The sequence below is a fragment of the Streptomyces sp. NPDC031210 genome, from assembly GCF_055570395.1.
Genome location: NZ_JBVIHH010000002.1, coordinates 590,385 through 703,149 on the forward strand (window position 1 = coordinate 590,385; position 112,765 = coordinate 703,149).

General features: G+C 72.6%; 99 protein-coding genes, 5 tRNA genes, 2 pseudogenes and 1 riboswitch (2 of these 107 only partly in view). Of the genes and pseudogenes, 56 read left to right on the plus strand and 50 right to left on the minus strand.

What is annotated here, in order from left to right; all coding sequences use genetic code 11:
* Positions 1-1,175, minus strand: the 5' portion of a protein-coding gene (locus ACZ45Z_RS06310) for a molybdopterin oxidoreductase family protein (RefSeq protein ID WP_468356898.1). It extends 943 nt beyond the left edge of the window; the window shows 1,175 of its 2,118 coding nt (coding positions 1-1,175); it begins with the start codon at positions 1,173-1,175; its stop codon lies beyond the left edge, outside the window.
* A gap of 160 nt (positions 1,176-1,335) precedes the next feature.
* On the opposite strand from ACZ45Z_RS06310, the gene ACZ45Z_RS06315 reads away from it, so the two are divergent.
* The 6 genes from ACZ45Z_RS06315 (at position 1,336) to ACZ45Z_RS06340 (ending at position 9,942) form a co-directional block, all read left to right on the plus strand.
* Positions 1,336-2,475: a sirohydrochlorin chelatase gene (locus tag ACZ45Z_RS06315; protein ID WP_468356900.1), complete on the plus strand. Its 1,140-nt coding sequence runs from the start codon at positions 1,336-1,338 to the stop codon at positions 2,473-2,475.
* Positions 2,472-3,959 (plus strand): deoxyguanosinetriphosphate triphosphohydrolase, encoded by a 1,488-nt coding sequence (locus ACZ45Z_RS06320; protein ID WP_468356903.1) that lies wholly within the window; start codon positions 2,472-2,474, stop codon positions 3,957-3,959. The genes ACZ45Z_RS06315 and ACZ45Z_RS06320 overlap by 4 nt, the downstream gene beginning before the upstream one ends.
* 210 nt (positions 3,960-4,169) lie before the next feature.
* Positions 4,170-5,432, plus strand: coding sequence for an NAD(P)/FAD-dependent oxidoreductase (locus ACZ45Z_RS06325; protein ID WP_468356906.1), 1,263 nt, complete (start codon positions 4,170-4,172; stop codon positions 5,430-5,432).
* A gap of 10 nt (positions 5,433-5,442) precedes the next feature.
* The gene (locus tag ACZ45Z_RS06330) at positions 5,443-6,468 is read left to right on the plus strand and encodes a pyridoxal-phosphate dependent enzyme (RefSeq protein ID WP_468356909.1); all 1,026 of its coding nucleotides are present in this window, start codon (positions 5,443-5,445) and stop codon (positions 6,466-6,468) included.
* A gap of 86 nt (positions 6,469-6,554) precedes the next feature.
* Positions 6,555-8,471, plus strand: coding sequence for a DNA primase (gene dnaG / locus ACZ45Z_RS06335; protein ID WP_468356912.1), 1,917 nt, complete (start codon positions 6,555-6,557; stop codon positions 8,469-8,471).
* A gap of 352 nt (positions 8,472-8,823) precedes the next feature.
* Positions 8,824-9,942 carry an RNA polymerase sigma factor gene (locus tag ACZ45Z_RS06340; RefSeq protein WP_468356915.1) on the plus strand — a complete coding sequence of 373 codons (1,119 nt, stop codon included), beginning with the start codon at positions 8,824-8,826 and terminating at the stop codon, positions 9,940-9,942.
* Positions 9,943-9,949: 7 nt separating this feature from the next.
* On the opposite strand, the gene ACZ45Z_RS06345 is transcribed toward ACZ45Z_RS06340, so the two are convergent.
* On the minus strand, positions 9,950-11,431 hold the full coding sequence (locus ACZ45Z_RS06345; RefSeq protein WP_468356918.1) for an FGGY family carbohydrate kinase: 1,482 nt from the start codon (positions 11,429-11,431) through the stop codon (positions 9,950-9,952).
* Between the two features lie 91 nt (positions 11,432-11,522).
* Positions 11,523-11,822, minus strand: a complete 300-nt coding sequence (locus ACZ45Z_RS06350; protein ID WP_468356920.1) for a YtxH domain-containing protein — start codon at positions 11,820-11,822, stop codon at positions 11,523-11,525.
* Between the two features lie 265 nt (positions 11,823-12,087).
* Here ACZ45Z_RS06350 and ACZ45Z_RS06355 point away from each other — a divergent pair.
* The 9 genes and pseudogenes from ACZ45Z_RS06355 (at position 12,088) to ACZ45Z_RS06395 (ending at position 17,794) form a co-directional block, all read left to right on the plus strand.
* Positions 12,088-12,160, plus strand: a tRNA-Asn gene (locus tag ACZ45Z_RS06355).
* 5 nt (positions 12,161-12,165) lie between these two features.
* Positions 12,166-12,238, plus strand: a tRNA-Asn gene (locus ACZ45Z_RS06360).
* Positions 12,239-12,417: 179 nt separating this feature from the next.
* Positions 12,418-12,491 (plus strand) — tRNA-Ile (locus ACZ45Z_RS06365).
* A 356-nt stretch (positions 12,492-12,847) separates the two neighbouring features.
* Positions 12,848-14,542, plus strand: coding sequence for an aa3-type cytochrome oxidase subunit I (ctaD, locus tag ACZ45Z_RS06370; RefSeq protein WP_468356923.1), 1,695 nt, complete (start codon positions 12,848-12,850; stop codon positions 14,540-14,542).
* A gap of 36 nt (positions 14,543-14,578) precedes the next feature.
* Positions 14,579-15,026 (plus strand): annotated as a pseudogene (locus ACZ45Z_RS06375) (DUF6098 family protein).
* Positions 15,027-15,170: 144 nt separating this feature from the next.
* Positions 15,171-15,533: a cupin domain-containing protein gene (locus ACZ45Z_RS06380; RefSeq protein WP_468356926.1), complete on the plus strand. Its 363-nt coding sequence runs from the start codon at positions 15,171-15,173 to the stop codon at positions 15,531-15,533.
* A gap of 180 nt (positions 15,534-15,713) precedes the next feature.
* The gene (locus ACZ45Z_RS06385) at positions 15,714-16,556 is read left to right on the plus strand and encodes a maleylpyruvate isomerase family mycothiol-dependent enzyme (RefSeq protein WP_468356928.1); all 843 of its coding nucleotides are present in this window, start codon (positions 15,714-15,716) and stop codon (positions 16,554-16,556) included.
* A 204-nt stretch (positions 16,557-16,760) separates the two neighbouring features.
* The gene (trxA, locus tag ACZ45Z_RS06390; protein WP_468356931.1) at positions 16,761-17,165 is read left to right on the plus strand and encodes a thioredoxin; all 405 of its coding nucleotides are present in this window, start codon (positions 16,761-16,763) and stop codon (positions 17,163-17,165) included.
* Positions 17,162-17,794, plus strand: a complete 633-nt coding sequence (locus ACZ45Z_RS06395; protein WP_468356934.1) for a histidine phosphatase family protein — start codon at positions 17,162-17,164, stop codon at positions 17,792-17,794. The genes trxA and ACZ45Z_RS06395 overlap by 4 nt, the downstream gene beginning before the upstream one ends.
* 86 nt (positions 17,795-17,880) lie before the next feature.
* Here the strand turns inward: ACZ45Z_RS06395 and ACZ45Z_RS06400 are convergent, their stop codons facing one another.
* The 11 genes from ACZ45Z_RS06400 to pgfA all read right to left on the minus strand — a co-directional run bounded on the left by ACZ45Z_RS06400 (position 17,881) and on the right by pgfA (position 31,882).
* A complete protein-coding gene (locus ACZ45Z_RS06400; protein ID WP_468356937.1) occupies positions 17,881-18,912 on the minus strand; it encodes a rod shape-determining protein in 1,032 nt (343 codons plus the stop codon).
* A gap of 224 nt (positions 18,913-19,136) precedes the next feature.
* Entirely contained in the window at positions 19,137-19,748 is a 612-nt protein-coding gene (locus ACZ45Z_RS06405) for a hypothetical protein (RefSeq protein WP_468356940.1), read from the minus strand.
* On the minus strand, positions 19,732-20,541 hold the full coding sequence (locus tag ACZ45Z_RS06410) for an FkbM family methyltransferase (protein ID WP_468356943.1): 810 nt from the start codon (positions 20,539-20,541) through the stop codon (positions 19,732-19,734). The genes ACZ45Z_RS06405 and ACZ45Z_RS06410 overlap by 17 nt, the downstream gene beginning before the upstream one ends.
* On the minus strand, positions 20,538-20,825 hold the full coding sequence (locus ACZ45Z_RS06415) for a Trm112 family protein (protein ID WP_468356946.1): 288 nt from the start codon (positions 20,823-20,825) through the stop codon (positions 20,538-20,540). Before ACZ45Z_RS06415 ends, ACZ45Z_RS06410 begins: the two co-directional genes overlap by 4 nt.
* On the minus strand, positions 20,812-21,777 hold the full coding sequence (locus ACZ45Z_RS06420) for a DMT family transporter (protein WP_468356949.1): 966 nt from the start codon (positions 21,775-21,777) through the stop codon (positions 20,812-20,814). Before ACZ45Z_RS06420 ends, ACZ45Z_RS06415 begins: the two co-directional genes overlap by 14 nt.
* Positions 21,755-22,615, minus strand: a complete 861-nt coding sequence (locus ACZ45Z_RS06425) for a class I SAM-dependent methyltransferase (RefSeq protein ID WP_468356952.1) — start codon at positions 22,613-22,615, stop codon at positions 21,755-21,757. The genes ACZ45Z_RS06420 and ACZ45Z_RS06425 overlap by 23 nt, the downstream gene beginning before the upstream one ends.
* On the minus strand, positions 22,612-24,111 hold the full coding sequence (locus ACZ45Z_RS06430; protein ID WP_468356955.1) for a condensation protein: 1,500 nt from the start codon (positions 24,109-24,111) through the stop codon (positions 22,612-22,614). The genes ACZ45Z_RS06425 and ACZ45Z_RS06430 overlap by 4 nt, the downstream gene beginning before the upstream one ends.
* Positions 24,108-28,628 carry an alpha-(1->3)-arabinofuranosyltransferase domain-containing protein gene (locus ACZ45Z_RS06435; RefSeq protein WP_468356958.1) on the minus strand — a complete coding sequence of 1,507 codons (4,521 nt, stop codon included), beginning with the start codon at positions 28,626-28,628 and terminating at the stop codon, positions 24,108-24,110. Before ACZ45Z_RS06435 ends, ACZ45Z_RS06430 begins: the two co-directional genes overlap by 4 nt.
* A 49-nt stretch (positions 28,629-28,677) precedes the next feature.
* Positions 28,678-29,403, minus strand: coding sequence for a class I SAM-dependent methyltransferase (locus ACZ45Z_RS06440; RefSeq protein ID WP_468356961.1), 726 nt, complete (start codon positions 29,401-29,403; stop codon positions 28,678-28,680).
* A gap of 7 nt (positions 29,404-29,410) precedes the next feature.
* A complete protein-coding gene (locus ACZ45Z_RS06445) occupies positions 29,411-30,619 on the minus strand; it encodes a glycosyltransferase family 4 protein (protein ID WP_468356964.1) in 1,209 nt (402 codons plus the stop codon).
* A gap of 240 nt (positions 30,620-30,859) precedes the next feature.
* On the minus strand, positions 30,860-31,882 hold the full coding sequence (gene pgfA, locus ACZ45Z_RS06450) for a cell envelope lipid trafficking protein PgfA (protein WP_468356967.1): 1,023 nt from the start codon (positions 31,880-31,882) through the stop codon (positions 30,860-30,862).
* Between the two features lie 274 nt (positions 31,883-32,156).
* On the opposite strand from pgfA, the gene ACZ45Z_RS06455 reads away from it, so the two are divergent.
* Both ACZ45Z_RS06455 and ACZ45Z_RS06460 read left to right on the plus strand, forming a co-directional pair.
* Positions 32,157-32,303, plus strand: a complete 147-nt coding sequence (locus tag ACZ45Z_RS06455) for a hypothetical protein (protein ID WP_468356970.1) — start codon at positions 32,157-32,159, stop codon at positions 32,301-32,303.
* Positions 32,304-32,373: 70 nt separating this feature from the next.
* Positions 32,374-33,666: a PucR-like N-terminal domain-containing protein gene (locus ACZ45Z_RS06460; RefSeq protein WP_468357411.1), complete on the plus strand. Its 1,293-nt coding sequence runs from the start codon at positions 32,374-32,376 to the stop codon at positions 33,664-33,666.
* Positions 33,667-33,748: 82 nt separating this feature from the next.
* On the opposite strand, the gene ACZ45Z_RS06465 is transcribed toward ACZ45Z_RS06460, so the two are convergent.
* On the minus strand, positions 33,749-34,738 hold the full coding sequence (locus ACZ45Z_RS06465) for a GntR family transcriptional regulator (protein WP_468356973.1): 990 nt from the start codon (positions 34,736-34,738) through the stop codon (positions 33,749-33,751).
* Positions 34,739-34,968: 230 nt separating this feature from the next.
* On the opposite strand from ACZ45Z_RS06465, the gene ACZ45Z_RS06470 reads away from it, so the two are divergent.
* Positions 34,969-36,630, plus strand: a complete 1,662-nt coding sequence (locus tag ACZ45Z_RS06470; RefSeq protein WP_468356976.1) for an MFS transporter — start codon at positions 34,969-34,971, stop codon at positions 36,628-36,630.
* A 90-nt stretch (positions 36,631-36,720) separates the two neighbouring features.
* Here the strand turns inward: ACZ45Z_RS06470 and ACZ45Z_RS06475 are convergent, their stop codons facing one another.
* A complete protein-coding gene (locus ACZ45Z_RS06475) occupies positions 36,721-37,347 on the minus strand; it encodes a mycothiol-dependent nitroreductase Rv2466c family protein (RefSeq protein WP_468356979.1) in 627 nt (208 codons plus the stop codon).
* Between the two features lie 114 nt (positions 37,348-37,461).
* On the minus strand, positions 37,462-37,893 hold the full coding sequence (locus ACZ45Z_RS06480) for a MarR family winged helix-turn-helix transcriptional regulator (RefSeq protein WP_468356982.1): 432 nt from the start codon (positions 37,891-37,893) through the stop codon (positions 37,462-37,464).
* A gap of 88 nt (positions 37,894-37,981) precedes the next feature.
* Here ACZ45Z_RS06480 and ACZ45Z_RS06485 point away from each other — a divergent pair, with 88 nt between their 5' ends.
* The 4 genes from ACZ45Z_RS06485 to ACZ45Z_RS06500 all read left to right on the plus strand — a co-directional run bounded on the left by ACZ45Z_RS06485 (position 37,982) and on the right by ACZ45Z_RS06500 (position 42,138).
* A complete protein-coding gene (locus ACZ45Z_RS06485; RefSeq protein WP_468356985.1) occupies positions 37,982-39,001 on the plus strand; it encodes an NADP-dependent oxidoreductase in 1,020 nt (339 codons plus the stop codon).
* 85 nt (positions 39,002-39,086) lie between these two features.
* Positions 39,087-39,515: an organic hydroperoxide resistance protein gene (locus ACZ45Z_RS06490; RefSeq protein ID WP_468356988.1), complete on the plus strand. Its 429-nt coding sequence runs from the start codon at positions 39,087-39,089 to the stop codon at positions 39,513-39,515.
* Between the two features lie 227 nt (positions 39,516-39,742).
* On the plus strand, positions 39,743-40,765 hold the full coding sequence (locus ACZ45Z_RS06495) for a LacI family DNA-binding transcriptional regulator (RefSeq protein WP_468356991.1): 1,023 nt from the start codon (positions 39,743-39,745) through the stop codon (positions 40,763-40,765).
* Between the two features lie 464 nt (positions 40,766-41,229).
* Positions 41,230-42,138, plus strand: a complete 909-nt coding sequence (locus ACZ45Z_RS06500) for a ribokinase (protein ID WP_468357414.1) — start codon at positions 41,230-41,232, stop codon at positions 42,136-42,138.
* Positions 42,139-42,343: 205 nt separating this feature from the next.
* On the opposite strand, the gene ACZ45Z_RS06505 is transcribed toward ACZ45Z_RS06500, so the two are convergent.
* Both ACZ45Z_RS06505 and ACZ45Z_RS06510 read right to left on the minus strand, forming a co-directional pair.
* Positions 42,344-43,768 carry a nitrilase-related carbon-nitrogen hydrolase gene (locus tag ACZ45Z_RS06505; protein WP_468356994.1) on the minus strand — a complete coding sequence of 475 codons (1,425 nt, stop codon included), beginning with the start codon at positions 43,766-43,768 and terminating at the stop codon, positions 42,344-42,346.
* 54 nt (positions 43,769-43,822) lie between these two features.
* Positions 43,823-45,157: a pyroglutamyl peptidase gene (locus tag ACZ45Z_RS06510; protein ID WP_468356997.1), complete on the minus strand. Its 1,335-nt coding sequence runs from the start codon at positions 45,155-45,157 to the stop codon at positions 43,823-43,825.
* A gap of 296 nt (positions 45,158-45,453) precedes the next feature.
* Between ACZ45Z_RS06510 and ACZ45Z_RS06515 the strand changes: the two genes are divergently transcribed.
* Together ACZ45Z_RS06515 and ACZ45Z_RS06520 are read left to right on the plus strand one after the other, a co-directional pair.
* Positions 45,454-46,797: a benzoate/H(+) symporter BenE family transporter gene (locus ACZ45Z_RS06515; protein WP_468357000.1), complete on the plus strand. Its 1,344-nt coding sequence runs from the start codon at positions 45,454-45,456 to the stop codon at positions 46,795-46,797.
* A gap of 140 nt (positions 46,798-46,937) precedes the next feature.
* Entirely contained in the window at positions 46,938-47,729 is a 792-nt protein-coding gene (locus ACZ45Z_RS06520) for an LppU/SCO3897 family protein (protein WP_468357003.1), read from the plus strand.
* 315 nt (positions 47,730-48,044) lie between these two features.
* Here ACZ45Z_RS06520 and ACZ45Z_RS06525 read toward each other — a convergent pair whose 3' ends face one another.
* On the minus strand, positions 48,045-48,707 hold the full coding sequence (locus ACZ45Z_RS06525; protein WP_468357006.1) for a TetR/AcrR family transcriptional regulator: 663 nt from the start codon (positions 48,705-48,707) through the stop codon (positions 48,045-48,047).
* 130 nt (positions 48,708-48,837) lie between these two features.
* On the opposite strand from ACZ45Z_RS06525, the gene ACZ45Z_RS06530 reads away from it, so the two are divergent.
* Positions 48,838-51,396, plus strand: coding sequence for a glycoside hydrolase family 3 protein (locus tag ACZ45Z_RS06530; RefSeq protein WP_468357009.1), 2,559 nt, complete (start codon positions 48,838-48,840; stop codon positions 51,394-51,396).
* A gap of 13 nt (positions 51,397-51,409) precedes the next feature.
* On the opposite strand, the gene ACZ45Z_RS06535 is transcribed toward ACZ45Z_RS06530, so the two are convergent.
* Both ACZ45Z_RS06535 and ACZ45Z_RS06540 read right to left on the minus strand, forming a co-directional pair.
* The gene (locus tag ACZ45Z_RS06535) at positions 51,410-52,114 is read right to left on the minus strand and encodes a DUF4097 family beta strand repeat-containing protein (protein ID WP_468357012.1); all 705 of its coding nucleotides are present in this window, start codon (positions 52,112-52,114) and stop codon (positions 51,410-51,412) included.
* Positions 52,115-52,277: 163 nt separating this feature from the next.
* A complete protein-coding gene (locus ACZ45Z_RS06540) occupies positions 52,278-53,195 on the minus strand; it encodes a GDSL-type esterase/lipase family protein (protein ID WP_468357015.1) in 918 nt (305 codons plus the stop codon).
* Between the two features lie 326 nt (positions 53,196-53,521).
* Between ACZ45Z_RS06540 and ACZ45Z_RS06545 the strand changes: the two genes are divergently transcribed.
* Together ACZ45Z_RS06545 and ACZ45Z_RS06550 are read left to right on the plus strand one after the other, a co-directional pair.
* Positions 53,522-54,016 (plus strand): DUF3145 domain-containing protein, encoded by a 495-nt coding sequence (locus ACZ45Z_RS06545; RefSeq protein WP_468357018.1) that lies wholly within the window; start codon positions 53,522-53,524, stop codon positions 54,014-54,016.
* An 84-nt stretch (positions 54,017-54,100) separates the two neighbouring features.
* Positions 54,101-54,994, plus strand: coding sequence for an NAD(P)-dependent oxidoreductase (locus ACZ45Z_RS06550; RefSeq protein ID WP_468357022.1), 894 nt, complete (start codon positions 54,101-54,103; stop codon positions 54,992-54,994).
* Positions 54,995-55,091: 97 nt separating this feature from the next.
* Here ACZ45Z_RS06550 and fabF read toward each other — a convergent pair whose 3' ends face one another.
* From fabF to ACZ45Z_RS06575, 5 genes are all read right to left on the minus strand, one after another.
* On the minus strand, positions 55,092-56,357 hold the full coding sequence (fabF, locus tag ACZ45Z_RS06555) for a beta-ketoacyl-ACP synthase II (protein WP_468357025.1): 1,266 nt from the start codon (positions 56,355-56,357) through the stop codon (positions 55,092-55,094).
* Positions 56,358-56,434: 77 nt separating this feature from the next.
* The gene (locus ACZ45Z_RS06560; RefSeq protein ID WP_468357028.1) at positions 56,435-56,683 is read right to left on the minus strand and encodes an acyl carrier protein; all 249 of its coding nucleotides are present in this window, start codon (positions 56,681-56,683) and stop codon (positions 56,435-56,437) included.
* 102 nt (positions 56,684-56,785) lie between these two features.
* The gene (locus ACZ45Z_RS06565; protein WP_468357031.1) at positions 56,786-57,832 is read right to left on the minus strand and encodes a beta-ketoacyl-ACP synthase 3; all 1,047 of its coding nucleotides are present in this window, start codon (positions 57,830-57,832) and stop codon (positions 56,786-56,788) included.
* 14 nt (positions 57,833-57,846) lie between these two features.
* The gene (locus ACZ45Z_RS06570; protein WP_468357034.1) at positions 57,847-58,803 is read right to left on the minus strand and encodes an ACP S-malonyltransferase; all 957 of its coding nucleotides are present in this window, start codon (positions 58,801-58,803) and stop codon (positions 57,847-57,849) included.
* Between the two features lie 89 nt (positions 58,804-58,892).
* Positions 58,893-60,077 carry a PucR family transcriptional regulator gene (locus tag ACZ45Z_RS06575; protein WP_468357037.1) on the minus strand — a complete coding sequence of 395 codons (1,185 nt, stop codon included), beginning with the start codon at positions 60,075-60,077 and terminating at the stop codon, positions 58,893-58,895.
* A gap of 57 nt (positions 60,078-60,134) precedes the next feature.
* Between ACZ45Z_RS06575 and ACZ45Z_RS06580 the strand changes: the two genes are divergently transcribed.
* The gene (locus ACZ45Z_RS06580; protein WP_468357040.1) at positions 60,135-60,806 is read left to right on the plus strand and encodes a pirin family protein; all 672 of its coding nucleotides are present in this window, start codon (positions 60,135-60,137) and stop codon (positions 60,804-60,806) included.
* 56 nt (positions 60,807-60,862) lie between these two features.
* On the opposite strand, the gene ACZ45Z_RS06585 is transcribed toward ACZ45Z_RS06580, so the two are convergent.
* Positions 60,863-61,675 carry a serine hydrolase domain-containing protein gene (locus ACZ45Z_RS06585; protein WP_468357043.1) on the minus strand — a complete coding sequence of 271 codons (813 nt, stop codon included), beginning with the start codon at positions 61,673-61,675 and terminating at the stop codon, positions 60,863-60,865.
* 136 nt (positions 61,676-61,811) lie between these two features.
* Here ACZ45Z_RS06585 and ACZ45Z_RS06590 point away from each other — a divergent pair, with 136 nt between their 5' ends.
* From ACZ45Z_RS06590 to ACZ45Z_RS06600, 3 genes are read left to right on the plus strand one after another with little or no spacing between them, the layout of a single operon-like run.
* Entirely contained in the window at positions 61,812-62,321 is a 510-nt protein-coding gene (locus ACZ45Z_RS06590) for a MerR family transcriptional regulator (RefSeq protein WP_468357046.1), read from the plus strand.
* Between the two features lie 7 nt (positions 62,322-62,328).
* Complete coding sequence (locus ACZ45Z_RS06595; protein WP_468357049.1) at positions 62,329-63,345, plus strand: aldo/keto reductase; 1,017 nt, start codon at positions 62,329-62,331, stop codon at positions 63,343-63,345.
* Positions 63,346-63,347: 2 nt separating this feature from the next.
* On the plus strand, positions 63,348-63,695 hold the full coding sequence (locus ACZ45Z_RS06600; RefSeq protein WP_468357052.1) for a hypothetical protein: 348 nt from the start codon (positions 63,348-63,350) through the stop codon (positions 63,693-63,695).
* Positions 63,696-63,720: 25 nt separating this feature from the next.
* On the opposite strand, the gene ACZ45Z_RS06605 is transcribed toward ACZ45Z_RS06600, so the two are convergent.
* From ACZ45Z_RS06605 to ACZ45Z_RS06615, 3 genes are all read right to left on the minus strand, one after another.
* Positions 63,721-64,599 carry a DUF4429 domain-containing protein gene (locus ACZ45Z_RS06605; protein ID WP_468357055.1) on the minus strand — a complete coding sequence of 293 codons (879 nt, stop codon included), beginning with the start codon at positions 64,597-64,599 and terminating at the stop codon, positions 63,721-63,723.
* A 125-nt stretch (positions 64,600-64,724) separates the two neighbouring features.
* Positions 64,725-65,939, minus strand: a complete 1,215-nt coding sequence (locus ACZ45Z_RS06610; protein ID WP_468357058.1) for an alpha/beta hydrolase — start codon at positions 65,937-65,939, stop codon at positions 64,725-64,727.
* A gap of 172 nt (positions 65,940-66,111) precedes the next feature.
* Complete coding sequence (locus tag ACZ45Z_RS06615; RefSeq protein ID WP_468357061.1) at positions 66,112-66,798, minus strand: TetR/AcrR family transcriptional regulator; 687 nt, start codon at positions 66,796-66,798, stop codon at positions 66,112-66,114.
* A 115-nt stretch (positions 66,799-66,913) separates the two neighbouring features.
* Here ACZ45Z_RS06615 and ACZ45Z_RS06620 point away from each other — a divergent pair, with 115 nt between their 5' ends.
* Both ACZ45Z_RS06620 and ACZ45Z_RS06625 read left to right on the plus strand, forming a co-directional pair.
* Positions 66,914-68,515 (plus strand): MFS transporter, encoded by a 1,602-nt coding sequence (locus ACZ45Z_RS06620; RefSeq protein ID WP_468357064.1) that lies wholly within the window; start codon positions 66,914-66,916, stop codon positions 68,513-68,515.
* Positions 68,516-69,029: 514 nt separating this feature from the next.
* The gene (locus ACZ45Z_RS06625) at positions 69,030-69,443 is read left to right on the plus strand and encodes a peptidase inhibitor family I36 protein (RefSeq protein ID WP_468357067.1); all 414 of its coding nucleotides are present in this window, start codon (positions 69,030-69,032) and stop codon (positions 69,441-69,443) included.
* A gap of 257 nt (positions 69,444-69,700) precedes the next feature.
* Here ACZ45Z_RS06625 and aceE read toward each other — a convergent pair whose 3' ends face one another.
* Positions 69,701-72,448, minus strand: coding sequence for a pyruvate dehydrogenase (acetyl-transferring), homodimeric type (gene aceE, locus ACZ45Z_RS06630; protein WP_468357070.1), 2,748 nt, complete (start codon positions 72,446-72,448; stop codon positions 69,701-69,703).
* Positions 72,449-72,964: 516 nt separating this feature from the next.
* Here aceE and ACZ45Z_RS06635 point away from each other — a divergent pair.
* The 6 genes from ACZ45Z_RS06635 to ACZ45Z_RS06660 all read left to right on the plus strand — a co-directional run bounded on the left by ACZ45Z_RS06635 (position 72,965) and on the right by ACZ45Z_RS06660 (position 77,535).
* Positions 72,965-73,405, plus strand: a complete 441-nt coding sequence (locus ACZ45Z_RS06635) for a DUF3052 domain-containing protein (protein WP_468357073.1) — start codon at positions 72,965-72,967, stop codon at positions 73,403-73,405.
* A gap of 149 nt (positions 73,406-73,554) precedes the next feature.
* On the plus strand, positions 73,555-74,022 hold the full coding sequence (locus ACZ45Z_RS06640) for a peroxiredoxin (protein ID WP_468357076.1): 468 nt from the start codon (positions 73,555-73,557) through the stop codon (positions 74,020-74,022).
* 178 nt (positions 74,023-74,200) lie between these two features.
* Complete coding sequence (locus ACZ45Z_RS06645) at positions 74,201-74,776, plus strand: TerD family protein (RefSeq protein WP_468357079.1); 576 nt, start codon at positions 74,201-74,203, stop codon at positions 74,774-74,776.
* A 129-nt stretch (positions 74,777-74,905) separates the two neighbouring features.
* On the plus strand, positions 74,906-75,481 hold the full coding sequence (locus ACZ45Z_RS06650; RefSeq protein ID WP_468357082.1) for a TerD family protein: 576 nt from the start codon (positions 74,906-74,908) through the stop codon (positions 75,479-75,481).
* Positions 75,482-75,535: 54 nt separating this feature from the next.
* Complete coding sequence (locus ACZ45Z_RS06655) at positions 75,536-76,699, plus strand: DUF475 domain-containing protein (protein WP_468357085.1); 1,164 nt, start codon at positions 75,536-75,538, stop codon at positions 76,697-76,699.
* Between the two features lie 98 nt (positions 76,700-76,797).
* Positions 76,798-77,535 (plus strand): TerD family protein, encoded by a 738-nt coding sequence (locus ACZ45Z_RS06660; RefSeq protein WP_468357088.1) that lies wholly within the window; start codon positions 76,798-76,800, stop codon positions 77,533-77,535.
* 60 nt (positions 77,536-77,595) lie between these two features.
* Here ACZ45Z_RS06660 and ACZ45Z_RS06665 read toward each other — a convergent pair whose 3' ends face one another.
* The gene (locus ACZ45Z_RS06665) at positions 77,596-78,759 is read right to left on the minus strand and encodes a TerD family protein (protein ID WP_468357090.1); all 1,164 of its coding nucleotides are present in this window, start codon (positions 78,757-78,759) and stop codon (positions 77,596-77,598) included.
* Between the two features lie 218 nt (positions 78,760-78,977).
* Here ACZ45Z_RS06665 and ACZ45Z_RS06670 point away from each other — a divergent pair, with 218 nt between their 5' ends.
* From ACZ45Z_RS06670 to ACZ45Z_RS06685, 4 genes are all read left to right on the plus strand, one after another.
* Positions 78,978-80,150, plus strand: coding sequence for an HpcH/HpaI aldolase/citrate lyase family protein (locus tag ACZ45Z_RS06670; RefSeq protein WP_468357094.1), 1,173 nt, complete (start codon positions 78,978-78,980; stop codon positions 80,148-80,150).
* Between the two features lie 104 nt (positions 80,151-80,254).
* The gene (locus tag ACZ45Z_RS06675; protein WP_468357097.1) at positions 80,255-82,900 is read left to right on the plus strand and encodes a phosphoribosyltransferase; all 2,646 of its coding nucleotides are present in this window, start codon (positions 80,255-80,257) and stop codon (positions 82,898-82,900) included.
* A complete protein-coding gene (locus ACZ45Z_RS06680; RefSeq protein ID WP_468357100.1) occupies positions 82,897-83,727 on the plus strand; it encodes an HAD family hydrolase in 831 nt (276 codons plus the stop codon). Before ACZ45Z_RS06675 ends, ACZ45Z_RS06680 begins: the two co-directional genes overlap by 4 nt.
* A gap of 166 nt (positions 83,728-83,893) precedes the next feature.
* The gene (locus ACZ45Z_RS06685; RefSeq protein WP_468357104.1) at positions 83,894-84,553 is read left to right on the plus strand and encodes an O-methyltransferase; all 660 of its coding nucleotides are present in this window, start codon (positions 83,894-83,896) and stop codon (positions 84,551-84,553) included.
* A gap of 91 nt (positions 84,554-84,644) precedes the next feature.
* Here the strand turns inward: ACZ45Z_RS06685 and ACZ45Z_RS06690 are convergent, their stop codons facing one another.
* The 4 genes from ACZ45Z_RS06690 to ACZ45Z_RS06705 all read right to left on the minus strand — a co-directional run bounded on the left by ACZ45Z_RS06690 (position 84,645) and on the right by ACZ45Z_RS06705 (position 88,018).
* Positions 84,645-84,860, minus strand: a complete 216-nt coding sequence (locus ACZ45Z_RS06690) for an FmdB family zinc ribbon protein (RefSeq protein WP_468357107.1) — start codon at positions 84,858-84,860, stop codon at positions 84,645-84,647.
* Between the two features lie 84 nt (positions 84,861-84,944).
* Complete coding sequence (locus ACZ45Z_RS06695) at positions 84,945-85,706, minus strand: FadR/GntR family transcriptional regulator (RefSeq protein ID WP_468357110.1); 762 nt, start codon at positions 85,704-85,706, stop codon at positions 84,945-84,947.
* Between the two features lie 57 nt (positions 85,707-85,763).
* Positions 85,764-86,507 carry a DUF4383 domain-containing protein gene (locus ACZ45Z_RS06700; protein ID WP_468357113.1) on the minus strand — a complete coding sequence of 248 codons (744 nt, stop codon included), beginning with the start codon at positions 86,505-86,507 and terminating at the stop codon, positions 85,764-85,766.
* 131 nt (positions 86,508-86,638) lie between these two features.
* Positions 86,639-88,018 carry a hypothetical protein gene (locus ACZ45Z_RS06705; RefSeq protein WP_468357116.1) on the minus strand — a complete coding sequence of 460 codons (1,380 nt, stop codon included), beginning with the start codon at positions 88,016-88,018 and terminating at the stop codon, positions 86,639-86,641.
* Between the two features lie 142 nt (positions 88,019-88,160).
* Between ACZ45Z_RS06705 and ACZ45Z_RS06710 the strand changes: the two genes are divergently transcribed.
* From ACZ45Z_RS06710 to ACZ45Z_RS06720, 3 genes and pseudogenes are all read left to right on the plus strand, one after another.
* Positions 88,161-88,232 (plus strand) — tRNA-Val (locus tag ACZ45Z_RS06710).
* Between the two features lie 392 nt (positions 88,233-88,624).
* Positions 88,625-89,724: pseudogene (locus ACZ45Z_RS06715) on the plus strand (ATP-binding protein); the annotation flags it as partial.
* Between the two features lie 74 nt (positions 89,725-89,798).
* Positions 89,799-89,892: transfer RNA gene (locus tag ACZ45Z_RS06720), tRNA-OTHER, on the plus strand.
* A 219-nt stretch (positions 89,893-90,111) separates the two neighbouring features.
* Here the strand turns inward: ACZ45Z_RS06720 and nicT are convergent.
* The 3 genes from nicT to ACZ45Z_RS06735 form a co-directional block, all read right to left on the minus strand.
* On the minus strand, positions 90,112-91,233 hold the full coding sequence (gene nicT, locus ACZ45Z_RS06725; RefSeq protein ID WP_468357417.1) for a Nickel transporter NicT: 1,122 nt from the start codon (positions 91,231-91,233) through the stop codon (positions 90,112-90,114).
* Positions 91,234-91,264: 31 nt separating this feature from the next.
* A riboswitch (cobalamin riboswitch) is annotated at positions 91,265-91,479 on the minus strand.
* Positions 91,480-91,553: 74 nt separating this feature from the next.
* Positions 91,554-92,402 (minus strand): alpha/beta fold hydrolase, encoded by an 849-nt coding sequence (locus ACZ45Z_RS06730; RefSeq protein ID WP_468357119.1) that lies wholly within the window; start codon positions 92,400-92,402, stop codon positions 91,554-91,556.
* On the minus strand, positions 92,399-93,028 hold the full coding sequence (locus ACZ45Z_RS06735) for a MarR family winged helix-turn-helix transcriptional regulator (protein WP_468357121.1): 630 nt from the start codon (positions 93,026-93,028) through the stop codon (positions 92,399-92,401). Before ACZ45Z_RS06735 ends, ACZ45Z_RS06730 begins: the two co-directional genes overlap by 4 nt.
* Before the next feature lie 332 nt (positions 93,029-93,360).
* Between ACZ45Z_RS06735 and ACZ45Z_RS06740 the strand changes: the two genes are divergently transcribed.
* Positions 93,361-93,756: a hypothetical protein gene (locus ACZ45Z_RS06740; protein WP_468357124.1), complete on the plus strand. Its 396-nt coding sequence runs from the start codon at positions 93,361-93,363 to the stop codon at positions 93,754-93,756.
* A gap of 43 nt (positions 93,757-93,799) precedes the next feature.
* Here the strand turns inward: ACZ45Z_RS06740 and ACZ45Z_RS06745 are convergent, their stop codons facing one another.
* Both ACZ45Z_RS06745 and ACZ45Z_RS06750 read right to left on the minus strand, forming a co-directional pair.
* A complete protein-coding gene (locus ACZ45Z_RS06745; RefSeq protein ID WP_468357127.1) occupies positions 93,800-94,573 on the minus strand; it encodes a nucleoside/nucleotide kinase family protein in 774 nt (257 codons plus the stop codon).
* Between the two features lie 262 nt (positions 94,574-94,835).
* Complete coding sequence (locus ACZ45Z_RS06750) at positions 94,836-96,080, minus strand: 50S ribosomal protein L11 methyltransferase (RefSeq protein ID WP_468357130.1); 1,245 nt, start codon at positions 96,078-96,080, stop codon at positions 94,836-94,838.
* Between the two features lie 337 nt (positions 96,081-96,417).
* Here ACZ45Z_RS06750 and ACZ45Z_RS06755 point away from each other — a divergent pair, with 337 nt between their 5' ends.
* Positions 96,418-97,323, plus strand: a complete 906-nt coding sequence (locus ACZ45Z_RS06755; RefSeq protein ID WP_468357133.1) for a universal stress protein — start codon at positions 96,418-96,420, stop codon at positions 97,321-97,323.
* Between the two features lie 67 nt (positions 97,324-97,390).
* On the opposite strand, the gene ACZ45Z_RS06760 is transcribed toward ACZ45Z_RS06755, so the two are convergent.
* Positions 97,391-98,005 (minus strand): DedA family protein, encoded by a 615-nt coding sequence (locus ACZ45Z_RS06760; protein WP_468357136.1) that lies wholly within the window; start codon positions 98,003-98,005, stop codon positions 97,391-97,393.
* 345 nt (positions 98,006-98,350) lie between these two features.
* On the opposite strand from ACZ45Z_RS06760, the gene ACZ45Z_RS06765 reads away from it, so the two are divergent.
* A complete protein-coding gene (locus ACZ45Z_RS06765) occupies positions 98,351-99,058 on the plus strand; it encodes a superoxide dismutase family protein (RefSeq protein ID WP_468357139.1) in 708 nt (235 codons plus the stop codon).
* A 97-nt stretch (positions 99,059-99,155) separates the two neighbouring features.
* Here the strand turns inward: ACZ45Z_RS06765 and ACZ45Z_RS06770 are convergent, their stop codons facing one another.
* The 3 genes from ACZ45Z_RS06770 to ACZ45Z_RS06780 all read right to left on the minus strand — a co-directional run bounded on the left by ACZ45Z_RS06770 (position 99,156) and on the right by ACZ45Z_RS06780 (position 102,867).
* A complete protein-coding gene (locus tag ACZ45Z_RS06770; RefSeq protein WP_468357142.1) occupies positions 99,156-99,620 on the minus strand; it encodes a DoxX family protein in 465 nt (154 codons plus the stop codon).
* A gap of 79 nt (positions 99,621-99,699) precedes the next feature.
* A complete protein-coding gene (locus tag ACZ45Z_RS06775) occupies positions 99,700-101,853 on the minus strand; it encodes an FAD/NAD(P)-binding protein (RefSeq protein WP_468357144.1) in 2,154 nt (717 codons plus the stop codon).
* Positions 101,854-102,222: 369 nt separating this feature from the next.
* On the minus strand, positions 102,223-102,867 hold the full coding sequence (locus tag ACZ45Z_RS06780; protein ID WP_468357147.1) for an HNH endonuclease family protein: 645 nt from the start codon (positions 102,865-102,867) through the stop codon (positions 102,223-102,225).
* Between the two features lie 196 nt (positions 102,868-103,063).
* On the opposite strand from ACZ45Z_RS06780, the gene ACZ45Z_RS06785 reads away from it, so the two are divergent.
* Both ACZ45Z_RS06785 and ACZ45Z_RS06790 read left to right on the plus strand, forming a co-directional pair.
* On the plus strand, positions 103,064-103,822 hold the full coding sequence (locus ACZ45Z_RS06785) for an ABC transporter permease (RefSeq protein WP_468357150.1): 759 nt from the start codon (positions 103,064-103,066) through the stop codon (positions 103,820-103,822).
* A gap of 248 nt (positions 103,823-104,070) precedes the next feature.
* Positions 104,071-104,652 (plus strand): TMEM165/GDT1 family protein, encoded by a 582-nt coding sequence (locus ACZ45Z_RS06790; protein WP_468357153.1) that lies wholly within the window; start codon positions 104,071-104,073, stop codon positions 104,650-104,652.
* A 15-nt stretch (positions 104,653-104,667) separates the two neighbouring features.
* On the opposite strand, the gene ACZ45Z_RS06795 is transcribed toward ACZ45Z_RS06790, so the two are convergent.
* Both ACZ45Z_RS06795 and ACZ45Z_RS06800 read right to left on the minus strand, forming a co-directional pair.
* Positions 104,668-105,330 (minus strand): HAD-IA family hydrolase, encoded by a 663-nt coding sequence (locus ACZ45Z_RS06795; RefSeq protein WP_468357156.1) that lies wholly within the window; start codon positions 105,328-105,330, stop codon positions 104,668-104,670.
* A gap of 218 nt (positions 105,331-105,548) precedes the next feature.
* Positions 105,549-106,523, minus strand: a complete 975-nt coding sequence (locus ACZ45Z_RS06800; RefSeq protein ID WP_468357159.1) for a peptidoglycan-binding domain-containing protein — start codon at positions 106,521-106,523, stop codon at positions 105,549-105,551.
* 317 nt (positions 106,524-106,840) lie between these two features.
* Here ACZ45Z_RS06800 and ACZ45Z_RS06805 point away from each other — a divergent pair, with 317 nt between their 5' ends.
* Positions 106,841-108,898: an MDR family MFS transporter gene (locus ACZ45Z_RS06805; RefSeq protein ID WP_468357162.1), complete on the plus strand. Its 2,058-nt coding sequence runs from the start codon at positions 106,841-106,843 to the stop codon at positions 108,896-108,898.
* On the opposite strand, the gene ACZ45Z_RS06810 is transcribed toward ACZ45Z_RS06805, so the two are convergent.
* Positions 108,895-109,434: a GNAT family N-acetyltransferase gene (locus tag ACZ45Z_RS06810; RefSeq protein WP_468357164.1), complete on the minus strand. Its 540-nt coding sequence runs from the start codon at positions 109,432-109,434 to the stop codon at positions 108,895-108,897. The genes ACZ45Z_RS06805 and ACZ45Z_RS06810 overlap by 4 nt on opposite strands.
* Before the next feature lie 135 nt (positions 109,435-109,569).
* On the minus strand, positions 109,570-109,902 hold the full coding sequence (locus ACZ45Z_RS06815; RefSeq protein ID WP_468357166.1) for an antibiotic biosynthesis monooxygenase family protein: 333 nt from the start codon (positions 109,900-109,902) through the stop codon (positions 109,570-109,572).
* 51 nt (positions 109,903-109,953) lie between these two features.
* Here ACZ45Z_RS06815 and ACZ45Z_RS06820 point away from each other — a divergent pair, with 51 nt between their 5' ends.
* From ACZ45Z_RS06820 to ACZ45Z_RS06835, 4 genes are all read left to right on the plus strand, one after another.
* Complete coding sequence (locus ACZ45Z_RS06820; RefSeq protein ID WP_468357169.1) at positions 109,954-111,663, plus strand: recombinase family protein; 1,710 nt, start codon at positions 109,954-109,956, stop codon at positions 111,661-111,663.
* Between the two features lie 235 nt (positions 111,664-111,898).
* Positions 111,899-112,144, plus strand: coding sequence for a hypothetical protein (locus ACZ45Z_RS06825; RefSeq protein WP_468357172.1), 246 nt, complete (start codon positions 111,899-111,901; stop codon positions 112,142-112,144).
* Positions 112,141-112,380, plus strand: coding sequence for a hypothetical protein (locus tag ACZ45Z_RS06830; RefSeq protein WP_468357175.1), 240 nt, complete (start codon positions 112,141-112,143; stop codon positions 112,378-112,380). Before ACZ45Z_RS06825 ends, ACZ45Z_RS06830 begins: the two co-directional genes overlap by 4 nt.
* Positions 112,381-112,387: 7 nt before the next feature.
* Positions 112,388-112,765, plus strand: the start of a protein-coding gene (locus ACZ45Z_RS06835) for a phage/plasmid primase, P4 family (RefSeq protein ID WP_468357420.1). It continues 486 nt past the right edge of the window; 378 of the gene's 864 nt are visible here — the first part of the coding sequence; it begins with the start codon at positions 112,388-112,390; its stop codon lies off the right edge, out of view.

Genomic DNA, 112,765 nt, shown 5'->3' on the forward strand with positions numbered 1-112,765 from the left:
TCGCCGCCGAGCGCGTCCAGCAGCTCGTAGGCGCTGCGGCCGGGGCCGGGCAGGGAATCGGGGTCGACGCCCCACACCCCCGCCACATGGCGGCGGGCCGCCGGATCGTCGAGCTTGCGGTAGCCGGGTAGCTGGTCGGCCTTCTGGCCGTGTTCGCGGCCGCCCTGGCCGTTGCCCTGGCCGGTCAGGCAGCCGTAGCCGGACAGTTCGCGGCCCGCCCGCCCGGTGGCCAGGCACAGGTTGATCCACGCGCCGACGGTGTCGGTGCCCTTGGCCTGCTGTTCGGGGCCGCGGGCCGTCAGCACCATCGAGGACTCGGCGTCGCAGAACAGCGCCACCGCCTCCCGGAGCTGCGGTACCGGCACGCCCGTCAGACGTTCGACCATCTCCGGCCAGTGCGCCATCGCCGCCGCCCGGGCCTCCTCCCAGCCGCTGGTGCGCGCCGCGATGAAGTCCTCGTCCGTACGGCCCTGCGAGACCACCAGGTGCAGCAGTCCGAGCGCCAGCGCCAGGTCCGTGCCGGGGCGGGGCGCCAGATGCAGGTCCGCCTGCTCGGCGGTGCGGGTGCGGCGCGGATCGACGACGATCAGTTTGCCGCCGTTCTCGCGCAGCTCGGTGAGATAGCGCAGCGCGGGCGGCATGGTCTCGGCCAGGTTGGAGCCGACCAGGATGACGCAGCCGGTCCGGGCCACATCGGCCAGCGGGAACGGCAGCCCGCGGTCCAGGCCGAACGCCCGGCCGTGCGCCGCCGCGGCCGACGACATGCAGAAGCGGCCGTTGTAGTCGATCTGCGAGGTGCCGAGCACCACCCGCGCGAACTTGCCGAGCGTGTACGCCTTCTCGTTGGTCAGCCCGCCCCCGCCGAAGACGCCGACGGCGTCCCGGCCGTGCGCCTGGCCGGTGCGGCGCAGCCCGTCCGCGACCCGGTCCAGGGCCGCCTCCCAGGTGGCCTCCTCCAGCGCCCCGGTGGCGGCGTTGCGTATCAAGGGAGCGGTCAGCCGCGCGCCCGGGGCGAGCAGCTCGGGCGCCGTACGGCCCTTACCGCACAGCGCGCCCCGGTTCACCGGGAACGCGGTCCGCTCGACGACCTCCACACCGGGGCCGGCGGGCCGCAGACCCATGCCGCATTGGAGGGCGCAGTAGGGGCAGTGGGTATCGACCGTCGCGGCGTTCATGCCGCCAGCGTGGTACAGGCGTGTTACATGCGGGGAACCCGCCGGTTTCGGGCGCGGTGCGGCTCCCTCCCAGCGGGCCGGCGGCCGGGGGAGGCCGGACGGCACACGGAGTTCGCATACGGGAAACGGGACCGCAACGCCCCGCTGCCACGCTCTGCCCATGACGGCGTCGATATCGCACCAGCCCACCCCGGCCCCGAGCGACCTCGCACGGCCCGACGGCCCCGCCCCCGGCGCGCCCCCGGTCGCGGCGGAGCTGGCCATCCAGATCACCGCGGAGCTGAGCAGCCGCCTCAGCGAGGTGCGCCTCCACGGCTACCGCGAGGCGGGCGCGCCCGCGACGGCCGGGCCGTCCCCCACGTCCGGCGCGTGCCCTCGTCCGTCCGGCGGTTTCCGTACCTCCGGCGATTTCCGTCCGTCCCCCGGGCCCCGCGCCGCACGGCGCCGGGCGACCGCCCCCACGCTGGTCGCGGTGGCCCACGGCAGCCGTGACCCGCGCGCGGTCCGTACCGTCCGCGCCCTGCTGGACCGGGTCCGCGCGCTGCGCCCCGACGTGCCCGTACGTCTGGGACACATCGAGCTGAACGAGCCGCTGCTCACCGACACCCTCGCGCGGCTGCGCGGCGAGGCCGTCCTCCTGCCGCTGCTTTTCGGCCGCGGCCACCACGTCACCCACGACCTGCCCGCCGCCCTGGCCGACGCGCCCCACCTCGGCGGCCGGATCGCCGCACCCCTGGGGCCGCACCCGCTGCTCGCGGAGGCGCTGCACGGCCGCCTGCTGGAGGCCGGCTACGCGCCGGGCGGCGCGTCGGACGAGGGCCCGGTGCGGAATCGTTCCGGCATAGGCCGCGACGCGGTCGTCCTGGCCGCCGCCGGCTCCCGCGCCCCGCGCTCCGCCGAGGACATCGCGCACATCGCCCGGCTGCTCTCGGCGCGGCTCGGCGGCGTCCCCGTACTCCCGGCGTACGCCTCCGCCGCCACCCCCACCGTCGCCGAAGCCGTCCGGCTGCTGAAGGCCCGCGGCCACGACCGGATCGCCGTCGCCTCCTGCTTCACCGCCCCCGGGCGCTTCGCCGCGCAGTGCGCCGCCGACGCCCCCGCCGTCGCCGCCGCGCCCCTCGGCGATCACCCCGCCCTGGCCCGCCTCGTCCTGCACCGCTACGACCAGGCGCTGCGCGCCCGCACCCACGACCACGCCACGGACGACCGGGCGGCGGGCCGGCTCCCGTACGCCCCGGCGACCGTCGCGCGTACCGCATCCGACCCCGAAGGCATCAGGGCGGCTACCGTCGCTGTATGACGGGCACCTCACCGACCACCGGCCGCGACACCCGCGACAACGGCCCCGGCCGCACCACCGGCCACGGCTCCGCGGAACCGGCCGCGCGCTCTCATACCGCTCCGGGCCCAGGCGCCCCGGACACCCCCGGCGTCCCCGGCGGCCCCGGTGTCCCGGAAATCCCCGGCTACTCCACGGCCGACGCCGAACGCTGGGTGTCCGAACCGGACAAACGCCCCGGGCGTACCGCCTTCCAGCGCGACCGGGCCCGCGTCCTGCACTCCGCCGCGCTGCGCCGCCTCGCCGGCAAGACCCAGGTCGTCACGCCCGGCACGCTCACCCACGCCTGGGACGCCAGCCCGCGCACCCGCCTGACCCACTCCCTGGAATGCGCCCAGGTCGGCCGCGAACTCGGCGCCGCGCTCGGCTGCGATCCGGACCTCGTCGAGACGGCCTGCCTGGCGCACGATCTCGGCCACCCGCCGTTCGGCCACAACGGCGAGCAGGCGCTCAACGAAGTCGCGGTGCCCTGCGGCGGGTTCGAGGGCAACGCCCAGTCGCTGCGGCTGCTGTCCCGCCTGGAACCCAAGCGGTTCATCCCGGGCCCCGACGGCTCGACCGTCAGCGTCGGCCTCAACCTCACCCGCGCCGCCCTGGACGCCGCCACCAAATACCCCTGGCCGCGCGGCGCGCACCCCACCGACCCCGCCTCCCCGAAGTTCGGTGTGTACGAGGACGACCTGCCGGTCTTCGCCTGGTTCCGCCAGGGCGCGCCCGGCGCGGCCCGCAGTTTCGAGGCGCAGGTCATGGACTGGTCCGACGACGTGGCGTATTCCGTGCACGACGTCGAGGACGGGCTGCACGCCGGGCACCTCGACCCCAACCTCCTGCTCGCCGACGCCGAACGGGCCGAGATCTTCGCGGTCGCCGGTGAGCGCTACGCGCCCGGCGCGGACCCGCAGGAGCTGGCCGCGGCGCTGGACCGCCTCCTGGACCAGGAGTGGTGGCCGCACGGCTACGACGGATCGGCCCTCGCCCAGGCCCGCCTGAAGGACGCCACCAGCCAGTTGATCGGCCGGTTCTGCCAGGCCGCCGAGGCCGCGACCCGGGAGGCGTGGGGGCCGCATCCGGGCCGCCCGGGCTCCGGGGGAGAGGGCGGCCGGCTCACCCGGTACGCCGCGGAGCTGGTGGTTCCGGCCGAAACCCGGCTGGAATGCGCCGTTTTGAAGGCGGTCGCCGACCGGTACGTCATGCAGCGGCCCGACCAGGAAGCGCTGCGGGCCGACCAGCGCGTCGTCATCGCCGAACTGGCCGAGGCGCTGCTCGCCCGCGCCCCCGACGGCCTTGACCCGCAGTTCCGTTCGCTGTTCGACGCGGCCGGTGACGACACCGCCCGAATGCGGGCCGTCATCGACCAGATCGCGGCCCTGACGGACGCCTCCGCCCGCTCCCTGCACGCCCGCCTCACCCGTCCCCCTGGTCACAGCCGAGGCCACCGAGGGTGACCCTGGAAGGGCAGCCCCCCTTCCCCCCTCACGCTCCGTGCGGGACTCTCGGACCACGACAGTCCCGCACGGGAGCCCCGGAGAACCACGCACATCGACGCACACCCACGCAACTCACGCACACCCACGGGAGCACACCGGTCGGGGCAGGACCGGGGGCGTTCACGGACGCGGAAGCGGACGTACGGCACCGCAACGAGGAGGAAGCAAGTGGTCGACGCACACCAGACGTTCGTCATCGTCGGGGGTGGCCTGGCCGGGGCGAAAGCCGCCGAGACGCTCCGTTCGGAGGGCTTCACCGGCCGGGTGATCCTCATCTGCGACGAACGCGACCACCCCTATGAACGCCCCCCGCTCTCCAAGGGGTACCTGCTCGGCAAGGAGGAGCGCGACAGCGTCTTCGTCCACGAACCCTCCTGGTACGCCCGGGCCGACATCGAACTGCACCTCGGCCAGCCCGCCGTCCACCTCGACCCCGAGGCCAAGACCGTACGCCTGGGCGACGGCACGCTGATCTTCTACGACAAGCTGCTGCTGGCCACCGGCGCCGAACCCCGCCGCCTGGACATCCCCGGCACCGGTCTGGCCGGCGTCCACCACCTGCGCCGCCTCGCGCACGCCGAACGGCTGCGCGGCGTCCTGGCTTCCCTCGGCCGCGACAACGGGCACCTGGTCATCGCCGGTGCCGGCTGGATCGGCCTGGAAGTCGCCGCCGCGGCCCGCTCCTACGGCGCCGAGGTCACCGTCGTCGAGGCCGCGCCGACCCCGCTGCACCACGTCCTGGGCCCCGAACTCGGCGGCCTGTTCACCGACCTGCACACCGAACACGGCGTCCGCTTCCACTTCGGCGCCCGCTTCTCCGAGATCATCGGGCAGGACGGCATGGTCCTCGCGGTGCGCACCGACGACGGCGAGGAGCACCTCGCCCACGACGTGCTCGCCGCGATCGGCGCCGCCCCGCGCACCGCCCTCGCCGAACAGGCCGGCCTGGCCCTCGCCGACCCCGCCGCGGGCGGCGGCGTGGCCGTGGACGCCGCGCAGCGCACCTCCGACCCGTACATCTACGCCGCGGGCGACGTCGCCGCCGCCGACCACCCCCTGCTGGACACCCGGGTACGCGTCGAACACTGGGCCAACGCCCTCAACGGCGGACCGGCCGCCGCACGCGCCATGCTCGGCCAGGACGTCAGCTACGACCGCATCCCCTACTTCTTCTCCGACCAGTACGACGTCGGCCTCGAATACTCCGGCTACGCCCCGCCCGGCTCCTACGACCAGGTCGTCTGCCGCGGCGACGTCGGCAAGCGCGAGTTCATCGCCTTCTGGCTCGGCGGCGGCAGGCTGCTGGCGGGCATGAACGTCAACGTCTGGGACGTCGCCGAGCCGATCCAGCAACTCATCCGCGCCGGACGGCCGTTGGACACCGACACGTTGGCCGATCCTGACGTACCGCTGGAATCGCTGCTCCCGTAGCGTTGCCCGTATGCCTCACCGCACCACAGGCCCCACCGACCCCACCGGCGCCGGCGGTGGCTCCGACGCCCCGGCGGGCGCCCCGGTCGTCACCCTCGCTGACATCCGGGACGCCGCCGGGCGGCTGGCGGGCGCCGCGCACCGCACCCCCGTGCTGCGCTCGCGCACCCTCGACGCGCTCGTCGGCGCCGAGGTCCACCTCAAGTGCGAGAACTTCCAGCGCGTCGGGGCGTTCAAGTTCCGCGGCGCCTACAACGCCATCGCCCAGTTGCCGCCGGAGCGGCGCGCCCGCGGCGTCGTCGCCTACTCCTCCGGCAACCACGCGCAGGCCGTCGCGCTGGCCGCCCGCGAGCTGGGCAGCAGCGCCGTCATCGTGATGCCCGAGGATTCCCCGCGCAGCAAACGCGAGGCCACCGCCGGCTACGGCGCCGAGATCGTCACCTACGACCGCTACACCGGCGACCGCGCCGCCCTCGCCGGACGGCTGGCCCAGGAGCGGGGCCTGGCCCTGATCCCGCCGTACGACCACCCGCACGTCATCGCGGGGCAGGGCACCGCCGCCCTGGAACTGATCGAGGACAGCGGACCGCTCGACGCGCTGCTGGTGCCGGTGGGCGGCGGCGGGCTGATGGCGGGCTCGGCCACCGCGGCCACCGCCCTGGTCCCCGGCATCCGCATGATCGGCGTGGAGCCGACGGCGGGCGACGACACCCGGCGCTCGCTGGCCGCCGGCCACCGCGTCACCATCCCCGTCCCGCACACCATCGCCGACGGCCAGGCCGTCGATACGCCCGGCGAGCTGACCTTCGCCGTCAACCGCCGGCTCGTCGACCGCGTCGTCCTGGTCACCGACGACGAGATCCGCGCCGCGATGACGCTGGCCTTCGAACGGCTGAAGATCGTCACCGAGCCCAGCGGCGCCAGCGCCCTCGCCGCCCTCCTGTCCGGCCGCACCGGCCCGCCGCCACCCCGCGTCGGCGTGATCATCTCCGGCGGCAACATCGGCCTCGCCCGATTCCTGGAGCTGATGGGCTAGCGAGGGACCGGGCCGGGGGCCGCGGGCGACCGGCCGGTCGTGGACGCGCGGCGGGGAGTGTCCGACCCCGGCCGTAGAATTCACGCGTGGCAGGCAGGATCAACGATGACGACGTGAAGGCGGTCCGGGACGCGGTCCCGATCGACGCCGTCGTGTCCGAATACCTCCAGCTCCGCAACGCCGGCGGCGGCAACCTCAAGGGCCTGTGCCCCTTCCACGACGAGAAGTCCCCCTCCTTCCACGTCAGCACCACCAAGGGGCTCTACCACTGCTTCGGCTGCCAGGAGGGCGGCGACACCGTCGACTTCATCATGAAGATCGACCACCTCTCCTTCGCCGAGACCATCGAGCGCCTCGCCTCCCAGGCCGGCATCACCCTGCGCTATGAAGAAGGCGGCTACACCCCCGGCCGCCAGCAGGGCGAGCGCACCCGCCTGGTCGAGGCCCATAAGGTCGCCGCCCAGTTCTACGCCGAGCAGCTCGACGGCGTGGAGGCCGAGATCGGCCGCAAGTTCCTCGCCGAGCGCGGCTTCGACCAGAGCGCCGCCCAGCACTTCGGCGTCGGCTACAGCCCGGCGGGCTGGGACCACCTCACCCGCTTCCTGCGCGGCCGCGGCTTCAGCGACCGGGAACTGGTCCTCTCCGGCCTCTCCCAGGACGGCCGCCGCGGCCCCATCGACCGGTTCCGCGGCCGCCTGATGTGGCCGATCCGCGACATCTCAGGCGAGGTCGTCGGCTTCGGCGCCCGCAAGCTCCGCGACGACGACAACGGCCCCAAATACCTCAACACCCCCGAGACCCCCATCTACCGCAAGTCCCAGGTGCTGTACGGCATCGACCTCGCCAAGAAGGAGATCGCCAAGACCAGCCGCGCGGTCGTCGTCGAGGGCTACACCGACGTCATGGCCTGCCACCTGGCCGGCGTCACCACCGCCATCGCCACCTGCGGCACCTCCTTCGGCGAGGGCCACATCAAGATCCTCCGTCGCCTGCTGATGGACAACTCCGGCTCCGAGGTCGTCTTCACCTTCGACGGCGACGCCGCGGGCCAGAAGGCGGCCCTGCGCGCCTTCGAGGACGATCAGAAGTTCGCCGCCGAAACCTCCATCGCCATCACCCCCGGCGGCATGGACCCCTGCGACCTGCGCCTCGCCGAGGGCGACCAGGCCGTCGCCGACCTCGTGGAGTCCCGCACCCCGCTGTTCGAGTTCGCGCTGCGCCACGTCGTCTCCCGCCACAACCTGGGCACCACCGTCGGCCGTGCCGCCGCGCTCGACGAGGCCGCGCCCATCGTCGCGAACATCAAGAACAGCTCCATCCAGCACGAATCGGCCGTCTCCCTGGCCGGCATGCTCGGCATCCTGGACACCCAGTTCGTCGTCCGCCGGGTCAGCCAGCTCGCCCGCTGGGCCCGCGAGCGCGGCCGCGACGGCGGCCCCGACCAGCCGCGCAGGCCGCGCGCCGGCCAGACGCCCGCCCCCGGGCAGGACCGCCCCGCCCCCGGCCCGTCCGGCCCGGCCCTCAACCTCCGCAGCCCCGCCCACCGCGTCGAACGCGAACTCCTCAAGCTCGCCCTCCAGCGCCCCGACCTCGTCTCCCCGGCCTTCGACGCCTACGGCACCGACGAGTTCACCGCCCCGCCCTACGCCACGGTCCGCCGCTGCATCGAGGAGGCCGGCGGCGCCACGGCCGGCGCCGGCGACAGCACCTACCTCGCCCGCGTACGCGACGCCGCCCCCAACGACACGGTCCGCGCCATGGTCACCGAACTCGCCGTCGAACCCCTGAGGACCCGGCGCGAAGCCGACGCCGCCTACGCCGGCGAGCAACTGGCCGCGGTCCGCATCGCCGCCGTCGACGCCCGGATCGCCGACCTGGAGGGCACCGCCCGCCGCTGCGAGGCCCAGGGGGACCACGCCGGTTCCGCGAGCGTCCTGCAAGAGCTGTGGGTCCTCCAGCAGTACGGCAAGTCCCTGCGCGAACGCGGCGCGGCGGCGCTGTAACGACCTCCGGGACGGCCCCCCACCGCACCCCGCCGTAGCCGCCCGGTCACGCACGGAAGCAAAAAGTCGCCGCACGCCCCTCGTGGCGGGCCTGTGTCGTACCCCACACTGAGGAGCGGTGCCGAGAGCCTGTCGTGGAACCGCGTCGTGGAACCCGGTCCGGAAACCCGGGTGCGGGGGCCCGGTCAGGCTCGACGACACGTTCCGGGGCCCCCGGAGCGCGGCGGGCCCGGTCGCACGGACCGGCGATCCCCGCGTACCCGCTCCCGCCGTACCCGACGGACCGCGGCCCGGCCGCGGCCGCCCCCGACCTATCTGCCGCCTCAGCCGCGATCACCTGGAGGTCGCCCCCGTGCAGATCCAGACCCTCCCCGGCGCACCGGCCGACGACCCGCCGGCCCCCCGCGAGACGGCTCCCGCCGAGCCCGCCCGCCACCACGGCCTCCCTCCGGAACCGGCGGACGAGCCGGTCACCGTGCCGGCGCAGGCCGAAGCGCCCGCCGCCGAGCAGTTGCTGGACGAGATCGCCCCGGAGCCACCGCCCCGCCCCGAAACGGCCGGCCCGTCCTCCGACCTCTTCCGCCAGTACCTGCGCGAGATCGGCCGCATCCCGCTGCTCACCGCCGCCGAGGAGGTCGAACTGGCCCGCCGGGTCGAGGCCGGCCTGTTCGCCGAGGAGAAGCTCGCCAACACCCCCGACCTGGACTCCCAACTCGCCTTCGACCTCGACAAGTTGGTGGTTCTGGGCCGGATGGCCAAACGCCGCCTGATCGAAGCGAACCTGCGCCTGGTCGTCTCCGTCGCCAAACGCTACGTCGGCCGCGGCCTGACCATGCTCGACCTCGTCCAGGAGGGAAACCTCGGACTGATCCGCGCCGTGGAGAAATTCGACTACGCCCGCGGCTTCAAGTTCTCCACCTACGCCACCTGGTGGATCCGCCAGGCGATGTCCCGCGCGCTGGCCGACCAGGCCCGCACCATCCGCGTCCCCGTCCACGTCGTCGAACTGATCAACCGCGTGGTGCGCGTCCAGCGCCGGATGCTCCAGGAACGCGGCTACGAGCCGACCCCCGAGGAGGTCGCCGCCCACCTCGACCTCACCCCCGAACGCGTCAGCGAGGTCCTGCGCCTGGCCCAGGAACCGGTGTCCCTGCACGCCCCGGTCGGCGAGGAGGACGAGGTCGCCCTCGGCGATCTCATCGAGGACGGCGACGCCGCCTCACCCGCCGAATCCGCCGCGTTCCTGCTGCTGCGCGAACACCTCGACGCCGTCCTGTCCACCCTCGGCGAACGCGAACGCAAGGTCGTCCAGCTCCGCTACGGCCTGGCCGACGGCCGCCCCCGCACCCTGGAGGAGATCGGCCGCATCTTCGGCGTCACCCGCGAACGCATCCGCCAGATCGAGTCCAAGACCCTCGGCAAGCTCCGCGACCACGCCTTCGCCGACCAGCTCCGCGGCTACCTCGACTGACCGCCGCTCAGCCCTCCGCGGAGAACGCCCCCGGATACGCCTCGTCGCGCACCGCCACGTACTGCTGGCGCACGGCCTGGCCCACCGGCAGCTCCTCGCCCGGCTCGAACACCTGGCTCGCGGCCGCCGGCCACTGCGGCGGATCGATCCACGCCGGCCCACCGTCCGGCCGCGCCCCGGCCCCGGCGGCGGGCTTCAGCGTGCCGTGCGCCACCCCCAGCGCCCAGGCCGCCTGCCGGGCCGCGCCCAGCGCCGCGTAATCCGCCGGCTGCGGCACCACGACCTGCACACCGAACAGCCCCGGCGCCGCCGCCTGCACCGCGCCCAGCTCCGCGGCCGCGCCCAGCAGGAACACCCGGCGCACCGTCACACCCCGGCCGCGCAACACGTCCAGCGCGTCCGCCAGCCCGCAGAGCATGCCCTCCACCGCGGCCCGCGCCAGATGCTCCGGCTTCATGCTCTCCCGCCGCATCCCGTGCAACGAGCCCGCGGTGTGCGGCAGATGCGGCGTCCGCTCACCCTCCAGATACGGCAGCATCACCATGCCGTACGCGCCGGGCGACGACTTCAGTGCGAGCGCGGAGAGCCCTTCGAGATCCGTGCCGAGCATCTCGGCCGCGCCGCGCAGCACCCGCACCGCGTTACTGGTGTGCACCACCGGCAGATGCCGGCCCGTGGCGTCCGCGAACGACGTGATCGTCCCGGTGGAGTCGGCCAGCGCCTCGTGATGGATGCCGAAGACCGAGCCGGAGGCGCCCAGCGACACCACCGCGTCACCCTCCCCGACGCCCAGTCCGAACGCGGCGGCCATCGTCTCGCCGGTGCCCGCCGAGATCAGCAGCCCCTCCGGGGTGAAACCGGCCGTCCCCGAGGGCCCCAGCACCTCCGGCAGCCGCACCTGGTGCCCCAGCGCTAGCTCCACCAGATCCGGCCGGTAGGACCCGCTCGCCGCGGACCAGAAACCGGTCGCCGAGGCGCCGCCCCGGTCCGTCGTACGGCGCGCCGGACGGCCCAGCAACTGCCACGCCAGCCAGTCGTGCGGCTGCATGACCTCCGCGATCCGCGCCGCGTTCGCCGGCTCCGTACGCGCCAGCCAGCGCAGCTTCGTCACCGGGTGCGCCGCCTGCGGCACGGCCCCGACGGCCTGCGCCCACGCCGTCCGCCCGCCCAGCGAATCGATCAGGTCCGCCGCCGCGCTCTGCGCGCGCTTGTCGTTGCCGACCAGCGCCGGCCGGATGAGGTTGCCGTCGCCGTCCAGGGGCACCAGCCCGTGCTGCTGCGCCGAGACACCGATCGCCTGCACGCCTTCGAGCAGCCCGTGGCCCGCGGCCTCGCCGAGTGACATCAGCCACGCCTGCGGGTCGATCTCGGGCCCCTTCTCGGCGGGGTGCGGCGCGTACCCCTGCCTGATGACGGCACCCGTGTCCGCGTCACAGACGACGATGCGTGTGCTCTCGGACGAACTGTCCAACCCGGCGACTATCCCCATGGCTTCAGATGATGCCCCATAGGGCCCATAAGGAAAGAGTCAGGGCGTGGCGGGAAGCGGGCGGTCAGCGCGGCGCGCCGGGCGGGAGTGCTCATGTGTTGGTCGTGCCCCATTCGTCCTCCTCGGTGCCCCGGTGGTCCCGCAGGGAGCGGACCCGGCTGGTGACGGACTCCGGCAGCCGGTCGCCGACCTTGGCCGAAACCGTCCCGAACGCCTTCGTGGCGGCCTCCCGGCCGGTCAGCGCCGCGGACTCGGCGGTGTTGCGTACCGTGGGGTTCTGGGCGACCTGCTGGGCGCACTTGCGCAGCTTCTCGTACCGCTCCCGGCCGGCCCGCGTGCCGAGCACGTATCCGATGGCCAGTCCCGTGATGAACGTGAGCCGGTAGCGCATCGCTCCACCTTTCCCTGTCGTCTCACTCGCTCGCGGGCGCCGCGCGCGGCCGCACCCGCCACCTTCGAAGCAAGCTCGGACCCGTCCGATGCCGGTGCGCACCGGACCGCCGGGCTGTGCCGCGCGCCTACCCGCCGGAGCCGGAGATCACCCGAGGCGATACCGATTGGCGGAGCACCCCCCTGCTTGCGCTAATGTATGTGTCGCAGCGAGCGCGCGCCGTCCGGAAGCCCGGACAGCGGTGCATTCGAGGCACACAGAGCAATCCCCTGTAGCTCAATTGGCAGAGCAGCCGGCTGTTAACCGGCAGGTTACTGGTTCGAGTCCAGTCGGGGGAGCTCGGTCCCCTGTAGCTCAATTGGCAGAGCATTCGGCTGTTAACCGGAGGGTTACTGGTTCGAGTCCAGTCGGGGGAGCAGAAGGAACGAGGACCCCGGAAGGGGTCCTTTTTCTTGTGCCGTGGAACCGAACCGCGATGATCCAAGTCTTCTTGTACGAGCATCGTCGCGCGACGAGGTCCCTCACGGGCAACAGATCGTATGAGCGGCTATGCTGCGGCAGACGGCGCGCACAAATGTGCGCGACGCGCCGCGAGGGGGCGGTAGCTCAGCCGGTTAGAGCAGCGGACTCATAATCCGTCGGCCGTGGGTTCGAGTCCCACCCGCCCCACCGCAGCCTGGCAGTGAGGAAACGATCTGACCAGGAAAGAACCCGAAGCAAGGGCCACCACGCAGGCGTGGTGGCCCTTGCTCATTCCTCTGGCGCAAGCCCCAGGGGCGCGCGGAGGGCGCACGGGGTGGGTCTACGTGGATCGCCCACGGGCGGGCGAATCGGGGGTTTTGGGGCTTTTCTTCGGTACTCAAGGGGGCGGGGTGGGCGTGTCGCCCTCTCGCGGCTGAGCGGGAGCCGCATGCGCCGGGTGTCTGAGCCGTCGTGGCTGAGGCGCGCGCCGGCGCGTCGGGACTTCCGCGGGGACGAAGGGAAGTGGCGCTGTGGTGACGCAGGCGGGGAGTGCGGAAACCGGTGTGCGGCAGCCGCCCGCGCGGGCCGGCAGGGCGGCGGCGGTGGTGGCGTGGCTGACGACCACGGACCCCAAGAAAATCGGTTCGCTGTATATGGTCACGTCCTTTCTTTTCTTTCTGTTCGGGGGCGTGCTGGCGCTGACGATGCGGGCCGAGCTGGCCCGGCCCGGTATTCAGCTCATTTCGAACGAGCAGTACAACCAGGCGTTCACGATGCACGGCACGATCATGATGTTGATGTTCGCCACGCCGTTGTTCGCCGGTTTCGCCAACGCCATCATGCCGTTGCAGATCGGCTCCCCGGACGTGGCCTTTCCTCGCCTGAACATGCTGGCCTACTGGCTTTATCTCTTCGGTTCGCTCATCGCGGTCGGCGGGCTTCTCACACCCAACGGCGGGGCCGACTTCGGTTGGTTCGCGTACACCCCGCTGTCCGGTCCCGTGCGGGCCCCGTGGATCGGCGGGGACATGTGGGTGATGGGGCTGGCGCTTTCCGGGTTCGGCACGATTTTGGGCGCCGTCAATTTCGTCACCACCATTATTTGCCTGCGGGCGCCGGGGATGACGATGTTCCGCATGCCGATCTTCACCTGGAACGTGCTGCTGACCAGCGTCCTGGTGCTGATGGCCTTCCCCGTGCTGGCCGCCACGCTGCTCGCGCTGGAGGCCGACCGGAAACTCGGGGCGCACGTGTACGACCCGGCCAACGGCGGGGCGCTGCTGTGGCAGCATCTGTTCTGGTTCTTCGGCCATCCCGAGGTCTACATCATCGCGCTGCCGTTCTTCGGCATCGTCACGGAAATCATCCCGGTCTTCGCCCGGAAACCGATCTTCGGTTACCTCGGGCTCATCGGCGCGACCATTTCCATCACCGGCCTCTCGGTCGTCGTCTGGGCCCACCACATGTTCGTGACCGGGGCGGTGCTGCTGCCGTTCTTCTCCCTCATGTCCTTTCTCATCGCGGTCCCCACCGGCGTGAAGTTCTTCAACTGGATCGGCACGATGTGGCGCGGATCCCTGACCTTCGAGACGCCGATACTGTGGGTCATCGGATTCCTCGTCACCTTCTTGTTCGGCGGCCTGACCGGCGTCATCCTCGCCTCGCCACCGATGGACTTCCACGTCAGCGACACCTATTTCGTGGTCGCCCATTTCCACTACGTCGTGTTCGGCACCGTCGTCTTCGCCATGTTCGGCGGATTCCATTTCTGGTGGCCGAAATTCACCGGGCGGATGCTGGACGAGCAGCTCGGGAAGATCCACTTCTGGACGCTGTTCGTCGGGTTCCACACCACGTTCCTCGTCCAGCACTGGCTCGGCGCCGCCGGGATGCCCCGCCGGTACGCCGACTACCTCGCGGCCGACGGCTTCACCGCGCTGAACACGCTCTCCACCATCGGCGCGTTCCTGCTGGGCCTGTCGACCCTGCCGTTCCTCTACAACGTGTGGAAGACGGCCAGGTACGCGCCGAAGATCGAAGTCGACGACCCCTGGGGCTACGGCCGCTCGCTGGAATGGGCCACTTCCTGCCCGCCGCCGCGCCACAACTTCGTCACCCTTCCCCGCATCCGTTCCGAATGTCCGGCGTTCGACCTGCACCATCCGGACATCGCCGCACTGGGCCACAAGGAGGGCGCCGGCCGCAGGGATGTGGTGGAGCCCGGGAGAGGGGTCGCTCCGCCGTCCGGGGAGGAGTGAGCACGGACGGGTAGGAGCGCGAGCATGAGCACGGGCATGAGCACGGAGGAAGGTCTGCCCACCCTGCGTACCTTGGACGAACTGGTTGACCTCGTGGAGCGCCGCGACAACCTCTACGTCCGCTGGTCACGCGGGCCGCAGGCCGATCTCAAAGCCGTCTCCAGCAAGGACGACCTCACCGGCGCCCCTCTGCCGGGCCTCTCCGCCAACGCCCTGGATGTCGCCTCCTGGTGGGAGGGGCGGCCGCTGCGGGTGTGGGTGGCCCGGCGCCTGTACGACTACTCCCACCCTGCCGCGCGAGAAGGGGCCTGGCATCCGGGCCTGGGTGCTGCACGGCGAGAAGGCGGGCGAGGGCCCCGACAACGAGCCCTTGGTCAAGGACGTCGAACCGGTCGGGTGGATCGATCCCGAGGTGCTGGAGCAGGCGCGTACCGAGGTCGACCGGCAGGCGGGGCTCTGGGGACCGCTGCGGCGGCAGACGTAGGGAAGGTGTGCGCTCAACCGCCTCCTGAGCCCCCGTCGCCTACCGGCGCGGCGGCGCTCAGGGGGGCCGGCGGTGGGCGGTCGCCGGTTGTCCGTATGCGGCGCACCATGGAAGGACGAGGGGGGTCTGTTCGAGGGAGTCCTCATGTTGGAACTCAAGACCATGGACAAGCCGGATGAGCGGCGGGACTTTCCCCGGGGCCACATCGAAGCCGTTCACCTCACCGGTCTGGATTTCGCCGTAGCGACCTTCGAGCCCGGCTGGCGCTGGACGGAATCGCTGCGCGACCTCGCCGGTACGGATAGCTGCCAGGTGCATCACAACGGGTTCATCGCCCAGGGGCGCATTCACATGAAGATGGACGACGGCGAGGAGAGCGAAGCGGGGCCGGGCGATGTGTTCGTCTGCTCGCCCGGGCACGACGCGTGGGTCGTCGGCGACGAACAGGTCATCGTGTACGACTTCGCCGGCGGCATGGCCAGGGACTACGCGCGGCCGAAGGGCTAGCCCTCGGCTCCCAGCACCTCCACAGGCCGCCGGGGACCGCTTCCCCGCCCGGCGGCCGCAGAGGTCGATCTCCCGTTCCCACGCCCTCGGTTCTGCCACCATGCGGTAAGGGAATTCCGTTGGCCGGCCGGATGTGGGCTTGGCCTCGGGTGTGGTTGAAGAGCCGGAGAGGGTGGGGAGATGGGGGAGGACGTGACCGTGGGGGAGCGACCGGGGAGCGCGGAGCTGGAGGCGATCGACGCGTCGCTGAGGCGATTCGTCGAGACGGTCTCGGGGCTGACGGAGCGGCAGGTCGGCGGGCCCACGCTGATTCCGCCGTGGACCCGGGGCCACGTGATCACGCACGTGGCGCGCGCCACCGACAGCCTCGGCCGGCTGCTGGAAGGGGCCCGTACCGGGACGGAGATCCCCCAGTACGCGAGCATGGCGGCGCGCGCCGCCGAGATCGAAGCGGGTGCCGGACGGCCGGTCGCCGCGCTGGTCAGGGATGTGGTGGAGAGCGCCGCGCGGCTGGACGCGGCCGTGCGAACGCTGCCGGAGGCGGCCTGGGGACGCCGCGTACGACTGCGCACCGGCGAGCTGCGGACGCCCGGGAGCGTGGTCGCGACGCGGCTGCGGGAGCTGGAGGTGCACCACGCGGATCTGGCCGCCGGCTACGGCTTCGCGGACATCCCGCGCGCCGCCGCCCGCTGGATCATCGACGACATCGTCGGCGCGCAGTCCCGGCGGACGGGGGTGGCGGCTCTGCGGATCGCGGCCACGGACACGGACCTGGTCCGCGAGATCGGCGGCGCGAGCGGTGCGAGCGGTAAGGGGAGCGGTGACGGGAGCGCTCACGGGGACGGGGCGGACGGTGGGCCGGTCGTCAGGGGGACTCTCGCGGATCTGCTGGCGTGGCTGACCGGGCGGAGCAGGGGTGCGGGGCTGACGGCTTCCGGCCACGTGGGCGGCCACGGGACCGGCTCCGGAAGCGGGGCCGACGCGGCGGCGGGGGCCGTGCCGGCGGCTCCGTACTGGATCTGAGGCCGCCCTCGCCCGGGCCGCTCGTACGCCGTTTCGGTGGCCGGTTCGAGGCGTGGGGATTCCGACAGGGATTCGTATGTCTAGGACGGCGTTCGGTGGGCAGGGGAGCGGGACGGTCCGGCATGCGGAATACCTCACGGGGCACCCCCGTTACCGCTGCTGGGCCGACTGAACAGCGACGACGGACCGGAAGCAGGGAAACGCATGAGCACCGTAGAGCTCACCAAGGAAAACTTCGACGAGATCGTCTCCGGCAACGATTTCGTCCTGATCGACTTCTGGGCCGAGTGGTGCGGCCCCTGCAAGCAGTTCGGCCCGGTCTTCGAGCGGTCGTCCGAGAAGCACGACGACCTGACCTTCGCCAAGGTCGACACGGAGGCCCAGCCCGAGCTGGCTTCCGCCTTCCAGATCCAGTCGATTCCGACGCTGATGATCGTCCGCGACAACATCGCGGTGTTCGCCCAGCCCGGTGCGCTGCCGGAGGCCGCTCTGGAGGACGTCATCGGCCAGGCCCGCGGCCTGGACATGGACGAGGTCCGCGCGTCGGTCGCCGAGGACCAGCAGGGCGAGGGCGCGAGCGAGCAGGGCACGCAGGCACAGGGCCAGTGAGCCGGCTCCTGCTGATCCGGCACGGCGAGACCGAGTGGAGCAGGGCGGGGCGGCACACCAGCCGGACCGACCTGCCGCTGACCGCCAACGGCGAGGAGCAGGCCCGTGCCCTGCGCCCGCTGTTGGCGGGCCGGAAGATCGGGCGGGTGTACGCCAGCCCGATGGCGCGTGCCCTGCGCACCGCGGAACTGGCCGGACTGCCGCAGCCGCGGATCGACGCCGACCTGCGGGAATGGGACTACGGCGACTACGAGGGCGTGCGGACCGCCGAGATCCAGGTCGGCAGGCCCGGCTGGTTCCTCTTCCGGGACGGTGCCGGCGGCGGTTCCGGGGAGCATCCGGGGGAGTCGCCCGACGAGGTCGGGGCGCGCGCCGACCGGGTGCTGGCACGCCTCGCGCCGCGGTTGGCGGCCGATGAGGCTGACGAGGACGACGCGGGCGACGCGGGCGACGCGGGCGACGTGGTGCTGGTGGGGCATGCCCACTTTCTGCGCGTGCTGACCGCCCGCCGGCTGGGGCTGCCCGCCGCCGCGGGCGGGCTGTTCACGTTCGAGACCGGGGCGGTCGGCGTCCTGGGGAGCGAGCACGGCCGCCCGGCGGTCGTCGCCTGGAACGCCCGGAGCCTGTGAGGCTCGGCCCTGATCCTGGGGTGCTCGCCCGGCGTCTGTGAGGCTCGCCCTGAGTCTGTCCGGGCTCGCCCGCCGTCGGATCGTGCCTACGGAGCCATCGGATCGAGGTGCAGGGGCTGGACCTTGCCCTCGATCATGGCGCCCAGCCCGTTGACCGCGCAGGTGTCGGGGCGCTCGGCGATGTGCACGGGCATCGTCGTGGCCTGATGGATCATCGGCTCCAGCCCGGGGATCAGCGCGCTGCCCCCCGCGAGCATGACGCCGCGCTCCCCGAGGTCCGCCACAAGGTCCGGCGGGCAGCGGCGCAGCACCGCCCCGATACCGTCCAGGATCGCGGTCAGGGGCGTGGCGATGGCCTGCCGTACCCGCTCGGTGTCGACCTCCACGGAACGGGCCAGGCCGCTGGTGACGTCCCGGCCGTGCACCTCCGTCAGGCCGGAGGCGAGGCCGTCGTTGCTGGAGAGCATCAGGTGCAGCGGGCGTACGCTCTGATTCGGCATCGTCAACTCGTGGTGCAGGCGCAGGTGCTGGACCACCGCGTCGTCAATGGCGTTGCCCCCTACGGCAACGGTCTCCGCGGCCACGATCGAACCGAGGGAGATCACCGCGATCTGCGTGGTGCCGGCACCGCACACCACGATCATGGTCGCTTCCGGGTGCTCCACCGGCAGTCCGCAGCCGACGGCCGCCGCGATCAGCGTGTCGACCAGTTCCACGCGGCGGGCGCCCAGGCCGGTGAGCGTTTCCACGGCGGCCCGTTGGGCCAGCGGTTCGCTGCCGTACGGCAGGCACACCGCGGCACGCATCGAGGGCCGGCGCCGCCAGGTCTTGCGCAACTTGTCGCCGACCAGGTGGCGCAGCAGCCGTTGGGCCATCTCGATGTCCACGACGGTGCCGCCGGAGACCGGGCGGACCACGCGGATGTAGTCGGGGGTGCGGCCGTCCATCACCTCCGCCTGCGCGCCGACGGCCAGCAGGGCGCCGGTGCGGGTGTTGACGGCGGCGACGGTCGGCTCATCGACGACCAGCCCCTGACTCTTGACATACACCCTGGTCCGGGCCGCGCCGAGATCGACGGCGACCGAGCAGCGCCGGAGTTGGGCGAGGCTGATGGTCATGGATGGTTCCTCCCCGGTGAGCCGGTATGGACGGAGCGCCCGCAAAAGACCACTCATGCGCCATCCTGCGCGCGCGGCCGGTCGCCCGCCCGTTGAGGAGGTCCGGTCGGAGGACGGGCCGGCGCGGTCGGCGTACGAAGCGGTGACGGCCGGGGGGCACGGCGCACCGGGAAGGAGCGGTGCGGCAGGCGCCCCTCCGGCGTCTTCTCGCGCCGGACCGGGCCTCAGTCCACCCGGCGCTGGAACAGGCCCCAGGTGAACTCGGCGACGACCTCCTGCGGGATGCCGTCGAGGTCGGGAGCCGTGCACGCCAGGCGCCACCGGGTGGGGGCGCTGCCCTCCATCGGGCGGGCCGGGGCGAAGGCGCGCGCGACCTCGTCGACCGTGCAGGACCACGGCGTGAGGTCCGCGGTCGTCCGCAGCGCGGGGGCGGCCGCGTCGGGCGCGCGGACGAGCCAGGCGTTCCACACGGCACCGCCGGCGCCGGTGAGGACCTCGAAGCGCAGGGTGGGCCAGAGGGGTACGGGCCAGGTCAGCGCCTGGCAGGTCAGGTCCCCGACGCGCCGGGGGGCGACGGCCTGCGGGGTGCCCAGCAGCGCGCGGTAGGGCTGGACGCCGCCGCGGGCCCGTGGCGCGTGCGCCCTGGCCTGCCAACGGCGGTTGGCCTCGCGCAGATCCGCGCGGGAGACGCCCAGTTCGCGGAGGGCGTCCTCGACGAGGCCCGGGTGGTGATCGGCCATGCGACGCAGCAGAACCAGTTGGAAGGCGACCGGTCCGGGCAGGCCGGGCGGGGTGCCCGAGCCCGCGGGCGGGTCGTTGTCAGTGGTGGGGTTCATGATGGACATGGTCGTGGACGGCGGGCGGTCCGGGGGGTCCGGGGCGGTCGCCGTCGGGGAGGAAGAGCACGGAGTTGACGTAGCGCCGGTGCGGGGCGAGGGAGCGGCGCAGCAGGCCGTGCTCGGCGACATGGGAGGTGCGGGACTGATGAGCGGGCAGATCGAAGTCGGCCAACGGCATCCAGTGGTCGTGCGGCAGGACCCAGCCGCGATAGCCGTGGGCGGCCGTCCACTCCAGGACGGGCGCGAGCGGCTGGATGCGCGCCTCCAATTCGATGAACAGCGCCGGGCGTTCGCGGGCGAGGGTGCGGGCGGCGCCGCGCAGCACCGCGAGTTCCGCGCCGTCCACATCGATTTTGACGAGCGTGACGGAGACGAGTTCCAGCGCGTCCAGCGGGAGGCAGGGCACATCCAGGGCGGCGCCGTGCAGTTCGCGGCGTACGAGCGAGGAGACCCCGCGGTCGCCGCGGCCGTCCGGGGGCAGCCAGAGCGTGGTGCGGCCGGTGTGGTCGGTGGCGGCGGCCGGGACGACGTCCACGTGCGCGGGGGCGACCGAGGACAGCAGCCGCGCCAGGTGCGGGACCGGTTCCAGGGTGACGACCCGGTCCGCGCGCCGGGCCAGCCGCCGGGTCCACGGGCCGTACCACCCACCGACATCCACGGCCGTGCCGCCCCACGGGCAGAAGTCGGCCAGGCGGCGCAGCTCGGGCTCGAAGCGCGGATAGAGGCCGGCCGCCACCGCCGACACCAGCCGGGCCGGCAACCGCGGACCCAGCCGCGCGGCGAGCGTCATGGCCGCGGCTCCCGGTCGGGCGCGGGATCGGATGCCGGACCGGGTGCGGGGCCGGTCGTGGGAACGGGCGCGGGATCGGGCGCTAGCCGGCGCATCAGGTCCTCGTGTTGGGCGTCGGTGACCTGTTCGCCGGAGGAGGGGAGGAGCTGGGGGATGCCGTCGAGGATCGGATAGCGGCGTCGCAGGCGCGGGTTGTAGAGGACGTCGCCGGGCGCCGGCAGCGACAGCGGGCCCTTGTCGAGCGGGCAGGCGAGGATCTTCAGCAGCGGGTCATCGGGCTTCACGGCTCAACTCCGGTAGGTCGGAAGGTGGTTGGGGTCGTGGGGCGGGAGTGTCGTGGCGGGGCAGGGCGAGGAGGACGGACAGGGCGACGGCGGTGCCGCCGAGCCGCAGCGCCAGCCGTACGGGGTCGGCGGGCAGCGGCTCGTCGAACGCGAAGGTGCCGCAGGCGACGGTGAAGACGCAGGTGACGGTGGTGCAGACGGGGACGATCAGGGAGGCGCGGCAGCGTTGCAGCGCGGTCTGGGACAGCACCAGACCGGTGGCTCCGGTGAAGAGGAGGAGGTAGGGGTAGGGCGAGCGGAGGAGTCCGGCGGCGGCGCCCGCCAGGTCGTCGGTGGTGAGGAGGCCGGAGACGCCCTTGATGGCGAGTGAGCTCACGCCGTAGAGGAGGCCGACGGCCACCCCGTAGGGGACGCCCGCGGTGGGCAGACGGTGACGGCGCCTGGCGCGGCGCTCCGCCGAGCCGTACAACAGCAGCCCCGCGGTCAGCGACGGCACGGCGATGGCGAGCAGCGTCGCGGGCGGCGCGGTGCGCGCGATGGCTTCCGCGTCGTCGCCGTGCAGCGAGGCGACGACCATCACCAGCGCGACGAGGATGGCCACGACGCTCCGCCGCTCCCGGCCGCTGGTCCGCTCGCCCAGCACCACCGAGGAGAGCACCAGCAAAAGGACCAGTCCCGAGACGAAGAGGCCCTGCGCGGCGGCGAGGGGGAGGGCGCGGTAGACGGCGAGTTGGGCGGCGAAGCCGGCGGCGAGGGCGAGGGAGCCGCCGATCCACAGCGGGCTGCCGAGGAGGTGGCGGACGACCCGGGCCGGCTGCCGGGTGCTCAGGGCGGGCAGTGCGGACAGGGCCCGCTTCTCCAGCACGAAGCCGGTGCTGTACAGGACGTTGGCGAGCAGCGCGGACGCCACGCCCCACCACAGCACCGCCCTACTCCCTTCTCCGGCGGGCATGGGCGAGCAGGATGGACGCCAGGGAGGGCACGTGGCACGCGGCGCGGTCCAGGGGCCGCAGCGGGCGCGGCACGTCGTGGTAGGGCGCGCCCGCGATCCGTACGACGTCGAAGCCGGCCGCCGTCAGGAAGCCGCGCAGCGCGCGGGCGGTGTAGAGACGCAGATGACCGACGACCTGCGTGCCGGGCCGGCCGTGGACGCGGCGCAGGCTCACCTCGGAGAAGACGGGCTGGACCCCGGCGAGCAGCAGCCCGCGGTTGTACCAGGCGGCGAGATTGGGGGTGGACAGCATCAGATGGCCGCCGGGACGCAGCACCCGGCGCAGTTCGTCGAGGGCGGCGTCGGGGTCGACGAGATGCTCGATGACCTCGCTGAAGAGGACGGCGTCGGCCGCGCCGGCGGCGAACGGCAGCCCGCCGTCGGTCAGTTCGCCGCGCACGGTGTGGGGGACGCGGGTCGCGGCGCGGCGCAGCGCGTCCTGCGACCAGTCGACGCCGATCAGGCGGTGCCCGGGGAGGGACCTCGCGGCGGTGGCCGCCGCGGTGCCGTCGCCGCAGCCGACGTCCAGGACGGTGGCGGCCGGCCGGTCGGCGCTCACGGGTCCCAGGGCGCGGGCCAGCAGCCGCGCCTGCCGACGGCTGCGGGCGTCACCGGAGGCGACCGGCACGGCGGGGTCCTCGTAGAAGTCGCGCAGCCCGGCGGGGGGCGGGGGGAGCGCCGTCGCCCCCGGGGCGCGAGGGGCGCCAGGGGTGACAGGCGTGCCAGGGGTACCGCGAGTGCCAGGGCCGCCGGGCGCGGTGTCGGCGAGGGGCGTGCCGGTGGCGGGGGGCCGGGTCATCGGGCGCCTCCTCGGGCCGGGGGAGCGGGCGGGGGCGGGAGCGGTGCGCCGGTGGCGGCGAGAGCGTCGCGGAAGAGGGCGGCCAGGCGCGCGCCGGCCGCGTCGTCCAGGAGGGCGCCGGACCAGCGCAGCGCCAGTTGGATGCGGCCCCCGATCGAGACCGTGGTGACGGTCAGTCCGCGCGGCATACGGGCCGGTGCGGAGAACCACACCGCGGTCGGGCGGCCCGCGTCGCCGAAATCCAGGGGGTAGGGGATGCGGCCGATGTTGGAGAGCAGGGTGGTGGACGTCCAGGGCGCGGCTGCGGAGCGCAGCGCGCGGGTGATGGCGCCGCGCAGCCCGACGGGCAGCACCGGAGCGGTCAACACCGCCCCGGTCAGCCCCAGTTGGGGGCCCCGGGTGGCCTTCAGAGCGCGCGTGCGGGACGCCGTTCGGCGCAGCAGCCGGGCCACCGCGGCCGGGTCGGGGGGATCGGCGGTGAGGAGGCCGGCGTCCTCGCGCTCCTCGGGGCCGAAGCCGACCGAGACCAGCCGGGTGCCGTTGCCGATGGGCATCTCGGCGCCCCGGGGCCGGTCATCGACGGGCATGGTGACGACGACGGGCGCGGCGCCGCGGTGGACGGCCGCGGCGGCCGGGTCGCCAGGGTGGTGGGGCAGGCGGTTCCAGCGGGCGACCGTCAGCCAGGTGGCGACGAGGAGTTGGTCGTTGACGGTGTAGGGGGAGCGGCCGTCGGCGCGTGGCGGCCGGGCGGGCACCGGCAGCTCCACGAGGAGCATGCCGTTGCCGTGCCGCCCGCCGCGCCCCTCGGGCTGGCGGGCGCCGTGGTCGGCGGCGACGCGGGCCGGGCGGGCGAGGCCGTGGCCGGCGGGCGGCGCGTCGTCGGCCGGGGGCCGGTCGGCGCCCGGGCCGCTCGCGCGTACGGGCGCGGACGCGGGGGAGTTGTCCGCGCCGCCGTACAACTCGGCGGTGGTGGCCAGCACCCGCAGGCACGCCGGGCCGTCCAGCGCGGTGTGGTTGAGGGTGACGAGCAGCACGGTGCCGCCCGCCGCCCCCGGGCCCTCGATCACTTCCAGGCGTACGGGAGGCGAGGTCTCCAGCGGCGGGCAGTCGGTGAGCGCGCGTTCGCGGGCCCGCGCGAGGGCGTCTGGGGCGGGCGGCGGGAAGACGACCGGGTCCACGTCCGGTGCGGCGGTCAGCTCCCACGTGTAGTGGCGGTGCCACCAGCGGGCGGGGGCCTGGCGCATCAGGACGCGGGGGTGCCGGGCGAGCGCCCGGTGGAACGCGCTCCGCAGCCGCGCGGGGTCGACCCGGCCTGGCAGGTGGACCTCGATGTGGACGGTCTCCGGCTCCTCCTCCCGCAGGCCGTGCCGGGAGATCTCGTCGACGACGGGGAACGGGACGCGGGCGACGGCCGGCGCCGGGCCCGCCCTTTCCTGGGGACGCCGGCCGGCTCCCTCGCCGGACGGTTCGCGCCGGGCGGGCCGCAGTGTGCTCATCGGCTGGTCTCCTCCCCGCCGGGGTGGGGTCCACCGGGGCGCGGTTCTCCTGAGTCGGGTCCTCCCGAGCACGGTCGGCCGGGGTGCCGCCCGCCGGGACGGGGTCCGTCGAGGCGGGGTCCCCCGAGGCCGGTCGGCGGGTGCCGGTCGCCCCAGCGCGGGCCGCCGCCCGCCGTCCGCCCCCGGGCCGTGATCGGCCGGCCGAACAGCGCCGGATCGCCGGAACGCGCCGGCTGGCCGCCCTCCGGTGCCCCGCCGGTTCCCCCGCCGCCCGCACCGGCGCCGGCCTCCCGCTCCCCGACGGGCGCCCGGCCGTCCCGGGCCGGGACGGTGACGACCGCCGCGGTCAGCGCGAGCAGGGCCAGGGCCTGGGCGGTGGGACCGAAGGCGCCCTCCTGGGCGGCGACGGGGTGGCCGGCGCCGAGGGCCGCGGCGACGCCGGCGCCGAGCATGGCCAGGAGCGCGAGGGACGGCAGGAGGCGGGGACGGTAGCGGGCGACGAGGGCGAGGAGCGGGACGATCAGGGCGTAGGGCCCGGCGACCAGGGCCATCACCGCGGTGAGGGCGACGGCGCCCAGGACCCAGGAGGGGGCGGGTGGGGACTGCGGGGCGGGAGGCGGTGTCCGGGGTGTGCGTCGGACGAGGGCGGAGGCGGCGAGCAGCGCGAGGCCCAGCGCGCCGCCGGCCAGGCCGAGGCGGTAGGCGGTGGCCGGTTCGTAGGTGAGCTCGACGGTGCCGCTCGCGCCGGCCGGCAGGAGGAAGCCCTGCTGCCAGCCGTCGAGGCGGAGCGGTGTCAGCTCGCGGCCGTCGAGGGTGGCGTGCCAGCCGGCGTTGGCGTTCTCGTACATCTGGAGATACGCGGCCTCGCCCGGTCCGACGGCGACGGTGCGGTGATCGCCGGTCCACTCCCGCGCGGTCACCTCCCGCACCGGCCGCGCGGACTTCCGCGGACCGGCGTCGGAACCAGAACCGCTGTCGGAACCGGCCTCGGCCTCGGGCGCGGCACCGGCGTCGGACCCGCCACCCGGGACGCCCCGCCGCAACGTCACATCCGTGAGCGCCAGCGGCCCCTGGTCGCCCGCCTCCACCCGATGGCGGCCGGCGGGCAGCGACAGACTGCTGTCGCGGGCCTCGCCCGCGCACAACTCCACCGTCACCGGCCGCCGTTCGGTGAGGTCGCGGAGCGTGCCGGCGGCCTTGGTGGCGTGCAGGGTGCCGTCGACGGCGAGCATCGGACCCTGGCCGCAGCCGAGCGAGAAGCGCGCGCCGGCGGCGGGCCGCGGTGCGCGGTAGGAGTCCAGCGCCGGGACGTGGATCTCGCTGAGGCCGACGGGGAGTTGCAGGGCCTGGCCGGCGACGGGGTTGTGCAGGGTGAGCGGTTTGACCTTGCTGATGGTGAGGTCGAGGCGGTCGGTGGTGATCGGGTCGAAGCGGGCCTGGCCGTTCTCGTCCACGCCGGCGGTGGCCGCCCCGTCGGGCGAGTTGACGAGGATCTGCTCGGGACGGGTGGAGATGCCGCCGGCCGCCGCCAGCACGATCTGGTCGATCTTCCGCTTGCCGGGCCAGCGCAGATGGAGGGTGGGCCGGGCCCCGGCGATCCAGGCGGTGGTCAGATCGCCGTCGACGAGGTTGCGGGGGCTGAGCGACTGGCCGAAGCCGAAGCTCGTGGAGTCGGCGGTGGCGGTGATCCGCTTCCGGCGCCCGGGCACCGCCTCGTCCAGGAGCCGGTCGAGTTCGGGGCCGGGGACGGCCACCGCCTCGCCCGAGACGGCGTACCGGGCGGCGGCCGTCGTGCCGAACTGGCGGTGCAGTCCGACCTCCGCCGACACCGGCGAGAGGCCGCCCGGGTCGGTGCCGCGGTGCAGCGAGTAGATCTCGGCCGGGGCGTCGGAGCGCGCGGCGTCGGTGGGCAGCCGCAGCAGGCGGGTGACCTGGACGCCGGGGACGGAGATCTCGGCGAAGCCGGCGCCGGAGAGGCCGGCGCGCGGGGTCTGCGTGCCGAGCAGGGTGACGCGCAGCCACTTCGCCTTTCCCGCCGGGGCGTTGACGCGCTGCTGTGTCCCGTCGGGGCGCAGGGTGCTCTCGGCGCTGCCGCGGTCGGTGCTGATCCGTACGGAGGTCGGCGCGGCGCGCAGCCCGTCTCCGGCGAGCGGGGTGACGAAGAGGGAGGCGGGGAGGGTGGTGGGGCGGGTGAAGGCGACGCGGACCCACTGGCCCACGGGGTCGCCGGCGCTGCCTTCCGCCCAGGCGGTGTCGGGGTTGCCGTCGAAGGCGTTGACCGGGTCGTACTGCGGCAGGTGGAAGAGCCAGTTGCCGCTGGTGGAGGCGGTGACGGAGGCGGCGCCGCGCAGCACGGCGGTGGTCTGGTGGGCGGTGCCGGTGGTGGGCAGGATCTGCCGGGGCGGTCGGCCGGGGTCCTGGACGCTGTCGGGGTGGTTCCTCTCGCCGGCCGTGTAGGTGTAGGAGGTGTTGGTGTTGACCAGGCCGAAGCGGGTGTCGGCGCGGCGCAGCCCGTCGGCGGTCAACTGGAGCGGCGGGGTGCCGAGGCCGGGGTGGCGGTCGCCGGTCAGGACGGTGGGCCTGGTGCGCAGGGTGGGGTCGGCGGAGAGCTGGAGGAGGGCTTCCGGGCCGCCGCTGAGCCGCGCGGTGTCCGCGACGGCCTTGGCGGTGACGGGTCCGGGCTCGGGGGTTCCTCGCGGGGTGTAGATCTCGACCGCGTGGCGGCGCGGGTAGAGGCCCTGGATCTGGAGCGGGGCTCCGGCGGGGATGCGGCCCTCGGTGGTCAGCGGGCCGAACGCCGCCGCCTTGCGGTAGCCGGACGCCTCCAGGGTGCGGGTGACGGTGCGCGGCGGGACGTAGCCGATCTGGTCCGGGTCGAGGTCGTTGCGTACGACCACGTGGTGGAGACCGGCCCGGCCCAAGTAGTCGCGCAGTCCCGGGACGTGGGCGCCGGTCAGCAGGGCCTGTTCGACGGCGTCCAGGGTGCGGCGGGCGCCGGGGGTGCCGAAGGGGACGAAGTCCCGCTGGGCCCAGGGTGAGGTGGCGAGCACGTCGAGGGGTTCGTCGATGGGGGAGCCCCAGGTGTAGATGCCGTGCGCGGTCGCGGGGACGACCAGGGCGCGGCTGTGCGGGGTGTGGGTGGCGAGCCAGGCGGCGGTCTTCTCCCAGTAGGCGGGGAGGCGGGTGAACGCGCCGGGCTGGAGGATCGCGCCGGTCAGGAAGGGCAGGGCGAGCGCGGGCAGGACGAGTACGGCGGTCAGCAGGGGCAGTCGGCGGCGGGCGGGGACGCGGCGGGCGCTGTGGCGCCCGGTGGCGGCGAGGAGATGCGCCAGGCCGAGGGTGAGCGCCAGCGCGAGGCCGGGGGTGAACTTGTAGATGTTGCGGAAGGGGCGCAGCCAGCCGTTGAGCCAGTCCTGCCACAGGCCGTGCGCGGGGCCGCCCAGCGCGCCGCCGTAGCCGGCGAGCGCGATCAGGACGACGGTCAGTACGGTCAGCAGCAGCCAGCGCCGCTCGGGCAGGTCACGGCGGGCCAGCCCGGCCAGCCCCAGCGCGGCGGCCAGCGCCGAGCCGAGCACCGCGCCGGCGTTGGCGGTCAGCGTCCAGCCGGCCGGCAGCCAGGGCTCGCCGAAGTTGAGGTAGCCGACCCAGTTGCCGGCGCCGCGCAGCAGTTCGGTGGCGGACATGGTGGCGGTGGTGGTGTCCGCCTGCTCGATGAACGGCATGAAGTTCTCGCCGTGGAGGCCCAGCAGCAGGAGCGGGACGACCCACCAGGCGGTGGCCAGCAGCACGCCCGGCAGCCACCAGGCGAGCAGCTTCGGCCGGCGGGGCCCCGTACGGGAGAGCAGGTAGAGGCCGACGGGCAGCAGCGACGCCAGCGTCGAGGCCGCGTTGACGCCGCCCATGAAGGGGATCAGCAGCGCCGAGCGGGTGGCGGCGGCGCGCGCGGTCAGGCCCGGGTGGGTCAGCGGGAGCAGGACCCAGGGCAGCAGCGCGCCGGGGAGCGCCGCGGCCGAGGTCGAGCCGATGACGAGGGTGAAGGTCGGCCACAGCGCGTAGCACGCGGCGGCCACCAGCCGGGTCGGCGCGGTGCCGCAGCGCAGGCGCTCGGCCAGCCGCAGCGCGCCCCAGAACGCGGCCGTGACGATCAGCGACATCCACAGCCGCTCGGCGAGCCAGACCGGCAGGTGCGCCAGGTCGGTCAGGCCGTAGTAGGGCAGGGTGGGGAAGGCGTAGCCGATGTACTGGTCGGCGATGCCGCCGAAGCCGGCCCGGTCGTGCCACAGGTCGCCGAGGTCGCCGAGGAACCGCCATGGGTCGGTCGTCACGCCCAGCTTCGTCTCGAACGTCATCTTCCCCGGCGAGGACGCGAGGAAGCCGGCCAGGGCGAGCGCCCAGAACGCCACCAGCCAGCGCCTGCGCCGGGGTTCGCCGGGTGGCGGTGCGGCGGGCGGCGGTGCCGGGGTGCCCCCGGTGTCGGGCGATCCCGGTGACGTGGCCGGGCCGAGGGTGTGGGTCATCGTAACCACCGGGGGACGAGGGGCTGCCGCCGTGCGACGGGGGGCCGGGTCACGGCAGCCGCCGCAGGATGAGGAGGAGGTTCCAGGTGGCGACCTCGCGGACGCCGGGGAGGCGGGGGATGGCCTCGGCCAGGAACGGCGCGTAACGGGAGCGGGCCGAGACGACGGCGACGTCGGCGCGGGACCGTACGTGGCGCAGGGTGCGGCCGACGTGCACGGCGAAGAGGTTCTCGCCGAGGGTGTGCTTGGCCGGTCTGCCGGTGCGCCGGTGGTAGCGGGCACGGGCTCGCTCGGCCCCCAAGTAGTGCCAGGGAGCCGTCTCGTGGCCGCCCCAGGGGGAGAGCCAGTTGGTGAAGGACACGTAGATCAGCCCGCCGGGGCGGGTGACCCGGACCTGTTCGCTGAGGAAGGTCTGCGGGTCGGCGACGTGTTCGAGGACGTTGGAGGAGAAGCAGACGTCGGCGGCGCCGTCGGCGAGCGGCAGCAGATAGCCGTCGGCGACCACCGCGCCCTCGGGGACGCGGCCGCGGGCGGTCAGCTCCGCCCGGTCGGGCTCGAAGAGATAGCCGTGCGCACCGCGCCGCCGGAACTCCTCGGTGAAGTGGCCGCTGCCGCCGCCCACATCGGCGACCACCGCGCCCTTCAGCGGGATATGGCGCTCCACCTGGTCGGCGGCGTCGCGGGCGAGCAGCCCGTAACACCGCTCGGGATCGGTCTGTTCGCGCAGGAAGGCCCGGAAGAGGGCGCAGGACCTGCGCAGGGAGGGATCGCGCACGGGGACCTCACCGCCTGGGAAGGGAGTGCAGGAAAGCCTCCGCGGCGACCGCCCGGAAGCTGCGGACCGTATGGGCCCATCGGAAGCGGGCGGCGCGCTGTTCGGCGGCGAGGCCCAGGGCGTGCCGGCGGTGGGCGCTGAGCGCGAGGGCGCACCAGTGGGCGGCGAAGGAGCTCTCGCCGCGGGCGAGCAGGCCGGTGACGCCGTCCTCGACGGAGTCCCGCAGACCGGGGATGTCGAAGCCGACGGCCGGCGTGCGGCGGGCGGCGGCCTCCATGACCACCAGGCCCCACCCCTCGACGAGCGAGGGGTGCAGCAACAGCCAGGCGGAGGACAGAAGTTGGTGTTTTCGCTGCTCGGAGACATGGCCGGTGAAGGTGACGTCGGGGCCCGCCAGCGCCGTCAGCCGGGCCCGCTCCGGGCCGTCGCCGACGATCACCAGTTGGCCGCCGGTCACCGGCCGGACCCGCTCCCACAGGCGCAGCAGCAGATCGACCCGCTTGTACTCGACGAGCCGGCCCATGGCCAGGAACAGCGGTCGCGGCGCCTCGGGGGCGAGCGGCCCCGGCTCCTCCACGCCGTTGTAGACCAGGCGGATACGGTCCCCGGCCACGCCGAGGCCGCGCAGCGCGGCGGCCGTGGAGCCGGAGACGGCGACCATCAGATTGCGGCGGTGGGTGCCGGCCAGCGCCCAGTGCTCCAGCCGGCGGCCGAGCCGGGCGGCCGGCCCCGGGTAGCGCATCCCCCACAGGTCCGTATGGACGTGGTTGACCAGGCACAGCGTCGGCCCGCGGTGCCAGAGCGGCGCGAGGTACGGCATGCCGTTGCAGACCTCGACCAGCAGGTCGCAGGCACCGACCCGGCGGGCCAGTTGCCGCGGCGCGCGCAGGAAATGACCGGCGTCGCCGCCGGCGGACACCACCCGGTAGTCGCGTTCCGCGGCCGGCCCGCCGCACAGGAGGGTGACGTGGTGGCCGTGGGCGGTGAGTCCCGCGGCGATCCGGTCCACCAGGAGCTCGGAGCCGCCGGCGGCGGGGTTTCCCAGGTCACGGCGGGCGAGGAAGACGATGCGGTGCGGCAGGGGCGGCGGTGGCGGCGCCGGCGGTTCGCAGACGGCCGGCGGTTTGTGCGGTGCCTCGGAGGGCGCCGGTAGCGCCGGTGGCGCCGACGCTGCCGGTGGTGCGAGGGGCGGGGAGGGTCGTACGTGCTGGGGCATCTGCGCTCCAACTCGTCTCAGGGTGCGGTACCAGCGGTGGGGGACGTACTGCGTGCTGAGTCGTGCGGGGCCGTGCGCTGTCGTCGGTGGTGCGTCGGGGACCGGGGCGGGGAAGTGGGGCGACCAGGGAGGCGGTCGTCCGCGTGTGGGGTGGCACAGTTTTCGCCGACCTGTTCGATGCGGCTACTCACCGGGATGACAAAATCCGGGCCGACCGAGGCTGACGCTTCATCACTTCGCTCAGGACCGGCCGGTCGGCCGCCTCCCGCGCACCACCAACACCACGCCCACCAGCGCGAGCACACCGCCCACCACCCCGGCGCCCACCGGCAGCACCCCGCCCACCAGCGCCAGTTTGTCGCTGTCCGCCTTCGCCAGCGCCACCTGCGCCCGCCGCGTCTCCGGCGTGAACCGCAGGCCCGCACCGCGCAGCAGCGTCACCGCCGTCCGCCGGGCGCCCGGCGCGCGCAACGTCTTGTGCGGCGAGATCGAGGCGTCGACGATGCGGCCGGTGCGCCGCTCGACGACCAGCTCGATCCCGGAGTTGGCGTACCACTCCTCGGCCTGGATCTGGCCCTGCCGGGGCCTGCCCACCAGCCGGCCGGGGACCTGGCGGCTGCCCGTCCTGGTGGGCGCGACCGTCCCGGTGAAGCGGTAGCCCTCCACTCCCTGGAGCGTCCGCGTGCCGGCGAAGCGGAGCGGGACGGCGGCGCCGAGGGTGTTGTCCCACCAGCGGTAGGTCGTCCGCCGCACGTCGAAGGGGAACTTCAGGTAGGCGTCGCCGTCGAAGCGGGTCGGGGCCTCCTCGCAGCAGTGCACCGGGGCGTTCGTGCGCCGGTCGGTGACCCACCGCTCGACGGTCCACTGGAACGCCTTGCGCGGGTCCTTCAGGGCCAGCGTGCGCGGGGTGTCGACGGTGGTGGAGACGTCCCACACCGCCCGCCCGCTGCGTTCGCCCGCCGCCACATCGCCCAGCACATGCCGGGTGATGGTGATCTCCTGCCCGTCGCGGGTCTTCAGCGCCCCGGTGTCGAAGGCGCTGCCGGTGCCGGTGAAGACGGTGGTGGTGTCGACGTCGAGCGGTGTGACCTTGGCCCGCGGCTCCACGTACCAGGCCAGCAGGGGTGCCAGGACCAGCAGGAAGACGCCGGTGCCCAGCAGGAGCAGCGACAGCGCGGAGGCGGTCCGGGCCCCCGGTTCCGTCTCCGGGCGCGGGCCGGTCGGGGCGGCGGGCGACGTGCGGCTCTTGCGGGATTCACGCATACGAGCACTCCTGGAAGCGGTGGGGGAGGACACGCTCTGGTGCACGTGCGGCGTCGGGAGGCGCCATGGGCCGGGAAGCTAAGCGAACTCTTGACAGGGAGTCAATGCCCTTCCACACTCGGCAGTCACCACGCCTGACGTGGTGCCGCGCTGTGGGAACGCGGGCACCGGCCGGACACGTGAGGGGCTTGCCCCCGGCCGCGCCGTGTGCCGCACCAACCTCGACGGAGACCGGCCAAAGGACTCCGGCATCGACGAAGGGGCTCGCCGCGCCATGCACCGTTTTCTCGCCGCCGCGCTGACCGCACTGGCCGCCGCCGCGCTGGCCGTAGCCGCCGCGCTCGGCATCGTCGCCGCCCTGAACGCCACCCCGGAACAACCGAACGTGCCGCTGGTGACCTTCGGCGGGTCCGGCGCGTAGGCGTGCCGGGCGTGCCGGGGAAGGCGTGGGCGTCGCGGAACGCGTCGGCGACGCCGAGGAGGGCCGCGCGATGGTGACCACCGTCCGCTCGGCCTGGCGGGACGTCCCCGCCTCCCAGGTCCGCCGGTTCGCCGCCCTGGCGCTGGCCGAGGTGCCCGCCCTGGCCCGTGTCATCCTGCGCGAGATCCGCCGCGAGTACCCCCAACTCCCGCTGGTGGCCGACGAATCCGGCGAACCGCGCGCCCTGGTCGGCATCCGGCAGTCGCTGGAGCACTTCGTCGAGCACATGACGTCCGGCCTGGACCGCCCGCACGTCCACCCGCGCGTCTTCCAGGACTTCGGCCGCGGCGAGGGCATCCAGGGCCGCAGCCTGGACGCCCTTCAGGCCATCTACCGGCTGGGCGTCCGGCTGGCCTGGCGGCGGCTCGCCGAGATCGGCCAGGAGGTCGCCATCCCGGCCCCCGCCATGTACGAACTCGCCGAGTCCGGCTTCGAGTACCTCGACGGGCTGGTCGCCGAATCCGTCCGCGGCTACGCCGAGGCCGCCGCCCGCCAGGCCGGTGAACGGCTGCGGCTGCAACGCCGCCTGATGGAGCAGCTTTTCGCCGGCGGACCTCCTCGTCCCCGTACGGGCCCGGACCGGATCGGCGCGCGGGGCGACGGGCGACGGCAGCGGGGGGACGGCGGGATGCCGGGCGACGGGCGCGGCACGCCGCCGGCGCTCGCCGAACGCGCCGCCCGTATCGGCTGGCCGCTGCCCGAACGGGTCGCGGTCGCGGTCCTGCTGCGGCCGGCCCGCGAGGCGGTGGCCCCGGCCGTCGCCTCCGACGTCCTGCTGGACATGGAGTGCGAACGGCCCCGGATGGTGGTGCCCGAGCCGGACACCCCCGGGCGGCGGGAGCTGCTGGGCCGCGCGACCGCCGGCTGGTCGGGCGCGATCGGCCCCACCGTGCCGCTGCTCGACGCCGCGAAGTCGCTGCACTGGGCCGGCGTCGCCGTCGACCTGACGGAGCGCGGACTGCTGCCCTCGGGCCAGTTGCTCCAGTGCACCGAGCACACCGAGGCGCTCGTCCTGCTGCCGCCCGAGGAACTGATCGACGACCTCACCCGCCGCCGCCTCGCCCCCTTGGCCGACTGCGGACCCGTCCACGGCCGGCGGCTCGCCGCCACCCTCCTGGCCTGGCTGGAGACCCGCGGCGGCGCGCCCGAGGTCGCCGCCCGGCTCGGCGTCCACCCGCAGACCGTGCGCTACCGGCTGCGCCGCATAAGGGAGTTGTGGGGCGGCGAGGTGGACGACCCGGACCTCCGCTTCGAACTGGAGCTGGTCTTACGGGTCCAGAGACTGCGGGGCGAGCTGGAGTGAGCGGCTGCGGGGGGGGCGGGGGTTGGGGCGGGCATAACGGCTACGGGGCCCGGACGTACGGCTACCGGGCCCGGGCGTACCGCTACCGGGGCCCTGGCGTACGGCCCGTGGGCTCAGCCCCCGACCGCCCCGACCGCCCCTCGACCAGCAGCCCGATCCCGTCCAGCACCCGCGCCAGGCCGAACTCGAACAGCGTCTCCAGGCTCACCACGTCCTCCTCGCCGTCGCCGATCCCCGCGTACATCGGGTATCGGCCCGACCCGACGATGCGCTCGTACGCGGGCTCCATCGCTGCCATCCACTGATCCCGGTCCATGCCGGTCTCCTGCTCGGCCTCCAGGTCGTCCTCGAAACCGGCCCCGGTGGCGCGCACGTAGTTGAGCAGCGTCAGGGCAATGTGGATCAGCGTCACCGGATCCACCCCCTCGACCCGCGCCACGGTCCATTCGACGAGCGCCATCGCGTGCGGCATCGGCTGCGGCCGGGTGAGCGACAGGTACTGCGCCAGCCACGGATGCCGCTGGTAGAGGGCCCATTGCAGGCGGGCCCCCGCCTCCATCCGCGCGCGCCAGCCCGACGGGGCGGGATCGGGCAGCTCCACGTCCATGAACGCGGCGTCCGCCATCAGCAGCACCAGTTCGTCCTTGTTGGCCACATGCCGGTAGAGCGCCATCGAGGACACCCCGAACTCCGCCGCGACCCGCCGCATCGACAGCGCCCGCAACCCCTCCGCGTCCGCGACCTTGATCCCGGCGCGCACGACGGCCTCGGTGCTGAGCCCGCGGTCCGTCTCGCGTGGCCGCCGCTCGCGCTCGCCCGGCGGTTCGGCGCGCGGCGACCGCGACCGCGGCGGCTCGGCCACCACCGTGCCCACGCCCCGCACGGCCCGGACGACGCCCTCCTGGCGCAAGGTGGTCAGCACCTTGGTGGCCGTCGCCATGGCCACGCCCCACTCCTGGGTGATGCGGCGGGTCGAGGGCACCCGGTCGCCCGGCGTCAGCTCGCCGTCCTCGATACGGCGCCGGATCTCATCGACGACGCGGCGGTAGGGCGGCGTGGGGGAGCGGTCCACGGGGGCTGGCCTCCGTACTAGTGCACTAGGGGGTGGTGGATGGCGGATCCGGGTCTGTGCCTCTGCTGCTTATGCGCCTGATTCTGGGCTGCTTCGGAGGTACGAAGCCTAGCAGCGGGCCCGCCTCCTGGTGTCTTCCCGACGAGCAGTGCACTAGTGTGACGCACCTCCAAGTCCCTTTATGCGCAAGGGGTTTGCGGCGTAAACCGGGCGTGCTTACAGTGTCCGCCATGACGTTTACCCCGTACACACCGTCGCCGCGGGCCGGCCGCCGGGAGTGGACCGCGCTCGCGGTCCTGCTGCTGCCCTGCCTCCTCGTCTCCATGGACGTCTCGGTGCTCTACTTCGCCGTACCGTTCCTGACCCAGGAGTTGAAGCCGAGCAGCGTCCAGCAACTGTGGATCCTGGACGTGTACGCCTTCGTCCTGGCCGGCCTGCTGATCGCCATGGGCGCGCTGGGCGACCGCATCGGCCGCCGCAAACTGCTGCTGACCGGCGCCGTCCTCTTCGGCCTCGCCTCCTGGCTCGCCGCCTCCTCGGACAGCGCCGAAACACTCATCGCCGCCCGGGCGCTGCTCGGCATCGGCGGCGCCACCCTGATGCCGTCCACGCTCGCGCTGATCCGCAACCTCTTCCACGACGCCGAACAGCGCGGCAAGGCGGTCGCCCTGTGGTCGGTCGCCATCACCGGCGGGATCGCGCTCGGCCCGGTGCTCAGCGGCGCGCTGCTGGAGCACTTCTGGTGGGGCTCGGTCTTCCTGGTCAACACGCCGGCGATGGTGCTGCTGCTGGTGGCCGGACCGCTGCTGCTGCCCGAGTCCAGGAACCCGGCGGCCGGCCGCTTCGACCTGCCCGGCGCGGTGCTGTCCCTGGCGGCGATGCTGCCGGTCGTCTACGGGATCAAGGAGATCGCCCGCGACGGCGTGGCGGCCCCGCCGGTGGGCGCGATCGTGCTCGGCCTGCTCGCCGCGGCGGCCTTCGTACGGCGCCAGCGCACCGCCCGCCACCCCATGCTCGACCTGGCCCTGCTCCGGCACCGAGGGTTCAGCGGCTCGGTCCTGATGAACCTGCTGGCGATGTTCGCCATCGTCGGCTGCGCGGTGTTCTTCACCCAGTACCTCCAGTCCGTACGGGGCATGGGCCCCATGGAGGCGGCGCTGTGGAACCTCGTGCCCACGCTCGCCGTGGGCGGCATGGCGCCGGCCGCCGCCGCGCTCGCCCAGCGCTTCGACCGCGCGCACGTCATCGCCGCCGGGTGCCTGGTCGCGGCCGGCGGCTTCCTGTGGCTGTCCTGGCTGGAGCCGGGTTCGGCCCTGTGGTTCGTGCTGACCGGCTCGGCGGTCTACGCCTCGGGCCTGGTCATGGTGATGTCGCTGGGCAACGAACTGGCCATCGGCGTGGCCCCGCCGGAACGGGCGGGCTCCGCCTCGGCGGTACTGGAGTCCGGCACGGAGCTGGGCGGCGCGCTGGGCATGGCCGTTCTGGGCAGCGTCGGCAGCGCCGTCTACCGCGCCGACATCGGCGACGCGCTGCCCGCCGGGCTCCCGGGGGCGGCGGCCGACGCGGCGCGCGAGACGCTGGCGGGCGCGGTCGCCGTCGCGGGGGAACTGCCCGGGCGGACCGGCGAGGCACTGCTGACCGCCGCCCGCGCGGCCTTCACCGACGGGCTGCACGCCGCCGTGCTGGGCGCGGCGGGCGTGATGGTCTGCACGGCGGTGCTGGCGGTGACGCTGCTGCGGGGCGTGCGGGCCGCGGGGGCGGAGACGGCGGATGCGGCGCAGGCGGGGTCTGGGACGGATGTGAGGGAGGCGGGGGGTGGGACGGATGGGGCGGACGTGGCGGGCCCTGGTGCTGGCGACGCCGCCGCGCCCGCCTCGCCCGGCGTCGGCTGAAGCCCGTCAGTCGACGCCCGTCAGCCGAAGTCCGTCCGCTGTGATCCGTCAGCCGAAGTCCGTCAGCCGAAGTCCGTCCGCTGTGATCCGTCAGCCGAAGTCGAGGTCGCCGGTGCGGGACCGCTTCAGCTCGAAGAACCTGTCGTAGCCGGCCAGCAGGCGCACGCCGTCGAAGATCCGTACCGCGTCCTCGCCGCGCGGGATCGCCATGAGCACGGGCCCGAAGAACGCGACGCCGTCGACGTGGAGCGTGGGCGTGCCGACCTCCTCGCCGACCGGGTCCATGCCCTGGTGGTGGCTCTTGCGCAGCGCGTCGTCGTACGCCTCCCGCCCGGTGGCACCGGCCAGCGCGGCCGGCAGCCCGACCTCGGCGAGCGCCTCCTCGATGACGGCGGCGGTGTCCTCGCGGCCGTCCCGGTGGATGCGGGTGCCGAGGGCGGTGTACAGGTCGCGCAGCACCTCCTCGCCGTGTTCCTGGGCCGCCGCGACGCACACCCGGACCGGGCCCCAGCCCTCGTCCAGCAGCGCGCGGTACTTCTCGGGGAGGTCCTCGCGCCCCTCGTTGAGCACGGACAGGCTCATCACCCGGAAGCGCAGGTCCAGGTCGCGGTGCTGCTCGACCTCCAGGATCCAGCGTGAGCTGATCCAGGCGAAGGGGCAGATCGGATCGAAGTAGAAGTCGACGGTGTGGCGGGCGGCGCTCGCGGGGCTGGTCATGGCCCTCACCCTAGAGCGCCACCGGCTCCCCTGACCGGGGCATCCGGGCGCGGTGATCCTGGGCCACTTCGGTCGGGCGGGCCGGCTCCTTCTCCTCCGGTGCCGTGCGAGGCTCTACCGCGGTGCGATCCCGAGCATCCGTTGAAGCAGCTCCTTGAGCAGCGTGCGCTCGGCGACGGTCAGTTGGCCGAGCGGCTCGCGCGCGAAATCCAGCGAGGCGCGCAGCCGCTCGGCCGTCCGCATGCCCTCGGCGGTCGGGGCGGCCAGCTTCACGCGCCGGTCGGCGGGGTCGGGGAGGCGCTCGACCAGGCCGCGGGACTCCAGGCGGTCCACGATGCCCGTGACGTTCGACGGCTCACACTTCAGGCGCTGGGCGACCCGGCGCATGGGCAGCGGCTCTATGGCCAGCAGGCCCAGGACCCGCGCCTGGGCACCCGTGAGGGAGTGCCCCGCCGCGGCCTGCTCGTACTCCTGGTGGTAGCGGGCGACGACGGTGCCGATGAGATCGACGACCTCAACGGTCAGGGGGTCTGCGCGGGGAGTCATGCGGCCAGAATAACCCTTTGCTTGACAACATGAAATATCTAGGAGCATGGTTGTTTCAGCACCTGAAGCTTTTTGGAGGTTCGAGCTTATGTCCGCACTGCCCACGACCGGCCGCGAATGGCACCTCGTCGCCCGCCCGCACGGCTGGCCCACGCCAGCAGACTTCGCGCTGCGTGAGGCCGCGGTGCCCGAGGTGGGCGAGGGCCAGATCCTCGTCCGCAACCAGCACTTCTCCGTCGACCCGTACATGCGCGGCCGGATGAACGACGTGAAGTCCTACACCCCGCCGTTCCAGCTCGACCAGCCCATGGACGGCGGCGCGGTCGGCGAGGTCATCGCCTCGCGCGCCGAGTCCCTCGCCGTCGGCGACCACGTCCTGCACGGCTTCGGCTGGCGCGAGTACGCCGTGCTGGACGCCGAGCGCGCCGCGAAGGTGGACCCGTCGCTGGCCCCGCTGACCGCCTACCTCGGCGTGCTGGGCATGCCGGGCCTCACCGCCTACGCGGGCCTGCTGGAGGTCGCCTCCTTCAAGGAGGGCGACGCCGTGTTCGTCTCCGGTGCGGCCGGCGCGGTGGGCAGCGAGGTCGGCCAGATCGCCAAGCTCAAGGGCGCCTCCCGGGTCATCGGCTCCGCCGGCTCCGACGAGAAGGTCAAGGTCCTCATAGAGGAGTACGGCTTCGACGCCGCCTTCAACTACAAGAACGGCGACGTCACCAAGCAGCTCAAGGAGGCCGCGCCCGACGGCATCGACGTCTACTTCGACAACGTCGGCGGCGACCACCTCGAAGCGGCCATCAGCGCGCTCAACGTCCACGGCCGCGTCGCGGTCTGCGGCATGATCTCGATGTACAACGCCACCGAGCCCTCCCCGGCCCCGCGCAACCTCGCGATGGTGATCGGCAAGCGGCTGCGCCTCCAGGGAGTGCTGGTCAGCGACCACGCCGCGCTGCAGTCGCGGTTCGTCGAGGAGGTCTCCGCCTGGATCCGCTCCGGCGAGCTGAAGTACGGCGAGACCAAGATCTCGGGCATCGAGAACGGCGTCGAGGCGTTCCTCGGCCTCCTGCGCGGAGAGAACACCGGAAAGATGATCGTGAGCCTCGACGGCTGACGGTTTCGGGACGGGCGTTAGGCTCAGCGGCAAGCCGTCGCGATCCGTGGGCGCGAGTCGCGGCGAACCACAGGAGGATTTCTGTATGTCCATCCCGACTGTCGACGTCGTCTACACCGCCGTCGCCACCGCTGAGAACGGCCGTGACGGCCGCGTCGCCAGCGACGACGGCAAGCTTGAGGTCGTCGTCAACCCGCCCAAGGAGCAGGGCGGCAGCGGCGCCGGCACCAACCCCGAGCAGCTCTTCGCGGCGGGCTACAGCGCCTGCTTCCAGGGCGCGCTCAGCGTCGTCGCCCGCCAGGAGAAGGCGGATGTCTCCGGCTCCCGGGTGACCGCCAAGGTCGGCATAGGCAAGACCGACGCCGGTGGCTTCGGCCTCACGGTCGAGATCTCCGCCTCGATCCCCAACGTCGACGCGGACACCGCCAAGGCGCTGGTGGAGAAGGCGCACCAGGTCTGCCCGTACTCCAGCGCCACCCGTGGCAACATCGAGGTCAAGCTGTCCGTCGCCTGAGACGCGGCACGCCTGCTCTTGAGCCGAGGGCCGCACCCCAGCCGGGGTGCGGCCCTCGGTCGTTTTTTCCGTACCGGTCCGGATGGCATCAGGTGACATACGCCACGTCACCGGCGGCTTGACTCGACCGCCGTGTAATCGATTACCTGAGGCCCCGCGAAAACGATTACACGGCGTACGACGACTGCCGTCCGCAACTGCCGCCCGAACAGGAGGGCAACGACGCCATGGCCAACATCAAAGAGGTGGCGGAGCGGGCGGGCGTCTCCGTCGCCACGGTCTCCCGCGTCCTCAACGGCCATAGCCCCGTCGCCCGGACCCGCGAGCGGGTGCTCGCCGCCGTGCGGGAGCTGGACTACCGCCCCAACAGCGTCGCCCGCGCGTTGCGCACCGCCCGCACCGGCGCCCTCGGCCTGATCATCGGCGATCTCACCAACCCCTTCTTCACCGAGCTGGCCGACGCCGTCGAGGACGCCGCCCGCGGCCTCGGCTACAGCCTCGTCATCGGCAACGCCGGCGAGCGCCCCGAACAGCAGGACGACTACATCCGCACCCTGCTGGACCGCCGCATCGACGGCCTGCTGGTCAGCTCGGCGGGCACCGGCTCGGCGATGCTGACCGAGGTCGTCGCCTCCGGAACCCCGCTGGTCCTGCTGGACCGCGCCGTGCCCGGCGTCGACGCCCCGTGCGTACGCTCCGACGGCCGCGCCGCGCTCACCGAACTCGCCGCCCACCTCGCCGCCCTCGGCCGCCGCCGGCCCGCGATCATCGTCGCCCCGGCCGGTACGCCCACCGGCGACGAGCGCCTGGAGGGCTTCCGAACGGCGCTGGCCGCGCACGGCATCGCGCTGCCCGACGAGCGGGTCGGCGCCACCCCCGATCTCCAGCCCACCGGCGGCCGCCGGGTGATGAGCGACTTCCTGGACCTGCCCGAACCACCGGACGCGGTCCTCGCCACCGACAACCTGATGGCGCTCGGCGCGATGGACGAACTCCGCGCGCGCGGGCTGCGGGTCCCCGACGACGTGGCGCTGGTCGTCTACGACGACGTGCCGTGGTTCGCCCACACCGACCCGCCGCTCACCGCGATCGCCCAGCCCACCCGCGAACTGGGCCGGGCGGCCGTGCACACGCTGCTGGAACGCGTCGAGGGCCGCCACGCCGATTCCGTCCTGCTGCCGGCCCGTCTGGTCATCCGCCGCTCCTGCGGCGAGCGGCCCGGCGGTCAGCCGCCACGTGGCGAGCGGTGAGCGGCCGGGTGAGCGGTGGTCCGCGGTGTGGGCGATGGTTCGCCCTGCGAGCGGTGCTCTGCGTCGGGAGCCGTGAGCTGGGGCGGGAGCGGTGAGCTGGGTGGTGAGCGCCGGTCTGCGTCGGGAGCGGCGACCCGCGTGGTGAGCGCCGATCGGACGGCGTCCGCGCGGTGCGGGCCGACGGCCTCACCGCGACCGGCACGCCGCGGTGAGAAGCTGCCGCGGTCGGTGAAGGCGCCGGTGGTGAAGGTGCGCGTGGTGAAGGTGTCGGCGGTGCGGTGACGGCGGTGCTGGTGCCCCGTGCCGGTGGTGCTGGTCAGGGCGGCCAGCGCCGGTGGTGCTGGTGAGGGCGGCCAGCGCCGCGAAGTGCGACGGCGACGTTCGGACAGTGGACAGCGGTGGCCCGCCCCGTGGGGCACGGCCGCCGGGCAAGGACAGGTGTGAGGAAAGTGGGAGAGCGGCGCATGTACGACGTCCTGGTGGTCGGTTCGGCCAACGCGGATCTGACGGTACGGGTGGAGCGGCGGCCCGGCGCCGGCGAGACGGTGTCCGGCACGGACCTGGTCGAATCGGCCGGCGGCAAGGGAGCCAACCAGGCGGCCGCCGCCGCCCGGCTCGGCGCGCGCACCGCGCTGTTGGCGCGGGTCGGCGGCGACGCCTACGGCGAACTGCTGCTGGCCGCCCAGCGCGCGGCCGGCACGGACGTCGGCCCGGTGATCGTCGACGACGCGGCCCGCACCGGCACCGCGATGATCCTCGTCAGCCCCGACGGCGACAACAGCATCGCCGTCTCACCCGGCGCCAACGCCGCCCTCACCCCGCGGGACGTGGCCGAGGCGAAGGACGTCGTCGCCGGCGCCGCGGTGCTCTCCCTCCAACTGGAGGTGCCGCTGGAGACGGTCCGGGCCGCCGCGGCCACCGCCCGGGCCGCCGGCACCCGCGTCGTCCTCAACCCCTCCCCGGCGCCCGACAGCCTGGACCCCGAACTCCTCGCCGCGGCCGACCCGTTGGTCGTCAACGAACACGAGGCGCGGCAGCTTTCCGGCCTTACCGACGGAACGCCGCAGGAGTGGGCGCGGGCGCTGCGCGAGCGGGGCGCCGGCTCCGTCGTGATCACCCTCGGCGGCGACGGCGCGCTGGTCCTGGACGCCTCGGGAGCGCACGAGATCCCGGGCGTCAAGGTCACCCCCGTGGACACCACCGGCGCCGGCGACGCCTTCACCGGCGCCCTCGCCACCCGCCTCGCCCGTGGCGCCTCCCTCCCCGACGCCGCCCGCTTCGCCACCCGCGTCGGCGCCGCCGCCGTCACCAAGCCGGGCGCCCAGCCGTCGTATCCCAGCCTGGCGGACCTGGAGGGGCTGGGAGAGGAATGAGATGAGGGCCGGGGCCGGGGCCGGGAGCGCGGGCCGCCGAGCCGGGCCCGCCCCGGCTCCGCCCCCGCCCAACGCCGACCACGCCACCGGCGTCCCCACGCGGCTACGACCCGGCCGTCCCCACCGCTACGACCCGGGCGCCCTCACGCCGGCTCCTTCGCGCCGTACGCGCCCTCACGCCGGCTCCTTCGCGCCGTACGCGCCCTCACGCCGGCTCCTTCGCGCCGTACAGGGCGTGGTCCGCTCCGGTTGCCAGGGCCCAGTAGCGGTCACCGTAGGACCAGTGCCACCACTCGGTGGGGTAGTTGACCAGGCCCGCCGAGGTCAGTGCCGCGCCGAGGACGCGGCGGTTGGCGCGGGCGGCGGGTGAGAGGGACGGGGCGGCCGTGTAGCAGGCGCCGTCGCTGTCCTCGGGGGAGGCGTTGACCGGCGTCCCCATGTCGACATATCCACCGTCGGCCGTGACCAGGGTGACGTCCACCGCGCCACCCGCGCTGTGCGGTGCGATCTCCGGCGGGGAGACGTACCGGCTCGCGGCGGCGTGCAGGCGCGGCGCGTCCCAGTCGGGGTGCGCGGCGCGCAACTCCCGCGTGTACTCCTCGAAGTAGCGGCGCTGCAACGCCGGCGGCCGGTAGCCCTCGACGAACTCCAGCCGCAGTCCGTCCGGCAGTGACTCCTGCGCCGTCAGCAGGCGCCGCAGCACGCCCTCGCGCAGCAGCGCGTCGGCGCCGCGCTCGTCGCCCCGCATCCGCGCCACGCGCAGCCCGGGCGCCGCGGTCCGCACGTCCAGCAGCGGCTCCCCGCACTCCCGTACCCCGATCGCGGCCACCGCCGGGTCCGCCATCAACGTGATCGCCTCCCGGACGTCGGTCAGCACCAGCTCACCCACCGCCCCCGGCTCCGCACCCTGCCCGCCGGACGCCACCCGCTCTCCGCCGGACGCCGCCCACTCCCCGGCGGACGCCACCCGTTCCCCGGTGGGCAGCCAGGCGCCGCTGAGGCCGCAGCCCGGACCGGCGCTGCCGACGCCCGTGCCGTTGGCGAGCAGGACGTGCAGCCCGTGCTCGCGGGCCAGGTCCCCGTACCGCGCCACGCGCTCCGCCGAACCGTGGAACGAACTGGCCAGATACACCCCGCAGCCGTCTGCCGAGGCCCGCCCCGCCACCTCGGGGAAGCTGGTGTCGTAGCAGGTGGCGAGCGCGAACCGGATCCCGCCCAGGGTGAATCGGCCGTCGGCGGTGCCCGGCGCGAAGAGGTCGTTCTCCGCCCCGGACAGATGGCGCTTGTCGTAGCGGGTGAGCAGCGCGCCGTCCGGCCCGTAGACGAACGAGGCGATGGCCGGACCGCGACCGCCGGCGGTGGGTCGGCCCGCCGCGTTCACGACGGCGCCGACACGGCCCGCCCGGCAGGCGTCCCGTACGGGCGCCAGCCGCGCATCGTCCGGGGCGAGCGTGAGCCGCTCCGGATCGGCGGCTATCGCGGCCAGGTCGTACTGCGTCAGCGCCAGTTCGGCGAAGACGACCAGACCTGCGCCGCGCCCGGCGGCCTCGGTGATGAGCGCGGCCATCCGCGCGGCGTTGGTTTCGATGTCGCCGGGGACCGGCGGGAACTGTGCGGCAGCGATGATCATCCACCTATGATGTCCGGTCCGTGCGGGCGGCGGGAGCCCCTCCGCCATCCGTACCTACGCCCTCCGTGCCTCCACCGCCGACGCCGCCACCGTCACGATCGCCCGCACCTGTCCGGTGATCGCGATCCGGTTCCGTACGAACTCCGGATCGGTGACCGCACCGGTCGCCGGGTCCGTGTTGCCGGGGCCGAACGCCAGCACAGGGGTGTGCAGATGACCACCCGCGAGTTCCGGCGCCACCGCGTCCCGCAGCAGCGTCGCCCGGTAGGCGATCTCGTTGGACAGATAGTCGCCGCCACCTCCGGCACGGGCCGTGGAGCCCGGTGTCGGGCCGTCCGGCCGCTCGACCGGCTCGGTGCCGCCCGCCGGGATCTCGGTGACGGCGGTGTGATCGCGCACCGGATACGGCCCGGTGCCGGCCGCGACGATCCGCTCGTACGGCAGGCTGGTGGTCGTCCACTGCGGCTGCGGCAACACCGTCGGCACCCCCGCCGGAACGGGCACGGTCCCCGTCGACGACACCCGCTCATTGTCCGGATAGCCGCCCCGCCAGGCCCCGTTGGTGTGCTCCACGTCGAACCGTCCCGGCCGGCCCTGGCTGACGGTCGTGAACAGATCCACTTGCCGCGCCCCACCGCGCAGGTGCGGCAGCAGCGTGCGTTCCACCGTCCCCTCCGCGAAATCGGCCCACCGCACCGGGAAGACAGCCGTTTCGATCCGCGCCGGACGTCCCGACGCCGTACGGACCGTCGTCCCGTCGAGCGCCAGCGCCGCCGCCCCCGACGGGTTGCTGCGGCGCGCGTCCGCGTCCAGTTGGAACGGATCGAAACCGGTCACGACGATGCGCAGGACGTGCTTTCCGGCGGGCAGGTCCAGGCTGTCCTGCCCGCGCGAGGTCCGCTCCAAGGCGCCCAGGAGCGTGGTGCGTTCGGTGTCCGAGAGGTCGAAACCGGGCTGCCACGACCGCAGTTCCCTCGTCATGGCCAGGCGCGCCCAGTACAGCGGCCGGTCGTCATCCCGGCTCAGAGCGCCGCCCGCCGGCTCCGGGCCGTCTCCCGCGCGATGCTCCTGCGGCTGCACGCCCTCGCGCCCCTGCGCGCGGTCCACGGCGTGCCGCCACAGCGCCCGCCCCTCGCGAGTGACGTACCGCCGCGCCCCCGGGTACGTCGCCACCCGCGCCAGGCCCCGCGCGAACTCCCGCTCCCACCGGTCGAATCCGCTGCGTCGCAGGATCTCCTGGGGCGGGGCCTGCGCCAGCCGCCCTTCCTCCACCGTGGTCGTTGTCGTCGCCGCGGTCGCCGCGGTCGCCGCGGGAGCCGTCAAGGACAGGGGGACGACGGCGGCGAGGGCGACGCCGAGCGCGCCCAGCCTGGTGCGTATGTGAGTCATGGGGCGAGTAAAGCGGCTGCGCGCCCGCGGGCGGTAGAGAACCGGCCGCACCACCGAACCGAGCGAGCCCCCCTGACTCAGCGAACCTACTCCGCGAAGCTACTCCGTGGACCTACTCCGCGAACCTATGCCGTGAACTGCGCGTCTCGAATCACGGAAAATACCCGCCACCCGGCGGACCCGCTGTGCGAGGGTGCGTACGTCGCGGTTCGGGGGCTCTGGGCGACAACGGGCGGGACGCGAACTCCGGGCTGCCGATGCCGTCGAGGTACCGAACGCGCTGCGAGGGACAACCGTTGAGCTCCGACACCAGCACCACCGGCAACACCAACAGAGACAACACCAACAGAGACAACGCCACGAGGGACGACGCCACCACCACTGGCAAGACCACCACCGGCAACGCCACCACCGGCGACACCACCGACCGCCGCCCCCGCCTGCGACGCGACCTGTCGCTCTCCGCGATCCTCGCCGGATTCGTGGCCGTGGTCGTGTCCTACTCCGGCCCGTTGGTCATCGTGCTGGCCGCCGCCTCCGCCGGACACCTCGACGCGGCCCACACCGGCTCCTGGGTCTGGGCGATCTCCGTCGGCAGCGGCCTGACCTGTCTGGGCCTCAGCCTGCGGACCCGGATGCCGGTCATCACCGCCTGGTCCACCCCGGGTGCCGCACTCCTGGTCACCAGCCTGGGGGCGTATCCGTACGCGGAGGCGGTCGGGGCGTTCCTCGTCACCGGTGTCGTCATCGCGCTCGTCGGCCTGACCGGGGTGTTCGGATGGCTGATGCGCCGGGTGCCGCCGGCCGTGGTGTCCGCGATGCTCGCCGGCATCCTCTTCTCCTTCGGCACCGGCGTCTTCACGTCCCTCAAGACCGCGCCCCTGATAGCCGGGACGGTCCTCCTGGCGTACCTCCTCGGCAAGCGATGGCTGCCCCGCTACGCCGTGCTGGCGGCCCTCGTCGCGGGTGTGGCGGTGAGCGGCGCCACCGCGCGGCTGCACATCCGCCTGGACCACCTCGAATTCGCCCGGCCGGTGCTCACCACGCCCGCGTTCTCGGTCGCCTCGCTCATCGGCATCGCTGTCCCGCTGATCCTCGCCACCCTGGCCTCGCAGAACGCCCCCGGCATGGCCGTCCTCACGGCCTCCGGATACCGCCCCGACGACCGGCTGCTGATCGGATCGACCGGCCTGGTCTCCACCGCGCTCGCCCCCTTCGGCTCCCACGCCGTCAACCTCGCGGCCATCACCGCCGCGCTGTGCACCGGCCCGGCCGCGCACCGCGACCCCGGACGCCGCTACGTCGCGGGAATCGCCGCCGGCATGTGGTACCTGGTCATCGGGGCCTTCGGCTCGACCCTCGTGGTGCTGTTCGCGGGCCTGCCCAAGGAACTGGTGGCCGCGCTGGCCGGGGTCGCCCTGTTCGGCGCGCTGGCGGGCGGGCTGACCGGCGCCGTCCAGGAGGAGAAGGACCGCGAAGCCGCCCTGGTCACCTTCCTGGCCACCGCCTCCGGGGTCACCCTCTTCGGCATCGGCTCCGCCTTCTGGGGCCTGGTCCTCGGCGTCCTCGCCCATCTGACGCTGAGCGCCTGGCGCGGCAGGGGAGCGGCGGCGAGCGCCGGGGGCGCCGGGGCCGCCTGAGCGGGTCGGGCCGGGGCTCGCGACCGTAACGGGTCGTCCGGGCCCGTAACCAGGCCCGGACGGCCCGCTCCTGACCCCCGCGGATAAGGTGCTGCGTCGTCACCGGCTCCGGTGGCGCCCAGAGACCGAGGGGGATCTCCGTGGCCAACCCGCCACCACCACCGCACGGCCACCCCGGCGGCCCGTACGCCCAGCCCTACGGGCCCCAGCCCACCGGCCCCTACGTCCCGCCACAAGGAGCGCCCCACCCGGGCCCGCACCCGCACCCGCACCCGTACGCCGGACACCAGCCGCCCCCCGCTCCGCAACCCGGCCCGCCCGGCTGCCAGTTCTGCGGGTCGGTGCCCGCCGTGGAGGCCACCGTGCGCGGCCACCAGGGCTTCGTCGTCGTGATGCGGTTCCTCAGCGTCCGGGGCGTGTTCTGCCGTTCCTGCGGGCTGGCGACCTACCGCGACATGTCCGCGAGAACGCTGTGGCAGGGCTGGTGGGGCCCGCTGTCCGTGGCGATCACCCCGCTCACTCTGCTGCTGAACCTCGCCCCCCGCGCTCGCTTCCGCAAACTGGCCGCCCCGGTGGGCGGTTGGCGGCCGCCCCTCGATCCCGGCAGGTCGCTGCTGCGCCGGCCCGTGGCGCTGCTGTTCCTGCTGCCGGTGGCCCTCCTCGTCCTCGCGGTGCCCACGCTGGCCCTGGTGGCGGCGGTCGGCGGCGGCTTCGGTCCGCCGACCCTCGCGGTCGGTGACTGCGTACGCAACGACGGCGACTGGAGCCGGCAGGACCTGGAGGTCACCGACTGCGGAGCGGCCGACGCGCAGTACCGCGTGACCCGCCGACTGGACTCGCTCGGCGCGCACTGCTCCGACGGCGATTACGTCTCCGACCCCGAATACAGCCGCGACGGTGCCACCGCCTCCTGCCTCACACCCATCCGGTGACGCCGACGGCCGCCCACCCGGAGCGCCCGGCCGAGTACGCCGCGGGCATCGCCGACTCCATCGAGAAGGACTTCCCTCTCGTCGACCATCTCTACACGGCCGCCGCCTCCGCCTCCGCCTCCGCCTCCGCCTCCGCCGCATCGTTCGACGGCCTGTGGGGGACGGCCGGCGCCAAGCTCCGCGCGGCGTTCCGCGGCTGGGACGAAGCGGCGGTCAAGGACATCTTCCTCGCCCACCACGGCGACCTGCGCGACTTCTCCGTACGGACGGCCGAGGCGGACCACGCCGTGACGCCGTGGTCAAAGCCGCCTGGTTCTAGAGGCGTTCATCCGCACCGCTCCCGGCGCCGGGCTCCTCCCCGCCGGGGCCGAGCAGCGCGAGGAAGTCCCGGAACGCCGCCGGCATGTCGACGTTCTCCGGGTCCAGCAGCCACTGGAGCTGCAAGCCGTCCATGACGGCGACCAGCAGCGGCGCCGCCTGTTCCGGCGTCAGGCCGCCGGGGAGGGTCTCGCCGTACTCGGCGTGCAGCAGGTGGGCCATCGCTTCCCGTACGGACCGGAAGCGGGCCTCGAAGAACGCGCGGGCCGGGTGGTCCTCGGTGACACTGTCCGCCGACAGGACGGTGTACGTCTGGACGATGCGGGGCCGGGTGGCGTTGTAGTCGACTAGCTGGGCCAGGATGTCGGTGCGCCAGGTACCGGCGGCGGTCGCCGCCGCCGAGGCGAGATCCCAGCGGTCGCGGGCCTCCAGGACGCCGACCAGCAGCAGCTCCTTCGTGGGGAAGTGGTGCAGCAGCCCCTGCTGGCTCAGCCCGGCGCGCTCGGCGACGGCGGCCAGTGAGGTCCGGCGGTAGCCACGCTCGGAGATGAGCTCCATGGCGGCCTCCAGGATGGCCTCGCGCCGCTCCGCCCGCTGGGCCTCCCGCCCGCCGCCACCCGGCCGTACACAACGCGGCCCGTCCTGATCTTTCGCAGTCACCGGCCGAGGGTAACCCCCGCGAGCGGTTTTCATTGGATGATGATAACTTTTTCATAACCATGCCTACCGGACGGTCGGCGAGTGGGTATCGATCCAGGTAGGAGGCCCGTACGTCACTCAGGAGCGCCGTATGACCGACCACCACGATCCCGGCCCCCACCCGCATCCTGGCCCCGACCACTCCGAGGCCGTCGAGCGGGCGCTCGCCGCGCTGGACCTGGACACCAAGGCCGCGCTGCTGTCCGGTCAGGACATGTGGACGCTGCCGGCCGTGCCCGGCATCGGACTGGCGTCGCTGGTGATGTCGGACGGCCCGGTCGGGGTGCGCGGGCGGGGCTGGAGTGCCGAGGACCCCTCGGTGGCCCTGCCCAGCCCCACCGCGCTGGCCGCCACCTGGGACCCGGAGCTGGCCCGCCGCGCCGGCCACCTCCTCGCCCAGGAGGCGCGCCGCAAGGGCGTCCACGTGCTGCTCGCGCCGACCGTCAACCTGCACCGCTCGCCGCTCGGCGGCCGCCATTTCGAGTGCTACTCGGAGGACCCGCTGCTGACCGGCGCGATCGGCGCCGGCTACGTCCGTGGCGTCCAGGAGGGAGGTATCGGCGCGACGGTCAAGCACTTCGTCGGCAACGACGCCGAGACCGACCGCCTCACGGTCGACAACCGCATCGCCGCGCGCCCCCTGCACGAGCTCTACCTCGCGCCCTTCGAGCACCTCGTCGCCGCCGCCCGCCCCTGGGCCGTCATGACCGCCTACAACCGGGTCAACGGCTCGACGATGACCGAGCACCGCCACCTCGTCCACGACGTCCTGCGCGGCCGGTGGGGCTTCGACGGCTGCAACATCTCGGACTGGACGGCGGCCCGGCACACCGTCCGCGCCCTGCGCGGCGGCCTGGATGTGGCGATGCCCGGGCCCCGCACGGTCTTCGGCGCCCCGCTCGCCGCGGCCGTGCGCGCCGGGGAGGTCGCCGAGTCGGAGGTGGACGAGGCGGTGCGCCGGGTGCTGCTGCTGGCCGCGCGCACCGGATGCCTGGCGGGTGCGCCGGCCGCCGTCGCCCCGGACGCCGTGCCGCGGGGCATCGACGGCCGCGCGGTGGCGCGCGAGATCGCCCGGCGAGCGTGCGTCCTGCTGCGCAACGAGCCGGTGGGAGGCGGGCGGCGGGCCCTTCCGCTCGACGCCGCCGCGGTCCGCGAGATCGCCGTCATCGGGGCGGCGGCCCGCGACGCCCGGGTGCTCGGCGGCGGTTCCGCCGCCGTCTTCCCCGACGCGATCGTCTCCCCGCTGGCGGGCCTGCGCGCGGCGCTGCCCGACGACGTACGGATCACCTTCGCCGTCGGCGCCGACCCCCGCACCCGCCTCCCCCACGCCCGCGACGGCTTCACGCTGCGCGCCCGCTACCTCGCCGAGGACGGCCGCCCACTCGCCGAGACCCCGCAGTTCGACGGCAGGGTCCTGGCCATGGGGACGTTTCCCGAGGGCGTCACCCGCCACAACCTCCACGCCGTCGAGCTGACCGGCACCTTCACCCCGCGCGCCACCGGCACCCACACCTTCGCCGTGTCCGGCACCGGCGAGCTGCGGCTGACCGTCGGCGGGTCGGTCCTCTTCGACGACCACTGCGCACCGGAGGGCAACGACCCGTTCGAGAGCCTGATGCACCCCGTCGAGCGGCGGGTGACAGCCCCGCTGACGCACGGTGAGCCGGTCGCGGTGACGCTGCGGTACGTGCCGCCCGGCGCGGGGCTCGGCATCGGCACGAACGCGCTGAGCTTCGCCCTCGGCCACAGCGAACCGCGGTCCGACCCCGACGCGGAGCTGGCGGCGGCGGTCCGCGCGGCGGCGGCCGCGGATGTGGCCGTCGTGGTCGTCGCCACCACGGAGGAGGTCGAGTCCGAGGGCTTCGACCGCACCGACCTGCGGCTGCCCGGCCGCCAGGACGAGCTGGTCACCCGCGTCGCCGCCGCCAACCCGCACACCGTCGTGATCGTCAACTCCGGCTCCCCGGTGGAGCTTCCGTGGCGCGAGAAGGTCCCCGCGGTGCTGCTGAGCTGGTTCCCCGGCCAGGAGGGCGGGGCCGCGCTGGCGGACGTACTGCTCGGGGCGCGCGAGCCGGGCGGCCGGCTCCCGACGACCTGGCCGGCCCGCCTGGAGGACGCACCCGTCACCCGCGTCACCCCCGTCGACGGCCGACTCGACTACTCCGAGGGCCTCTTCATCGGCTACCGCGCCTGGGAGCGGTCCGGCACGCGGCCCGCCTACCCCTTCGGCCACGGCCTCGGCTACACCGACTGGGCCTACGAGACGCTGGAGGCGACCGCGGACTCGGTGCGGGTCCGGGTGCGCAACACCGGGAAGCGGGCCGGCCGTGAGGTCGTCCAGATCTACCTGGCGCCCACCGACGCCGACGGCGGTCCCGAGCGCCCGGTCCGCCGGCTGGCCGGCTTCGCCGTCGTGGAGGCCGGACCCGGCGAGAGCGCCGAGGCCGGCATCCCGCTGCCGCGCCGCGCCTTCGAGATCTGGGACGAAGCGGCCCGCGAGGGCCCGCACGGCGGCGAGGACGCGGCGCAGGAGACCCGGCCGGGCCGGTCGGCGCGCGGCGCCTGGCGCCGCGTCCCGGGCGTCTACCGCGTCGAGGCGGCCCGCAGCGTCGACGACCGCCGGCTGACCGCGGAGGTCACCGTCACCTGACGTCATGGCAGCCTCATCGCGGGATCACCGTCACATTGCCGCCGCTGGTCGTGGCGGACACCTTGTGCCCGGAACCGTCGTCCGTGGGGACGGTGACCTTACGGGTGCCGCCGCTGGTCGAGGCGTCCACCGCGTAGGTGCCCTTCGGCAGGCGGATGGTGACGTCGCCGCCGCTGGTCCGCCCCGACACGTCGTCGGGCACCGCGGTCAGGGTGACCTCGACGTCCCCGCCGCTGGTCTTCACGTCGGCCTTGCGCGCCGCGGAGTCCTTGACGGTGATGTCACCACCGCTCGTCTCCGCGGTGATGCCGCCGGAGGCGCCGCGCACGGTGATGTCCCCGCCGCTGGTGTGCAGGTCCACCGAGGCGTTCCGGGGCAGCAGGACGCGGTAGTTCACCTCGCACCGGTGCGAGGTGCTGCCGCAGTCGTCGGCCGTCAGCGTGAGCCGGCCGTCCTCGAGGGTGTGCTCCGGGCTCGGCTTCCGCTGGTTGTACTCGTACTTCTCGGTCACCCGCACCGAGCCGCCGGCGTCGACCGGAACGATTTCGATGTTCCCGCCGTGCGTCGTCGCCGACAGCGCCGTGACCTCGCCGCGCACCGGATACGTCCGCTCGGCCTTCTTGCCCGGCCCTATGTCCGTCAGAGAGCAGCCGGTGACCAGCGCGGTCAGCGCCGCACAGGACAGGAGAAGAGGAGCAGCGGTGCGCAGGCGGGCCATGGTGAGAGGTCTCCCGGAGTGAGTGGAACGAGGCGGGTGAAGCGATCTGGCCCCATCCTCCCGCCGCCGTCCGCCGCGGTCGTCACCGAACGGTATGACCTTCGCGGCCCCGTGCCCCTAGGGGGTACCCGGATATTGACGCGAGGTCAGGCCATTTCAGCCCCTACGCCCGCGGTTCCTCCCGCGTGATCGCCCGGTACGCCAGCGCCGCGAGTTCCCGCTGTCCGCGCAGGCCCGGATGGAACCAGTCCCAGGTGCTCAACTGCTGCCCGGTGAAGCGGTAGTCGAAGACCGACCTGTCGAACCGGCACAGGGCGTCCTTCCGGCACACGTCCTCCAGCGCCGTGTTGTACGCCATCACCCGGTCTCGTACCCGTGCGCGCCGGTCCGCCGCCGTCTTCGTCAGGTCGTCCGGATCGCGCAGCATCGACCCGCAGATCCCCAACTTCCACACCTGCTTGCTCAGCCGGTTCTTGCGCCCCTCCGACCACAGCCGCAACAGGTCCGGTACGGCGGCGACATACAACTGCGTGCGCGGCAGCGCGCGCCGCAGCGTCTTGACAGCCCGCGCGAAGTCGGCGCGGAACGCGGCCCGCGGGGTCATCGCCCGGACGTCGCGGCGGCACGCGTCGTTGGCACCGATCAGGACCGTGACCAGCTCGGGCCGGTGGCTTGCGGCCTCGGCTATCTGGTCGGGCAGATCGCGCATCAGCGCGCCGGTCCTGGCGTGGTTCCAGCTATGGGTGGCGGGGCGCTCGACCAGCCGCCGGGCCAGACTGCCGACCTTGGGGTCGGTGCCGGTGGCCCAGGAGACCTCCGGGCAGTCGGAGAGCACCGCGCAGGCGTCGAAACCGACGGTGATGGAGTCACCGAGCGCCGCGATCGAACGGGGATGGGTGCGCCAGGCCGGACCCGCCGGCGCGGTCGCGTGACCGCCCGTCGCGCTGGAGTGCGGGGTGGCCCCCTCCCCGGAGCCGCAGCCGGCGAGGGCCAGGAGGGCGGAGGCGGTGACGGCGGCGAGGCGGGTGCGCGCGGTTGACCGGCGATCGCGGGCGCGAGCGGGCCGATCGGTCGGCGTCATCCCCTGTCCCCTCCGGCGTGCGAGTGATATCTCTTCCGGTACCGACGGTACGTCACCCTTCGGTCCGTGCCGCGCGATAGCTTGGCCGTGTGCCTGCCGGGCAGTGACCCGAAGTGGTATGTGCAGTTGGCACGGCCAAATTACAACACGTCATTTCCTGTCCCTTTTGCGGCAAATTACGCCTCATGGTGTTTACTGTAGGTCACCTCGCATGCTGGTGCCGAAGTGATCACTGGGGCAGAATGTCGATAGCTGTCCCGGCCGCGAACCGGAACGGGCACGAGGCCGCTGGGGAAGGCGAACCTCGAACCGCACTGGAGGTCCCGGTGACGACACGTGGAGTTCTGTACGTCCACTCCGCTCCGCGCGCGCTGTGCCCGCACGTCGAATGGGCCGTGGCGGGCGTCCTCGGCGTGCGCGTCAATCTCGACTGGATCCGCCAGCCGGCGTCCCCCGGCACCTGGAGAGCCGAATTCTCCTGGCAGGGAGAGGTCGGCACCGCCTCCAAGCTGGCCTCCGCGCTGCGCGGCTGGCACCTGCTGCGCTTCGAAGTGACCGCGGAACCCTGCTCCACCGCCGAGGGCGAGCGCTACAGCTCCACCCCCGACCTGGGCATCTTCCACGCCGTCACGGGACTGCACGGCGACATCCTCATCCCCGAGGACCGGCTGCGCGCCGCGGTCGCCCGCTCCGCGCGCGGCGAGACCGAACTGGCCGCCGAGGTCTCCAAACTGCTGGGCAAGCCCTGGGACGACGAGTTGGAGCCGTTCCGGTACGCGGGTGAGGGCGCCCCCGTCCGCTGGCTCCACCAGGTGGTCTGAAGGCCAGGTGGTCTGAAGGCGCCCACGGGCGCCCGGCCGACGCGGAGTTGCCTTCGAGTCCGCTCCACCACTTAGCGTGCCGGCATGGCTGACAACACCTCAGTGGCCGTCCTCGGCACTGGAATCATGGGCACCGCGATGGCCCGCAACCTCGCCCGGGTCGGCCTGGACGTCCGCGCCTGGAACCGTACGCGCGCCAAGGCCGAGCCCCTGGCCGGCGACGGGGTCCGGATCACCGGCACCCCGGCGGAGGCCGTGGACGGCGCGGCGGTGGTCCTGACGATGCTGCTCGACGGGCCGGCCGTCCTCGACGCGATGCGCCAGGCCGCCCCCGGCCTCGCGCCGGACGCCGTATGGCTCCAGATGAGCACGGTGGGCACCGAAGGGCCGGCGCCGCTCGCCCGCTTCGCCGCCGAGCACCGCCTCTGGTTCGTCGACGCCCCCGTCCTGGGCACCAGAGCGCCCGCCGAAAGCGGCGAGTTGACGGTCCTGGCGGCCGGTCCGCCACAGGCGCGGGAGCGGGCGGAGGTCGTCTTCGACATCGTCGGGCGTACCACGCGGTGGGTCGGCGAGGACGGGGCGAGCGGGGCCGCGAGCCGGCTCAAGCTCGTCGTCAATAGCTGGGTGCTCACCCTCATCAGCGGCGCCGGGGAGGCGCTCGCGCTCGCCCAGGGGCTCGGGGTCGACCCACGCGACTTCCTGGGCGCCGTCGCGGGCGGGCCGCTCGACGCGCCGTATCTGCGGATGAAGGCGGAGCTGATCCTGTCGGGCGAGTACCCCGCCAGTTTCACGGTGTCCGGGGCGCGCAAGGACGCCCGTCTGATCACGGAGGCGGCGCGGCGGGCCGGCGTACGGATGGACCTGGCCGTGGCGGCCGCGGAACGCTTTCGCCGGGCGGAGGCCCAGGGCCACGGCGAAGAGGACGGCGCGGCGGCGTACTTCGCCGGTTTCGCCGACTCCGAGGGACCCGACGGCTGAAGCCGCCGAGGCGTACGAAGAGGGCCCGCCCGGAGTCAACCGGGCGGGCCCTCTCACCTCTGCGGATCCGGAAGCCTCGGACCCTCCTGCCGATCGGTCAGACCGAGCGGAACGCCAGCACGACGTTGTGACCGCCGAAGCCGAACGAGTCGTTCAGTGCCGCGATGCGTCCCTCGGCGGGCAGCTCGCGGGCCTCGTCGCGGACGATGTCCGCCTCGGCCTCGGGGTCGAGGTTCTCGATGTTGATCGTCGGCGGCGCCGTCCGGTGATAGAGCGCCAGGATGGAGGCGACCGTCTCGATACCGCCCGCGCCGCCCAGCAGGTGACCGGTCATGGACTTCGTGGCGGAGATCGCCATGTGGTCCACGTGGTCACCGAAGACCTTGCGCAGCGCCTTCAGTTCGGCCAGGTCGCCCTGCGGGGTCGAGGTGGCGTGCGCGTTGATGTGCACGATCTCGGCCGGGTCCAGGTCGCTGGCGTCCAGGAGGTTCTGCAGGGCGTGCGCGATGCCGTTGCCGGAGGGCTCGGGCTGCACGATGTCGTGGCTGTCGGCGGAGATGCCCTGGCCCACGGCCTCGGCGTAGATCCGCGCGCCGCGCTTGGCGGCGTGCTCGGCCGACTCCAGGACGATCACGCCGGAGCCCTCGCCCATGACGAAGCCGTTGCGGTCGGCGTCGTACGGACGCGAGGCGCCCTGCGGGTCGTCGTTGTTCTTCGACATCGCCATCATGTTGCCGAACGCGACGATGGGAAGCGGGTGGATCGCCGCCTCCGTACCGCCGGCGACGACGACGTCCGCACGGCCCGTACGGATCATCTCGATGGCGTAGCCGATGGCCTCCGAGCCGGACGCGCAGGCGCTGACCGGGGTGTGCACGCCCGCGCGGGCGTTCACGTCCAGGCCGACGTTGGCGGACGGGCTGTTGGGCATCAGCATCGGCACGGTGTGCGGGGAGACGCGGCGTACGCCCTTCTCCTTGAGCACGTCGTACTGGCCGAGCAGGGTGGTCACGCCGCCGATACCGGAGGCGATGACGGTGCCGAGCCGGTCGGGGTCCACCGAGGTGTCCTCGCCGGCCCGCGCGGTGAAACCGGCGTCAGCCCATGCCTCGCGGGCCGCGATCAGCGCGAACTGCGCCGAGCGGTCCAGCTTGCGGGCCTGCGCCCGGGGGATGACCTCAGCGGGGTCGACGGCCGCCTGAGCGGCGATACGGACAGGCAGCTCAGCGGCCCAGTCCTGGTCGAGGCTGCCCACACCGGACCGGCCGGCGAGGAGGGCCTCCCAGGTCGAAGCGCTGTCGCCACCCAGCGGTGTGGTTGCGCCGATACCGGTGACGACCACGGTGCGATTGGTCGCGTTCACGGGAATTCTTACTCCACGGGTAGAGGGGTCTGAATCGACGGCGCCACCGCGGGGTGGCGACATGCGCAGCGGCTGGATCAGCCCTGGTGCTTGAGGATGTAGTCGGTCGCGTCGCCGACCGTCTTGAGGTTCTTGACGTCGTCGTCCGGGATCTTCACGTCGAAGCGCTCTTCGGCGGCGACGACGACCTCGACCATGGACAGCGAGTCGACGTCGAGGTCATCGGTGAAGGACTTCTCCACCTGGACGTCCTCGGTGGGGATCCCGGCGATCTCGTTCACGATCTCTGCGAGACCGGCGACGATCTCTTCCTGAGTGGCGGCCATGATGGCGCTCCTTCGGTCTTTAGGGGGAAACTGCGTTATTTCGGTAAAGCGCTGTACAGCGGCCGACACATCCGAAGACGTACGGCGCTGCGCAGATCTTGCCTAGGGGAGGGTAACGACCGTCGCGGCGTAGACGAGACCCGCCCCGAAGCCGATGACCAGCGCGGTGTCGCCGCTCTTGGCCTGGCCGGTCGCCAGCAGCCGCTCCATGGCGAGCGGAATGGAGGCGGCCGAGGTGTTGCCGGTGGTCTCCACGTCACGGGCGACCGTCACGCTCTCCGGCAGCTTCAGAGTCTTCACCATCGAGTCGATGATCCGCATATTGGCCTGGTGCGGAATGAAGACGTCCAGGTCGTCCGCGCTGACTCCGGCCGCGTCCAGCGCCTGCTGGGCGACCTTCGCCATCTCGAACACCGCCCACCGGAAGACCGCCTGGCCCTCCTGGGTGATGGCCGGGTAACGGATCGCCTCGGGCGCCGTGCGCTCCTGGGGACCGTTGCCGCCGGGCACCGGAGTCGTACGGTATTCGTCCCAGGCCACGGTCTGCTTGATGGTCTCGGACTTGTCGCCCTCCGAGCCCCAGACGGTCGGGCCGATCGCCGGCTCCTTGGCGGGACCGACGATCACCGCGCCGGCGCCGTCACCGAACAGGAAGGCCGTCGCGCGGTCCTCCAGGTCGGTCAGGTCCGAGAGCCGCTCCACGCCGATGACCAGGACGTACTCCGCGGACCCGTCGGTGACCATGCCCTTGGCCAGCGTCAGGCCGTAGCCGAAGCCCGCGCAGCCCGCCGAGATGTCGAACGCGGCCGGCTTGCCCGCGCCGATGCGGTGCGCGATCTCGGTCGCGATGGCCGGGGTCTGCTTGAAGTGCGACACGGTCGAGACGACCACGGCGCCGATCTGCTCGGGCGTGATCCCGGCGTCGGCGATGGCCTTGCCGGACGCCTCCACCGACATGGTGGCGACGGTCTCGTCCGGGCCGGCCCAGTGGCGTGTGGAGATGCCCGACCGGGAGCGGATCCACTCGTCGGAGGAGTCGATGTGCTTGAGGATCTCCTCGTTCGGCACGACACGGGTCGGGCGGTAGCCGCCGACGCCCATGATCCGCGCGTACGGGGAACCCTTGGCAGGCTTGATCTTCGAGGTCATGCGCGTGGGGCTCCTTATTCGGCCGAGGAGTCGGCGACGGGAGAGCGGTGCTCGGCGATGAGCGTGCGCGCCGCGTCGAGGTCGTCGGGCGTCTTGAGTGCGAGGGTGCGCACACCGGGCAGGGCACGCTTGGCCAGACCGACCAGCGTGCCGCCGGGCGCCACCTCGATGAGCGCGGTGACGCCGAGCTCCTTGAAGGTCTCCATGCACAGGTCCCAGCGGACGGGGTTGGCCACCTGGCCCACCAGCCGGCGCACCAGCTCCTGGCCGGAGAAGACCACCTGACCGTCCTTGTTGGAGACGTAACGGGTGTGCGGGTCGGCGACCGACAGTTCGGTGAGCGCCGACTCCAGGGTCGAGACGGCGGGCGCCATGTGGTGCGTGTGGAACGCGCCGGCCACCTGGAGCGGTACGACCCGGCGGGTGCCCTCCGGCTTGTCCGCGACCAGCGCGGCGATCTGCTCCGCCGTGCCCGCCGCGACGATCTGCCCCGCGCCGTTCACGTTCGCCGGGGTCAGGCCCAGCCTCTCCAGATGCGGTACGACGACGGCCTCGTCGCCTCCCAGGAGCGCGGCCATGCCGGTCTCGGTGACGGCCGCGGCCTCGGCCATGGCCAGCCCGCGCCGACGCACCAGCGACATCGCGTCGCCTTCCGTCAGCGTGCCGGTCAGCGCGGCGGCGGCCAGCTCGCCGACGCTGTGGCCGGCGGCGGCGCCGACCTGCGCGGCGAAGTCCTCGGGAGTCGCCAGCAACTGCCGGGCGGAGACCAGGGAGGCCGCCACCAGCAGGGGCTGCGCCACCGCGGTGTCGCGGATCTCGTCCGCGTCGGCCTTCGTGCCGTAGTGGACCAGGTCCAGGTCGATGGCCGCGGACCACTCACGGAGCCGGTCTTCGACACCGGGGAGGTCGAGCCAGGGGGTCAGGAAGCCGGGCGTCTGAGCGCCTTGGCCGGGAGCGACGAGTACGAGCACCCTCACACTCTCTCTTGCGGGAGGTTCCGCCCGCCCGTGAGGACAGGGACGAAGAACCATCGGGGGAATTGTTGGTGTCCGACAAAAGTCTAGGGCTGGGCCTCACCGTCAGCCAGACGCCCCAGGATCAGCGCGATACGCAAAGTGAACGCGGAGCGCACATCGGAGGGTGACCATCCGGTGACGTCCGTCACACGTCGCAGCCGATAGCGCACGGTGTTGGGGTGCACGAACAACATCCGCGCCGCCCCCTCAAGACTGCTCGCCTGCTCCAGATAGACGCTCAGCGTCTCCAGGAGCGCCGATCCCGCTTCCTCCAGTGGTCTGTAGATCTCCTCCACCAGTTGCTCGCGCGCGACCGGGTCCGACGCCATCGCGCGCTCGGGCAGCAGATCGTCCGCCAGGACCGGCCGGGGCGCGTCCGGCCAGGCCGCGCACGCCCGCAGTCCGGCGGCCGCGGCCTGCGCGGAACGGGTCGCGGCGAGCAGGTCGGAGACCACCGGGCCGGCCACCACGGGACCGGCCGCGTACGGGCCGATCAGGGACTTCGCGGCCTTCAGCGGATTGTCGGAGCCACCGGCGATCACCACCAGGCGACTGCCCAGAACGCCGGTGAGCACCTGGAGCTTGGCGTGCCGGGCGGCCCGCCGGATCGCCTCGACGGTCAGCTCGCTGTCCCCGTCGGGGGCCGTGCCGAGCAGCACGCAGACGTGTTCGGGGGAGTTCCAGCCCAGTGCCGCGGCGCGCGAGAGAGCGCCCTCGTCGGCCTCGCCGGACAGCACGGCGTTGACCACCAGCGACTCCAGCCGCGCGTCCCACGCGCCGCGCGCCTCCGCGGCCTGGGCGTAGACCTGCGCGGTGGCGAAGGCGATCTCCCGGGCGTACACGAGCAGCGCCTCGCGCAGCACCGACTCGTCACCGGGCGCCGCGACGTCGTCGATCGCGGACTCCATGACCTCGATGGTCGTGCGGACCATCTCCACGGTCTGGCGCAGGGTGATCGCCCGGGTCAGCTCGCGGGGCGCCGTACCGAAGACATCGGTGCTGATGGCCTGCGGCGTCTCGGGATGCCGGAACCACTCGGTGAATGCGGCGATGCCGGCCTGCGCCACCAGGCCGATCCAGGAGCGGTTCTCCGGGGGCATCGCGCGGTACCACGGCAGCGTGGCATCCATGCGGGCGATGGCCGCGGCCGCCAGTTTGCCGGCCGACTTCTCCAGGCGGCGGAGGGTCGCGGTGTGCGGGTGCGGGGCGCGCGATGCGGGTTCAGACACGGGACAAGCCTGCACTATCGGGGCGAGGTGGTGACGCGGCGGGGCTACGGTGGCTCCATGATTGAGGTGCGCAGGGCCGCGGAGCGCTATCGGGATCACGACGCGGACGCCGGAATCGAGTCGCTCCACGCCTTCTCCTTCGGGCCGCACTTCGATCCGGACAATCTGCGCTTCGGCGCGCTGATCGCCTGCAACGAGGAGCGGCTGGCGCCCGGCGCCGGCTTCGACGAGCACCCGCACCGCGACACCGAGATCGTGACCTGGGTCGTGGAGGGCGAGCTGACCCACCGCGATTCGGCGGGCCACCGCACCACCGTACGTCCCGGCGACCTCCAGCGGCTCTCCTCGGCCGGCGGCGTCCGGCACATCGAGCGCAACGACGGTGAGCGGCCGCTGCGCTTCGTGCAGATGTGGCTGGCACCGGCCGAGTTCGGCGGGGAGCCGGCCTACGAGGTGGTGCGCGGCATCGCCGACGGCACGCCGTACGCCGTGCCCCGGGCCGGCGCGATGCTGCACGTCCGCCGCCTGGGCGCCGGTGAGCGCACCGCCGTGCCCGACGCGCCCCGGGCGTATGTGCAGGTGGTGCGGGGCGCGGTACGTCTCGGCGAGGAACGGCTCGACGCCGGTGACGCGGCCCGGATCACCGACGCGCGGGGGCTGGAGCTGGGCGCCCTGGCGGCCGCGGAATGCCTGGTCTGGGAAATGGGGCCGGAGCCGGTGTACGGCTGAGCCGCGGGGCGCGAGCGGCCCCTCACCGGTTCACGGGCTCATCGGTTTCCGGCGGCTCAGCGCAGTTCGGCGAGCACCGCGTCGGTCAGCGCCGGCCACGCCTCGACGGCCCACGGACCGAAGGCGCGGTCGGACAGCGCGACACACGCCGCGCCCGCGTCCGGGTCCACCCACAAGAACGTGCCGGACTGCCCGAAGTGCCCGAAAGTGCGCGGCGAGGACGACGCGCCCGTCCAGTGCGGCGCCTTGCCGTCGCGGATCTCGAAGCCCAGCCCCCAGTCGTTGGGCTTTTGGTGGCCGTAGCCGGGCAGCACACCGGTGACGCCGGGGAAGACCACCGACGTCGCCTCCGCGAGCGTCTGCCGCGACAGCAGTCGCGGGGCCTGGAGCTCGGCGGCGAACCGGGTCAGGTCCGCGACCGTCGAGACGCCGTCCTTGGCGGGTGAGCCGGGCAGCTCGGTCGCGGTCATGCCGAGCGGTTCGAGCACCGCCTCGTGGAGGTACTGGGGGAAGGGGATGTCCGTCGCCTTGGCGAGGTGGTCGCCCAGCACCTCGAAGCCGGTGTTGGAATACAGCCGCCGGGTGCCCGGCTCGGCCATCGTGCGCTGCTCGTCGAAGGCCAGCCCGGAGGTGTGCGCGAGCAGGTGACGGACGGTCGACCCGGGCGGGCCGGCCGGCTCGTCCAGCTCGATGGCGCCCTCCTCGATGGCCAGCAGCGCGGCGTAGGCGGCCAGCGGCTTGGTGACCGACGCCAGCGGGAAGCGGTGCTCGGTGGGGCCGTACGATCCGGCCACCGTGCCGTCCGCTCGTACGACGGCGGCCGCAGCGGTGGGCACCGGCCAGTTCTCGATCATCCGCAGGCTCTGCATGCCCCGAGCCTAACGAACCGTGTATCCGGGCCCGGCCCGCGCTTGCTTGGAGTGCACTCGAAGCCTCTAGCGTGGGGTCCCGTCGAGGCAGATCCGGCGAATGCCGGGACGGACCCGGCGAGGAGGGGGACGCGGCATGACGGTGACGCACAGCGAACCGATGACGGGCGGGGCGCTCGCGACCGGCGGACGACCGGGGCGGGCGGACGAAATCCCCCCGAGGCCCGCGGGCTGCAGCGGTACGCCCGCGCACCCGCGGCCGGCCGGCCGCGACCAGTACACGATCAGCGAGGTGGCCGACCACACCGGGCTCAGCGCCCACACCCTGCGCTGGTACGAGCGGATCGGCCTGATGCCGCACGTGGACCGCACGCACACCGGGCAGCGCCGCTTCACCAACCGCGACCTGGACTGGCTGAGCCTGGTGACGAAGCTGCGGCTGACCGGCATGCCGGTCGCGGACATGGTCCGCTACGCCGAGCTGGTGCGGGCCGGTGAGAGCACCTTCGCCGAGCGCGAGGCCCTGCTGACCGCGCACCGCGAGGACGTACGGCAGCGCATCGCGGAGCTGCGCAGCACGCTGGACGTCCTCGACCACAAGATCGACATCTATGCCGACGCCCGGCGGGCGTCCGAAAGGTTCTGAGGTCCTCATGGGGAGCGAGACGATGGAAACGGTCGAACTGGGCACCGGCGGCCCCCGCGTCGGGGTGCAGGGCCTGGGCTGCATGGGCATGAGCTTCGCCTACGGCCCGACCGACGCCGACGAGGCCCGGGCGACCCTGGAGCGGGCGCTCGAACTGGGCGTGACGCTCTACGACACCGCCGACATGTACGGCATGGGGGAGAACGAGAAGTTCCTCGCGCCGTTCGTCCGCGCGCACCGCGAGAAGATCGTCCTGGCCACCAAGTTCGCGATAGCCCTCGACCCGGAGGACCCGGCCAAGCGCGTCATCCGCAACGACCGCGCCTACATCCGCCAGGCCGCCGAGGCGAGCCTGCGGCGGCTCGGCGTGGACGAGATCGACCTCTACTACATGCACCGCCGCGATGTGAACGTGCCGCTGGAGGAGACGGTCGGCGCCATGGCGGAGCTGGTGGCCGAGGGCAAGGTCAAGCACCTCGGGCTGAGCGAGGTGACCGGCGCCGAACTGCGCGTGGCGCAGGGCGTGCACCCGATCGCGGCCGTGCAGTCCGAATGGTCGCTGTTCAGCAGGGACGTGGAGGACGGCGTGGTCCCGGCGGCCGCCGAGCTCGGCATCGGCTTCGTGCCGTACTCGCCGCTCGGCCGCGGCTTCCTGACAGGCGCCTTCGTCAGCGCCGACAAGGAGCTCGGCGCGGACGACTTCCGCCGTCAGCAGCCCCGCTTCACCGGCGACAACGCGACCGCCAACGCCGCCCTGCTGGAGCCGATACGCAAGGTCGCCGAGAGGCACGACGCCACCCCGGGCCAGATCGCCCTGGCGTGGCTGCGGCACCAGGCCACCGCGCACGGCCTGGCCGTCGTCCCGATCCCCGGCACCCGCAAGCGCTCCCGGATCGAGGAGAACACCGCCGCCACGCGGATCGCCCTGAGCGAGGAGGACCTCGCGCTGCTGGACCCGATCGCCGGCCAGGTCGCGGGCGAGCGCTACGCGGACATGACGTTCACGTCCGCCGGGCGGGAGTAGTCATGCGCGCGGACATCGTGTGGTGGGACCTGTCGGCTTCGGGCCAGACGATCGAGTCGATGCGGCGGTACCTGCGGGACGAATCGGTTCGCGCGTTCGCCGACGTGCCCGGGCTGCGCCTGAAGGTGTGGGTCACCGACGCTCGGCGCAACAGATGGGGAGCCATCCTCCTGTGGGAGTCGGAGGAGGCGTCCCGTCAGGCACTGCCCAGCCGGGCGCTCGAACTCATCGGTTACCCGCCGGCGGTCATGGAGCGGTTCGACGTGGAGGCCACGGTGGAAGGGCGCTACGCGACAGAGGAACTGGCGCTGCGGGGCCTGGCCTTCGCGGAGTCGCTCGACGCGTCGTAGCGGGGGTTGGGGCGTCGCCTCCGCCCTACAGCTCCGCCAGCAACTCGGCCTTCTTCGCGCTGAATTCGTCGTCCGTCAGCAGCCCCGCCCCGTGGAGTTCGCCGAGGTGGCGTATCCGGTCGGCGATGTCGGCCGGGTCGCGGCGGGTCTCCCCGGCCCGGCGCATCGGTTCGCGGCCCGCCGGGTCGGCTACCGCCTCGGCGGCGCGTACGGCCTGGAGGACGGCGGCGGCGAACGGCAGCGATTCGTGGACCGGGCCGTAGCCCAGCCCGAAGACCACCGCGGCCGGGTCCTGGTCGGCCTCGCCCGGCACCGCGTCGGGCGCCCCGCGTTCCAGCAGCCGCAGATAGCCGTTGAAGATCTCCGGGGAGCGCCACTCCACCCCGGACAGCTCGCCGACCGCGAAGGTCTGGTCGCCGCTCTTCCACTTGGCCGACGACGCGCCCGTCCAGAACCAGCGGAAGGCGACCGACCGGCCGTCGAAGGACGCCTTGGCGTCGTACGCCTTGAAGGTCAGCGGGGGCTCCGGCGCCGCCACGAGATGGCGGTCGGCGGGCTTGACGGCATCCGGACCGAGCGCGGAGCGCAGCTCGTCGGCGTAGAACTCCGCCAGCGTCTCGCGCTCGGCCGGCAGCACCAGCCGGTAGGGGTCGGCGTCCTCCTTGAGCTGTCCGTCCGCCGCCTCCATCAGGGGGTCGGCGCCGTGCCGTGGCACGGCGTGCAGCACCACCGTGCCGCGTCTGCCCTCGGACAGCCCGACGGACCTCAACGCCTCGTACGGAATGCGTCGCTCGCCGAGCGCCTGGAACAGCTTCGGCCTGCGGATCCCCCGTTCGAAGCGGATGAGTACGGAGTCCGTGTCGAACTCCCAGACGGCGTGAAAACCGGCCAGCACATCACCCATGCGGCTCATCGTATGCGGGCGGTCGCTCGGCCGCCCCCCTTCCGGGCACCTTCCGCTACGCGCGTCGAGAGGCGACGGGCCGCGGGCGGGCTCCCGCGCGCCCGGCCGCCGTGGGGCGTCATGGGTCAGGCGAGGTCCGTGGCGCAGCGGGGGTCCGCGCCCGCGCAGTGGACGGAGGTGACCGCGCCGACCCCGACCAGGGCGAAGTTGCGCAGGCTGCCGGTGCCGGGGGCGAAGTAGCCGGCGTGCCCGACGGCGCCGTGGGCGGACAGGACGCGCGAGCCGAAGGACGGATCGACCGGGTCGGCGCCGTGGCCGAGCCCGCCGACCTCCAGATACGGCACGTCCTGGATCCAGTCGTCGGCGTCCCGCATCGCCCAGACCCGGGCACGCGTGCCCAGCCCCGCCACGCTTCCGGCCCGCATGCCGGGGCTGCCGGCCACCGCGATGTCGGTGACGCTGGAGGGCAGGTCGCGGGCGGCGACGCCGCAGACGACGGAGCCGTAGCTGTGGCAGAACAGTGAGACGGAGTCGGCCGGGGGCAGCGAGCCGACCAGTTCCGTCAGCCGGACGGCGCCGGCCTTGGCGAGCTGTCCGGTGGCGGCCTCCACGCCGACGCCGGCCGGCGAGGTGTAGTCGGCCCAGGCGATCACGGCCGTACGGGCGCCGGGCCGCACCTGGCGCTCGGCGTCGTACAAGGAGCGGGCCATGCCGACGGGCGCGGTCGTGGCGCGGGCCGTCCGCTCGAACGTCGAGAGGTTGGTGTCGACCCCGGGGACGACGACGGAGACCCGGCGGGCCTTGGTGAGGTCGCCGAAGACCTCGGCGGCCCGGCCGCCGCCGGCGGGATCGAAGGCGAGGATCCGGCGGCCGCCGCTCCGCAGCGATTCGAGGCGGTGCATCATCTGGCCCGCCTCCTGGCGGCCGACGGGCGTGAGCCGGTGGTCGGTCATCCGCCGCCGCTCGATGGCGCGGGCCTCGTCGATCGCCATCCGGTTGGCGCGGTAGCGCAGCTCTACGGGGGCGCCGCCCATGTTGCCGACGACCAGCGGATAGCGGGCCGCGAGCCGCCGCCGCTCGGAGCGGTCCAGCGAGGAGAAGAAGGCGCGCAGCTTGGTGGGGGTGGCGTGCGGGTCGGGCAGCGGGCGCCCGTGGAAGGTGGCGTGCTGCCAGGCGGCCCGGGCGGTGGCCAGCGGGTTGGCGTCGCCCTTGGTGCCTCTGATGGCCGTCCATCCGGTCAGGGCAAGCATCACGAACACCACCACCAAGGCGAGTGCCGCGCGCCAGGCGGTGGACTGCAGGAAACCGAAGGAAGGCCCGAGGCCCGGGAAAGAAGTCACCGCGGGCCACCCTAGGAGACCGGGCAGGGTGCCCGCTGATCGCGTGATCCATCTCACGTTTCAGGCCGGGTAAATGGATCAAACCGGACAGTTGGCAGGGATTTTCGGTGCTCAGGCGTGCAGAAGCGGTCTCATGAGGCGCGCAAATGATCACGCGAAAGTGGGGCGTTGGTTACTCAGCGTTGACGCGGGCGCCGCCGGGACCGCCCGGCCGCCAGTCGCCCGCGATCGCCGGCGCCATGTGGTCCAGGTAGGACTGCGTCAGTGAGCGGATCGCCTCCACACTGCAGTCCTGCCCCTCGCTCCACACCTTCCCCGCCACCCGCATCACGCCGCTGAACGCCGCGACCAGCACCCGCGGCCGCGGGTCGGCCGCCACGTCCAGCCCCTCCCGCCGGGCGATCAGCCGGGCGATCTCCTCCTCCAGCTCGGAGGAGCGCCGCAGATGCGCGGCGATCAGCGCGGGCGTCGACTCGATCATCTGGTATGAGCGCATGTGCAGCTCCACCGGGACCACCGAAGCGATCGCGTTGCCGATGTCGTCCCAGGCCACCATGACCGCGCTGCGCAGGGCGGTCAGCGGCGCCTCGGCCGCCGGACGGGCCCGCAGCTCCTGGAGGAAGCGGGCCTCGACCATCTCCTGGACGGCGAAGGCGACCTCTTCCTTGTTGGCGAAGTAGCGGAAGTAGGTGCGCTGGGAGACGTCCACCGCCGCCGCGATCTCGTCGATCGTCGTCTCGTCGTAGCCCTGCTCCGTGAACAGTTCGAGGGCCGCGCGGATCAGGGCGTCGCGGGTGCGCTGCTTCTTGCGTTCGCGCAGGCCGCCGGGGGGTGCCGTCTGCGGCGTCGGGGTCGCCATCCTGCGCCGCCTTTCCGAGGTGTTCTCGCTGCTCACGATACCTGTGAGCTAAATGACAGTTACCGACTGATGAATCACTTTGTCAACTGTCAGTGGCTGACATTAGCCTCGGGGTATGAGTTCTCAGACCCCGGTTGCCGACACCGCACCGGAACTTCCCGTAGCGGAGCCCCCCAAGGGGTTGCGCGGCCATCCGTGGCTGACCCTCTTCTCCGTCGCCATCGGCGTCATGATGGTCGCCCTCGACGGCACCATCGTCGCCATCGCCAACCCGGCCATCAAGGACGACCTCGGCGCCTCGCTCGCCGACGTCCAGTGGATAACCAACGGCTACATGCTCGCCCTGGCCGTCTCGCTGATCACGGCCGGCAAGCTCGGTGACCGCTTCGGCCACCGCCAGACGTTCCTCATAGGCATCATCGGCTTCGCCGCCGCCTCCGGGGCCATCGGCTTCTCCGACCAGGTGGCGCTGGTCATCGCCTTCCGCGTCCTCCAGGGCCTCTTCGGCGCCCTGCTGATGCCCGCCGCGCTGGGCCTGCTGCGCGCCACGTTCCCGGCCGAGAAGCTGAACATGGCGATCGGCATCTGGGGCATGGTCATCGGCGCCTCCACGGCCGGCGGCCCGATCGTCGGCGGCCTGCTCGTCGAGCACGTGAGCTGGCAGTCGGTGTTCTTCATCAACGTCCCGGTCGGCGTCCTGGCCCTGGTGCTGGGCCTGGTGATCCTCAAGGACCACCGCGCCGAGAACGCCCCCCGCTCCTTCGACATCCCGGGCATCGCGCTGCTCTCCGGCGCGATGTTCTGCCTCATCTGGCCGCTGATCAAGGCGTCGGACTGGGGCTGGGGCGACGCGAAGACCCTGGGCTTCCTGATCGGCTCGGTCGTGCTCTTCGCGCTCTTCGCCGTCCTGGAGACCAAGGTCCGCGAGCCGCTCATCCCGCTGCGGATGTTCCGCTCGCTGCCGCTGACGGCCGGCACGGTCCTGATGGTGCTGATGGCCTTCGCCTTCATGGGCGGCCTGTTCTTCGTGACCTTCTACCTCCAGAACGTGCACGGCATGAGCCCGGTCGACAGCGGCCTGCACCTCCTGCCGCTCACCGGCATGATGATCGTCGGCTCGCCGCTCGCCGGCGCGCTGATCACCAAGTTCGGTCCGCGCGTGCCGCTGGTGGGCGGCATGGTCCTCACCGCCGTCGCGATGTACGGCATGTCCGGCCTGGACACCGGCACCGGCACCGGCCCGATGTCCCTGTGGTTCGCGCTGCTCGGCCTCGGCCTCGCGCCCGTCATGGTCGGCGCCACCGAGGTCATCGTCGGCAACGCCCCGCTGGAGCTGTCCGGCGTCGCGGGCGGCCTCCAGCAGGCCGCGATGCAGGTCGGCGGCAGCCTCGGTACGGCCGTGCTCGGCGCGGTGATGGCCTCCCGCGTCGACAACGACCTGCCCGGCAACTGGCACGCGGCCGGTCTGCCGCCGGTACCGCCCGCGCAGATGGCCCAGGCGGCCGACGCCGTGTCGGCCGGCATCGCCCCGGTACGGAAGGGCACCCCGCCGGAGATCGCCCAGAAGATCACCTCCGTCGCCCACGACACGTTCGTCTCGGGCATGGGCCTGGCCTTCACGGTGGCCTGCGGGGTGGCGATCGTCGCCGCATTCGTCGCGACCCTCACCAAGCGCGGGGCGAACGCGGAGGCGGGCGCCGGCGTCGGCCACGTCTGACCCGAGCCGGCACCTCCCGCACCACTCGCACTTCCCGCACGACCCGGCGCGCGGCCGGCCGAGGCACTCCCTCGGCCGGCCGCGCGCCGTCGTGCGTCAACCCCGCCTCCCCGGCCCCCGCGCGCGACCACGCGCCGTACGCCTAGGGGCAGTTGGCCGACGGCCGACGAGCACAATCGCTCATTGTGATGACGCGGCGCGGGAACCGGCCGCCGCACCTGATAGCGCGCACCCCGCCGCGCGTCCCCACCGGCCGCACCCCGCGCCCGAGGAACGGTTTCCGCTGCCCGCCCGCCACCGTGGCCCGCGTCAACCGCGCACGCCGCCGGCCCCTCCCGCCGCCCGCCGGGCCGTCCCCCTCGCTGATCCGGGTGGCCCGGGCGCCAGGGCCTTGGCAACCGCGCCGTCCCCTCGCGAAGCTCGGCCGTGCACCCGCCACCGGCGACCGGCCGGCGGCGGCACCATCGCCGGCACGCCCCCGCGAGGGACTCCGGCACACACGGGGGAGACACCCATGCGCATCCGTACGCCGCACACCGCCGCGCTCGTCACCGGCCTGGCCGCACTCGCCGCCGCGCTCACCGCGCCGTCCGCCCTCGGCGTCCCGGCCGCACACCCGGCCCCGGGCGGCCGGACCGCCGCCGCCTCGGGCGACTGCGCGGCCGGGCAGCTCTGCGTCTGGCCGAAGGCGGACTTCGGCGGCCGGCGCCACACCTACGAACTGTCCGACACCGACATCGAAAGCTGCGTCCCGCTGCCCCAGGGCGGCCCCGCGGCCGCGCTCGCCAACCGCACCGGCCGCCCGGTGACGACCTACCAGAGCGTGGAATGCGCCGAGACCGGCGAGTTCGACACCTACCCCGGCGGCGGTAGCTGGGTGCCCCGCTCGCCGTACGCGGTGCGGGCGTTCAAGATCTGGGAGCGCTGAGCGGTGCGGTGCGCGGGCGGCCGCACGGCACCGGGGGGGGGGGGGGGGGGGGAAGGGGGGGGGGGGGGGGGGGGGGGGGGGGGGGGGGGGGAGGGGGCGGGTGGGGTGGGCGTTCCCGCGGGGGGGGGGGGGGGGGGGGGGGGGGGGGGGGGGGTGGGGGCGCCCCGCCCCCCCCCCCCCCCCCCCGCCCCCCGGCCGGCGAGAACGCTGGTCGGGGGGCGCGGGACAGGCGATGCGGCAACCGGGCCGCGGGTGGGTCAGGCGTCGCCGCCGGCCTCGCCCGCCTCGGCGGCCGTGACGTCCAGGAGCTGGTAGCGGTCGATGGCCTGCTTCAGCAGCGAACGGTCGACCTTGCCCTCCTTGGAGAGCTCGGTCAGCACGCTCAGGACGATCGACTGCGCGTCGATGTGGAAGAAGCGACGGGCCGCGCCACGGGTGTCCGCGAAGCCGAAGCCGTCGGCGCCCAGCGACTGGTACGTGCCGGGCACCCAGCGCGCGATCTGGTCCGGGACGGCGCGCATCCAGTCCGACACCGCCACCTTGGGCCCCTCCGCGCCCTGGAGCTTCTGCGTCACATACGGCACGCGCTGCTCCTCCTCCGGGTGCAGGAGGTTGTGCTCCTCGCTCTCCACCGCGTCGCGGCGCAGCTCGTTCCAGGACGTCGCCGACCAGACATCGGCCTTGACGTCCCACTCGTCCGCGAGGATCCGCTGCGCCTCGATGGCCCACGGCACCGCGACACCCGACGCCAGGATCTGCGCGGCGTGCCGGCCCTTGTCGGCCGTCTTGACGCGGTGCAGACCCTTCAGGATGCCCTCGACGTCGACATCGGCCGGCTCCGCCGGGTGCAGGATCGGCTCGTTGTAGACGGTGAGGTAGTAGAAGACGTCCTCGCCGTGCGGGAACTCGGCGCTGGAGCCGTACATCCGGCGCAGACCGTCCTGGACGATGTGCGCGATCTCGAAGCCGTAGGCCGGGTCGTAGGCGACACACGCCGGGTTCGTCGACGCGAGGAGCTGCGAGTGGCCGTCGGCGTGCTGGAGGCCCTCACCGGTCAGCGTCGTACGGCCCGCGGTCGCGCCCAGCACGAAGCCGCGCGCCAACTGGTCGGCCATCTGCCAGAACTGGTCGCCGGTGCGCTGGAAACCGAACATCGAGTAGAAGACGTAGATCGGGATCAGCGGCTCGCCGTGCGTGGCGTACGCCGAGCCCGCCGCGATCAGCGACGCGGTGCAGCCGGCCTCGGAGATGCCGTCGTGCAGCATCTGGCCGGTCGGCGACTCCTTGTAGGCCAGGAGCAGGTCGCGGTCCACCGCCTCGTACTGCTGGCCCAGCGGGTTGTAGATCTTCGCCGAGGGGAAGAACGCGTCCATACCGAAGGTGCGGTACTCATCGGGCGCGATCGGCACGAAGCGCTTGCCGATCTCCTTGTCCCGCATCAGGTCCTTCAGCACGCGGACGAACGCCATAGTCGTGGCGATCTTCTGCTGGCCCGAGCCCTTCTTGGCGGCCGCGTAGACCTTGTCGTCCGGCAGCGCCAGCGGCTTGGCGCGCACGACGCGGGTGGGCACATAACCGCCCAGCGCGTTGCGGCGGTCGTGCATGTACTGGATCTCTTCGGAGTCCGGACCCGGGTGGTAGTACGGCGGGGCGCCGTTCTCCAGCTCCTTGTCCGGGATCGGCAGGTGCAGCCGGTCGCGGAAGCGCTTGAGGTCGTCGGCCGTCAGCTTCTTCATCTGGTGGGTCGCGTTGCGGCCCTCGAAGTTCGGACCGAGCGTCCAGCCCTTGACGGTCTGCGCGAGGATCACCGTCGGCTGGCCCTTGTGGGCCTTGGCCGCCGCGTACGCCGCGTAGATCTTCTTGTGGTCGTGACCGCCGCGGCCCAGGTGCAGGATCTGGTCGTCGGTCATGTTCTCGACCATCGCCCGCAGACGGTGGTCGTCGCCGAAGAAGTGCTCGCGAATGTAGGCGCCGGTCTCGGTGGCGTACGTCTGGAACTGGCCGTCGGGCGTGCTGTTGAGCTTGTTGACCAGGATGCCGTCGCGGTCCTGCGCCAGCAGCGGGTCCCAGCTACGGTCCCAGACCAGCTTGATGACGTTCCAGCCGGCGCCGCGGAACTGCGACTCCAGCTCCTGCATGATCTTGCCGTTGCCGCGGACCGGGCCGTCCAGGCGCTGGAGGTTGCAGTTGACGACGAAGGTCAGGTTGTCCAGGCCCTCGCGGGCGGCGATGGACAACTGGCCGAGCGACTCCGGCTCGTCCATCTCGCCGTCGCCGAGGTAGGCCCACACATGCGACTTGGAGGTGTCGGCGATGCCGCGCGCCTCCATGTAGCGGTTCATCCGCGCCTGGTAGATCGCGCCGAGGGGGCCAAGGCCCATCGAGACGGTCGGGAACTCCCAGAAGTCCGGCATCAGCCGCGGGTGCGGGTAGCTGGACAGACCGTTGGGGGCCTTGGACTTCTCCTGGCGGAAGGCGTCGAGCTGCGCCTCGGTCAGCCGGTCCAGAAGGAACGCGCGGGCGTACACGCCGGGGGAGGCGTGCCCCTGGAAGAAGATCTGGTCGCCGCCGTCGCCCTCGTCCTTGCCCCGGAAGAAGTGGTTGAAGCCCACGTCGTAGAGGGAGGCGGAGGAGGCGAACGTGGCGATGTGGCCGCCGACGCCGATGCCGGGGCGCTGGGCCCGGGAGACCATGACGGCGGCGTTCCACCGGGTCGCGTTCAGGATCTTGCGCTCGATCTCCTCGTTTCCGGGGAAGAACGGCTCGTCCTTGGTCGCGATGGTGTTGACGTAGTCCGTGCTGCGCATCTCGGGCACGGCCACACGCTTTTCGCGGGCGCGCTCGATCAGGCGAAGCATGAGGTAGCGGGCACGTTCCCGGCCTCGCTCATCGACGGCTGCGTCGAGCGAGTCGAGCCACTCCTGGGTCTCTTCGGGATCGAAGTCCGGGACCTGGCTGGGAAGGCCGCCAATGATGATCGGGTTTCGATCGGATCCGGAAGCCACGCTGTTCCTTCGCTGTTCGGGTCGTGTCGTGCTCGGCACGCGATGGATGCTGCGCACGCGGACGAATGCTGTCTCTGCCTTGGTTTCGCGCCGTCTTCCATCGTGTACCGAGTCACTGGGATACGTCATCTCTACCGATGGGTAACCACCGTCCGGGAGATGGGCGCGGAAAAGCCGGTTTCTCAGGTCGGCCAAATCGCAACCATACGCCCATGTCGAAAGTGCTTCGCGTACGGCAGTGCGGCCCCCGAACAGAGGTCCGGAGCGTGGCCGGCGCCCCCCGAAGGGCCCAGTCGCGCGCGACTACCCCACAAACCCGGTCAAACGCTGTGGTGTGAATCACTTGGGCCTGTCCTGGTGGGGTCGTAGTTGCGGCGAGACGCGTCCAATCGTCACCGTTTCGGCGGTCTCGGACCTCGGGTACTTGCGCGATCCGCCCGGCCCGTGTGGACTACGCCCAATGCTCCGCGCACGCGCGGGGTCCAAAGTTTTCCGAAACATGACAGGAGGCAATCCGTGAGCGCGACCGCGGACCACGCGGAGGAGCGGACCAACCCTGCCGCCAGGCTGGGGTTCGAGCCCGGACAGGTGGTCCAGGAGATCGGCTACGACGATGACGTCGAGCAGGAGCTCCGAGAAGGCATTGAGGCCGTGATTGGCCAGGACATCGTCGATGAGGACTACGACGACGTCGCTGACGTCGTCCTGCTGTGGTTCCGTGACGAAGACGGCGACCTCACGGACGCGCTGGTGGACGCCATCGGGCTGATCGAAGAGGGCGGCGCGATCTGGCTGCTGACCCCCAAGACCGGACGCGAGGGCTACGTCGAGCCCAGCGACATCAATGAAGCCGCGCAGACCGCGGGTCTGTCCCAGACCAAGAGCATCAACGCGGGCAAGGACTGGACCGGCAGCCGACTGGTCACCCCCAAGGGGGCCAAGTCCGGCAAGCGCTGACCAGCACCACCTCGACGTTCGCCACCGAGCCCCCTCCGGCCTGATCCGGAGGGGGCTCGGCCCGGTCGCGGAGGCGTTTCCCGGGCGCCCGGCCACGGCACGTAGGGTTGGCCGCGTCCAGTTGAGCGTGAGCGGAAGGCAGGCATCCCATGGCGATCGAGGTCGGCACGAAGGCACCGGATTTCGAGCTGAAGAACCAGCACGGTGAGCTGGTCAGGCTTTCCGACTTCCGCGGCGAGAAGGCCGTCGTCCTCCTCTTCTACCCCTTCGCCTTCACCGGCGTGTGCACCGGCGAGCTGTGCGCCCTGCGCGACGAGCTGCCGCGCTTCGTCAACGACGACGTCCAGCTTCTGGCCGTCTCCAACGACTCCCCGTTCTCGCTGCGCGTCTTCGCCGAGCAGGAGGGCCTGGACTACCCGCTGCTGTCCGACTTCTGGCCGCACGGCGCGGCCTCGCGCGCCTACGGCGTCTTCGACGAGGACAAGGGCTGCGCGGTGCGCGGCACCTTCGTCATCGACAAGGAGGGCGTGGTGCGCTGGACGGTCGTCAACGGCCTGCCCGACGCCCGCGACCTGAACGACTACGTCAAGGCCCTGGACAGCATCGAGACCCTCTGATCCCGGGAGCCGCGCGCGCCGCGGGACCCGCGGGTCCCGCGACGAACGCATCCGTGGCCTTCCGCGGCCGATATCCGCAATCGGCGGGAACCGGTCACTAGGATCAAATCGTTGATCCGATGCCATGCACGATGGGGGCGCAGATCTTTACGTACCCCTCGAATCTATGGGAGGACTCGTGGGAGTCAGCCTCAGCAAGGGCGGCAACGTCTCGCTGACGAAGGAAGCCCCCAATCTGACCGCCGTCCTCGTCGGTCTGGGCTGGGACGCGCGTACCACCACCGGTACGGATTTCGACCTGGACGCCAGCGCTCTGCTGACGAACGACCAGGGCAAGGTCGCCAACGACCAGAATTTCGTGTTCTTCAACAACCTCAAGAGCCCCGACGGTTCGGTCGAACACACCGGTGACAACACCACCGGTGAGGGCGAGGGTGACGACGAGGCCATCAAGGTGAACCTCGCCGGAGTGCCGGCCGACGTCCAAAAGGTCGTCTTCCCGGTGTCGATCTACGACGCCGAGAACCGCCAGCAGAGCTTCGGCCAGGTCCGCAACGCCTACATCCGCGTGGTCAACCAGGCGGACGGCAACGAGCTGGCGCGCTACGACCTGAGCGAGGACGCCTCGACCGAGACCGCCATGGTCTTCGGCGAGCTCTACCGCAACGGCGCGGAGTGGAAGTTCCGGGCCATCGGCCAGGGATACGCCTCGGGCCTGCGCGGGATCGCGCAGGACTTCGGCGTCAACGTCTGATCCAGCGCGACCGCCGCGCCCGGCGCCGTACGCCCCTCCAGGGGAGTGCGGCGCCGTGCGTGCTTGAAAGGGACGAGGCGGGCCGCGCGGGCGCGCGGCCCGTACCGACACCGGGGAGGAAGCGAAAACATGGGCGTCACGCTCGCCAAGGGGGGCAACGTCTCCCTGTCCAAGGCCGCTCCGAATCTCACGCAGATCATGGTCGGCCTCGGTTGGGACGCGCGCTCCACCACTGGAGCACCGTTCGACCTCGACGCCAGCGCGCTGCTGTGCGAGTCGGGCCGGGTGCTGGGGGACGAATACTTCGTCTTCTACAACAACCTCACGAGCCCCGAGGGCTCCGTCGAGCACACCGGTGACAACCTCACCGGCGAGGGAGAGGGCGACGACGAGTCGATCCTGGTGGACCTCTCCCAGGTGCCCGAGCGGGTCGACAAGATCGTTTTTCCGGTCTCGATCCACGAAGCCGATCTGCGCGGCCAGAGCTTCGGCCAGGTCAGCAACGCATTCATCCGCATCGTCAATCAGGCCGACGGCAGCGAACTCGCCCGCTACGACCTCAGCGAGGACGCTTCCAGCGAAACGGCGATGATCTTCGGAGAGGTATACCGCTACAACGGCGAGTGGAAGTTCAGGGCGGTGGGCCAGGGGTACGCGTCGGGCCTGCGAGGCATCGCTCTAGACTTCGGGGTCAACGTTTCGTAAAGGCGCCGCGCGCTGCGCGCGGGGGACCCCACACAGCGAGGGATTGGGTAAGCAGTGCTCCTGAAAACCTTTGGCTGGTCGTTCGCCATCACGGTGCTCGGCCTTGCCTTGGCCGGCGTGCTCTGGGGGTGGCAGGGGCTCGCGATTGTCGGAATCCTGTCCATCCTGGAGATTTCGCTCTCGTTCGACAACGCCGTCATCAACGCGGGCATCCTGCGCAAGATGAACGCCTTCTGGCAGAAGATCTTCCTGACGGTCGGCATCCTCGTCGCGGTATTCGGCATGCGACTGGTATTCCCGGTCGTCATCGTCGCGATGACCGCGAAGCTGGGGCCGCTGGAGGCGGTCAAGCTCGCCATCAATGACAAGGCGCATTACCAGGAACTGGTCACCAGCGCCCATCCGGCCATCGCGGCCTTCGGCGGCATCTTCCTGCTGATGATCTTCCTCGACTTCATCTTCGAGGAGCGCGACTACAAGTGGCTGGCCTGGATCGAGCGGCCGCTCGCCAAAATCGGCAAGCTCGACATGCTGTCCGTGATCATCGCGCTGGTCGTCCTCCTGGTGAGCGCCATGACGGTGGCCACCGACGTCGCGCACGGCGGCGGTGACAAGGGCGCCACGGTGCTGCTGTCCGGCGTCGCCGGCCTCATCACGTACCTCGTCGTCGGCGGCATCTCGGGCTACTTCGAGAGCAAGCTGGACGACGAGGAAGAGGACGAGGACGAGGGAGGGGCCGACGGGGGCGCGGCGGACGCCGCTGTGGAGCCCGCGGCGAAGAAGAGCGGTGGCGGAGGCACGGTCATGGGCCTGGCCGGCAAGGCCGCGTTCTTCCTGTTCCTCTACCTCGAGGTCATCGACGCGTCGTTCTCCTTCGACGGCGTCATCGGCGCCTTCGCCATCACCAACGACATCTTCGAGATGGCGCTGGGTCTGGGTATCGGCGCGATGTACATCCGTTCGCTGACGGTCTTCCTCGTCCGCAAGGGGACCCTGGACGACTACGTCTATCTGGAGCACGGCGCGCACTACGCCATCGGCGCGCTCGCCGTCATCCTGCTCATCACGATCAAGTACGAGATCAACGAGGTCATCACCGGCCTGGTCGGCATCGTCCTGATCGCCCTGTCCTTCTGGTCGTCCCTGGTGCGCAACAAGCGCGAGGGCAGGCCGGGGGACGCCTCGGGCGCGAAGGCGGAAGTCCCGTCCGGAGTGTGACGCGGGGCTGATTGAGGAACGCTCTCTGCGGGGCGGCCACGAGGTGCGAGCCTCGGGCCGCCCCGTTGTGACAGGGGCCGAGCGATGGGGTGGGCAAGGTGTCGTTCCTGGGGAACTGGTGGCGCGGTGGCGCGCCGAAGTACGACAACGGCGGAGCGTCGTATGTCGTCGAACTGACGAAACGCAATCCGGTCATCTCCCTGACCAAACAGGGCGCGGCCACCGGGCATCTGCGGGTCAACCTGCACTGGCAGATGCGCACTTCGGACCTCGGGGAGCGCGGCAACGGGCGCACCGGCAGTCTGCTGCGGCATCCGGGCAAGCTGTTCAAACCCGAGGTCGTGCAGGCCCAGGGGCCGGCCGTGGTCAAGATCGACCTTGACCTGGCCTGCCTGTACGAGCTCAAGGACGGCACCAAGGGCGTGGTGCAGCCGCTCGGCAACTTCCTCGGCGACCTCAACGCCCCGCCGTACGTCCAGCTCAGCGGCGACGACCGGTTCGGCTCCCCGTCCGGCGAGACGCTCTACATCAACATGGACCACCGTGACGAGATCAAACGGCTGCTGATCTTTGTCTACATCTACGACGGCACCCCGGCCTTCGACCGTACGCACGCGATCGTGACGCTCTACCCGAGCAACGGCCCGCGCCTGGAGATCGGCCTCGACGAGCGCGCCCCCCAGGCCCGTTCCTGCGCCATCTTCATGCTGGAGAACAACAAGGGCGAATTCACGGTGCGCCGCGAGGTGAAGTACGTCTACGGCTTCCAGGCGGAGCTCGACCGGCTGTACGGGTGGGGGCTCCAGTGGGGGCGCGGATACAAGACCAAGGTCTGAGGACGGGACGGCCGGGGCCCCCGGCCGTCCCGCACAGGACGGCCGGGCGCTCCCCGGCGGCTAACGGCGTTGGAACTGCGGCCCCTGGGGCGGCAGCACGAACGACGGGTCCGGCACGAAGGGCTGCGGCTGCTGCGGATGGCCGTGGCCGTAGGTCGGCGCCGCGTAGGGCTGCGGAGGCGGGGGCTGTTGCGGATAGCCGTACGCGGGCGGCGCGGGCTGCTGGGGTACCTGCTGGGGCGGGTACGGGCCCTGCTGCGGCGGCGGCCCGGGGTAGCCGTAGGCGGGCTGGGCCGGGGGCTGGGCGGGCGGCGGCGGAACGTTCTGCGGGTAGCCGTAGCCCCCGGCGGGCTGCGGCGGGAACGTCTGGGACCCCGTCGGCGGCGGGGGCGCGGAGACCGGCTCCGCGGAGGAGTCCGCCAGGTGCTGGGTGACGGCACCGGTGTCCGAGAACGCGTAGGCCTGCGTGGCGTCGGGGTCGTGCGCGCCCACCGCGGACGGGGGGCCGGTGGCCTCTTCCGGCCAGACGCTCGGGGCGGGCGTGCCGGGGGCCGGGGGAGGCGGGGACGGGGGAGCGGCGGAGTGGTCGGAGGTCGGCTCCGGGGGCGCGTCGGGGGTGGCCGGCGCGTCGGCGGCGGCCGCCTCGTCGGAATCCGCCGGGCCGGTGGCCTCGGAGTGGTCGCTCTCCTCCACCGTGATCCCGAACTCGGTGGCCAGCCCCACCAGTCCGCTGGCGTAGCCCTGTCCCAGCGCCCGGAACTTCCAGCCCTCGCCGCGCCGGTACAACTCCCCGCAGATCAGCGCCGTCTCGTCGCCCGTCTCCGGCACCACCTCGAAGACCACGAGCGGCTCCCCGCCGCTCGCCGACGCGTCGTAGAGCATCACCCGCAGGTCCGGGACGAGCGCGAACGCGCCGCCGTCCGAGGACGCGGTGAGCACGACCCGGTCCACGGCCGCGTCGAGGGTGGCCAGATCCGCCTCGATGGTGTCGGCCATGCCGTCGTCGAGGCGGGACTTGGGCAGGTGCCTGACCAGGCCGCCGGGGTGCCGCGGCTGGTTGTAGAAGATGAAGTCCTCGTCGGAGCGCACGCTTCCGTCGGGCCCCACCAACAGCGCCGAGGCGTCGACATCAGGGACGCCGGCGCCGGGTGTCCAGCGCAGGACGGCCCGTACGGCCGTGGCGTCGAGGGGTACGTTCGACCCTTTCAGCATCGCGTGCGTCATGCCGCAATCCTGCCTTCCCGGAGGTCGCAGGGACAACGCGGGGGCCCGCACGGCTTCGACGGGCCGCTCGCGCGGACACCCGGGCGACCCGAGTGGGTAACGAGATTTTCATGCGCCGGGGAACCAACCACACCCCGGCGCACGTACGATTACCGGCTGGATCCAGACAGCGAGACGTAGCGGGGGTGCCCGGGTCCCGCATGCATACGGGGAGTTATATGCGGCATTTTGGGCATCTTGCGCCCGATATCCGGAAGGAATTGTTCCACCAGGAGCCGGCGGAGTTCACCGCCGATTCCCCCGCCCGCACGCTCGCGGTGGCCCTCGGCGCGACCCTCTACAGCCCGGCCACCCGCCCGCAACTCGCCGGTGACGTCCTCAAACAGGCCGGGCGTGGCGTGGTCTCCATGGTGCTCTGCCTGGAGGACTCCATTGGCGACGGGGACGTCGAGGCCGGCGAGGAGAACCTCGTGCGGCAGTTCGCCCTGCTCGACGAGGCGGCCGAGGGCGGCACGGACCTTCCGCTGCTGTTCATCCGCGTCCGCGCGGCCGATCAGATTCCGGATCTCGTACGCCGCATCGGGCCCGCCGTACGCCGGCTGTCCGGATTCGTACTGCCGAAGTTCACCGAGGAACGCGGAGTGCCGTTCCTGGACGCGCTGGCGGTGGCCGAGACCGTATGCGGCCGCCGGCTGTTCGCCATGCCGGTGCTCGAATCCCCGGAGCTGATGCACCTGGAGAGCCGGGCCGAGACCCTGCGGGGCATCGCCTGGACCGTCGACAAATACCGCGACCGGGTGCTCGCGCTGCGCCTCGGCGTCACGGACTTCTGCTCCGCCTACGGGCTGCGCCGCGCCCCCGACATGACGGCGTATGACGTGCACATCGTCGCCTCCGTGATTTCCGACGTGGTCAATGTGCTGGGACGGGCGGACGGTACGGGCTTCACCGTCACCGGGCCCGTATGGGAGTACTTCCGCTTGCACGAGCGCATGTTCAAGCCACAGTTGCGCCGCAGCCCGTTCCTCGGCCGGGCCGAGGAGCTGCGTACCGCGCTGATCGAGCACGACATGGACGGGCTGCTGCGCGAGATCGAACTGGACCGCGCGAACGGGCTCCAGGGCAAGACCTGCATCCACCCCTCGCACGTCGCGCCGGTGCACGCCCTTTCCGTGGTCAGTCACGAGGAGTTCACCGACGCCGCCGACATTCTCCGGCCCGAGCGGTGCGACGGCGGAGTCATGCGCTCCGCTTACACGAACAAGATGAACGAGGTGAAGCCGCACCGCGCCTGGGCGGAGCGGACCGTGCTGCGCGCCGAGGCGTTCGGCGTCGCCCGGGAGGGGATCGGCTTCGTGGAACTGCTGGCCGCGAGCCTCCCGCAGACTTAGCGGGGCGCAGCCGTGACCGCGCCCGGTCCACATGGCCGGAAACAGACGGACACAGACCGGGCGAGACGGCCGACGACACGGGGAAGACACGGGAAAACGACACGATGGAGGAGACGAAACGCGTGGTGTGGACGGGAGAGTGGGTCGCCGGACGGCTCGGAGTCTCGCTGAGCGGCGGGGACGAACTGTCGGAACTGCTGGGACTGGCGTTGCGCCGCAACCCCAAGCGGGCCCATCTGCTCGTGTCGAACGTGCTGGGCAAACACGTGCCGCAGCGCCCGGGAGCCGTCCACGGGGCCGGCCTGGGCCTGGGGCACCAAGTGCGGGAACTGCTGGGCGACGAGGCCGCCGCGCGCGCCGTGGTCCTCGGCTACGCCGAGACCGCCACCGGCCTGGGCCACTCCGTGGCCGACGGCCTGGCGCTCGCGCCGTACCTGCACTCCACCCGCCGACCGGTGGCCGGCGTCGAGCAGGTCGGCGGCTTCGAGGAGGAACACAGCCACGCCACCTCCCATCTGCTGCTTCCCCAGGACCCCGGCCTCCTCGCCGGGGACGGCCCGCTGGTGCTCGTCGACGACGAGTTCTCCACCGGCCGGACCGTCCTGAACACCATCAAGGCCCTGCACGCGCGCTTCCCCCGCGACCGGTACGTCGTCGTCGCCCTGGTCGACATGCGCTCCGACCAGGACCGCCGCCACCTGGAGAAGTTCGCGGCGGAGCTGGGCGCACGGGTCGACCTCATCGCCCTGGCCACGGGCGGCGTACGACTGCCGCCGGACGTCCTCGAACGCGGCCGGGAACTCGTCGCGGCCCAGGAGGCCCTCGCCGGGGCTCCCGTCGAGGACGCCGTCGCCGCGCCGGACGGAGCGCCTGACGGAGCCCTCTCCGCGCCTGAGGACGCCCTCGCCGCGTCCACCCCTCCGGTGGCCCGGATCGCCCTCGACTGGCCCGCCGACCTGCCCGACGGCGGCCGCCACGGCTTCACCCCCGCGCACCGCGCCCGCCTCGAAGCCGCGCTGCCCGCCATGGCGGAGCGGCTCGCCGGCCACCTGCGCGGCGCGCGCCGCGTGCTCGTCCTCGGCAACGAGGAACTGATGTACGCGCCGGTGCGCCTCGCCGAAGCGCTGGACGGCCGCCTCGCCGAAGCACCGGACGGCGGGGACGGGAGGACCCGGAACGGCCGTACGGACCAGGACCCGGCGGTCTATTTCTCGACCACCACCCGGTCCCCGGTGCTCGCCGTGGACGACCCCGGCTACGCGATCCGAACCCGGCTGTCCTTCCCCGCCCACGACCGCCCCGCCGACGGCCCGGGGGAGCGCTACGCGTACAACGTCGCGGCCGGCAGCGACCCGGAACGCCGCTTCGACGCCATCGTGGCCGTCGTGGACTCCCACGGCGACACCTCCGAACTGCACGCCGCCGGCGGCCTGTTGGACCGCCTCGCCGGGCACACCGACCGCCTGCTGCTCGCCGTCGTCCCGTCCTACGTGCCCGTTCGCACGGCGCACACCGCACCGCCCGCCACGGCGCCGACGGGCTCCCCCGCCCCCTCCCTCGCCCCGAAACGACAGGCCGCCCCCGCCATGCCCCTCCCCGAGCCGCTGCGCGGCCCCGCCTTCTCCTCCTACGCCCCCGACGAGGTCGGCTGGCTGTTGCAGGACCTGTCCGGTGTCACGCTGGAGGCGCCCACGGAGGAGCGCGAGGAGGCGATTCAGCGCGGCGGCGCCCACTACGCCGAATCGCTGCCCGTCGAATACCAGCCCAGCGCGCAGTACCAGGCCCTCTTCCACAGCGCGCTGCGGACCTCCGCGAGCCGTATCGCGCGGGCCGTCGGCACGGTCACCGAGACCGTCCTCGCCGAGCGGGCGCGCCCGGGAAGCCCCCGGCCACGCCCGGTGCTCGTCTCCCTGGCCCGCGCCGGCACCCCCGTCGGGGTGCTCATGCGCCGCTGGGCCCGGCACGCCCACGGCCTGGACCTGCCGCACTACGCCGTCTCGATCGTCCGCGGCCGGGGCATCGACACCACCGCGCTGCGCTGGCTGGCCGCCCACCACGACCCGGCCGACGTCGTCTTCGTGGACGGCTGGACCGGCAAGGGCGCCATCACCCGCGAACTCGCCCAGGCCCTGGAGGACTTCCCGGGCTTCGACCCGCGGATCGCCGTGCTCGCCGACCCCGGCGGATGCGTCGAGACCTACGGCACCCGCGACGACTTCCTCATCCCCTCCGCCTGCCTCAACTCCACCGTCTCCGGGCTCGTCTCGCGCACCGTCCTGCGCGACGACCTCGTCGGCCCGAACGACTTCCACGGCGCCAAGTTCTACCGGGAACTGGCCGCCGACGACGTGTCGCACGCCTTCCTCGACGAGGTCGCCGCGCACTTCGAGGAGGTCGCCGACGCCGTCGCCGCCGACGTGAAGGAACTGGCCGCCACCGACCGGTCCCCGACCTGGGAGGGCTGGGCGGCCGTCGAGCGGATCAGCGAGAGCTACGGCATCCACGACGTCAATCTCGTCAAGCCCGGCGTCGGCGAGACCACGCGCGTCCTGCTGCGCCGGGTGCCCTGGAAGATCCTCGCCCAGCGGGGCGCCGGACCCGATCTCGACCATGTGCGGCTCCTGGCGGAACAGCGGGGTGTGCCCGTCGAAGAGGTCGACGACCTGCCGTACACCTGCGTCGGCTTGATCCATCCCCGCTTCACCCGCGGGGCCACCGGCGCCGACGGCAAGGCGGTGGCCTCCAAATGAGCGCGATCGTCGCGAGCGACCTCGACCGCACCCTGATCTATTCGGCGGCGGCGCTGGGCCTGGCCATGCCCGACGCCGAGGCGCCGCGGCTCCTGTGCGTCGAGACCTACGAGCACAAGCCGCTCTCCTATATGACGGAGACGGCGGCCGCCCTGCTCGCCGAACTGGCCGGCCACACCACCTTCGTCCCGACCACCACCCGCACCCGCGAGCAGTACCGGCGGATCCATCTCCCCGGCCCGGCACCGGAGTTCGCCATCTGCGCCAACGGCGGGCACCTGCTCGTACGGGGCGAGTCCGACCCGGACTGGCGGCGCACCGTCGCACGGCGCCTGGCCTCGCAGTGCGCGCCCCTCCAGGACGTCCGCACGCACCTGGTCCGCACCGCCGACCCGGCCTGGCTGCTCAAGGAACGCGTCGCGGAGGACCTGTTCGCCTACCTCGTCGTGGAGCGGCCCCTGCTGCCGGACACCTGGGTGAAGGACCTCGCCGACTGGGCTGAGGACCGCGGCTGGACCGTCTCCCTCCAGGGACGCAAGATCTACGCGGTGCCGAAGCCGCTCACCAAGAGCGCGGCCGTCGCGGAGGTGGCCCGCCGCACCGGGGCGTCCGACATCCTCGCGGCCGGCGACTCCCTCCTCGACGCCGACCTCCTGCTGGGCGCGGACCGCGGCTGGCGCCCCGGACACGGCGAACTGGCCGACTCCGGCTGGCAGGCGCCGCACGTCACGGCGCTGGAGGAACGCGGTGTCGCCGCGGGCGAGGAGATCGTACGGGCGTTCCTCGGCGGGGTGGCGGCTCCGGGGCGGGGTGAGCCCGGGGCCTGATCCCGGCCCTTTGAAGACGGCTTGAGGGCGTCTTGAAGGCGTCGCATCGCGTTGAAGGCGTCGCATCGCGGCCCGGCCCCCGCCGTTCGGCTAGTCTCGCCGAACGGTTGGCCGCGCCCTCCGGGAGCGGCCGGAATCGCTGTCCAGGAAGCCCAGAGGAGAGCCAGTGACCGAGCCCAAGAGCGCGCCCCTCACGCCCGAGCTGTACGCCTACGTCCTCGCCCACAATCCGCCGCTGGATCCCGTCCAGCGAAGCCTCGTGGAGATCACGCGCGAGCGGTTTCCCGAGGTGGCGGGCATGCAGTCGGCCCAGGACCAGGGGCCGCTGCTCGCCTTCCTCGTCCGGCTGATCGGCGCCCGGCGCGTGGTCGAGGTCGGGACGTTCACCGGCTTCTCGGCGCTGTCCATGGCTCAGGCGCTGCCCGCCGACGGCACGTTGATCGCCTGCGACGTGTCGGAGGAGTGGACCGCGTACGGCCGCGAGGCATGGGCGAAGGCCGGTGTCGCGGACCGTATCGACCTGCGGATCGCGCCCGCCCTCGACACGCTCCGCGCGCTGCCCGCCGAACCGCACCTCGACCTCGCCTACGTCGACGCGGACAAGGCCGGCTACATCGGCTACTGGGAGGAGCTGGTGCCCCGGCTGCGGACCGGCGGCCTGCTCGTCGCGGACAACGTGCTCTACCGCGGTGAGGTCATCGACCCGGGGGCGACGGGGTCGGCCCGGGCGATCAGAGAGTTCAACGACCATGTCATGGCCGACGCGCGCATGGAGGCGGTCATGCTCACCGTGGCGGATGGCGTGACGGTGGCGCGCAAGCGCTAGGACGGCCGGGCGGCGGGGGTGCGCGGCGGTGTAGCCGCGGGGTTCGCGGCCCGGGCGGCGTCAGCGGCGCACTCCCGGGCCGGGACACCGGCTAGCCGCAGCAGCCGCCCCCGCAGCAGCCGCCGCCACCCCCGCCGCTGGGAGCGGCCGGCGCGGTCGCGGAACCGCCGACGGCGACCGTCGACAGGAGCTTCACGGTGTCCTCATGGCCCTCGGGGCACACGGCGGGCGCGGCGGACTCGGCCATCGGCCGGTTCAGCTCAAAGGTGGCGCCACAGGGGCGGCACCGGTATTCGTAACGAGGCATGGCCACAGATTAACGGTGACGCCGGCGGGCGGACGCCAATGCGCGCACGCCGATGTCCGCACGCCAGTGCCCGCAGGGCCAGGGCTACGGAGCCCCGCCCCCCTCCTTGCTCTCCGACTCGCCCCCCTGTTCGCCCGCCTGTTCGCCCGCCGATCTGTCCAGCAGTTCGAGCATCGCCATGTACGCGTCGTCGACGTCCCCCTCACGCACCGCCTCGACCACCTCGGCATGCGCCACGTACGGAGACCCGACATCGCCGCCCGGATGCACCGCCCGGTACCGCTCGATGATCACCGGCACGATGATCCGGTACATCTGCGCGTAGAAGCGGTTGTTCGACGCCATCAGCATCGCCGTATGGAAGGACGCGTCGGCACGGACGAGCAGCACGGGATCGTTCGCGGCCGTGGCCATCGCCTTCAGCGCGGCGTCGAGCGCCGCGAGATCGTCGTCGGTACGGCGCTCCGCGGCGAGCGCGGCCGCGGCGGGTTCGATGGAACGGCGCAGTTCGAGCGCGTCGGCGAAGAAGTCGGACGACGCGCCGACGGCGAGTTTCCAGCGCAGCACGTCGGCGTCCAGGAGGTTCCACTCCGCCCGACGACGGACGAAGGTGCCGTCCCTCTGGTGGGCGTCGAGGAGCCCCTTGGTGGTCAGCACCTTGATCGCCTCGCGCAGCACGGTCTGGCTGACGCCCAGCTCCTCCATCAGCTCCGACAGCCGGAGCTTGTCGCCCTCGCCGTAGGTGCCGTCGAGGATCCGCTTCGCGAGCGCTTCGACGGCCTCACTGGTCACGCCCCTGGACGCCCCGCGCCCCTCGAAGGAGGCCGCGTGCCCCGACTGCCTCATGCCGTTTCCCCTGCTCGGTGACGGTAGTCCCCCGGATCCCCCGTTGGGGCGATGGGCCTACCCCCGGCCGTCCACCCGGCCGTCCGCCCGGCCCCCGGCGCCGGCCCTCCGCCGCGCGGCCCCACCGCTGGGTTCGCCCCGGCCGCGCTGATCGGAGCTCGGGCTGCTGCTGATGCCCACACCGGCCCCCTCGGGCCCCTTGAGGTCCTTGACCGCGGCCCGGCGGGCCGCCAGCACCGCGGGGTGCGGCTCCCGGCGGGGCCGGCCCTCCGCCTGCTCGGGATGCCGGGCGCGCCAGTACGGGTTGTTGTGCGGCAGGCCGCCGCTGACCCGTCCGTACATGCCGAACACCAGCAGCATCAGCCCCACCAGGAAGCTGAACAGCACGTTCTGCATCTTGAACGCGAGGAAGTTCGCGTCGGTCCGCAGCAGCGCCAGATTGGCGAAGCCGCTCAGCAGGAAGCCGATGCCCACGACGATGTTGAGCGTCGAGGCGAAGTTCCCGCCGATCACCATGCCGCCGAACAGGATCCCCCCGATGACGATCGAGAGGACGCTCAGCGCCCCGTTGGTGTTCAGTCCCGCGACCGTGTCGCCGCCGGTATCGAAGAAGCCGATCTTGTTGACGAGCCCGAGAATCCCGAACGCGACGAGCACCAGCCCCATGAGCCCCGCGCCGATCCGGTAGACCCGGCTGAGCCGGTGGTCGACGGGCAGGTGTTCATCGAGCCGGATGTGCCGCAGCTTGCCCTTGCGGAAAAGGTTGGAGGGCCCGCGCAGGCCAGGTGCACCGGTAGCCATATTCGGCCTCCTGTGACAGAACAGCGTGCAGAGATGCCGTCTCGGCCGTACTCATCTCCAGCATCCGCCCAGGCGCGGCCCCCCGCATCGCGACGCGGGGACGACCCGGGCGGCGCCCCGCCTGCCGCCGCTCAGCCGCTGGCGCCGCCCCGCGCCTCCCGGATCTCCTGCACCACCCGGGCCGCCGTCTGCCGGACCGCCTCCATCTCCGTCAGGAAGTGCCACCAGTCCGGATGCCGCCCCTCCAGGCCCGCCACCGCGCGGTCCAGCCGCGCCACCGCCTCGTCCAGGGGCCCGGCGTGACGCGGATCGGGCGTGCTGCGCCCGGCCATCGCCAACCGCTGCGCGTCCCGCACGGCGAAACGGGTCCGGTCGACCTCCTTCTGCCGGTCGAACGACACGGAATCGAGCCGCTGCAGACGGTCACCGGCGGCCGACACCGCCTCATCGGTGGTGTTCAGCAGCGCCCGCACCGTCGCCAGACGGCTCGTGGCATCCGCCCAGCGCTGCTCGTCCCGGGCCTGCTGAGCCTCGCGCAACTTGGTTTCCGCCTGCTGGACGGACCGCGCGGCCTCGTCCGGCACGTGCTGAAGGTCCTGCCAGCACGCCGCGCTGTAACGCCGCCGCAGCTCACTGAGCACCGGGTCGACCTTCGCGGCACGGGTCGTGATCGCCTGGGCGCGCGTCCGCAGCGACACCAGCCGCTTGTCGATCTCCGCCGCCGTCTCCGGCAGCCGCTCGGCCTCGCGCCGTATGTCCTCGGCCTTGCGCAGCACCTCGTCGGCCCGCCGGATCGTCTCCTGTACGCCGTGCTGCCCGGCACCCTGATTGAGCTTGGTCAGCTCCGGCCCGAGCGCCGCCAGCCGAGCCGCGAGATCGTCGGCCTTCAGCCCGCGCGCCCGTACGGCGTCGAGCGCGTTGCTCGCCGCCAGCAGCATCTGACGAGCCCGCTCCACCGCCGGTGCCAGCCGCTCCAACTGGCTCTCCGCGCTCCGCAGCAACGGCCCCAGCCCCTGCGCGAAGCGGTCGAGCTCTCGCTTGACGCCCTCCAGCTCATCCTTGGCCCGCGTGAGATCCGACCGCGCCCGGGATGCCGCGGCGGCGTCCAGGTCGTCCCGGTCCAGATCATGGGAGTCGACGGCGGTGATATACGTCTGGCTGACCTCGTCGATCCGCCGGCCGAACCCCTCGTACTCCTCCGCGGCCCGCCGCGCGGACGGCGAACTGTCGACCGCCGTGATCGTCTCGATCGAGATCCGCAGATCCCGCTGCGCGGTGTCCAACTCGTAGAACGCCGCGGCCGCGGCATCCTTCGCCACCTGCGCGTCGGCCCGCTGCCCCTCCCCACGCCCGAACCATCGCCGCGTCCCCCCACCCGCGAACGCCATCGGCACCATCGCCACCACCAACGGCAACGGCAGCAACACGAGCGCCATCACATCCCGGACCGGTCCCCCAGGGGGGCGACGGCGTGCTCGCTGCTCGTGCGGCTGCCTGTGTGTCGCCGTCACATCCCTCTCCCGATCGGATCGCCCCAGAACCGACTGTCATTCTCCCACCTGGGAGAAACGAACACACCGGCCGGTAAGTTCGCACTTCGCGCACTCGTTTGCAGTTCAGCCCCGGTGGCAAGGTAGTCTGTCGACTCGTCCAGGGCGCATAGCTCAGCGGTAGAGCGCTGCTCTTACAAAGCAGATGTCGGCGGTTCAAATCCGTCTGTGCCCACCCTTCCCGCCAGCGTGAATGGCGGCGAAAGCCCAGGTCAGGGAGTTCCTCGGCCTGGGCTTTCCCTTTGCGGTCCCCCTGTGAGCACGGTCTCCAACCTTCTGCGTACGGTCTGAACGCCGGTCCCCGTCTCCCAAATATCTCCCAGGGCTGTCCGCGTAACTGCACGTCAGGTGCCCAATAGCAGTGAGCCCCCTCCCGCGAACGGGAGGGGGCTCTGAGCGCCGGGTAGCAATGAAGGTGGCGCCTCCAGCTACCACCCGGCGCACCGTGCGGGCCACCGCAATGCGGGTGCCCGGATCATGGGAACTTACATTCGATTCGCCATGCAATCACTCGTCGGGTGACCCGAGTCTCAAAGATCGAGGAATGTGCCTTCCAAGGTACAGAGCGCCTCCGCCCTGCCCACCGATGCACCCAGCGTGGTCGTCCTCGACGAGATGCCTTACCTCGTACGCGAGGACCCCAGCTTCGAGGGCGCACTGCAGAAGGCGTTCGACCGGACCTTGTCCAAGCTGCCCGTGCTGCTCATCCTCGTCGGCTCTGACATCGCCATGATGGAGAAGCTCAACACCTACGGACGGCCCTTTTACCAGCGCGGCACCGAGATGGTCGTTCCCCCGCTCACCCCTCGCGACGTTGCCACCACGCTCGACCTGCCTCCGGCCGACGCCTTCGACGCCTATCTGATCTCTGGCGGACTCCCCCTGATCCTGGAGGAATGGCCGCACGGCGCCGGCCTCTGGGACTACCTGCAGCAGGCCCTGCGCAAGCCCACCTCGGCCCTGCTCGTCAGCGGCGAGCGCGCCCTCGCCGCCGAATTCCCCACCGAGGCGCAGGCCCGCACCGTGCTCGGTGTCATCGGCCACGGCGAACGTACCTTCACCCTCATCGGCCGGGCAGCCGGTGACCTCAACCCCGGCTCCGTAAAACGCTCCCTGGAGCTGCTCACCACACGCCGCATGGTCGCAGCCGATCTGCCCCTGTCCACCAAGCCCAGCCGCGAGACCCGCTACCGCATCGACGACCCCTACCTGCGCTTCTGGCTCTCCTTCATCGGACCCGGCATCCCCGCCGTCGAACGCGGGCGGGGCGACCGCGTCCTCGACTCCATCCGCACCAGTTGGACATCCTGGCGCGGCCGGGCCATCGAACCCGTCATCCGCGAAGCCCTCTGGCGCCTGGCCGACGACCGGCTCCCGGAAGGCACCAACGTTGTCGGCGGCTACTGGACCCGCACCAACGACCCGGAGATCGACCTCATCGGCGCGGATTGCTCGCCCATCGCCAAGAACATCACCTTCGCTGGGTCAATCAAATGGCTGGAGAACAAGCCCTTCGACCACCGCGACCTCTCCCGGCTCATCACCCACCGCTCCCAACTCCCCGGCGCCGACGATGACACCCCCCTGCTCGCCGTCACCCGCAGCGGTGGGACAGTCAACGGGATCCTCACCTCCTCCCCGAGGACCTCCTCGCAGCCTGGGCCTGATACGCGAGCAGCCGTGCGCGAGTCAGTGCATCCCTATCCGGGGGCGGGTGGGGGACAGAATGCGGCTTTGGCCTGGGCGAACGGTGACATCGTGATTCTCCAGTCGAGCCATGGTGATTAACAGCTCTTGCAAAGCAGATGTCGGCGGTTCAAGTCCGTCTTTGCCCCCGTTGCCCCAGCACGCAAAAGACCCTGTAGCGATCAAGGCGCGGGGTCTTTTCGCGGTCGGGTGGTTTTGGAGATCGACTTCTTGGTGATCGGTGATCGGTGACCGATGAGTCGGGGGCCGTGCGGGGAGCGTGTGCGCTCAGGGTGTCGTCGAGGGCTCTTCGACGTGGGGACGGCTCGACGGGCGGGCCGTGAGGTATGGGCTGGGGTTCCACCGGTTTACGGTTCGCTCGGGCCGGTGCGGGCCGACCAGCGTTTTTCGACGTTGGCCAGGTGCCAGTAGGTGAGGGCCGCGGCCCAGACGATTACGAAGAGGCCGACGATGACGAAGCCGACGTTGTCGAGGTCGAGGGCGGAAATCCAGGTGGTCAGCGGGTCGTTGAGGGCGAGCTTGTCGTGCAGGACGGTTACCAGCTCGATGGTGCCGATGAAGAAGGCGACGGCGATCGACAGGCCGGTGATGGTGAGGTTGTAGAAGACCTTCCGCACCGGGTTGGAGAACGCCCACTGGTAGGCGAAGTTCATGAACGTGCCGTCGAGGGTGTCGAAGAGGCTCATTCCGGCGGCGAACAGCAGGGGCAGGCACAGGACGGCGTACCAGGGGAGGCCGGCCGCGGCGCCGCTGCCCGCCATCACCATCAGCGTCACTTCGGTGGCGGTGTCGAAACCGAGCCCGAAGAGAAAGCCGAGCGGGAACATCTGGCCGGGACGGGAGATCGACCGGGTGAACCGTCCCAGGACGCGGTTCATGAAGCCGCGGGAGTCGAGTTGCTGCTCCAGCTCGCTCTCGTCGAAGCGGCCGTCGCGCATGCCGCGGAAGACCCGCCAGATGCCGGCCAGGGCGACGAGGTTGAGCGCGGCGATGAGGTAGAGGAACGTACCGGAGACGGTCGTGCCGACCGTGCCCAGAATTTGGTGGGTGCGTGAGGAGTCGTTGAGCAGCGTGCCGGCGAGTTGGGCCCCGCCCGCCACCAGCGCGGCCATCACCACGACGACGCTGGAGTGGCCGAGGGCGAACCAGAAACCCACCGAGATGGGTCGCTTGCCGTCGGCCATCAGCTTGCGGGTGGTGTTGTCGATCGCGGCGATGTGGTCGGCGTCGAAGGCGTGCCGCATGCCGAGGGTGTACGCGGTGACGCCGAGCCCGACGCCGAACGCCTGGGTTCCCACGGCGTAGTGGCCCGGGACGACGAGGAGGAAGAGCACGCCGAAGGCGACGACGTGCAGGCCGGCTATGACGGCCATCAGGCCGGCGGTACGGACGGTGTCCTGCCGGCGCCAGCGGAACGGCGTGGCCGCCGTGGGGGCAGGGACGGTTCGGGTATCGGTGGGCAGGGCCATCCGGCGGTCACGCTCCAGCACCTCGTGGATCAGTTCGTGAGATGCCGTGGCCGGTCTCCTGGCTTACGGGTGGCCGCGTCCGGCCCGCCTTCCCGGCCGCGGGCTGCGGTCAGTGGCGCCGTACGCGCGCCGTGCGCATACGGAGAAGGGCCGGAAACTCCCCGATCACAGTGGCGAGGGCCGCTCCGGCCTGGGACCCAAGGTCCGTCACCGGTCTTCCCGAACACCACGGCCCGACCACTCTAGCTGGCAAGGGGGAGAGGGAGGGGGAGAGGGAGAGGGCAGGGGCGCAGGTGGGAGGGCTGCGGGGGCGGGGCGGGTCAGTAGGGCAGGGACGACAGGAAGGTGTGGAGTTCCTGGTCGAAGTGGGCGGTGTTCTCCAGATTGACCATGTGGGCGGCGCCCGGTATGCGGACTCTTCGGGCGCCCGGGACGGCGAGTGCGAGGGCGTGGGCGTTGGCGGATATGTCGCTGCTGTCGAGGTCGCCGTCGAAGACGACGGTCGGTACCCGTATTTCGCCGAGACGGGAGGCCGCGCCCACCTCCAGCGGAATTCCGGTGCCCCGGTCGTCGGCGTGGACTTCGACGTTGGCCTCGGCGGAGGCGCGCAGGCGCTCGCGCAACCCCGGGTGGACGGCGGAAGGTTCGCGGTGCGGTCCGTCCACCCACATGCGCAGGAAATGCTCGACGTAGCGCTCGACGCCGTCCGGAGCCCCGATCGCCGCTACCTGTTCCTTGATGTGCGCCAGGAGGAACGGGTCGGTGAAGGCGCGACCGCTGATGCCCGGTGAGGCCAGTGCGAGAGCCGTGACCCGGTCCGGGTGGGCCAGGGCCGTGTCGAGTGCGACGCGTGCGCCGTGGGAGAGGCCGACGAGGACGGCGCTGGGGACGTCGAGAGCGTCGAGGAGGGCCACGAGGTCGTCGTGGGGGGAGTAGTCCCCGGCGACCGTGGAGGAGAGGCCGTGACCGCGAGCGTCGTAACGGATCGCGCGCAGGCCGGAGTTCACGAGCCAGGCGAACTGTTCGTCCCACATGTGCTGGTCGAGCATGCCACCGTGCAGCAGGACCACGGCGGGACCCGAACCGGCCGTTTCGTAGAACAGCTCGCCGTCTTCGACCGGCACGATGCCGTTGTCGATTTCGGACCAGGCGCTGAAACCGTGGGTCATTCTGCGTGCCGTCCTTGGTGTGGCGGGTAGGGCGGGTGTGAGGAGCGTGGGGGGTGTGGTGGAGCGGGGGGTGGGGCGGGCGGGGTGTCTGGGGTGTCCGTACTGTCGGCTTCCTCCGGGGGAACGCGTGAGCCGTTCGCCAGGTGCCGGAACTCCTCGCCCAGCCTGTCGAGTACGCGCACGGCGGTGCTGACGTCCTCGGCGGTGAGATCGGCCAGGCCGCGCCGCAGCTCCGCGGCCTCCCACTCCTGTATCCCGCGCACCACCTCGCCGCCCTCGGCGGTCAGCCGGATCAGGGAGGAGCGGCGGTGTGCCGGATTCGGCGCCGTGACGACCAGGCCGAGCTCCGCCGCGTGATTCACCCAGCGCTGCACCGGCTGCCGGTCGAGACCCAGGCTCCTGGCCAACTGCGGGACGGTGCGGGGGCCTTCGGCGCGCAGCGCGTCCAGCAGGGCGTGTTCACCGGCGGTCATGCCCGTGCCCGCCAGCTCGCGCTCCACCGCGCGCACGACCGTGCGGTGGAGGGGCCACAGGCGGCGGATGACGCCGTACAGAAGGTCTTCGGTGGGGGCTTGGCCGTTCCCGCCATCCGCATCCGCATCCGCATCCGTCTCAACGACACTCATGGTGTCAGAATGACATCGATGATGTCGTTTGGGAAGGGGGTTTGGGTGGGCATTGGTTGAGTTGGGGTGGGGTTGCGGCGGTGGAGTGCGGTGGGGTTGGGATGAGTTGGGGGTGGGAGTGTTCGGCGCGTTGGGCGGTGGGTGGTGGGGGTTGGGCTTGAGTTGGTTCTGAGGTGGGGGATTGACGGGGGGTGAGGTGAGGAGGGTTGAGGGGATGGAGGGTGATATCAGGTTAATGGTGTGGTTTTGGTCGGTAGGGTCTGCTTCGGTGGTTGGGAGGGGAGTGGGACGGTGTGTCGGGTACGGGTGGGAGGACGGGTGGTGTGGGACGGATGAGAGTTGGGCTTTTGCGGGCGGTGGGGGTTGGTACGGCGGTCTACGGGGTCGCGGTGACCGTGTGGCCCGACTTGTTGGCTCGGCCGTCGGGGCTGGTGAATGAGGAGGGGCGCAGTGAGCGGGACACCCGGATCTCGCTGCGGCCGCTCGCTTGGCGGGACGCGGCGAGTGGGCTCGCGTTGGTGCTGGCGCCTGACGGGCCCGCGCTGCGGACCGCCGCGTATGTGCGTCTCGCGGCGGACTTCGGCGATGCCGTGCTCCTCGGCATGACGCTGCCCGATCGCGACCGGAAGGCGAAGGCGGTCGCGGTGTCGGTGGGGTGGGGCGCGCTGTCCTTGGTGGGGTTGATGGGGAAGGGGCGGGGGAAGGAGCGGGCGATCCGGGGGAGTTAGGGGGTGGGCCGGGGGTGAGTGGGGAGCGGGTGCGGGTGGGTGATCAGTCGGTCAGTGGGGGTGGGGCGTCTTCGCGGCTGAAGGCGATGAGGAGGTCGGCGCGGTCCCGGGTTGCCGCTACGGCGCGGGCGTTGGCCTCGTCCGAGGTGCGTACGAAGCGTTCGGCGTCGGGGCGTGGGCGGCCGAACCGTTCGTGGCGGTCGACCAGCCGGCGGACCCGTTCCGGGGTGTCCAGTTCGACGTACCAGATCTCGTCCAGTAGGGCGCGGACGGGGACCCAGGGGGCGGAGTCGAGGAGGAGGTAGTTGCCTTCGGTGATGACGAGGGGGAGGTCGGGCGTCACGGGGATGCTGCCGGCGAGCGGTTCCTCAAGGCGGCGGTCGAAGGCGGGGGCGTAGACGGTGCTGTCCGGGGCCGGGGAGCGCAGCCGTCGTAGGAGAGCCGCGTAGCCGGCGGCGTCGAAGGTGTCGGGCGCGCCCTTGCGGTCCGTACGGCCCAGCCTGTCCAGCTCCGCCTGGGCGAGGTGGAAGCCGTCCATCGGGACGAGTGCCGCCTGTCCTGCCAACCGCGCCGTGAGGTGGGCGGCGAGGGTGGACTTGCCGGCGCCCGGGGGGCCGGTGATGCCGAGCAGGCGGCGTCGCGCCGGAGTCGCGGTGGCGGCGAGCCGGCGGGCGCGGGAGAGGAGGGCGGGGAGGTCGGAGAGGCGGGGAGGGTTGGGAATGTTGGGGTGGTTGGGCTGGCCGGCGAGGTTGGGACGGTTGGGCTGGCTGGGGAGGTCGGGGAGGTCGGGGAGGTGGGGGCGGTCCGGGAGGGTCATGGTGTCGTCAATCGTGCCCGACCGGGGCGGGGTGACCTTGTCGAGCCGGGGGGCTTGTCGCGGCTGTCGGCGAACAAAGTCAGGTGGCGGCCTGCATGTCCGGCACGTCGGCGCCCCGATGCGCGGGGAGCTCGATGTGCCGGGAGCCCGGATGCGCCGGCTTCTCGGCATTACCCGGCGTCCCGGAAGACCGGCATCCCGGTATACCGGCGTCCCGACATACCGGCGTCCCGATGTGCCGGAACGTCGGCGCATCGGGAGGTCAGCCGGTGGTGCCCAGGCGCCAGAGGGAGGTGGTTTCGGCGGCGCGGGCGACGTGGAGGGGGTCGGTGGTGTCGCGGGCGCGTGGGTGGCGTGGGGTGATGTCGAGCCGCTCCAGGACTGTGAGGCCGGCGTCCGTGAAGGCCGTCAGCAGGGCTTCGTGCGGGCGCAGTCCGAGGTGTTCGGCCAGGTCGGAGAGGATCAGCCAGCCCTCGCCGCCCGGTGTCAGGTGGTCCGCCAGGCCGCTCAGGAAGCCGTGCAGCATCCGGTTGCCCGGGTCGTACACCGCGTGTTCCACGGGTGAGGTCGGCTTGGCAGGGACCCACGGCGGGTTGCACACGATCAGGGGGGCGCGGCCGGCCGGGAAAAGGTCCGCCTCGACGACCTCCACCTGCTCGGCGACGCCCAGGCGTTCGGTGTTCTCGCGGGCGCACGCCAGCGCGCGCGGGTCCTGGTCGGTGGCCACGATCCGTCGCACACCGCGGCGCGCGAGCACCACGGCCAGTACGCCGGTTCCGGTGCCGATGTCGAACGCCAGCTCCTGGGAAGGCAGCGGCGCCTCGGCGACCAGGTCGACGTATTCGCCACGAGCCGGCGAGAACACGCCATAGTGCGGATGGATGCGGTCGCCGCCCAGAGCCGGGATCTCGACGCCCTTCTTGCGCCATTCGTTGGCGCCGATGAGGGCGAGCAGTTCGCGGAGGGAGACGACGTAGGCGGTGTCCGAGGCGTCCGGGGAGGCGGCGCCACCCGAGGCCCCTGGGGCGTTCGAGGCGTCCGTGGCCGCGCCCGTGGCCGCGTCGGTGGGCTCGTCCGTGGGTGCGGTGGAGGCGGCCGGCGGGGGGCCGTAGGCCCGGGTGCATGCCTCGCGGACGTCGGGGGCGCGGTGCAGCGGGGCGGCGTAGGTGGCGTCGAGGGGGACCAGCAGCATGCCCAGGATGCGGGCGCGGTGGTTCTGGGCGGCGCGGTGCACGTGGAACGCCTGGGTGACGTCGGCGGGTGGCGCCTTGCGCGGGCGGCGGTCGATGCGCCGGGCCATCGCGGTCAGCAGTTGGCGGGCGTTGTGGAAATCGCCGCGCCACAGCAGGGCGGTGCCCTCGCAGGCCAGCTTGTAGGCGTCGTCGGCCTTCGTCCGGTCGTCCGCGATGACGATCCGGCGGGGCGGCGGGGCGCCGTTCTCGGAGTGCCAACGGGCGGACCGGGCCCGGTCGGCTTCGGTCCATTCGACGACCGGCGGAGAGTTCACCGAAATGTGCCTCGCGTTAGTGGTTCGCACCCTTTTCGCACCCTTCTTGCCGGGCGCCGCCGCGGAGGGTTGTCCGACTGGTTGTCCGACGGCCCGGGGAGCGCGTCGGCGGCGGCCCGCAAGGGCGATGGGACGGGGTGATGACGGTCGACTCTACTCCGTGCCGGGGCGGGTCTACTCCGTGCCGGGGCGGGCCCTCGTCCGTGCCGGGGCGGCCCTCGCCGTGTTGCCACCGGGCCCGTACGGGACCTTCGTCCCCTGTCGCCCCCGGCCCGGGCGGGAGCACGATGGACGCAACCGTGCAAAAACATGCACGGTGGGTCGTATGGAGGCGCGTATGGACACCCAGCCGGTCATTGTCGCGGTGGACGGGTCCCCGGACAGTGAGCGGGCGTTGCGTTGGGCGGCTCGCGCGGCACGATTGCGGTCGGCGCCCCTCCAGGTGGTGCACGTGTGGCCGTACGTCACCGCGGCCCGGGCGGCCGCCGCCGAGGCGGGCACCGGCGATCCCGTACTGGACTCGCTGCGCGCGCATCCCGTCATCGACGGCCTGCCCGATGTCGAGTTCCGGGGTCTGAGCGGTCTGACCGACACGATGCTGCCCGCGCTCGGCGACGAGGCACGGCTGGTCGTCTTGGGCTCGCGCGGCCGTGGCGGCTTCGCGAGCCTGCTGCTCGGCTCCAACGGCATGGCGTGCGCCGCCCAGTCGGCCTGCCCGGTCGTGATCGTGCCGCGTCCCGACCGTACGGGGACGGAGCGTGGCCCGGACGGTGAGAGAGCGCACCCGGCCGTGCGGCAGGTGACGCTCGGGGTGGACGCGACCTCCGAGGAACCGGACGCGATCGGCTTCGCGTTCGCCGAGGCGAGTCGGACGGGAGCCCGGCTCAAGGTCGTCTCCGGCTACACCTGGCCGCTGATCATTCCGCCCGCGTTCGAGTTCGTCGCGGCGTACGAGACCTCGCAGCAGGAGTACGAGGACGCGCTCGGCACGCAGCTCGTGGACGCGCTCGCGCCGCACCGCGCCCGTCATCCGGAGATCGACGTCGACGTGGAACTGCGGCACGCGGACGCCGCCGGGCAGTTGGTGGAGGCGTCCAAGGCCAGTGATCTCGTCGTGGTCGCCCGGCACCGCCGCCGGCTGCCCGTCGGCCGCCGGCTCGGATCGGTCGCGCACGCCGTACTGCTGCACGCCGTCTGCCCGATCGCGGTCGTGCCGGAGGCGGAGCGGGCGGACGGGAGCTAGGCCGGACGTCTGCTGACGAACGGGCAGGTCAGGCGGCCGGGCGCCATGGGCGGGTGGCCGGCCGCGCTCAGTGGGCGGTGCGGCGTTCCGGGCGGCGCATCAGGAAGGCGGCGGCCGATCCGGCGGCGAAGAGGGCGATGACGGAGAGGGCGGTGCTCACCCAGGAGGTGCCGAGCCACTGGCCGCCGAAGTAGCCGAGGCTGACGCTGTACGCGGCCCAGGTGAAGCCGGCCAGCGCGGACCAGGGGAGGAACTCGCGGACCGTACGGTGTGCGACGCCGGCGCCCAGGCTGACCACCGAGCGCCCGGCGGGCGCGAAGCGGGCCAGGACGACGATGCCGCCGCCCCCTCGGACGAGCGCCGCGCCGAGTCGTTTCTGGGCGGCGACCAGGCGGCGGGAGCGGCCGATGGCCCGGTCGAACCGGTCGCCGCCGCGCCAGGCCAGCCGGTAGGCGACCATGTCGCCCAGTACGGAGGCGGTGGCCGCGCACAGCACCAGGGAGAACAGCTCGGCGACATGCGCCCCGCCGTGGACGGAGGCCGTCATCCCCACAGCGTCGACCGCGTCCGCCGCGGTCCGCGTGCCGGCGGCCGTGGTGGCCGCGGCGATCACCAGGACCCCGCTCGGCAGGATCGGGACGAAGACGTCGAGGACGACCGAGAGGCTGACGATCACGTACACCCAGGGGGTCCCACTGAGGGACCCCAGGCTTTCCACCAACGTCGTACTCCCGTCCGGACCCCGCCGCGACGTCGCTGGGGGCGGCAGGGGCGGCTCTACAGCCATACAGCGTACGCCTGGGCCCACCGGCCGAATGGACTGGGGCGGAATGTGTTGCACGTGTCACGAATCGGGCGGGATCGCGCGCACGCCGCCGTGGGGTGGAAGTGACGTGGGGCGGACCGCGTCATGGCGTCCGCGGTCTTCACCCTTGTGTCCGGCGCGGCGCGGCGGACGACGGGGAACAGATCGGTGGAGTCGAGTGGCGCCTGCCGTCCCGTGGGTGCCGCAACGAAGGAGCGGGCGATGGTGGCAGGGCGCGAGGTGGCAGGGCGCGTGGTGCGGGTGGTGGTGCCGGTGACGGCCGGGGTGCTGGTGACGGCCGGAGCGCTGGGCGTGTCCATGCCCGCGGCGGCGTCCGCACCCGCAGCGATGACGGTGGCCGGGGCGGTGGCCGGGGCGGCGCCCGTGGCGGCGGGGAGCGCGGTGCGCCCGGTCTGGCTGCACGCGCAGGGCCGGTTCTCGCCGCCCGGCGCGTTCCTGCCGTCCGAGGCGGTGACTTACGACCGCGAGGCGGTGCCGGCGGGCGCCCGGATCACCGTCACCGAGATCGCCTCGAACGCGTCCACGCTGGTGGGCCTGAAGACGGGCGGGCTGCGGCCCGGCCGCACCTATGGCGCGCATGTGCACACCGGGCCGTGCGGGGCGCGGCCGGACGACTCGGGGCCGCACTACCAGCACCGTAAGGACCCGCACCAGCCGTCCACCGACCCGGCCTACGCCCACCCGAAGAACGAGGTGTGGCTGGACTTCACCACCGACCGGACGGGCAACGGTGTCGCCGTGTCGCGGCAGCGCTGGCGGTTCCGTCCCGGGGAGGCGCGGTCCGTCGTCCTCCATGCGCACCGGACGGCGACCCATGCCGGCGCGGCGGGCACCGCCGGCGACCGGGTGGCCTGCTTCACCGTGCCGTTCGAGCGGCCGGGCTGGCACCGCGAGCCGGCCGCCTCCTGACAGGCCGAAAACGCCTCGGCCCGTACGGCGGGTGTGCCGTACGGGCCGGGGAAGCGGTGCGAAGAACGCCGGGGCTGCGGGCGCCCGGGCGCCTCGGTCAGGCGGCGCTGGGCTCGCGCTCGGCCGCCGGGGCCTGCGCGGACTGCCGGGCGCCGAAGAAGAGGCGGTCGAGCGACCAGACGCCGGGGCCGGTGAAGACGAGGAGCAGGAAGGCCCAGCAGTAGATGGCGGAGGCTTCGCCGCCGTTCTGGATCGGCATCAGGCCGCTGCCCTGGTGGCTGACGAAGTACGCGTAGGCCATCGAGCCGGAGCTGATGAACGCCGCGCTGCGGGTGCCCAGGCCGGTCATGACCAGGAGGCCGCCGACGAGCTGGATGACGGCGGCGTACCAGCCGGGCCAGGAGCCGGCCGGGACGGTCGCGCCGGTGCCCATCGCGCCGCCGAGGACGCCGAAGAGCGAGGCGGCGCCGTGGCAGGCGAAGAGCAGGCCGATCACGATGCGGAAGAGGGAGAGCACCTGCGGCGTCGATCTCTGGAGCAGCGTGTTCAGGGGAGCGGACATGGGGGAACTCCTGCGGTATCCGGGGACGAGAAGACCGATGACCCCCTAGGTTAGGGAAACCTAACCGATACTTGCAAGTTCAACCTCTGGTCAAAGGGACACTTGGGTCGGAAACCGCCGCCCCGACCGCCGCTGGGACCGCTGCCCCGGACGCGGTTCCGGCCGTTGAGCCGACTGTTGAACCGGCCGTTGGACCGCCCCTGGAAGCCTCCGTTGAAGCCTCCCGTGAACCGGCACCCGCCCCGACCGCCGCCCGGAGGGCCGCCCGCGCCACCGCGTCCGTATCGGCCAGCGTCACCGACCCCACGCCGGGACGCGCCCCCGCCGCCGTCACCCAGTGCACGCCTTCCGTGGGCACCCCGATCGCGAACCGCCGGGGATGGCACCGGCCGTCGGCCCCGATCAGGTGGTACGGGCTCGGCGAGACATCCAGCCCGCCGGTCTCGTAACCGTCCACCGTGTGCGGACGGGCCGCGCCCTCCGCCAGCAGCCGCCCGAGCAGCACGTCGCCGGTACGCCGCACATCCGGCTCCGGCAGCCGCGCCTCTATCAGGGCGGCCGCCGTCACCAAGGAGCCCGGGACGTCGGGCGAGTGGGCCGTGAAACCGGCCCCGTGGCCGTCCGGAGCGCCGAGCCGCACCGTCATCCGGGGACCGATCACCTCCAGCACGCCCGCCTCGATCAGGGCCGCCATCTCCTCTATGCGGCGGCGCGGCGGACCGATGGACAAGAAGGCGTTGAGCGGGGTGTACCAGCGGTCCAGATGGTCCCGCCGCGACGCGCCCGCGAGTCCGCCGTGGTCGACGATCTGCCGCAGCTCGTTGCGCAGATCGCGCAGCACGTCCAGCGCCGCCTTGACCGGGCCCGCGACGTTGTCCTGCCGGGCGTGCGCCACGTCCTGCCGCAGGTGGGCGAGCAGCCAGTCCCGGAAGGCGGTCCGGTCGGCGAAGCGGTGATCGGCGTGCGGGCGGGAGATCCGCTCCCAGTCCCACCGGTCGGCGCGCGCGAGGGCGAACGCGTCGAGGACGGCGGCCTCCTGCGGGCTGCCGTGCGCGGCGGCGAGGAAGCGGTCGCGAAACCGCTCCCGAGTCGTCCCGTGCGACCGCTCCCGAGTCGTGCCGGGTGAGGGCTCCCGGGGCGTCCCGTCCGAGGGCTCCTGGGCCGTCCCGGGAGACGGTGCCCGGCCGTCCGCCGCCGGGCCCGCGTCCCGAGCCGTCTCCCGGGCGGCGAGCAGCGCCTCGTAATAGACCGTCTCCACCTCCTTGGCCACCAGCGGCCACACCTCCGCCAGGAAGTCGGGCAGATCGCCGGAGTCGGCGCGCTTGCGGAACGCGGCTATCACGTCCGGCGTCAGCAGCAGCGGCAGATGGCGGCCGTGCGGGCCCTTCGCGTTGTCGCCGCGCGCGTGGTACGGGATGCCGCGCCGGGAGCCCGCGTACAGCCGGGGTTCGTGCCCGGAGGGCAGATACGTCAGGGTGCCGTCCGCGTCGCGCCGGAAGCGGCCGCCCCGGGCCGTGGTCAGCAAGGCCATGTGATCGAAGAAGTTCAGGCCCAGACCGCGCAGCAGCACCGGGCGGCCCGGCGGGAGCGAGGTGAGGTCGGCGGCCAGGTCGGCGGGGTTGGCGGGCGGCAGATAGCGCAGGCCGTGGCCGGCGGCGTAGTCGGCGAAGCGGCGCTGCTCCTGGTCGGGCGTCGTCGGCAGATGCCCCTGGGCGAGGACCACGGCTCCCAGTCCGTGCAGCGTCCGGCCGTCGTCCAGGGTGAGCGACTGGGTGCCGTCGGGCGCCTCCGTCAGCCGCACCGCGCGGGCGGGATGCGACACGACGCGCACCTCCTGGGGGGCGGTGCGCACGGTGTGGTCGAAGACCCACTCCAGATAGCGGCCGTACAGCGCCCGCCCCGGGTAGTCGTCCGGGCCGACGTCGCAGCCCTCCCACGCGTACAGGCTCGGCCCCGGGCGGACCGGGCCCGCGCAGTCGACGCTGTCGTCGGTGAACAGCGTGACCTGGGACGCCACGGTGTTCATCAGCAGCTCGGACGGCTGGGCGGTACGCCACACCTGGCCGGCGCCCGGCGGCGCCGGATCGATGACGTGCACGGTCAGCCGGGCGCCGGGGGCCAGTTCGGCGGCCGAGGCGCAGATCCGTTCCAGAACGCTCGTCCCGCGCGGCCCCGCGCCGACGACGGCGATGGCGGGCTGGGCGCGGCGGGCGGCGGTGTGGTCGGCGGCCAAGAGGGGCTCTCCCTGGGGCGGCGATGGCCGGCGCGTGAGGACGCGGTCATCAGGGGGGATCGGGCGGCGGGCGAACGTGTGCACCATCATCACCGCCCGACCCCTCCGCGCAGCACCCGGGGAGGCAGAGAAATCGGCCACATCCGGCGGCCGGCCGCCGGTCGGGGGACGGCCGCCGGGCACCGAAGCTCCTGCATCACCGCATTCCCCGGCAACCGGCGCACCGGCCGTCATCCCGCACTGGACCGGAACATTCCGGTCACCGGGGCGAACCTTCGGGACCTTCGGCCACCGGACCGGGGCGGCCGGTCACCACCGACCGGAACATCCAGTCCTCACCCCAGCACTGGGCGGCCGTTTCGCCGCCGCTCAGCAGCCATCGAGGATCTTCTTCAGCGCGGCCTTCTCGGCGGAGTCCGCCGTCATGCCGTACTCGTGCTTGACCCACACCCACATCCGGGCGTACTCGCAGTGGTACGCGGCCTTCGGCGGCAGCCACTTGGCCGGGTCCTTGTCGCCCTTCTCCTGGTTGACGTTGTCGGTGACGGCGATCAGTTGCGAGTGCGTCAGGTCGTTGGCCAGCTCCTGGCGGCGCTCGGTGGTCCACTGCGCGGCGCCCGACTTCCACGCCTCCGACAGGGGGATCACGTGGTCGATGTCCAGGTCGGCGGGCTGTGTCCAGGTGGCGTCGTCGTAGGCCGAGACCCACTTGCCGCTCACCGCCGCGCAACTGCCGTCCTGCTGGACGTCCGTGCCGTCCCGCTTGAGCACGACCTCGCGGGTGTTGCAGTTGTGGCCCTGGTCGCTCCAGTGCGGGAACTTGTCGCGGCTGTAGCCGTCCTGCGGGCCCTCGGCCTGCTCCTTGATCTCCGCCAGGTACGTCCGGGCGGTGGCCGTGTCCGGCGGGCTGGGGGGTGCGGCCTGGGCGGACTGGCCGCTCAGCGTCAGAGTGCAGACGAGGGCGGCGGCGGAGCCGGCGGCGAGGGAAACGCGACGCGCGTAGATGTGGGACATCAAAACTCCCTTGATGTGGGGGGAAGTTGAGCTGGCGGAGGCCCATGGTGGCGATGTGGGGTTTCCACCGGATGGGCTCCAGGTAACAGAGTGACGACATGCTCACGTCAGTTCAAGGGGCTGACGGCACGCCATATGTGTGGCACGGCACTCTGGTTGGGCCGCTCCCGCGCACGCTCCCCCCTACAGTGAGCGGGTGCTCCTGCCGGTCAACGCCACCCTCGGGATCGTCCTCGTCGTCCTGCTGGCCGCCGCCATGGCCGTCGCCGCGCTCGCGCACCTCGGTCACGCCCGGGCCCTCGCGGTCGCCGGTCTGCGCGCGGCCGCCCAACTCACCGCCGTCTCCTACCTCATCGGCTGGGTCGTCGGCGCGGTCCCGTGGCTGGTGTGTTTCCTCGTTCTGATGTTCGCGGTGGCGGCGCGCACCGCCGGCCGCCGGATCACCGGCAACCGCACCTGGTGGTGGGCCGCCGTCCCGATCGCCGCGGGCGTCGCCCCCGTCGTCGGCCTGCTGCTCCTGACCGGCCTGGTGCCGCCGCGCGGCCTGACGCTCGTCCCCGTCGCCGGCATCCTGATCGGCGGGGCGCTGACCGCCACGGTGCTGGGCGGCCGGCGGGCGCTGGACGAGTTGGACACGCGGCGCGGCGAGGTGGAGGCGGGCCTCGCGCTCGGCCTGCTCGACCGTGACGCGCGGATGGAGGTGGCGCGCCCGGCCGCGGCGGACGCCCTGCTGCCGGGGCTCGACCAGACCCGGACGGTGGGGTTGGTCACCCTCCCCGGCGCCTTCGTCGGGATGCTGCTGGGCGGCGCCTCGCCCGTCCAGGCCGGTGCGGTCCAGCTCTTCGTGCTGGTCGCGCTGCTGGCGGTGCAGGCGGTGGCGTGCGCGGTGGTGCTGGAGCTGGTCGCGTGCGGACGGCTGCACCGCGTACCCTTGACGCCAGCAGAAGGGGAGTAGCTCTTCGCCGGACCGTCGACATACTGCTCACCCGTCGCCCGACCACCGCTTCAGGTGGAGCGCCCCGCGCGCAGGACGACGTGGGGGCCGGCGCCCGGGGGCCTGCCATCACCGCGGTGCGTGTCATCGCCGCGATCGTGGATGCGGGCCAGCGAGACCTTCGGCCGCAGTGTTCGACGCTGCCGTGCCGAAGCGATCCCTCTTCCGGGCTTTTCGGTGCGGCCCGACCGATCGAGGTATCCAGCCCCGTGTTCAGCTTCACCGTCGCAGCCGTTGTCTTCGGCGTCGTCTTCCTCGCCGAGCTGCCCGACAAGACCGCCTTGGCCGGCCTGATGCTCGGTACCCGCTACCGCGCCTCCTACGTCTTCGCCGGGGTCGCCGCCGCCTTCCTGGTCCACGTCGCGCTCGCCATCGCCGCGGGCAGTGTGCTCACCCTGCTCCCGCACCGCCTCGTACAGGCGGTGGTCGGGGTGCTCTTCCTGGGCGGCGCGGCCGTCCTGCTGTTCAAGAAGGACGACGGGGACGAGGAGGTCGGCAAGCCCGCCGACCAGAGCTTCTGGAAGGTCTCCGGGGCGGGCTTCATGATGATCCTGGTCGCCGAGTTCGGCGATCTGACGCAGATCATGACGGCCAACCTCGCCGCCCGGTACGACGACCCGGTCTCGGTGGGCATCGGCGCCGTCCTGGCGCTGTGGGCGGTGGCGGCCCTGGGCATCCTGGGGGGCCGCACCCTGATGAAGTACGTCCCGCTCAAGCTCATCACCAAGGTCGCGGCGGGCGTGATGGTGCTGCTGGCGGGCCTGAGCCTGTACGAGGCGATCGCGGGCTGAGGCGGCGCGCGGGAGTCAGACGGCGATGTGCAGGGCGATCGTGCCGTCGGCCAGCGCCTCGACGCGGATCTGGGTGAGGTCGCGGACGTGGGCGGTCGGCGCGCACGCGGCGGCGCGGTCACCGACTCCGACGACGCGCATCCCCGCGGCCCGGCCGGCCGCGATACCGGCCTCGGAGTCCTCGAACACGACGCAGTCGGCGAGGGAGTGGCCCAGTTCGGCGGCGCCCTTGAGGAAGCCCTCCGGGTCCGGCTTGCTGGCGCTCACGTTCTCCGCGGTGATCCGCACGGACGGCATCGCCAGCCCGGCCGCGCGCATCCGGGCGTCGCACAACGGCGCGTCGGCGGAGGTCACCAGGGCGTGCGGGAGGCCGGCCAGGGCCGCCATGAAGGCGGGTGCGCCGGGGACGGGTATGACGCCGTCGGTGTCGGCGGTCTCCTCCGCCAGCATCCGGCGGTTGTCCGCCAGGTTGAGCTCCATCGGACGGTCCGGCAGCAGCGCGGCCATCGTCGCCCAGCCCTGCCGGCCGTGCACCACCTTCAGGACGTCGTCCGCGGGCAGGCCCTGGGCGGCCGCCCAGCGGCGCCAGCAGCGCTCGACGACGGCCTCCGAGTTCACGATCGTGCTGTCCATGTCCAGCAGCAGGGCGCGAGCGGTGAGCGTGGTGGTGGCCGTCATCGGCGGGCTCCTGTGCGCTACGGGTGGAGGGAAGGGGCGCAAGCGGCAAGGCGCGTGAACGCGGGAACGCGGAAAGAAGACAAGGCGGTCCCGCCCACTGGTCAGGGGGCGTGGGCGGAACCACTTTGTTTCTACACGATACAAAACGGGGTGGGGTGCCGACAAGGCGGCCCCGTACAGGCGCGCCCTGTACGGGGTGCGGGGCCGGCCGTACGGGGCTATGGCTCGTGGGTCCGCGACTCCAACGAGGCGCGGGTCGCCGCTCCGTAGACGCCGTCGTCGTCGCCCCGCACTCCGTAGGTGAGCTGGTAGCGCGACACCGCCTCGCGCACGTCCGCGTCGTAACGGCCGTCCGCGTCGTCCGGGTAGAGCCCGAGCTGTCGCAGCCGGTCCTGCAACTCCGCCACCTCGGGTCCGGCGGATCCCTCGCGCAACACGATGGGGCCGGTGGGCGGGGCGCTGGGGCGGTGGCTGGTCGGGGCGGCCGTGACACTGCCCGAGGCGCGGGTCGGCTCGGGCGGCGGGGGCGCCGGGGCCGTCGGGGAGCGGTCCGGCGCGGCGGTGCCGTCGGGAGCCGCGCGGGTGGCGGCCTCGTGTGAGGGCGGGCGGCCGGGGCTCGGGCTGCCGGTGTCGCCGCGGGTGGGGCGGGTGTCGCCGTGGGTGGGGAAGGCAGCGGTGGGGGCGACCGTGCCGCGGTCGGGCGGCCCCGCACGGTCGACGTCCCCGCCGGACAGCGCGTCGGCCCCGATCAGCACCGCCGCGGCGGCCACGGCCGCTCCGGTGGCCGCCAGCAGGGCCGGTAACGCGCGTGGGCGGCGAGCGGGGGACGGCGGCGCGGGCGCCGGGACGGCCTCCGGGGCGGCGGCCTCCGGGGCGGCGGCGGGGACGGCTTCCACGACGGCTTCCGACGCGGCCGACTCCGGGGCGGTGCGGGTTCCGGAGGCGGTGAACGTCCTGGAAGCCGGGCCCAGGAAACGCGGCGGCGGCCCGGAGGAGGGGGGAGGATCGGCCTCCCACCCCGGCTGCTCATCGGGCTCCCCGTCCTCCTCCCCGTCCTCCTCCGCCTCGGGTAATGACACGTACGGGCGTATCCGGAGCGGATCGAAGTCGTCGGCGCCGACGGCCGCGCACAGGCACGTCGGGCGGCCGTCGCCCCGTAAGGGTGCGAAGCAGTGCGGGCATGTCGTCGCCATGGTCGGTGGTTCCTCCCTGGAGGCCACGGAACGGCAGCGATTATCCAGAGCCCGGCCCGGCTCGCACAGGTACTCGGGGATATCCACCCGAGGTCCCCCCGAAGGCCACCGGACGTCCCCCGACGCCCCGCAGGCAGGCCCCCGACGTCCCCCGGCGTTCCCCGGAGTTTTCCCCGGTCTTCGCCGACGGCCCTCGGAACGCCGGGCGCCCCGGCCGCACTCGGCGGGCCATATCCGGCGGTTACCACGACCATGGAAGGAAGCTCCGAGGGGCGGCCCGGCACGGGGCGGGCGGTCCGGAACAGAGGGAGACGTTCATGGCGCAGGACACCGGCGCTCCTGTTGTCCCCGGCGAGGGCCAGTCCCAGCGGACGGTCCTCGTCGCGATCGGCGCGCTGTTGCTCGGCATGCTCATCGCGGCACTCGACCAGACCATCGTCGCCACCGCGCTGCCCACGATCGTCAGCGAGCTCGGCGGCCTGGACCACCTCTCCTGGGTGGTCACCGCCTACCTCCTGGCCTCGACGGCCGCGACCCCGCTGTGGGGCAAGCTCGGCGACCAGTACGGTCGGAAAAGGCTGTTCCAGACCGCCATCGTCATCTTCCTGATCGGCTCGGTGCTGTGCGGCGTCGCCCAGAACATGCCGCAGCTCATCGCCTTCCGCGCCGTCCAGGGCCTGGGCGGCGGCGGCCTGATCGTGCTGTCGATGGCGATCGTCGGCGACATCGTGCCGCCCCGCGAACGCGGCAAGTACCAGGGCCTCTTCGGCGCCGTCTTCGGCGGTACGAGCGTCCTCGGCCCGCTGCTCGGCGGGCTGTTCGTGGACCACCTGAGCTGGCGCTGGGTGTTCTACATCAACCTCCCCATCGGCATCGTCGCGCTGGCCGTCATCGCCACCGTGCTGCACATCCCGGTCCGCCGCACCCCGCACCGGATCGACTACCCCGGCACCGCCCTGATCGCGGCCGTCGCCGCCGCGTTCGTCCTGATGACCTCGCTCGGCGGCGTCAGCTACCCCTGGGGTTCCTGGCAGATCGTGGGACTGGGCGTCCTGGGCGTCGTGTTGCTCGTCGCCTTCGTCCTCGTCGAGCGGCGGGCGGCCGAACCCGTCCTGCCGCTGCGCCTGTTCACCCTGCGCACCTTCACCCTCACCGCGATCATCGGCTTCGTCATCGGCTTCGCGATGTTCGGATCGATGACGTACCTGCCGACGTTCCTCCAGGTCGTGCAGGGGGTTTCGCCGACCATGTCCGGCGTGCACATGCTGCCGATGGTGCTCGGCATGCTGCTGTCCTCCACCGCCTCCGGGCAGATCGTCAGCCGCACCGGCCGCTACAAGGTCTTCCCGATCGCCGGAACCGCCGTCGTCGTCATCGGCCTGCTGTTGCTGCACCAACTCGACCCCGCCAGCAGCGTTGCCGCGATGAGCGCGTACTTCTTCGTCTTCGGCTTCGGGCTCGGCCTGGTCATGCAGGTGCTGGTGCTCATCGTGCAGAACGCCGTCGGCTACGAGGACCTGGGGGTGGCCACCTCCGGTGCGACGTTCTTCCGTTCCATCGGCGCCTCGTTCGGCGTCTCCATCTTCGGCACGATCTTCGCGAACAAGCTCGGCCCGCGGATCGCGGACGCCCTCGCCGGGCAGCCGCTGCCGCCCGGCGTCGACCCGTCGAGGATCGCCGAGGATCCGCGGACCGTCGCCCGCCTGCCCGCCGGCCAGGCGAGCGGGGTGCTGAACGCCTACTCCGTCTCGATCACCGACGTGTTCCTCTACGCCGTCCCGGTCGTCCTCGTCGCCTTCGTGCTGGCCTGGTTCCTCAAGGAGGAGCCCCTGCGCAGCAGCGTCACCGCCCCCGACGCCAGCGAAGTGCTCTCCTCCAACCCCGTCGAGCGCTCCTCACACGACGAATGCGCCCGCGCGCTGTCCAAACTCGGCAGCCTGGAGGGCCGTAAGCGCATCTACGAGACGATCACCGAGCGGGCGGGCCTGGACCTGAAACCGGCCGCGAGCTGGATGCTGCTGCGCATCTACCGCTACGGCTCGGTGGAACCGGGGATGCTCGCCGAGCGCAGCGAGGTGCCGTTCGGTGTGATCACCGAAGGCGCCCGGCAGATCGAGGAACGCGGGCTCGGGGAACGCGACGGGCTGATGCTGGTGCTCACCGACCGCGGCCGCGAGGCGGCGGGCCGGCTCTCGGCCGCCCGCCAGGAGTCGCTGGCGCGGATGCTGGGCGACTGGTGGACGAAGGACCGGCCCACCGACCTGACCGAGCTGGTCCAGGAACTGACGGCGGAGCTGTGCGGCTCGGACGGCGAGGAGCCGCACGACAGAGGAGTTCGGCAGGCTGCCGTGTCGCGTCTTCCGCCGCGAGCCTAGGCGGTGGCGGTTTCCGTAAGGTCCGGGAGCCGCTTCTCGAAGAAGAGCTCCGCGTAGCCCCCGTCGTGGTACGGCGCGATCTCGGCGAAGCCGTGCCGCCGGTAGAGGGCGATGGCCTCGATCAGGTCCCGCCGGGTGTCCAGCCGGAGCCGCTCGGCGCCCATGGCCGCCGCGGCCCGCTCGGCGGCCGTCAGCAGCCCGTCCGCGCCGCCCAGGCCGCGCCGGTCCGCCCGGACGAACATCTGCTTGAGCTCGGCGGTCCGCGCGTCCAGCAGCCGCACCCCCGCGCAACCGGCCGCGGCGCCGCCGTGCCGAGCCACCAGCAGGACGCCGTTCGGCGGCGTCAGATGGTCGCTCGGATACTCCGCCAGCCCCTGGTCGATCTCCTCCGGCGTCGAGCGGCGCCCCTCGTGCAGCGCGTAATAGCGGTCGGCGACCTCGGTGTAGTACGCGCGCAGCAGCGCGCGGGCGTCCGGCGAGCCGAACGGCTCGGCGGAGACGGTCCAGGACGGGCGGAGGGCGGCGGTGTCGCGCATGCCGCCATTGTGCGGGCGGGCCGGGAGCGGACCGCAACCGGGTTTCCGGCGGGCGCCCGACGTCTGCCTGACGTCGCCTGATCTGCCTGACGTCTGCCTGTCGTGTGCCCGACGTCGGGCGCCCGCGCCGCGCCGTCAGCCCTGCTTCGGCCCGGCCTGCTGCACCACCTCGAAGGACCACAGCGTCGACCCGGACGCGGCGGGCTTGGGCCGCTCGCCGCCCTCGCCGCCACCGCCCTGGTGCGCGGCCTTCATCGGGCCCTCCATCCACGCCTGGAAGGACTCCTCGTCCCGCCAGCGGGTGTAGACGAGGTACTGGTCGGTGCCCTCGACCGGACGCAGCAGCTCGAACCACTCGAAGCCGTCGGAGGAGTCCACCGAGCCGGCACGCGCCCCGAAACGCTTCTCCAGGACTTCCCGCTGCTCGGCGGGCACGGTCAGTGCGTTGATCTTTACCACGCTAGGCACATGACACCTCTCAGTAAGAGAGCGCCGGGCTGGCGCCCTAACCTTGATCACGTGCGAGCAGTCTCCTACATCCGTCAGTCCAAGCGTCGCGAGGACGACTCCCAGGCATCCCCGATGGCCCAGCGCGAGCGCTGTTCGTCCCTCATCGCATCCAAGGGCTGGGACGACGCGGGACACTTCGAGGACGTGGGGAAATCGGGCTGGGATCCCGGCATCCACCGTCCGGGATTCGAAGAGATGATGGCCGCCGTCCGTGCCGGCCACGTGGACGCGGTGATCGTGTTCTCCCTGTCCCGGCTCACCCGGCGGGGCGCGCTGGAAGCCATGAAGATCATCGATGAGCTGGAGCGGTACGGCGTCCGTTTGGTGTCCGTGGAGGAGCCTTACCTGGACACCTCCACACCAGTAGGTGTCGGCATCCTGGCCATCATCGCTGGACTCGCGCAACAAGAGTCGGACCTGAAGTCTGCGTGCATCACCTCTACCAAAGACACGCTCCGCCGAGCCGGGAGTCATGTCTCCGGCGTCGCTCCCTTCGGCTTTCAGCCGGAGCGCGAGACTCGGGGCAAACTCACTGTGATCCGTCTCGTTCCGGACCCTGTAGAGGCCCCGGTAGTCCGGGACATGGCGTCGTGGATCGCGGACGGGCTCACCGCCTCCGCTGTGTCCAAGCGGCTGAATGAGTCACGTGTGCCTACGAAGATGACCGGTTTGGGAGAAGCCGGAGCGAAGCGAATGGAGTCGCGACGGGCCCGCATCGGTTCATCCGAAGCAGCCGATCGGGCGGGCTGGACCTCTTCTACGGTCCTGCGCGTCCTTCGGGATCCGCGCCTGGCGGGATACGCCATGGAGTGGCAGGGGCGCCAGGAGAGAACCACGGACGCGGACGGGAACGTGGTCCCCGGCAAGGCCGGGAAGCGGGTGATCCTTCGCGACGATGAGGGACGCCCAATGGAGTCGCACGAACCCATCATCCCGGCCGATGAGTGGTGGAAGCTCCAGGACGTGCTGGACGGCCGGACCAAGACGGTCGTGCGGTCCGGGCGCCGTTTGCCCACGCTCTTGGCGGGACACGGCCTCCTGTTTTGCGATGTGTGCGGCTCGGTCATGGTCTGTGACAAGCGCTCGGGGAAGCTCTACTACAAGTGCAATCGTGCGGGTGGCGTTATCCCTGGCCATGGTGGCTTGGTCATCAGCATGGGCGGCGCCGACGACGAAGTCGCCCGCCGGGTATGGGCGCGACTCACGGCGATGGACCCTTCAGACGAGGACGACAGGGAGTGGCTGGCGGAGGCCGCTCGCCGGTTCGCCCACCAACAGGACACCTCTGAAAGGGAGACGGAACAGGCAGCGGCCCGTTCGGAACTGGAGCACGTCCGGGAGTCGTTGCGCGTCCTCTACCAGGACCGCCAAGAGGGCCTGTACGCGGGACCTGTGGGAACCAAGATGTTCCGCGAGTCCGTGGAGCGACTGACGGCCCATGAGCAGCGGACACAGGGCCGTTTGAACGAGCTGGAGGCGGCGGCGGGCGGGGTCGTGGCGATCCCCGGAGAGTGGACGACGGTGGACGGTGACCCGATAGGGGAGGAATCCCCGTGGGCTGATTGGGACCTGCAAGAGAAGCGGGAGTTCCTGGCGCTGTTCATCGACTCTGTCCGGATCGCCAAATCGCTGGGCAGGGGAAGGAACGCCAATACGCGTGACCGCGTCCTGGTCCGGTGGGCGGAGCGTCCCCGCAAGGACGACGACGGCATGGCGTAGTAGCGCGTCGGCGCCTTAATCGGTCGTGTGCGACGGGGAGGCGACAAGTAAGCGGCGGAGCCCCTTGGGCCCGTTCCTCTGCGGAGGGGCGGGCCCTTCGCAGAGCCCACGCATGGGCTTGCGTCACGCCTTCCGTAACGGCTCCCAGACAACAGGGCTGAACGCACGCGCGGAGCCGTCATGCCCCCCAGTGCATGGACCCGACGCCTGCCAGCGACACGAGGGAGTACCAGTCATGCCCACCCCGACCGAGCAAGCCCACGCCCGCATCACGGCGTTGATCGCGTGGGTGCAAGAGAAGATCGACGACCTGAATACCGACGGCGAGATCCCCGTGGACTATCTCTTCTTCACGGACCCCTACCCGCAGGATGGCCAGGACGCCAGCCGGCTCACCAGCACAGTGCGGAAGACCCAGCGACGCAGTGGCCGGGATGCTTACCGCGCCGCCCTGGCCGCCAGGTACGACGGTGACGCATGAGGACGCCCGTGGAGGCCCTGGCCGCGCTCACACTCAAAGACGGCACGGACGTGGACCGCGCGGAGTTCATCGCCGGTCGCGTACGCGGAAAGCTGATCTATGTGGATGGGCCCGGCTGGTACGCGTGGGACGGCCGCCACTGGGTCAACGACTCCACCCGCGACGCCGTGGCACGGGGCATGGCGCACAAGGTGTCGGACAGTCTCCTGGCCGACACCGCTGGACGGGGGCGGTGACGCATACCTGGATGCGGCCCGCGCACTGCGCATGTCGCGCTGCATCACGGCCGCGCTCACCGAACTGCAAGCGATGCCAGGAATTCGCCGACGCGTAGAGGACCTGGACACCGATCCATACTTGCTCGCCTTCCGCAACGGCACCGTGGATCTGAGGACAGGCGTATTGCACCCGCATGATTCGGCGGACCTCATTACGCGTCTGGTGAATGCGCACTACCATCCCGACGCCAAATGCTCGGAATGGCTAACGTTCCTGGAATCCAGCCAGCCAGGCGACCCGGAAATGCACACCTTCCTCCAGCGACTTGCCGGGTATGCCATCACCAGCGACACACGCGAAGAATGCTTGGCGTTCTTCTATGGCTCCGGCCGCAACGGGAAG

Bases quoted from the DNA above. Each gene is read 5' to 3' on its own strand.
- ACZ45Z_RS06315 (WP_468356900.1), top strand. From the start codon at position 1,336: ATGACGGCGTCGATATCGCACCAGCCCACCCCGGCCCCGAGCGACCTC.
- ACZ45Z_RS06320 (WP_468356903.1), top strand. From the start codon at position 2,472: ATGACGGGCACCTCACCGACCACCGGCCGCGACACCCGCGACAACGGC.
- ACZ45Z_RS06330 (WP_468356909.1), top strand. From the start codon at position 5,443: ATGCCTCACCGCACCACAGGCCCCACCGACCCCACCGGCGCCGGCGGT.
- ACZ45Z_RS06345 (WP_468356918.1), bottom strand. From the start codon at position 11,431: ATGGGGATAGTCGCCGGGTTGGACAGTTCGTCCGAGAGCACACGCATC.
- ACZ45Z_RS06350 (WP_468356920.1), bottom strand. From the start codon at position 11,822: ATGCGCTACCGGCTCACGTTCATCACGGGACTGGCCATCGGATACGTG.
- ACZ45Z_RS06380 (WP_468356926.1), top strand. From the start codon at position 15,171: ATGTTGGAACTCAAGACCATGGACAAGCCGGATGAGCGGCGGGACTTT.
- ACZ45Z_RS06385 (WP_468356928.1), top strand. From the start codon at position 15,714: ATGGGGGAGGACGTGACCGTGGGGGAGCGACCGGGGAGCGCGGAGCTG.
- trxA (WP_468356931.1), top strand. From the start codon at position 16,761: ATGAGCACCGTAGAGCTCACCAAGGAAAACTTCGACGAGATCGTCTCC.
- ACZ45Z_RS06400 (WP_468356937.1), bottom strand. From the start codon at position 18,912: ATGACCATCAGCCTCGCCCAACTCCGGCGCTGCTCGGTCGCCGTCGAT.
- ACZ45Z_RS06405 (WP_468356940.1), bottom strand. From the start codon at position 19,748: ATGAACCCCACCACTGACAACGACCCGCCCGCGGGCTCGGGCACCCCG.
- ACZ45Z_RS06410 (WP_468356943.1), bottom strand. From the start codon at position 20,541: ATGACGCTCGCCGCGCGGCTGGGTCCGCGGTTGCCGGCCCGGCTGGTG.
- ACZ45Z_RS06420 (WP_468356949.1), bottom strand. From the start codon at position 21,777: ATGCCCGCCGGAGAAGGGAGTAGGGCGGTGCTGTGGTGGGGCGTGGCG.
- ACZ45Z_RS06425 (WP_468356952.1), bottom strand. From the start codon at position 22,615: ATGACCCGGCCCCCCGCCACCGGCACGCCCCTCGCCGACACCGCGCCC.
- ACZ45Z_RS06430 (WP_468356955.1), bottom strand. From the start codon at position 24,111: ATGAGCACACTGCGGCCCGCCCGGCGCGAACCGTCCGGCGAGGGAGCC.
- ACZ45Z_RS06435 (WP_468356958.1), bottom strand. From the start codon at position 28,628: ATGACCCACACCCTCGGCCCGGCCACGTCACCGGGATCGCCCGACACC.
- ACZ45Z_RS06445 (WP_468356964.1), bottom strand. From the start codon at position 30,619: ATGCCCCAGCACGTACGACCCTCCCCGCCCCTCGCACCACCGGCAGCG.
- pgfA (WP_468356967.1), bottom strand. From the start codon at position 31,882: ATGCGTGAATCCCGCAAGAGCCGCACGTCGCCCGCCGCCCCGACCGGC.
- ACZ45Z_RS06455 (WP_468356970.1), top strand. From the start codon at position 32,157: ATGCACCGTTTTCTCGCCGCCGCGCTGACCGCACTGGCCGCCGCCGCG.
- ACZ45Z_RS06460 (WP_468357411.1), top strand. From the start codon at position 32,374: ATGGTGACCACCGTCCGCTCGGCCTGGCGGGACGTCCCCGCCTCCCAG.
- ACZ45Z_RS06470 (WP_468356976.1), top strand. From the start codon at position 34,969: ATGACGTTTACCCCGTACACACCGTCGCCGCGGGCCGGCCGCCGGGAG.
- ACZ45Z_RS06475 (WP_468356979.1), bottom strand. From the start codon at position 37,347: ATGACCAGCCCCGCGAGCGCCGCCCGCCACACCGTCGACTTCTACTTC.
- ACZ45Z_RS06480 (WP_468356982.1), bottom strand. From the start codon at position 37,893: ATGACTCCCCGCGCAGACCCCCTGACCGTTGAGGTCGTCGATCTCATC.
- ACZ45Z_RS06485 (WP_468356985.1), top strand. From the start codon at position 37,982: ATGTCCGCACTGCCCACGACCGGCCGCGAATGGCACCTCGTCGCCCGC.
- ACZ45Z_RS06490 (WP_468356988.1), top strand. From the start codon at position 39,087: ATGTCCATCCCGACTGTCGACGTCGTCTACACCGCCGTCGCCACCGCT.
- ACZ45Z_RS06495 (WP_468356991.1), top strand. From the start codon at position 39,743: ATGGCCAACATCAAAGAGGTGGCGGAGCGGGCGGGCGTCTCCGTCGCC.
- ACZ45Z_RS06500 (WP_468357414.1), top strand. From the start codon at position 41,230: ATGTACGACGTCCTGGTGGTCGGTTCGGCCAACGCGGATCTGACGGTA.
- ACZ45Z_RS06505 (WP_468356994.1), bottom strand. From the start codon at position 43,768: ATGATCATCGCTGCCGCACAGTTCCCGCCGGTCCCCGGCGACATCGAA.
- ACZ45Z_RS06510 (WP_468356997.1), bottom strand. From the start codon at position 45,157: ATGACTCACATACGCACCAGGCTGGGCGCGCTCGGCGTCGCCCTCGCC.
- ACZ45Z_RS06530 (WP_468357009.1), top strand. From the start codon at position 48,838: ATGACCGACCACCACGATCCCGGCCCCCACCCGCATCCTGGCCCCGAC.
- ACZ45Z_RS06535 (WP_468357012.1), bottom strand. From the start codon at position 52,114: ATGGCCCGCCTGCGCACCGCTGCTCCTCTTCTCCTGTCCTGTGCGGCG.
- ACZ45Z_RS06540 (WP_468357015.1), bottom strand. From the start codon at position 53,195: ATGACGCCGACCGATCGGCCCGCTCGCGCCCGCGATCGCCGGTCAACC.
- ACZ45Z_RS06550 (WP_468357022.1), top strand. From the start codon at position 54,101: ATGGCTGACAACACCTCAGTGGCCGTCCTCGGCACTGGAATCATGGGC.
- ACZ45Z_RS06560 (WP_468357028.1), bottom strand. From the start codon at position 56,683: ATGGCCGCCACTCAGGAAGAGATCGTCGCCGGTCTCGCAGAGATCGTG.
- ACZ45Z_RS06565 (WP_468357031.1), bottom strand. From the start codon at position 57,832: ATGACCTCGAAGATCAAGCCTGCCAAGGGTTCCCCGTACGCGCGGATC.
- ACZ45Z_RS06580 (WP_468357040.1), top strand. From the start codon at position 60,135: ATGATTGAGGTGCGCAGGGCCGCGGAGCGCTATCGGGATCACGACGCG.
- ACZ45Z_RS06585 (WP_468357043.1), bottom strand. From the start codon at position 61,675: ATGCAGAGCCTGCGGATGATCGAGAACTGGCCGGTGCCCACCGCTGCG.
- ACZ45Z_RS06590 (WP_468357046.1), top strand. From the start codon at position 61,812: ATGACGGTGACGCACAGCGAACCGATGACGGGCGGGGCGCTCGCGACC.
- ACZ45Z_RS06595 (WP_468357049.1), top strand. From the start codon at position 62,329: ATGGGGAGCGAGACGATGGAAACGGTCGAACTGGGCACCGGCGGCCCC.
- ACZ45Z_RS06600 (WP_468357052.1), top strand. From the start codon at position 63,348: ATGCGCGCGGACATCGTGTGGTGGGACCTGTCGGCTTCGGGCCAGACG.
- ACZ45Z_RS06605 (WP_468357055.1), bottom strand. From the start codon at position 64,599: ATGGGTGATGTGCTGGCCGGTTTTCACGCCGTCTGGGAGTTCGACACG.
- ACZ45Z_RS06615 (WP_468357061.1), bottom strand. From the start codon at position 66,798: ATGGCGACCCCGACGCCGCAGACGGCACCCCCCGGCGGCCTGCGCGAA.
- ACZ45Z_RS06620 (WP_468357064.1), top strand. From the start codon at position 66,914: ATGAGTTCTCAGACCCCGGTTGCCGACACCGCACCGGAACTTCCCGTA.
- ACZ45Z_RS06625 (WP_468357067.1), top strand. From the start codon at position 69,030: ATGCGCATCCGTACGCCGCACACCGCCGCGCTCGTCACCGGCCTGGCC.
- ACZ45Z_RS06640 (WP_468357076.1), top strand. From the start codon at position 73,555: ATGGCGATCGAGGTCGGCACGAAGGCACCGGATTTCGAGCTGAAGAAC.
- ACZ45Z_RS06650 (WP_468357082.1), top strand. From the start codon at position 74,906: ATGGGCGTCACGCTCGCCAAGGGGGGCAACGTCTCCCTGTCCAAGGCC.
- ACZ45Z_RS06665 (WP_468357090.1), bottom strand. From the start codon at position 78,759: ATGACGCACGCGATGCTGAAAGGGTCGAACGTACCCCTCGACGCCACG.
- ACZ45Z_RS06670 (WP_468357094.1), top strand. From the start codon at position 78,978: ATGCGGCATTTTGGGCATCTTGCGCCCGATATCCGGAAGGAATTGTTC.
- ACZ45Z_RS06675 (WP_468357097.1), top strand. From the start codon at position 80,255: ATGGAGGAGACGAAACGCGTGGTGTGGACGGGAGAGTGGGTCGCCGGA.
- ACZ45Z_RS06680 (WP_468357100.1), top strand. From the start codon at position 82,897: ATGAGCGCGATCGTCGCGAGCGACCTCGACCGCACCCTGATCTATTCG.
- ACZ45Z_RS06690 (WP_468357107.1), bottom strand. From the start codon at position 84,860: ATGCCTCGTTACGAATACCGGTGCCGCCCCTGTGGCGCCACCTTTGAG.
- ACZ45Z_RS06695 (WP_468357110.1), bottom strand. From the start codon at position 85,706: ATGAGGCAGTCGGGGCACGCGGCCTCCTTCGAGGGGCGCGGGGCGTCC.
- ACZ45Z_RS06700 (WP_468357113.1), bottom strand. From the start codon at position 86,507: ATGGCTACCGGTGCACCTGGCCTGCGCGGGCCCTCCAACCTTTTCCGC.
- nicT (WP_468357417.1), bottom strand. From the start codon at position 91,233: ATGGCCCTGCCCACCGATACCCGAACCGTCCCTGCCCCCACGGCGGCC.
- ACZ45Z_RS06730 (WP_468357119.1), bottom strand. From the start codon at position 92,402: ATGACCCACGGTTTCAGCGCCTGGTCCGAAATCGACAACGGCATCGTG.
- ACZ45Z_RS06735 (WP_468357121.1), bottom strand. From the start codon at position 93,028: ATGAGTGTCGTTGAGACGGATGCGGATGCGGATGCGGATGGCGGGAAC.
- ACZ45Z_RS06740 (WP_468357124.1), top strand. From the start codon at position 93,361: ATGAGAGTTGGGCTTTTGCGGGCGGTGGGGGTTGGTACGGCGGTCTAC.
- ACZ45Z_RS06745 (WP_468357127.1), bottom strand. From the start codon at position 94,573: ATGACCCTCCCGGACCGCCCCCACCTCCCCGACCTCCCCGACCTCCCC.
- ACZ45Z_RS06755 (WP_468357133.1), top strand. From the start codon at position 96,418: ATGGACACCCAGCCGGTCATTGTCGCGGTGGACGGGTCCCCGGACAGT.
- ACZ45Z_RS06765 (WP_468357139.1), top strand. From the start codon at position 98,351: ATGGTGGCAGGGCGCGAGGTGGCAGGGCGCGTGGTGCGGGTGGTGGTG.
- ACZ45Z_RS06770 (WP_468357142.1), bottom strand. From the start codon at position 99,620: ATGTCCGCTCCCCTGAACACGCTGCTCCAGAGATCGACGCCGCAGGTG.
- ACZ45Z_RS06780 (WP_468357147.1), bottom strand. From the start codon at position 102,867: ATGTCCCACATCTACGCGCGTCGCGTTTCCCTCGCCGCCGGCTCCGCC.
- ACZ45Z_RS06795 (WP_468357156.1), bottom strand. From the start codon at position 105,330: ATGACGGCCACCACCACGCTCACCGCTCGCGCCCTGCTGCTGGACATG.
- ACZ45Z_RS06800 (WP_468357159.1), bottom strand. From the start codon at position 106,523: ATGGCGACGACATGCCCGCACTGCTTCGCACCCTTACGGGGCGACGGC.
- ACZ45Z_RS06805 (WP_468357162.1), top strand. From the start codon at position 106,841: ATGGCGCAGGACACCGGCGCTCCTGTTGTCCCCGGCGAGGGCCAGTCC.
- ACZ45Z_RS06810 (WP_468357164.1), bottom strand. From the start codon at position 109,434: ATGCGCGACACCGCCGCCCTCCGCCCGTCCTGGACCGTCTCCGCCGAG.
- ACZ45Z_RS06825 (WP_468357172.1), top strand. From the start codon at position 111,899: ATGCCCACCCCGACCGAGCAAGCCCACGCCCGCATCACGGCGTTGATC.
- ACZ45Z_RS06830 (WP_468357175.1), top strand. From the start codon at position 112,141: ATGAGGACGCCCGTGGAGGCCCTGGCCGCGCTCACACTCAAAGACGGC.